The sequence below is a fragment of the Nocardioides psychrotolerans genome (genome assembly GCF_900113685.1).
GTDB classification, from domain to species: domain Bacteria; phylum Actinomycetota; class Actinomycetes; order Propionibacteriales; family Nocardioidaceae; genus Nocardioides; species Nocardioides psychrotolerans.
In genome coordinates this window covers 110,479-224,400 of record NZ_FOQG01000004.1, presented here as the reverse complement: position 1 = coordinate 224,400, position 113,922 = coordinate 110,479, and the positions used below count along the sequence as shown (strand labels likewise).

Here is a 113,922-nt window from a genome sequence, read left to right as displayed (position 1 = left end):
GCGTCGACGTCAGGCGGCCAACCTGATGGTCACGTTGTGCCTGTCCAACGGCGTCCCGATGATCACCGCCGGTGACGAGCGCGGTCGCACCCAGCGCGGCAACAACAACGCCTACTGCCAGGACAACGAGACGTCCTGGATCGACTGGCGACCCGACGACGCGTGGCTCGACGTCTACGACGTGGTGAAGACCGCGCTGCGGCTGCGACGTGAGCACCCGGCACTGCGCCAGCGCCACTGGTTCGAGGGGCGACCCGCCATCCGCGGCGGGCCCAAGGACCTCGCCTGGCTGCACCCGTCGGGCCGGGAGATGAGCGCTGCCGACTGGCACGACCACGAGCTCGCCACCGTCGGGATGTTCGTCTCCGGCTCACCGCTGCGCTCCCCCGGGCCGCGGGGCGAGCAACAGGTCGACGCGTCCTTCATGCTCTGGTTCAACTCCGGCGCCGAGCCGGTGTCGGTCGGGCTCCCCGAGAACGACTGGGTGCAGGCCGGCGAGGTCGCGCTGACGACCGACCCCGACCTCATCGTCGGCACCCCCGTCGTCGCGGGCACCGAGGTGCGACTCGGCGCCCGCACCGTCCTGGTGCTGCGGGGCACCTGAGGGTGCGTCACGCCATCGCCACGACACCCAGCTCGGCGCTCGAGGTGAGCAGCTCGTTGCGGGGGACGATGCGCACGGTGTAGCCGAACGCGCCGGAGTGGTCGAGGGTGACCTCGCCGTCGAAGCGGTGCCGGCCGCCGTCGTAGGTCTCGGCGAGAGTGAGCGTCTCGATCAGGGTGTCGGTCAGCTCGTCCTCGGCGTTGATCTTGCCGTGCACGAGCTGGACGTCGACGTCCGTGGAGCTCAGCGCTCCGAGCGCGACGAAGCTGCGCACGCTCATCACCGCACCCACCTCCGGCGCGTCCCCGACCCCGCTGCTCTCGACGTGCTCGACGCGGACCTCGGGCCAGGCCGAGCGCACCTTGTCCTTCCAGGCAGCGAGGCGGCGCGCACCCTCGTAGTCGGAGTTGAGGCGACGGGCGTTGGTCGCGGCCGGCGTGTAGAGCTTCTGCGTGTAGTCGCGCACCATCCGGGTCGCGAGCACCTTGGGGCCGAGCGACTTCAGCGTGTGCCGCAGCATCTCGACCCAGCGGGTCGGCACGCCCTCGGCATCGACGTCGTAGAAGCGCGGTGCGACCTCGTGCTCGAGCAGCTCGTAGAGCGCGGTCGCCTCGAGGTCGTCGCGGCGGTCGGGGTCGTCGAGCCCGTCGGCGGACGGGATCGCCCAGCCGTTCTCGCCGTCGTACCACTCGTCCCACCAGCCGTCGAGGATCGACAGGTTGAGCCCGCCGTTGAGCGCGGCCTTCATGCCGGAGGTGCCGCAGGCCTCATAGGGGCGCAGCGGGTTGTTGAGCCACACGTCGCACCCGGGGTAGAGCGGCTGCGCCATCGCGATGTCGTAGTTGGGCAGGAAGACGATGCGGTGGCGGACCTCGGGGTCGTCGGCGAAGAGCACCATCTCCTGGATCAGCTTCTTGCCACCGTCGTCGGCGGGGTGCGACTTGCCGGCGATGACCAGCTGGATGGGACGCTCGGGGTCGAGCAGGAGCCGCTTGAGGCGGGCAGGGTCGCGCAGCATCAGCGTCAGCCGCTTGTACGACGGCACGCGGCGTGCGAAGCCGATCGTCAGGACGTCGGGGTCGAGCGCACCGTCGATCCAGGCCAGCTCGGCCTTCGCGGCCCCCCGCTTCTCCCACGAGTCGGCGAGCCGCTTGCGCGCGTCATTGACCAGGCGCTGGCGCAGCTCGCGCTTGACCGCCCACACCTGGGCGCTCGGCACCTTGTCGACGGCGTTCCAGAAGCCCTCGGTGTCGTCGGATTCGGCGTCGGCGCCCTGGGACTCGGCGAGCGCGATGACCTCGCGTGCCACCCAGGTCGGCGCGTGCACGCCGTTGGTGATGGAGCCGATCGGCACCTCGGACTCATCGAAGGCCGGCCACAGCCCGTTGAACATGCCGCGGCTGACCTCGCCGTGCAGGATCGAGACACCGTTGGCCCGCTGGGCCAGCCGGAAGCCCATGACCGCCATGTTGAACACGGAGGCGTCGCCGCCCTCGAAGTCCTCGGTGCCGAGTGCCAGGACGCGGTCGATCGGGACCCCCGGAGTCGCTCCGCTCTCGCCGAAGTACTGCTCGACGAGCGTGCGGGAGAACCGGTCGATGCCGGCCGGGACGGGGGTGTGAGTGGTGAAGACGGTGGAGGCGCGGCTCACCTCGAGTGCGGTGGCGAAGTCGAGCCCCGGCCCGTCGGCGTCGGCGGTGAGCTCACGGATGCGCTCGATGCCGAGGAAGCCGGCGTGACCCTCGTTGGTGTGGAACACCTCGGGCGCCGGGGCGCCGGTGATGCGCGAGTAGGCGCGCAGGGCACGCACGCCGCCGACACCGAGGAGCATCTCCTGGCGCAGGCGGTGCTCGCTGGTGCCGCCGTAGAGCCGGTCGGTGACGTCGACGTAGTGGTCGGGGTTGCCCTCGACGTCGGTGTCGAGCATCAGCAGCGGGACACGGCCGACGCTGGCCACCCAGATGCGGGCCATCAGGTCGGGGCCACCGGGCATCGCGATGGAGATCATCGCCCGGGAGCCGTCGTGCTCGCGCAGCAGCGAGATGGGCAGCTCGTCGGGATCGAGGACCGGGTAGGTCTCCTGCTGCCAGCCATCACGCGAAAGCGACTGCTGGAAGTAGCCGTGCCGGTAGAGCAGCCCGACCCCGACGATCGGGACACCGAGGTCGCTGGCCGCCTTCAGGTGGTCGCCGGCCAGGATCCCGAGCCCGCCGGAGTACTGCGGGAGCACGGCGGTGATGCCGAACTCGGGCGAGAAGTAGCCGATCGCGGCAGGACCCGCCGCTGCACCGCGGCGCTGGTACCAGCGCTCACCGGTCAGGTAGGCCTGGAGGTCCGCGGAGGCGACCCGCAGCCGCTCGAGGAAGCCTGCGTCGGTGGCCAGCTGCTCCAGGCGGACCGGCCCGACAGCACCGAGCAGCTTGACCGGGTCGTGCCCGGTCGACTCCCACAGCCGGGGGTCGATCTCCTCGAAGACGTCTTGGGTCTCGGGGTGCCAGGACCAGCGGAGGTTGCCCGCCAGGTCGCTCAGCGACGCCAAGGCGGCCGGAAGGACGGGACGGACGGTGAATCGTCGGATTGCGCGCACCCGGAGGACGCTACCGGCAATTTCTGGAACGATCCAAAGATCTCGTGAATCGATCCATCGACGGAGAACGCCTGTTTCGCGGCACACCGGCGTCGTCCAGGTCCATAACGATCCCCAGCTCTCGGCGTTGAGGGGTCATGACCTCACTGCCCTCTCGGCGGCGCCGGCACACGCTGACCGCCGCAGCCCTCCTGACCGTCACCCTGGTCCCCGGGCTCCTCCAGCTGCCGGCCGTCGCCGACGCTCCATCCTCCACCGCACCGTCCGTCGCGAACGCCGCCACCGCGGCCGACGAGATCGACCTGCGCGAGGTCCGCACCCTCGGAGACCCGGTCCACGGGCTCGCGGACGTCGACGCACGCGGCACCGCGTTGCCGTCGGTGGCCCAGCGCGACGCGGTCGCCCGCCTGGGCGTCCTCGACGTCCGGTGGAACCGCTTCGGCACGCCGTCCTCCCTACTGCCCTCCGACGGCGCGCTGGCGGCGGCCACCTCGGCCGACCCGGTGGCCGCCGCGCGCACGTGGCTGAGCCGCAACGCCGCTGCCTTCGGCCTCACCCCCGCCCAGGTCGCGGACCTCGACGTGGTCAGCTCGCAGCCCTTCGCCCTCAGCGACGCGCGCGCCGTGCTCTTCCGCCAACGCTTCGGCAACCTCACGCCCGCGCTCGCCAGCATGGTGACCGTCGGCGTCGCGAACGGCCAGATCGCCTACGCCTCCTCCTCGATCAGCAAGACCACCGGCACCCCGGCCGCCCCGACGCTCACCCCGCTCGAGGGCTGGCTCGAGGCCGCCGCCGACGTGGATCGGGCGATTCCCGGCGCCGACCTCGACCTGATCGCCAAGACCGTCTCCGACGGGTGGACACGCCTGCAGGTCCCCGGCTTCCAGCAGGAGCAGTTGGTCCGCCTGCGTGCCCTCGCGATGGCCGACGGCAGCGTCCGCCCGGTCTTCGAGTCCAACGTCGTCGACGCCGCGGCCGCCCCGGCGGTGGCCTACACGCTGATGATCGACGCCGTCACGGGCGAGGTCCTCCACCGCGAGAACAAGGTCGAGAACAGCAGCGACTTCGTCCCCTTCACCGGGTCGATCACCGCCACCGAGTGCGGGCCCAAGCACGCGTTCGAGCTGACCGACAACGCCACCAAGCAGATCGTGGCCGTCGCCTCGACGGTCAACGCGGCCAACGACATCGAGGTCAAGATCTTCGGCCCGGGCAACGAGCTCCTCGTCAACGGCGACCTCGGCACCAGCCCGGAGACTGCGACCTACACCGCCGACTCGATCCCGGCCGGCACCTACGCGCTCCAGGTCTGCCCCTTCTCCGACCCGACCGTGCCGTTCCTCCCTCCCGGCAACTACGCGGCGTCGATCACGACGAGCGACCTGGCCACCCCCGGCTCAGATGACCTGTCGCCCAACCCACGCTGGCGATTCTTCCCGGCCAACCCGACCCTGGACTTCTCCTCGCGCACCACGCCGCGCAACAGCGTCATCGGCTGCTGGCTGGTGGCCGCGGGCTGCAACCTCAGCACGGGGCCGCTCCGCAACATCCAGGCTCCTGGCCCCTGGGACGTCCTCACCAGCACTGGCACCTCCTCGCTGACCACCGTCGGCAACAACGCCAACACCCACGAGGCCTGGGCCAGTCCGTTGACCCCCGGCGGCCTGATGCAGGCGCCCGTGTCGGCGACGCAGGACTACACCGCGCCGTTCACCGACGCGTGGAACAACAGCCGCTGCAGTCCTACCCAGCTCGTGCCTGGTGGCAACGACATCATCCCGAGCGTGACCAACCTCTTCGTCACGCACAACCGGATGCACGACTACTCCTACTACCTCGGCTTCAACGAGCGGAACTACAACCTCCAGGTCGACAACATCGGCCGAGGCGGAGTTGATAACGACCCCGAGGTGGGCAATGCCCAGGCCGGCGCCCTCAGCGGCGGCCAGCCGTCGTTCCTGGGCCGGGACAACGCCAACCAGATCACGCTGCAGGACGGCGTGCCCGGCATCACCAACCAATACCTCTTCCAGCCGATCGCCGGCGCGTTCTACGCCCCGTGCACCGACGGCGGGCTCGACATGGGCATCGTCGGCCACGAGTACACCCACGCGATCAGTGGCCGCATGGTGGGCGGGCCCGACGAGGGCCTGACCTCCGAGCAGGGTGGCGCCATGGGCGAGTCGTGGAGCGACCTGGTCGCGGCCGAGTACCAGTTCAGCCACGGCTACAAGAACGGCGGCAACATCTGGGCCGTGGGCGTCTACGCCACCGGCAACAAGGACGTCGCCATCCGCGACTACGCCATCAACCGCAACCCGCTGAACTACTCCGACTACGGCTTCGACACCACCGGCCCCGAGGTCCACGCTGACGGGGAGATCTGGAACGGCACCCAGTGGGAGGTCCGCCAGGCCCTGGTCAACAAGTGGAACAAGGTCGAGCGCTTCCACTACTCGCGCGCCAAGCTGCAGCTCAAGTGCGCCCAGGGCAACCGCGACAAGGGCGTCCAGCGCCCGCAGCTGTGCCCGGGCAACCGCCGCTGGGTCCAGCTGATGTTCGACTCGTTCCTGCTCCAGCAGGGCGCGACGTCGATGCTCGACGCCCGTGACGCGATGCTCGCGGCCGACCGGATGCGCTTCAACGGCGTCAACCAGAAGGTCATGTGGGACGCCTTCGCCCGCCGGGGCATGGGCAAGGGCGCTTCGGTGCCCAACGCCGACTCCGACGAGCCGACCCCGAGCTTCGCCTCGCCGAAGAGCAAGAACGGCTCGCTCACCTTCCGCAGCACGAGCCCCGGCAAGCTCTTCGTCGGCGACTACGAGGCTCGGGTGACCCCGGTGGGTGACACGCTCAAGGGCACCAAGCTCGACAACGTCGTCTCGATGACGCCGGGTCGCTACCGGATGCTGTTCGTCTCCAAGACCCGTGGCTTCACCCGCTTCACGTTGACCGTGAAGGCGGGCAAGGCGTCCTACCGGATCCTGGACCGAACGAACCTCGCCGCCAAGGCCGCCGGCGCCAAGGTGATCCGCTCGACCCCCGGCTCCCGCAACGCGGGCTTCCTCATCGACGGCACCGAGAAGACCAACTGGGGCGGCGTGACCGCCGCCACCGTCGACGCCTCGAAGCCCTTCGTGGCCGTCGACCTCGCCGGCGGGGTCCACACGGTCCGCCGGGTCCAGGTGAGCGCCTACCTCAACCCGGCGCCCGCGTCGGGCACGGAGCTGCCGTTCGCGGCGGATCCCGACTCCGGGTCCCGCTTCACCGCGCTGCGTCGCTTCGCGATCGAGACCTGCCTCAAGGCCTGCTCGAAGCCCTCGGCGGTCTGGAAGCGCGTCTTCACCTCGAAGGGCGATGCCTTCCCCGCTCGTCGTCCCCGTCCCGTCGCGCCGGACCTCAACCTGAGGTCCTTCGCGATCAAGGCGACCAAGGCCGCCGCGGTGCGTCTGGTCGTGCTCGAGAACCAGTGCACCGGCTTCGTCGGCTACGCCGGGGAGCAGGACGCCGACCCGCTCAACGACACCGACTGCAAGACCGCGTCCGACCGGGGCACCATCGTCCACGCGGCCGAGCTCCAGGTGTTCTGAGGAAGCCCGAGTCCGCTCCGGACCCACGACGCCCTGTCTCACCCTCCGGGGGGGGACAGGGCGTCCTGGCTTGCGTGGCACCCGGCGACCGGCAAGGGTGGAAGCATGGTTGGCCGCATCCCCGTCATGGACGTCATGCCCGTCGTGGACCTCGGGCGGCAGGCCGCGAAGGCCACCGTCGGGGAGCCGCTGCCCGTCAGCGCCACCGTGTTCCGGGAGGGCCACGACAAGCTCGGGACCGAGGTCGTCCTCGTGGGCCCCGACGGCACCCGGCGACCTCCCGTGCGGATGACGCCCGACGCCGAGGTGCCCGACCGCTACCACGCGTCGGTCACCCCCGACGCCGTCGGCGTGTGGACCTTCGAGGTGCACGCCTGGTCCGACCCGATCGCCACCTGGCAGCACGACGCCGGCCTGAAGATCCCCGCCGGCGTCGACGTCGAGCTGATGTTCCTCGAGGGGCGCCTGCTCCTCGAGCGGGTCCTGGCCGGTCTCCCGGACGACGACCAGCCCGCGCGCTCGGTCGTGACGGCCGCCGTCCACGCCGCGGGCGACGTGGAGCGTCCGGTCGCCGCGCGACTGGCGCAGCTGCAGTCGGCTGACCTCCTGGCCGTCGTGGACGCCCACCCGCTGCGCGAGCTGGTCTCGGTGGAGGGCCCCTACCCGGCCTACGCCGATCGTGAGCGTGCTCTCTACGGCAGCTGGTATGAGTTCTTCCCCCGTTCGGAGGGCGCCACCAAGGACCCCGACACGGGCATCGTGATGAGCGGCAACTTCGAGACCGCCGCCCGTCGCCTCGACGCCGTCGCCGCGATGGGCTTCGACGTGATCTACCTGCCACCGATCCACCCCATCGGCGAGGTCAACCGCAAGGGACCCAACAACACCCTCACTCCTGGACCCGACGACCCCGGCTCACCCTGGGCCATCGGATCCATCGAGGGCGGGCACGACGCGATCCACCCCGACCTCGGCAACTTCGCCGACTTCGACGCCTTCGTGGCACGAGCCGGTCGGCTCGGGCTCGAGGTCGCCCTCGACCTCGCCCTCCAGGCGGCGCCCGACCACCCGTGGGTCACCAGTCACCCGGAGTGGTTCACCACCCGCGCCGACGGCACCATCGCCTACGCCGAGAACCCGCCGAAGAAATACCAGGACATCTACCCGGTCAACTTCGACAACGACCCAACCGGCATCTGCCGCGAGGTGCTGCGCGTGGTGCGGCTCTGGATGTCCCACGGCGTGCGGATCTTCCGGGTCGACAACCCGCACACCAAGCCGCTGGCCTTCTGGGAGTGGCTGCTGAAGGAGGTCCGACGTACGGACCCCGACGTGCTGTTCCTGTCCGAGGCCTTCACCCGCCCGGCGATGATGCACGCGCTCGGCTCGATCGGCTTCCACCAGTCCTACACCTACTTCACCTGGCGCACCGCCCGCTGGGAGATCGAGGACTACCTCACCGAGCTGTCGAGCGAGTCCGACCACCTGATGCGGCCGAACTTCTTCGTCAACACCCCCGACATCCTCCACGGCTACCTCCAGTACGGCGGCCCCGCGGCTTTCAAGATCCGTGCGGTCATCGCGGCGACGGGCTCCCCCAGCTGGGGCGTCTACGCCGGCTACGAGCTCTACGAGCACGTGGCAGTCAAGCCCGGCAGCGAGGAATACCTCGACACCGAGAAGTTCCAGGTCCGCATCCGCGACTGGGACGCCGCGGAGGCCGAGGGACGCTCCCTCGCGCCGTACCTCACCCGGCTCAACGAGGTCCGCCGCGCGCACCCCGCACTGCGACTGCTGCGCAACGTCACGATCCACAGCAGCGACGACGAGAACATCCTGGTCTTCTCCAAGACCGCCGGTGACGACATCGTCATCGTCGTGGTCAACCTCGACCCGCACGGCACCCGGGAGACGATGGTCCACCTGGACCTGGCGTCGCTCGGCCTGGCCGGTCACGACAGCTTCGGCGTCCACGACGAGATCACCGGCGCCGACTGGACCTGGAGCCAGCACAGCTACGTGCGTCTCGACCCGCACGACGAACCCGCCCACGTGCTCACCGTCAGGAGGACTGCGTGACGCTTGCCGCCGACACTCCCGACTGGTTCAGGACGGCCGTCTTCTACGAGGTCATGGTCCGGTCCTTCCGAGACTCCAACGCCGACGGCACCGGTGACTTCAAAGGACTCACCGAGAAGCTCGACTACCTGCAGTGGCTCGGGGTTGACTGCCTGTGGGTCCCGCCGTTCTTCAGCTCACCGCTGCGCGACGGCGGCTACGACGTCGCCGACTTCACCAACATCCTCCCCGAGGCCGGCACCGTCGAGGACTTCCACCACTTCCTCGACGAGGCCCACGCCCGCGGCATCCGGGTGATCATCGACTTCGTCATGAACCACACCAGCGACCAGCACTCGTGGTTCCAGGCCAGCCGCGAGGACCCCACCGGTCCCTACGGCGACTTCTACGTCTGGTCCGACACCGACGAGCTCTACCAGGACGCCCGGGTCATCTTCGTCGACACCGAGCCCTCCAACTGGACCTGGGACCCGGTCCGCCAGCAGTACTTCTGGCACCGGTTCTTCTCCCACCAGCCGGACCTCAACTACGACAACCCGGCCGTGCACGACGCGATCATCGAGGCCATCTCGTTCTGGTTCGACATGGGCCTGGACGGCTTCCGGCTCGACGCGGTGCCCTACCTCTACGAGCGACCGGGCACCAACGGGGAGAACCTCCCCGAGACGCACGCCTTCCTGCGCAAGGTGCGCTCCTACGTCGACGAGCACTACCCCGGCCGGATCCTGCTGGCCGAGGCCAACCAGTGGCCTGCCGACGTCGTGGACTACTTCGGCAGCGCCGAGGACGACGCCGGCGAGTGGATCGGCGACGAGTGCCACATGTGCTTCCACTTCCCCGTGATGCCGCGCATCTTCATGGCCGTTCGACGGGAGTCGCGCTTCCCGATCTCGGAGATCCTCGAGCAGACCCCGCCCATCCCGGGCCACTGCCAGTGGGGCATCTTCCTGCGCAACCACGACGAGCTCACGCTCGAGATGGTCAGCGACGAGGACCGCGACTACATGTGGAACGAGTACGCCAAGGACCCGCGGATGAAGGCCAACATCGGCATCCGCCGACGCCTGGCGCCCCTGCTCGACAACGACGTCAACCAGATCGAGCTGTTCAACGCGCTGCTCCTCTCCCTGCCCGGCTCACCCGTCCTCTACTACGGCGACGAGATCGGGATGGGCGACAACATCTGGCTCGGCGACCGCGACGGCGTCCGGACCCCGATGCAGTGGACCCCCGACCGCAACGCCGGCTTCTCCTCGGCGACCCCCGGCAAGCTCTTCCTGCCCGCCATCCAGGACCCGGTCTACGGCTACCAGAGCGTCAACGTCGAGGCCCAGCTGGAGAACTCCTCCTCCTTGCTGCACTGGATGCGTCGGATGATCCACGCCCGTCGCGGCCACGACGCCTTCGGGCTCGGCACCTTCGAGGACCTCGGCGGCTCCAACCCGACCGTGCTCTCCTACGCCCGCCAGCACGGTGACGACGTGATCCTCTGCGTCAACAACCTCTCGCGCTTCCCGCAGCCGGTGGAGCTGGACCTGCGCCGCTTCGAGGGAATGGTGCCCATCGAGATGCTCGGCGAGGTCCCCTTCCCCCGTATCGGAGAGCTCCCCTACCTGCTCACGCTCGGCGCCTACGGCTTCTACTGGTTCCGCCTGATCCCTAGCGACAACCCCCAGGAGGGACAGCTGCTGTGACGACCGAGCCGAGCGCGACCCTGATCGATCACGTGGACCCGCAGGTGTTCGTCACCTACGTGGAGAAGACCCGCTGGTTCGGCGGCAAGGGCCGTCCGTTCACCGTCTCCGCCGTACGACGCCTCGGCGAGCTGACCCCCGCGTCCGGGGCCGAGCCCCGCGTCGCACTCCACCTCGTCGAGCTCACCTACGCCGATGTCGCCGCCGACGACCCGCACCGCGTCGAGCACTACCAGGTGCCGCTGGCGTTCTACGCCGAGCCGGAGACCCGCCTGGACCATGCATTCGTCGGGTGGTGGGAGGAGCCTGGCCGCGGCTGGGTCCACGCCTACGACGCCCTGCACGACCGCGCGGCGATGGCGTGCTGGCTCGACGCGTTCGCGGCCGCCGCCGGCGCGCCCGACGGCGCGCTCGCGGCGGGAGGGCTGCTGTTCCACCGGATCCCCGGCCACGCGGTCGACACGACGGCCACTGCGACGCTCTTCACCGGCGAGCAGTCCAACTCCTCGGTGTCCTTCGGGGAGGACGCCCTGATGAAGGTCTTCCGCAAGGTGACCCCGGGCATCAACCCCGACGTGCGCGTCCACGACGTGCTGACCCGGGCCGGCTCCGAGCACGTCGCCGCCCTCTACGGCTGGGTCGAGTACGTGTCCCCCGACGGCGACGTGACGCAGCTGGCGATGCTCCAGCAGTTCCTGCGCACGGCCACCGACGGCTGGGACATCGCGCTCACCAGCGTGCGCAACCTCTTCGCCGAGGCCGACCTGCACGCCGGCGAGGTGGGTGGCGACTTCGCCGGCGAGTCCTCCCGCCTCGGCGAGGCGCTGCGCGAGGTCCACGACGCCCTGGCCGAGCACTTCCCCACTGGCCGCGGCAGCACTCCGGCCGCTGCGGTGGCCGCGACCATGTCGGCCCGGCTCGACGCCGCACTCACCGTCGTGCCCGACCTCGCGTCGTACGCCGACGGCCTGCACGCGCTCTACGCCTCGGTCGCTTCACTCCCGGACGTGGAGGTGCAGCAGATTCACGGCGACCTGCACCTCGGCCAGACCCTGCGCACGGCACTGGGCTGGAAGATCGTCGACTTCGAGGGCGAGCCGGCCAAGACGCTGGCCGAGCGGAGCCTTCCCGACTCCCGCTGGCGCGACGTCGCGGGGATGCTGCGCTCCCTCGACTATGCCCCCCACGTGGTCGAGCGCACACGATCCGACGACGACATCGACGAGCTCAACCAGCGCCACGTGCGCGCCTACGAGTGGGCACACCGCAACCGCAACCACTTCCTGGTCGCCTACGCCGGAGGCGAGGTCGGACCGGACGAGCGAGTCCTCCTTGACGCCTACGTCGCGGACAAGGCGGTCTACGAGTGCGTCTACGAGAAGCGCAACCGACCGACCTGGATCTCCATCCCGCTCGAAGCCATCGCGAGGATCGTGACGACATGACCGACACCCAGCCGACTGCCCAGCCGACTGCCAAGCCGGTCGACACCACCGAGCTCTCCCAGGTGGTCCACGGCGAGCACGGCCACCCCCACGCCGTCCTGGGCCCGCACCCGCACGACGGCGGGATCACTGTGCGCGTCCTGCGCCCGCTCGCCGAGTCCGTCGTGCTGCGCCACGGCGGCACCGAGACCGCGCTGACCCACGAGCACGAGGGCATCTGGGTCGGCGTCGTGCCAGGCGAGGAGGTGCCTGACTACCGTGTCGCCACGACCTACGCCGGCGGCGGACTGCACGTCCTCGACGACCCCTACCGCTTCCTGCCCACCCTGGGCGAGGTCGACCTGCACCTGATCAACGAGGGTCGTCACGAGCGGCTGTGGGACGTCCTGGGCGCCCACGTGCACCACTACGACGTCCCCGGTGGCGAGCCGATCAGCGGCACGTCGTTCGCGGTGTGGGCGCCCGGCGCCCGTGCCGTGCGGCTCAAGGCCGACTTCAACAGCTGGGACGGGCGCGAGCACCCGATGCGCCAGCTCGGGCGGTCCGGCGTCTGGGAGCTGTTCGTCCCGGCCGTGGGCTCGGGTGCGGGCTACAAGTACGTCGTCCTCGGTGCCGACGCCCAGTGGCGCGAGAAGGCCGACCCGATGGCGTCGTACTCCGAGGTCGCCCCAGCGACCTCCTCCGTGGTCTTCGAGTCACGCCACGAGTGGCAGGACGAGGCGTGGATGACGGCGCGGGCCGCGGGCTCCGCGGTCACCGAGGCGATGTCGATCTACGAGGTGCACCTGGCTTCCTGGCGCAGCGGCCGTTCCTTCGACGACCTGGCCGACGAGCTGGTCCCCTACCTCCAAGACCTCGGCTTCACGCACGTGGAGATGATGCCGGTGATGCAGCACCCGTTCGGCGGGTCCTGGGGCTACCACGTGACGTCGTACTTCGCCTCCGACTCCCGGCTGGGCGACCCCGATGGCCTGCGGCGCCTGATCGAGCGGCTGCACCAGGCCGGCATCGGCGTCATCCTCGACTGGGTCCCCGGGCATTTCGCGACCGACCCCTGGGCGCTGGTCAACTTCGACGGCACCCCGCTCTACGAGGACCCCAACCCGCAGCGTGGCTGGCACCAGGAGTGGGGCTCCCACATCTTCAACTTCGGGCGTCCCGAGGTCCGCAACTTCCTCTACGCCAACGCGCTCTACTGGCTCGAGGAGTTCCACGCCGACGGCCTGCGCGTCGACGGCGTCGCCTCGATGCTCTACCTCGACTACGCGCGCGAGGAGGGCGAGTGGTCGCCCAACAAGCTCGGCGGGCGCGAGAACCTGGAAGCTGTGCAGTTCCTCCAGGAGATGAACGCCACCGTCTACAAGCGGGTCCCCGGCGTCGTCACCATCGCCGAGGAGTCGACCTCGTGGCCGGGCGTCACCGGCCCCACCAGCGAGGGTGGCCTGGGCTTCGGCCTGAAGTGGAACATGGGCTGGATGCACGACTCGTTGGGCTACCTCAAGCGCGAGCCGGTCCACCGTCCCTACCACCACCACGAGATGACCTTCGCGCTCACCTATGCCTGGGCGGAGAACTACGTCCTCCCGATCTCGCACGACGAGGTCGTGCACGGCAAGGGCTCCCTGCTGCGGAAGATGCCGGGTGATCGCTGGCAGCAGCTCGCCAACCTGCGCGCCTACCTCGCCTACATGTGGGCCCACCCCGGCAAGCAGCTGCTGTTCATGGGCTGCGAGATCGGCCAGGAGTCGGAGTGGGCCGAGGCCCGCGAGCTTGACTGGTGGCTGCTCGACCACCCCGAGCACCGGGGCGTCCACTCGCTGGTGCGTGACCTCAACCGGGTCTACGCCGACACCCCGGCTGCCTGGTCGCGCGACCACGAAGCCGGTGGCTTCCAGTGGATCGACGCCAACGACGCCGCGCGCAGCGTCTACTCGTTCATCCGCCGGGGCAACGGGCCCGACCTGGTGTCGGTCACCAACTTCCGCGACCACCCCCACGAGGGATTCCGCCTGGGCCTGCCGCTCGGGGGCACGTGGGAGGAGGTGCTCAACACCGACTCCTCGACCTACGCCGGCTCCGGAGTGGGCAACCTCGGGGCCGTGACGGCGGTCGACGGCGACCACGACGGCCAACCGGCGCACGCCGACCTGGTGCTCCCACCGCTGGCCACGCTGTGGTTGCGGCACGTGCCTGCTGCCGCTCCTGCGGTCGAGCCGGTCTCCGCGGTCGGGCCCTAGCCTGCCGAGTCGGCGCGTTGTTGCACAGCGGGTCGAGCTCGTGGCGCGGCGATGCTGTGCTCGCGGGGTTGGTGGCTGCTCCATCAAGGTACGTCGACGAAACGCCACTTCCCATGCCGTGCACGCCGTGGGAGGTGGCGTGTCGCCGTGGGCAGTCTCGTCGCAGCCGGCCGTTCGGCCGTGGGAGGTGGCGGTCTGCCTGCATACCTTGATGAAGCTGCACCTCCGCGATCCCAGCCCCACCCCCACCCCCACCCGCATCCTCGCGCCGACTCGGCGTGCGGCCGGAGCAGGTGGGGTATTGGCCTCACCCTGCAACATCGCGCCGACTCGGCGTGCCTGGGGGCGGACACTAGGGTTGGAGCGTGAGTCACGAGCCGAGCACCGAGACCGTCGCCGACGGCGTTGCCCGCATCGTGTGGGCCCCGACGCTCGCCGGTGCCGACTGGACCACCACCCTCGACACCGTGCGCCGTGAGGTCGCGGCCGCCCTCGAGGCTCACGGCCGCGTGGAGACCCACGTCCCGGCCGACGACGAGGCCGCGCAGCGGGTGGCCACGTGGTCCGGGATGCGCCGCGAGGGCGTCATGCGCGGCGTCGACGGCGACCACGTCGTCTATGCCCGGCTGAGCTCCGACATCGCCGTCGACGAACCGGGCGGCTTCCGCGCACTCCTCAACTCCTTCCTGCCGCGCAAGCGCGCGATCAGCCAGATGCTCGTGCGCGACGCCGACGGCCGGGTGCTGGTCTGCCAGCTGACCTACAAGCAGGACTGGGACCTGCCCGGCGGTGTCGTCGAGGTCGGCGAGTCTCCTCAGCTCGCGGTGTCGCGCGAGGTCGAGGAGGAGCTCGGGCTGACGATCCCCGCAGGGCCCCTGGTGCTGACCGACTGGCTGCCGCCGTGGGGCGGTTGGGACGACGCGCTCTGCCTGGTCTTCGACGGCGGCGTCCACGCCGCCTCGATCACCGACCGGATCGTCAAGCAGGCAAGGGAGATCCGCTCAGCGGAGTTCCTCACCGGTGAGCAGGTCCACGAGCGGTGCGCCGACTTCACGACCCGTCGGATCGAGGCGGCGCTCGCCAACCTCGCCTCCCCCGACGGCGGTCCCGCCTACACCGAGTCCGGACGCTGACGCCGCTCTCCCTGACGCCCGTCCCCCGACGAACCGGCGTGGTGGCCGCAGCGCCGCCAGCACACCGAGCACCAGGAGCAACCCACCGAGGACCTCGGCACCGTTGGGTCGCTGACCCAGCAGCGCCCAGGCCGACGCCATCGCGACGACCGGTGCGAGCAGCACCCACGGCACGACCGCCGACGACGGGTTGCGCCCGAGGAGCGCGGTGAAGATGCCGTAGCCGAGCAGCGAGGCCAGACCCGCGGTGTAGAGCGTGGACAGGCCGGCCTCCCAGCCGAGGGCAGCGAGCCCGTCGGCGACCGCGGTCGGGCCGTCGACGAGCAGCGACAGGGCGAGCAGCGGGACCGGCACGACGAGGGCCGACCAGACGGTCAGCGACAGCCCGCCGGTCACCCGCGCGGCGCGGGCGACGACGTTGCCGATGCCCCACGACAGCGCGCCCGCCAGGCACAGCAGCAGCGCGACGAGCGGCACCTCGCCGCCCCTGCCGAGAGCCACCACGACCAGCCCGACCGCCCCGAGGGTCACCCCGGCCACCTGGCCCGTCGTCGGGCGCTCGCGCAGCACTCCCGCAGCGATCAGGATCGTGAAGATCACCTGGGCCTGCAGCACCAGCGCTGCCAGGCCGGGCGGCATGCCCGCGGCCATCCCGACGTACAGGAAGCCGAACTGGCCGAGCGACATGAACGACCCGACCAGCGCGATCGTGCGCCAGGAGGCGTCCGGTCGCGGCACGAGGAGAATCGCCGGCAGCAGGACGAGCAGGAAGCGCAGCGCGAGGAACAGCAACGGCGGCACCCCGTCCATCCCCCAGTCGATCACCACGAAGTTGAAGCCCCACACGGTGGCGACGAGAGCGGCGAGGAGGGAGTCACGGCGGTTCACAAGGCTCAGTCTGGTGGGGGAAACCCGTAAGCACCAGCGAGTGTTGCTACGCCTGATCGCGTAGCATCCCTGCATGATCGATCTCGCCGCCCTGGGCTCGTTGCGCGCCGTCGACACCCACGGATCGGTCGTCGCCGCCGCCGAGGCCCTGGGGTTCACCCCCAGCGCGGTGTCCCAACAGGTCAAGCGGCTGGAGAAGCAGACGGGCGTGCCGCTGCTCGAGCGCGTGGGCCGCGGGGTGATGCTGACCAGTCACGGCCGGCACCTCGTCGACGCCGGAGGTCGGTTGCTCACCGACCTCGAGGAGATCGAGGCGGGGTTGCACCGCCAGGCCGCGACCGTAGCCGGCCACCTGCGGCTGGCGGCGTTCTCCACGGCCATGCGGGGGCTGGTGGCTCCCGTCGTCCGGGCGCTGCGCGACGCTCATCCCGACCTCACGCTGAGCCTCTCGGAGCGCGAGCCGTGGGACACCGTGGACCTGGTTGCTGCGGGTCACTACGAGGTCGGAGTCGTCCACCGTTGGGGCGACGTGGCGCTCGCGATCCCCGAGCACCTCGTGGCGACCACGGTCGCCCACGACGTGGCCGACGTCATCGTGCACCGCGAGCACCCGCTCGCCGGACGGACGCGGGTGAGCCCGCACGACCTCGTCGACGAGGACTGGATCGCCACGCACGAGGGGACGATCTGTCGCGAGTGGCTCACCCGGATGTACGACGGAACGGGGCGTCTCCCCCGCATCGCCCACCAGTCGATGGAGTTCGACAGCCACCTCGCGCTCGTGCGCGCGGGCCTCGGGATCGCGCTCGTGCCGCGCCTGGGCCGCGCCGACCTGCACGCTGACCTCGTCGCCGTACCGGCTCATGACCCGGTGCCGACCCGCGAGGTCATCGCGGTCCACCGGCGCAGCATGACCACGTCGCCCGCGGTCGCCGCTGTGCTGGCGGCACTGGGGAGGTCGGCGGGCTAGAGGGAGTCCTGGCCGTCGCGGAGATAGGGCGTGCGGTGGTCGCGCGCGACCCGCTTGATCGCGGTCCACGCGTCGATCCGGGCGGCGAAGGCGAGGTCGGGGAGCAGCGGGTCCTTGCCGTAGAGGCTGACCAGCGCGCGGCCGTCGTAGGTGAAGCCCTGGTAGGTCCGGGCGATGCCGTCCGGGTCGCGCTCGCTGAGCGACCAGCCGCGGTAGTCGAGCTCCTCGAGCGCCGCGAGGAAGTCCGCGCGGTGCAGCGACTCACCGTCCAGGACCACGTCGGTGCGAGACAACGGCAGGATCAGGAAGCCGTCGCCGCTGGCCAGGTCGAGCACCGCGTGGTGCAGGCCCATGTCGAGAGTGGTGAGCACATCAGCACCTGTTCGTCCGGGGGGGTCGTGTGCCAGGACAACGCGCCACCTCCCCGCGAGGCACGGGTGACCTGGATCTTGTCTAGACCCGGGTCTGGACAGCGGTCGCGACAAGGTCGCGGGCGAGCATCGTGGCGCCCGCAACCGCGGCCGGCATCACGAGCACCGCGCCGACGGGCACCACGAGCGACACCTGCACAGCGAGGACGAGCAGCGCCGGGACCATGCCGAGCAGCATCAGCCCGGGGCGTCGCCGCCACGGGCCGAAGCCGCGCAACACCTAGGAGGCCCCGGACGACACCGGCAGGTCAGCGGTCGGTCAGAACAGCGCGGACGCGAGCGCCTGACGGCCCTTGAGGACTCGCGGATCGTCGTTGCCCACGGCGGCGAAGAGGCCGAGCAGGTGCTCGCGTGCGGCGTTCTTCTCGTCGCCCGAGGAACGACGGACCAGCTCGACGACGCGGACGAAGGCGTCGTCGACGGCACCGTCGAGCAGGTCGAGGTCGGCAACCAGGGTCTGCGTCTCGACGTCGTCGGGGGCTGCGTCGGCGGCGGCCCGTGCGGCGGCCGGGTCGACCCCCCGGGTGCGTTGGAGGACCCGGGCCATGGCCAGTCCGGCGGCGGCCTCCACGTCGGCGGGGTTGGCGGTGACGAGCTTCTGGTACTCCGCGACAGCGCCGTCGATGTCGTCGCGCGCCAGCGCGTCCTCAGCCGCGGCGTAGCGCGGGTCGGCCGGTGGCTCGCCGTCGGTCTCCTCGGCTGCGGGCGCGCCGGTCAGCGGCTGGTGGCGCGCGGTCATGCCCTGGGCGGCGAGGCCCTGCATGACCTGGGTCAGGGTGGCCCGGAGCTCCTCGATCGGCAGCGCGTCCTGCAGCAACGGCGCAGGCCGACCGTCGAGCACGGCGACGACCAGCGGGATCGAGGGGACCTGCATGGCCTGGGCGATGCCCGGTGCTGCGTCGATGTCGACGAGCCCGACAAGGAAGCTGCCCTCGAACTCGCCCGACAGCGCTGCGAGGTCATCGGCCAGCTGGCCGCTCTCGGGCATCCGCGTGCGCGAGTAGAACGCGAGCATGACCGGTGCGGTCATCGACTGCTCGATGACGGCCTGGAAGTTCTCCTCGGTCACCTCCAGGACGTAGGACGACGTGCCGGTCGGCGCGCCACTCGCGCCGCCACGCGCTGCCCCTGCGCCGGGTCCGCCTCGTCCGGGTCCGCCGGCTGTCGGGGCAGGCGCGGCCGGGCGCTTGAGGGCGGAGAGGTCGAACGCTCCGGGACGGGTGAACGGCTGCTGGGTCATGGGGCCAATCCTAGGGACGCCGCCGGCAAGGTCGTCAGCCGGAGGTCCGGCGGACGTCGACGGATGGACGTCGGTGGGGGGATGTCGGGCCTGTCCCTCGGGGGGACGAGCCCGTTCATCGCCGGTCGAGCCCCCGCCTCGGTGGGCGAGCTCGCACGGGTGGCCGAGCCCCTGGACAGCAGCTAGGCCAGCCCGAGCCCGACCGCCTCCTCGCGCAGCTCCTCACGCACGCTCGGGTGAGCGGCGTTCTCGATGATCTGACGGGCCTGCTCGCGCTGTTCGCGACCGAAGACGTCCGCGATGCCCTGCTCAGTGACGATCGCGCTCATCTGGAAGGACGTGACCGGCTCGTCGACGAGCGCGACGACGGTGGAGCAGTCGGCCTTGGGGTGCCAGGAACGCAGCGCGATGAAGGCCTGGCCTCCCGTGCTGTGCAGGGCGCCGACGATGAAGTCGGTCTGACCCCCGAAGCCCGAGTGGATCCGGGCCCCGATCCGCGAGGCGTTGGCCTGCCCGAAGAGGTCGACCTGGAGGGCGGTGTTGACGCTGACCATCGCGGGGTTGCGCGAGATCAGCGCGGGGTCGTTGGTGATCTCGGTGCGCACCATCCGCACGCGCTCGTTGCCGTCGACCCAGTCGAGCAGCTCGGGTGAGCCGAAGAGGAACGACGCCGTGATCGGCACCTGCCGCTCGAGGGCTCCGGCGCGCTCGAGCTCGAGGACGCTGTCGGAGAACATCTCGGTCCAGATCCGCAGGCCCCTCCGTGCCGCCAGGCCCCGCAAGGTGGCGTCCGGGACCGCGCCGATGCCGGCCTGCAGGGTCGCGCCGTTGCCGACCCGCGCCGCGACCTCCTCTCCGATCCGGGCGGACGCGGCGTCGACCGGGCTGCCGGTCGAGTGCAGCATCGGCTCGTCGACCTCGACCATCACGTCGATGTGCTCGACGTCGACCTCGGCGTCCCCGAAGGTCCACGGCATCCGCTCGTTGACCTGGGCGACGACCACGCCACCGGCACGTCGTACGGCTTCGATCGCCGCCGGCAGCACGTTGACCTCGACGCCCAGCGACACCTTGCCGTCTCGGGGCCGGGTGGTGTGGAGCACGACCGCGTGCGGCGCCACCGGCCCGGCGAAGAGCGCCGGCACCAGCGAGAGCCGCGACGGCACATAGCTGAGCCGGGGGCTGCGTCGCATGCCCGGCCCGACGAACGACGTCTCCAGCGTCACGCCCTCACGGTCGGGGACGCCGGCCTGGGCGTTCAGCATCCACAGCCGGTACGACGGCAACAACTCGTCCACGAGGCCCAGCGTCGTCCACGGGGTCGCATGGTTGCCCGTGACGACGATGCGGGGGTCGGCGGGGAGACGGGCCAGGTGCTGGGCGAGGTTCACCTGTTGATTGGAGCAGGTGCCGGTCGCGGACGCACGCCCGACGTCAGTTGACGACGCGCGGGCCACGCAGGCCCGAGCGCTGGACGACCCGCTGGATCGCGAGGTCGCGCTCGTCGGGGCGCCCGACGTAGCGGATGTCGCGCAGTCCTTGCTCCTGCGCGGCCGACTCGAAGCAGAAGTGCCCGAAGCCGAGGAGCCGCCCGTGCAGCGGCCGTACGACGCTGATGTCGAGGATCCGGCTCAACGGCATCGTCGCGAGGTGCGTGGACAGCACCCCGTGGACCCGGAAGACACGCATGTTGGTGATCACGAAGCGGTCGCGCCGCTCGCGCAGGATCCCCCAGGCGGCCCGCGCTCCGAGCACCGCCGCGATCAGCAGGAACACCCAGCCGATGTCGACGTGCACGAACGGCACGGCGACCAGCGCCGCCACCGCCAGCAGCCCCTCGAGGCAGGGCCGGAGGTAGGCGACCCAGTGGTGGCGCACCTCGTCGACGATGACCTCCCCCTCCTCGCGCAGGAGGTGACGGGAGATCTTCGGGTCGCCCCACGAGGTCAGCAGCCCCACGCGCAGCGCCTAGAGCTCACCGAAGAAGTCGATGACCGCGCGGAAGAGGGTGCCGCCCCAGTCGGCCACCTGACCTCCGGCCGCGCTCGTGGCATCGGCGAGGCCACCGGGGTCGGTGAACATCCAGAAGCCGAAGAAGAGCACCACAAGGGCGATGAGCACCTTGTTCATCGAGAGAATCTCCATCGTGAGCCGGGGAAGGATCAGTTCGCCACCTTGGTACCACTGATCACTCCCGCACCGGCGCAGGCGCGCGGCAGGGCCGTCAGTCGCCCATCGACTCGAGCAGCCGGTCGGCGGCCGCGTAGGGGTCCGACTCCCCCGCCACGACGGCGGCGGCAAGCACGTCGAGCTCGGAGCGGCCGTGCACGTCACCCCAGCCCCGTCGCAGCGCGGTGAGCGCGATCGCCTCGATCTCGCCCCTGGCCCGTCGCGTACGGCGGCGCGTGAGCTCGCCGGTCGTCTCCAGCCAGGTCAGGTGCTCGTCGAGCGCGGCGGCGACCTCGTCCACGCCCTCGCCCTTCTGGGCGACGGTCGTGATGATCGGCGGCTGCCAGGCGCCCTCGCGGCGCTCCCCGAGGGCGAGCATCGAGCGCAGGTCTCGGCGCACCTGGTGGGCGCCGTCGCGGTCGGCCTTGTTGACGACGTAGAGCTCTCCGATCTCCAGGATGCCGGCCTTGGCCGCCTGGATGCCGTCGCCCATGCCGGGGGCGAGCAACACCATCGTGGTGTCGGCGAGGCCGGCGATCTCGACCTCGCTCTGCCCGACGCCCACGGTCTCGACCAGGATCACGTCGCAGCCGGCCGCCTCCAGGACGCGCAGGGCCTGCGGGGTCGACCAGGCGAGACCGCCCAAGTGGCCGCGCGAGGCCATGGAGCGGATGAAGACCCCCGGGTCGGAGGCGTGGTCCTGCATCCGGACCCGGTCGCCCAGCAGTGCTCCCCCGGAGAACGGGGAGGACGGGTCGACCGCGAGGACGCCGACCCGCTTGCCCTGACGGCGCAGCTCGCTGACGAGGACGTTGGTGGACGTCGACTTGCCGACGCCCGGGGAGCCGGTGATGCCCACGACGTGCGCGTGCCGACCCGCTGCCGTCAGCGGCGCCAGCGCGGCCATCACCTCACGCAGCAGGGGTGACTCGTCCTCGACCAGCGAGATCAGCCGGGCGACCGAGCGGGCCTGGCCCGCCAGGGCCCCGGAGACGAGATCGGGGACCGACGCCGTCCGGCGTCGGCCTCCGGTGGACTCGAGGGTCACTCAGGCCTTCGGCACGCGCACGATCAGGGCGTCGCCCTGGCCGCCGCCACCGCACAGGGCGGCCGCACCGACGCCGCCACCGCGACGCTTGAGCTCCAGCGCCAGGTGCAGCACCAAGCGGGCACCGGACATGCCGACCGGGTGGCCCAGGGCGATGGCGCCGCCGTTGACGTTGACCTTGGACTCGTCGAGGCCGAGCGAGCGGGCCGACTCGATGCCGACCGCCGCGAAGGCTTCGTTGAACTCGACCAGGTCGAGGTCGGCGGGCGTGATGCCCTCCTTCGCGCACGCCTTGGCGGTCGCGTTGGCCGGCTGCATCTGCAGGCTGGAGTCAGGCCCGGCGACCATGCCGTGGGCACCGATCTCGGCCAGCCACTCCAGACCGAGCTCCTCGGCCTTGGCCTTGGTCATGACGACGACGGCGCAGGCACCGTCAGAGATCTGGGAGGACGAGGCAGCGGTGATGGTGCCGTCCTTGGAGAAGGCGGGGCGCAGGCCGGACAGGGACTCGGCGGTGGTGTCGCCCCGCACGCCCTCGTCCTGGCTGACGACGACCGGGTCACCCTTGCGCTGCGGGATAGAGACCGGGACGACCTCCTCGTCGAAGACGCCGTTCTTCCAGGCCGCAGCGGCCTTCTGGTGCGACTGTGCGGCGAACTCGTCCTGCTCGGCCCGGGTGAGCTTCGTCCCGGCGGCGTTGCACTGCTCGGTGAGCAGGCCCATCGCCTGCTGGGTGGTCTGGTCGTAGAGCGCGTCGTAGGCCATCGAGTCGACCAGCGAGACGTCGCCGTACTTGAAGCCCTCACGCGACTTGGGGAGGATGTGCGGCGCGTTGGTCATCGACTCCATGCCCCCGGCCACGATGATCTCGGCCTCGCCGGCGCGGATCATCTGGTCGGCGGTCGCGATGGCGTTGAGGCCCGAGAGGCAGACCTTGTTGATCGTGATCGAGGGCAGCGAGAGCGGCAGCCCGGCGGCGATGCCGGCGGTGCGCGCGGGGTTCTGGCCGGCACCGGCCTGGATGACCTGGCCCATGACCAGGTAGTCGACCTGGTCGCCGGTGACGCCGGCCTTCTCCAGGGCGCCCCTGATGGCGTGCCCGCCGAGCTCGGCGGCCGTGAGGCCCTTGAAGCCTCCGAGCAGACGACCGATCGGGGTGCGTGCCCCGGCGACAATGACGGATGCTGACATGGGTGCCTCCACTGGTTGAACGGTGACGAGATGGGTCTCTCGTGACCATACCCACGAGCCTCGTCGGGCCGCGAGGGTGTCCGCGACCGCGCCGTGAGGCACACGTCACAACGGGTCGCGGCGAGCGGCCCGCCATACGAGCATGTGCCCCATGACTGCATCGTTCGACGTGCCCGCCCACCTCTTCACCGCCATCGACCACGTGGGCATGGCCGTGCCCGACCTGGACGAGGCGATCGCGTTCTACCGCGACATCTTCGGCATGACGCTGGCCCACGAGGAGGTCAACGAGGAGCAGGGCGTGCGTGAGGCGATGATGGCCGTCGGCGACTCCGGCTCCTGCGTGCAGCTGCTCGCGCCGCTCACCGAGGAGTCGACGATCGCCAAGTACATCGGCCGCTCCGGCCCCGGCTGCCAACAGGTCGCCTACCGCGTCACCGACGTCGAGCAGGTCAGCTCGATCCTGCGCGAGCGCGGTCTGCGGCTGCTCTACGACGCACCCAAGCGCGGCACCTCGGACTCGCGGATCAACTTCGTGCACCCCAAGGACGCCGGCGGTGTCCTGGTCGAGCTCGTCGAGCCCGCCGCCGCCCAGCACTGATTGGCCAGCACCGAAGGCCGGCACTGAATGGCCGGCACTGAGACAACCCGCACACTGCGCCCCACGCCCGGTCACCCACCGGTATCTTTCGGCCCTGATCCCGTGGGCCGGACCAGCCCCACCAGCGCCACCGAGCAGAGGAAAGAGCCACTCGTGCAGAACATCCTGGACGCCATCCAAGCCGGAGACACCAGCAGCGAGGACTTCGCCAACCTGGCCCTCCCCGAGTCCTACCGGGCCGTGACGGTCCACAAGGACGAGGTGGACATGTTCGAGGGCCTCGCCACCCGCGACAAGGACCCCCGCCAGAGCCTGCACATCGAGGACGTCGCCCTGCCCGAGCTCGGTCCCGGCGAGGCCTACGTCGCGGTCATGGCCTCGGCGATCAACTACAACACCGTGTGGACCTCGATCTTCGAGCCCGTCTCCACCTTCGGCTTCCTCGAGCGCTACGGCCGGCTCTCCGAGCTCACCAAGCGCCACGACCTGCCCTACCACGTGGTCGGCTCCGACCTCGCCGGCGTCGTGCTCAAGACCGGCCCCGGCGTCACCAGGTGGAAGCCCGGCACCGAGGTCGTGGCGCACTGCCTCTCGGTCGAGCTCGAGGACCCCGCCGGCCACGACGACACGATGATGGACCCCCAGCAGCGCATCTGGGGCTTCGAGACCAACTTCGGCGGCCTGGCCCACATCGCGCTGGTCAAGTCCAACCAGCTCCTACCCAAGCCCGCCCACCTCACCTGGGAGGAGGCCGCCTCCCCCGGCCTGGTCAACGCCACCGCCTACCGCCAGCTGGTCTCCAAGAACGCCGGTCAGATGAAGCAGGGCGACAACGTCCTCATTTGGGGCGCCTCCGGCGGCCTGGGCGGCTTCGCCACCCAGTACGCGCTCAACGGCGGCGCCAACCCGATCTGCGTGGTCTCCAACGAGGAGAAGGCCGACATCGTGCGCTCCATGGGAGTGGAGATGATCATCAACCGCTCCGAGGAGAAGTGGCAGTTCTGGAACGAGGAGGGCACCGAGCAGAACCCCAAGGAGTGGCAGCGCCTGGGCAAGAGGATCCGTGAGCTCACCGGAGGCGAGGACATCGACATCGTCTTCGAGCACCCCGGCCGCGAGACCTTCGGCGCCTCTGTCTACGTCACCCGCAAGGGCGGCGTGATCACCACCTGCGCCTCCACCACCGGCTACATGCACGAGTACGACAACCGCTACCTGTGGATGAACCTCAAGCGCATCGTCTCCAGCCATTTCGCCAACTACCGCGAGGCGTTCGAGGCCAACCGCCTCATCGACCAGGGCAAGATCCACCCGACCTTGTCGCGCACCTACTCCCTCGAGGAGGTCGGCCAGGCCGCGCTCGACGTGCACCACAACTTGCACCAGGGCAAGGTCGGCGTGCTGTGCCTGGCTCCCGAGGAGGGCCTCGGCGTCCGCGACCACGAGAAGCGTGCCAAGCACCTCGACGCGATCAACCGCTTCCGCGGCGTCTGACATCGGGTCCGCTCGGTGACCCGTCCTCCATCGAGGGGCGGGTCACCGTCGATTTCGGGACGTTTCCGCGGCCCGACCACCCCTGCGGTGCGCGTCGCTGAGACGCCCCGAGTGCCGGGGTGGGTTCTCTCAGCCAGATCATGGAAGATGGGTGGGCCACCCCCCACCAGCGACGAGGAAACTCCCCATGAGCGACCAGGGTCTGTCCATTTTCGACCACGAGCCCGACGCCGCGACCAACGAGCCTGACGCGGAAGCGACCCAGGTGATCCCGGTGCAGCCCGAGCAGAAGGGGGCGCCCACACCGCCCCCTGCTGGCCAGAAGCCCGCCCAGAAGCCGGTCCAGCCGGTGACCCAGAAGCCGGTGCTGCCGCCGCCGGCCGAGCGCACCGCCGCCCAGCCCGTCGTCCCTCCGGCTGCCTCGCGCCCGGCCCCCGCAGCCCCGGCCCGCGCCGCTGCTCCGATCGCGAGCGCGCTGAGCGGAGGTTTCCCCGTCGTACGCCGTGGCGGCTACGACCGCTCGGCGGTCGACACGCAGGTCAACCAGCTCGCCCGTGACAAGGCCGGGCTGAGCGCGAGCCTCACCGAGTCGGAGCGCCGCGTCCTGGAGCTCGAGGCCGACCTCACCGACGCCAAGACCCAGATCGCGGAGAACGCGACGCCCTCCTACGCCGGTCTCGGCGGCCGCGCCAGCACCATGCTGCGCCTGGCCGAGGAGGAGGCCACGGAGATCCGTGACGTCGCCGAGCGCGACGCCAACGAGATCCGTGAGCAGGCCTCGCGCGATGCCAAGGCCATCCGCGCGGACGCCTCCCGGGAGGCCGAGGACATGCGCTCGGTCCAGCTCCAGGAGCTCGACCAGACCCGCGTCCGCGTGCTCGGCGACGCCGAGCAGGAGCGCACGCTGGCGAAGGCCGAGGCCGAGGACAGCCTGGCCGCTGCCCGACGTGAGGCCGACCAGCTGCGACTGGCTGCCCAGCAGGAGACCAGCGAGATGCGCACCTTGGCGACCCGCGAGGTCGAGCAGGCCCGCGCGGCCGCGGACCGCGAGGTCCAGGAGGCGCGTCGCACGCTCGCTGTGGAGAAGGAGCGCCTCGCCCGCGAGGCCACCGACCACCACAACTCGGCCACCGCGGAGACCCGCCGGCTGGTCGAGGAGGCCGAGGACCGGGCCGCTGCCGCCGAGGAGCGCGCCAGCCAGGCCAGCAAGCAGGCCACCGAGAACCGCGCTGCCGCCCAGGCCGAGGCCGAGGCGACGCTCTCGCGCGCCCGCCGCGAGGCCGAGCAGGTCGTGGCGACCGCCAACAGCCAGGCCGAGTCGGTCGCCTCCACGGGCACGGTCGAGATCGAGCGCGAGATCGCTGCTCGGCGCTCCGAGCTCGACCGACTGACCAAGCGTCGCGACGCGATCTCCGCCCAGCTCGCGTCGCTGCGCGACGTCGTCGCCGGGTTCGGCGAGGACGAGAGTTGAGCCAGGACCCGCAGGCCGCCGCCGGGGCGGCCGAGCGGGCCGAGGTTGCGGCCGATCACGCCGAGACCGCCGCGGAGCACGCCGAGACGGCCGCCGAGCACGCCGAGCACGCCGCCGAGCAGGCCGGGCACGCCGTCGAGCAGGTCCACACCGACGACTACGGCACGCCCGGCAGACCCTTCGAGAAGCGCTCACCCTTCTACCTCGGCTTCTTCGGCGCCCTCGGCGTGCTGGTCGCCTACTTCCTCTGGTCGGCGCTGCTGAGCATCGGTTCCACGCTGCTCCTCATCGTCGTCGCCCTCTTCATCGCGGCGGGGCTGAACCCGTCGGTGGAGTTCCTCGAGCGCCGCGGCCTGCGACGCAGCCTCGCGGTCACCGCGGTCATCGTGGCGTTCCTGGGAGCTGTGGCGCTCTTCATTGTCGCGATCGTCCCGGTCATCACCGACCAGGTCACGGCGATCAGCCAGAGCGCCCCGGGCTGGCTCGACGAGCTGCAGAAGAACAGGCAGATCCAGAAGCTCGACGACGAGTACGACATCATCTCCAAGATCCGCGACTACGTCGCTAACGGCGACTTCCTCAGCGGCATCTTCGGCGGGGTGCTCGGGGTAGGCCTCAAGATCTTGGGCGCCCTCTTCAACGCGTTCATCATCCTGGTCCTGACGCTCTACTTCCTCAGCTCGCTCGACAAGACCAAGAACGCCTTCTACCGCCTGGCCCCCGCCTCGCGTCGCCACCGGGTCTCGCTGCTCGGTGACCAGATCGTGCGCAACGTCGGCGGCTACGTCTCCGGCGCCTTCATCGTCGCGCTCTGCGCCGGCATCTCGTCGCTGGTGTTCCTCTTCGCCGTCGGGCTCGGCGACTACGCCGTCGCACTGGCCTTCGTCGTGGCCCTGCTCGACGTGATCCCGATGATCGGCGCCACCCTCGGTGCCGTCGTCGTGACCGCGATCGCCTTCGCCACCGACGTCAAGACCGGCATCATCTGCGCGATCTTCTTCCTGGTCTACCAGCAGCTGGAGAACTACGTGATCTATCCGCGGGTGATGTCGAAGTCGGTCGACCTGCCCGGCGCGGTCATCGTGATCGCTGCCCTCGTCGGCGCCGGCCTGCTGGGCGTCGTCGGTGCGCTGCTCGCCATCCCCACGGCGGCTGCCATCTTGCTGATCCTGCGCGAGGTCGTCGTACGCCGGCAGGACGCGCGGTAGGCGGGTCCCCGCCCCGGGTCAGGCACTGCTGACTCATGTGTGGGTGTGCTCGGCCGCGGCGCTGGGCCGGTCGCCGGCTGAGGCGGGCGCGAGGTCGTGTGCCGCAGGCAGCGTCCCAGTGCGGTCAGAGGTAAAGGACCCCACGACCTGTGCACCCCCGCCCGACCCTGTGCCGAGTGGTGGGTGCCAGAGCGCGCCCTGGCGCTGCCTCCGGCACACGACCCCAGCACCGTGCGCCCAACACCCCACCTGCCCCGGCCGTGCGCCGAGTCGGCGCGATGTTGCAGGTGGGGCCAGGTCCCTGGGGTGCCGCTTCATCAAGGCCAGCACCGCCGTCCGAGGAGCGCGACGCCCGCTGTGCAACATCGCGCCGAGTCACCCGAGACCGCCGATGAAGTAGTCGGCGAATCCCGCCACGCTGATCGAGGATCCGTAGACCACGGCGGGGATTCCACCGACCGCCCACGGGAATGTCATTGCCGGCGTGAGCGGCGATGTCTCGAAGCCGCTCAACCCGCCTGCGTCGCGGTCGATCCCCGGGCAGACCATGTGGACGACGTCCCGGTCGCTGACGGTGCCGTCGTCGGCGACCTGCTCGAGCACCACCCACTCGACTTCGAGGATGTCGAGGGTGGGGCACTGGTCGCGAGGAGGTGCGACTTCGGACATCGCGCGACGGCAGGCGGCCAGGGCGACGGGGCCCAGCTCGGCGGCATAGGCCAGCTCTGGCGTTGTGTCCGACGCATCCTCCCGGCGGTAGACGCAGACGCGCAGCGTGGTGGGCTCACGCGAGGGGTTGACACCGCCGGCGTGATCGAGGGTGCCGCGAAGCTCGACCTCCGAGAGGCAGACTTCTCCTCCGCGCGCCGTGCTCAGGATGTGCTCGCGCAGTTCCGCATCGTCCGTGGCAACGGTGAGCATGCTGCCGTTCACTTCCACGGTCTCCTGCGACCAGCCGTCGCCCAGGTCGATCGTGCCGGGGTCCACGTCGGCTCCCAGCCAGACGTAGGGGGCGGAGGGCGGTGACGGCGGGTCGACGCACATGTCGGTCTGGGCGAGAGGGCGTCCGACGTAGGGCACGGCTTCGTCGAACCTCACGACGCGCCGGCCGTCAGCCGTCCTGCTGGGTCCAGGACCGCAGGCTGGAGGAGTTGAACCCCAGCCCCAGTCGGCCGGGACGTCGACGGCAAGGTCGGCCCAGTACTCCGTGCGCCGACCGGGCTCGCCGGTGGGCACATCAGGCTCGTCGGTGACACCCACCGAGGGTGCCGAGCGCCGGTCGTCGTCGAGCGCGACGCACGGCGCTCGAGCCCGTCACGCATGGCCTGCTCCAGCTCAGCGTCGTCCATCACGGTCCTCCTCGGTCACATCGGTCGGATCGGTCAGCAGGGTGCGCAGCGCCGCGAGCGCGCGGTGGACGTAGGTGCGCACGGCGAACTGGGAGACACCCAGCACGGCCGCGATCTCGTCGTAGTCGAGGTCTTCGTAGAACCGCAGCACCACCGCCGCCCGCTGCTGGCGCGGCAGCACCGAGCTGCGGACTGCACCGCGTCCTCGGCGTCGTGCTGGGAGCCGGTGACGAGGAAGGCGAAGCGCAGCAGCGCGGGCACGCGGGCGCTGGCCCAGTCGTCGAACGACAGGTCGCCCACGTCTCGTCGCGCCGCGCTCACGCATCCATCCACGCACGACTGACGCCCGGAGCGCCGCAGGTGTTGCGTCGCGGCGCCGACTTCTTTGCACCAGGGGCCTCCCCGGGATGGTCAATGGTTTGACCACCCCGCGGAACCTCAGCGCCGCACGGCCTCGATCTCGAGCCGCACGTAGTCGATCACCGGCTCGGTGAGCGCCAGCCGCACCTGGCGCACGAAGCCCTCGTGCTCCTCGGCCGGCAACCCGTCGAGGTGGGAGCCCAGCACGACGGTGGCGAGATAGGTCTCCAGGACGGCCACGTCGTCGCAGCGGAAAGGATCGACGCGAAGCCGGACGTCCTCCACCTCGAAGCCGGCGTTCTCGAGCCGCGACCGGGTCGAGCCGTCGTCGGCGAACTCCCAGTCGGACGGCGCCCCACCGGTCACCGACGCGATCGCGCGCGTCACGTCGGCCACGTTGCCGCGACCGCCGCAATCGGAGACCAGCCTGGCACCCGGCCGCATGACCGCCGCGAGGTGGGTGAGGAGCAGGTCGTGGTCGGGCACCCAGTGGAAGGCCGCGACGCTCATCACCGCGTCGACCGGCTCGGCGATCGGCAGCGGCTCCATCAGGTCGGCGTGCACGTAGGACACACGCTTGTCACCCAACCGGGTGCGTGCGACGTCGAGCATCTGCTGCGAGCCGTCCAGCGCCACGAGCCGCGCGTCGGGCCAGCGGCCGCGCAGTGCCGCGGCGTCGCGTCCGGTGCCGCAGCCCGCGTCGAGCACGACCTCGTCGCCGGTGAGCCGGAGCCGGTCGAGAACGCCGCGGCCCCATTGCTCGTGGGGCAACGTCAGCGCGTCGTAGGTGGTGGCATCCCATTCGCGAGGCCGGTCACGAGTCATGGGGCCGAACCTACGCGGGAAGCTCCGGCGTGGTCGGGAGCGACCGCTCCCCGAGCTTGACCGCGACGACGCCGGCCATGATCAGGATGCCGCCGGCGAGCTGGACGGGTCGCGGCAGCTCATCGAGGAGCAACCACGCCCACAGCACGCCCATCACGACCTCCGTCAGCGCCACGAACGAGGCGACACGTGACCCCAGTCGACGACTGGCCGCGATGCCGGAGACATAGGCGATAGCCGCCGTGACGAGGCCGAGCAGCACCAGCGGGACCCACCACGCGACCGACGATCCGGCCATCGTCACGTCCTGGGTGGTGGCCGTCATCGGCAGCAGCCCGACGAGGCCGAGGAAGCCGAGGGACAGCCCGCCGATCACCAGGCCGGCGGCGGCGAGCGCCAGCGGCGGCAGCCCGTTGTCCTCGTCGGCGGAGATCACGAAGTAGACCGCGCAGCCGACCATGGCCCCGAGCGCCCACAGGACGCCGGCGACGTTGAGCTCGGCGCCGCTGATCAGGTCGAGGACCAGCACGAGCCCGAGGGCAGCCAGACCTGCTCCTACCAGGGTGAGCGCGCCTGGACGCTCGCCGTGGCGCAGCCAGAGCCAGACGACGACGGCCGCCGGTGCGGTGTACTCGATCAGGAGTGCCGGGCCGACCTGCATGTAGCCGACGGCCGAGAAGTAGCAGAACTGCGCACCGGCGACGGCGAGCAGTCCGTAGGTGAGGACCAGCCCGCGGTTGGCACGGAGCAGGTCCCAACGCCCCCGCAAGGCGACGTAGCCGAACGGGGCGACGACCGCGGCCGCCAAACCGATGCGGACCAGGACGACCGAGCCCGGAGTCCACCCGGTGTCGAGGAGCCCGCGCGCGAGCGCGCCGGAGAGCCCGAAGGTCACCGCGGACAGCAGGGCCAGGAGCAGCCCGCTCACGGTGCGCGACGCACCGGCAGTCGCCGCGTCGTCACGAGTCAAGGTGGTCATGGGTCATGACACTAAGGTTCGTGCCGTAACCTGTCAATGTGACTTTTGCTCATGACACCGAGATGTCTCTCCAGGCCGCCATCACACTGGTCAACTCCGAGGACCCGACCGAGGACACCCTGGAGACCCTCGCCGACCTCCAGCGCTTCTACGACGAGTTCGCCTACACCGGTCGCCACGACGCCGACCAGGCAGAGCTCCACACGATCCGGGCTCTTCGGCCTCGCCTGCGCGAGCTGCTGACCGCTGACCGCGACGACGCGGTCGAGCTCGTCAACGAGATGCTCCGCGAGGGCAAGGCCCTCCCGCAGCTCGTGCGCCACGAACCCTTCGACTGGCACCTGCACGCCGTCGACAACCAGGCTCCGCTCGCCACCCGCATCGTCGTGGAGACCGCGATGGCGATGATCGACGTCATCCGCGCCGACGAGATGTCGCGCCTGGGCCACTGCGCCGATGAGGAATGCACCGGCGTCGTCCTCGACCTCTCCCGCAACCGCTCCCGCCGATTCTGCTCGACCCCCTGCGGGAACCGCAATGCCGTCGCCGCCTACCGCGCCCGCCAGGCCACCGCCGGCTGAGGGTCTCGAGCAACCTCAGGTCTGCGCGGGACCGGGGACGGGGACGTCCTTGTAGGCCGCGAGGTTGTGCGCGTTGTACGCCGAGGTGTCGGCGAGCTCCATCGGGCCGTCCCACTCGGTGGCGAGCGGCAGCGTGACTCCGGGCGCGACCCGGCGCACGATCTCGTCGAGGACCTTCTCGGCGTCGCCGACCCACAGGTGCTTGCTGCCCTCGAAGGGCACGACCTCCGCCTGCGGGATCGCCTTGAACCGCTCCGTCGCCTCAGCGGGCTGAAGGTAGTCGTCGTGCTCGGGCACGAACGCGTGCACGGGCTTCCCCGACTCCGCCCACGGCTCGAGGTGCTCGGGCTCGCTGAAGCGCAGCGGCGGGCTGAGCAGGATCGCGCCGTGCACGGCCGGGTCGAGCCCGTACATCAGCGTCAGGTCGGTGCCGAAGGACCAACCGACCAGCCAGATGTCCGGCAGGTCGTGGAACTCGGCGTACTCGATCGCGGCGGCGACGTCGTAGCGCTCCCCCACGGCGTTGTCGAAGGCACCTTCGCTGGTGCCCTGCTCGCTCCAGGTGCCGCGGGTGTTGAAGCGCAGGACCGCGACGCCCGCGAGGGCCGGCAGCCTGAACGCGGCCTTGCGGTAGACGTGGCTGTCCATCATCCCGCCGTGGGTCGGGAGCGGGTGCAGGCAGATGATCGTGGCCACGGGGTCGCCCTCGAGCGGCAGCGCCAGCTCCGCGACGAGCGTGAGCCCGTCGGCGGTCTCGAGCGTCAACCGCTCGCGTCGCGCGGGCAGGACCGAGTTGGCGCGGATCTTCTGGCTCACCCGTCCAGGTTATCCAGCGCCCGCCGCGCACGACCCCTCAGCACCAGCGGTGCACCCCGTCGGGGCTGAGGTCCAGGTCGCGGAGCACGATCGCGAGGTCGTCGCCGTGCTGGCGACAGGCGCGGCGGAAGTCGCGCAGCCGGTACTCGACCATCAGCACCCGGTCGCCGAAGTCGTCCACGTAGGCGTCGCACTCGTCGAAGCGCGCGCACGACTCGGAGACTGCGAAGTCGAAGCCGATCCGGGTGCCGTCGTAGCCCGCCAGATTCTTCTGCCCGGCCGCGAGCCCCTCCGCGTGGGCCCGCTTCACCAGCAGACTCGCGAACGCCAGTCCCTGCGCCCGGGTGACCAACCGACCGCTGCGGGTGAAGGAATCGAGGTTGTCGTACTCCACGGCGGCGAAGCCGTCGGCCGCGCACCCAGCGGTCCAGCGCCCCACGATCCGCGCGAGCGCCGTGCGCTTGCCCGCCGTCCGCACGTCGAGCAGCCACTCGCCCCACGCCTCGTCGACGACCGGCCGCCCATCGCGCTTGAGCACCAGGGCCCAGTGCTGACGCCAGAAGCGCTTCGCGTCCGGCTGGGTCTGGAAGCCGTTGACGTAACAGACGTTGTAGCGCCCCTCGAGCGGCGCCGACGTCCGGTCGCGCACGACGATCCCCACGTGCGCGGGCACGTCACGGTCGCCACCGAGCGGGTAGTCGACATCGGTGCCGACCGGCAGCCCCTCCACCGCGGCGCACGACGGACCCGACGCGCCGAGCGCGAGCACCAGCAGGACACCGATCACCGCGAGACGCCTCATGCACGCACCGTACGTCGTAACCCCGGCGGGCGGACACGCGTTAGCAGGCCAGTCCACGAAAGGGATCCGATGTCGCACCTGCGCTCACGGATGGTCGCGCTCACCTGCGCCGCCGTCGCTGCACTCCCCCTGTCCGGCACTGCCACCGCAACCGCCGCCGCCACGGGAGCCCCCCGCTCCACCTCAGCCGCCACGACGAGCCTCGCCGCCCTGCGCGCGACCCACCTCGGTCTCGACCGCCTCCTCGCCGCCGGGACCCACGAGACCCACGGGACCCACGGGAGCAAGGCCATCGTCACCTTCGACTCGGTGCCGAGCGCGGCCGAGGTCGCCGCCCTGCGGGCCCTGGGCCTCGTGGTGCAACCGATGGAGCGCCTGCCGCTGGCCCTGGTCGCCGGCAGCGTGCCGCAGCTGGTCAGCGCGGTGAGCAGCGGGATCGGTCTCGACGTCTACCCCGACGAGGAGCTGGACTACCTCGACACCGCGTCGTCCGACGTGGTGTCGTCCTCCCCCGCAGCCGCCCGGGCGCTGCGCGCGAAGGGCCTGACCGGCAAGGGCGTCACGGTCGGGGTCGTCGACTCCGGCTGCGACGGCACGCACCCCGACCTCGCGGACCACATCACCACCAACGTCGTCCTGGTCAGCCCGGAGTACGTCAACGCGGGCACCGACCCCACGATCGTGGTCCCGATCGACAAGGGCCCCTACAGCAACACCGACCTCGGCAGCGGCCACGGCACCCACGTCGCCGGCATCATCGCCGCCGACGGCACATCCGGGCCCGAGCACCTCGGCGTCGCACCCGACGCCGAGCTCGCCTGCTTCGCCATCGGCGCCGTCATCACGACGACCGCCGTGGTCACGGCCTTCGACTACATGCTCGACCAGCCCGGGATGCTCGGCATCGACGTGGTCAACAACTCCTGGGGCAACTCGTTCCGCCAGTTCGACCCGCGGGACCCGGTCAACGTCGCGACCAAGGCGGTCGCGAAGCGCGGTGCCGTCGTGGTCTTCGCGGCCGGCAACTCCGGCTCGGAGCAGGGCGAGGCCAGCGTGAGTCCCTTCAACCAGGCGCCGTGGGTGTTCTCGGTGGCAGCGAGCGACCTGAACCGTGAGCGCGGCGGCTTCTCCTCCAACGGCCTGGCCCTCGACAACGGCCGCGCTGCCCCCATCGGCCGCGGTGGCCACACCGTCTTCCTCGGTGACCGGGTGGGCAACACCCAGCCCGACGTGTCGGCTCCCGGCGTCGACATCTCCTCGACCTGCGACAGCACCGGCTCAGTGATCGGCCCCTGCCCGCAAGGCGGCAACGCCACGGCGTCCGGCACGTCGATGGCCGCGCCGCACGTCGCCGGCGCCGCAGCCGTGCTCTCGCAGGCCAACAAGCAGCTGACCGTCCGGCAGCTCCAGCAGGCTCTGACGGCGACCGCGACCCCGATGCTCGCCGACGGCAAGCGATCGACCTCCTCGCAGGTCGGCTACGGCCACGTCAACCTCGACCGGGCGGTCACGCTCGTGCGCTCCTCGGGCTGGAAGACCCGGCTCGCCACCGCGCAGCGCCGGGCCACCGCCCGGCTCCTGGCCCAGGACCCCTGGACGGTGACGCGCTCTGACCTGTGGCAGGAGGCGGCACCGGTCCTCGCCCTCGGTGGCTCCTACACCCGGACTCGCAGGGTGACGCTCGCGAAGGGCTCCACCGCTCTCAAGGTCGCGCTCGTCTACCCGACACCCGGCACGGCTGCCAACCTCGCGAGCTTCACCGGCACCGTGCGCAACGCCGCCGGGAAGATCGTGGGCACGACCACCAGCGACCTGCTCTACGCGACGGGCATCACCACCACCCTCGTGAAGGGTCTGGCGCCGGGTCGCTACACCATCGAGGTCACCGGCGACTACGCCGTCTCCGACCCCGACACCGTCGACAGCGACTCGGTCAACGGCCGTGTCGTGTTCCTCCAGGTGGCGCAGCTGCGTCAGCAAGCGTGACCCCCGCCGGGCCGCTGCGTTAGGAGAGACAGCGCCACGCCGCCGAGCCGGACGACCGCCCTATGGGGTGGTGGTCGTCCGCTCGGCGCCGGCGAGGGTGGTCATGCTCGCCACGACGTCCCAGCCGAGCCGCGCGTAGAGCGCCTGACCCTCGAGCGACGCCGCCAGGACCCCGACGCGCCCCCTGCTGGAGCGCCCAGGCCTCCAGCGCCACCATGACGTCGCTGCCGAGGCCGCGACGCCGGTGCTCGCGATGCGTCTCGATCCGGTCGAAGGTGGCATGTGCACCGACCACCGCAACCCACCCTCCGGCTGCCTCCACGTCGTCCTGTCGGAGCGAGACGTGGAGGCGGGGACCGTCGACGCCGTGCTCCACCGACCTCGCACCACCCTCGCTTCGCTCGAGCGGGCGGGTCATCAGCACCTCGTGGTCCAGCTCCACCCGCAGCCCGCTGGGGACCACGAGCACCCACGGTCGCGCGGTGAGGACGGTCATCCACACGTCGGTCGTGCCCACCATGCGCTGCGCGGTCTCGTCCACCAACGACTGGCTCGGCTCGGTGAGCACCAGCTCCAGGCGGCGCCCACCACCTCGACCTCGACCTCGAGCACCTCCCCCCGACGGGCCGAGGGCACCTGCCGGGAGCAGGCGAAACCTTCCACCCAGAGGTCGACGAGGTGGGCGAGGTCGGGCGTCGTCATGCGGCCCAGGCTGGCATGATCGGGCTCGTGACCGACACCCGCATCGAGACCAGCCGCCGCATCGCCGCGTCCGCAGCCGACGTGTTCGCGCTGCTCTGCGACCCCCACGGCCACGTGGCCATCGACTCCTCCGGCATGCTCCAGGACTGCACCGGCGAGCCCGTGACGAAGGCCGGCGACAGCTTCGCGATCCACATGGACCGTGAGTCGCTCAACGACTTCCCCGAGATGGGCCGCTACGACGTCACGGTCACGATCCGTGCCTTCGAGCAGGACCGGCTGATCTCCTGGACCATCCTCGGGCGGGTGCGCCCTCAGATCGGTCACGTCTACGGCTACCGCCTCGAGCCGGTCGAGGCGACCGACGACGAGCCCGAGGGCACGCTGGTCACGTCGTTCTACGACTGGTCCGACATCGCGCCGGAGTGGCGCGAGATGGACATCTTCCCCGTCATCTCCGAGGGCGCCCTGCGTGGCACCCTCGGCATCCTCGACCGCACCGTGCGACGCGGCTACCCGCGCGGTTAGAGGTCATGCGCGTCGAGCTGACCGGCACAGAGGCGCTTCGCTTCGACGACGGATCCCCCGTGCGGGCGGCCTCGGCCGCGCTCGCGATGCCCACCGGGCTCCTGGTCGTCCAGGACGACGCCACCCACGCCTGCTGGCACCGCACGACCGGCACGGAGAAGATCCGGCTGCTGCCCCCGGTCGAGGGCCACGACACGTTCTCCGAGGCCGCCGGCACCAAGCAGCTCAAGCCCGACCTCGAGGCCGCCTGCCGACTCCCGCAGCTCGGTCCCGATGTCGCGCTGCTCCTCGGCTCGGGCTCGACGCCGCGCCGGATGCGGGCCGTCGTCGTCGACGTCGGCTCGGGCAGGACCAGCACCCGCGACCTCGCTCCCCTGCATGCCAGGGCCGCCGCCCTGCTCGGCATCGACGACAGGCAGCTCAACCTGGAGGGCGCCTGCGTCGTGGGTGACGTCCTGCGCTGGTTCCAGCGCGGCCGGCCCGCCGGGGGGCTGCCCACCGCAAGCGTCGACGTGCCGCTGGAGGCGCTCCTCGACGCCCTGGCGCGCGGGGCTGCGGTCACGGAGGTGCCCGTGCGGCACGCCCTCACCTACGACCTAGGTGAGGTCGACGGAACGGGGCTGGCCATCACCGACGTCGTGGCCCTGCCCGACGGACGGCTGCTGGTCAGCGCCGCGGCCGAGGACTCCCCCGATGCCTACGACGACGGGCCGGTGCTGGGCTCGGCGCTCGCCCTGCTGGACGGCGCCGACGTGCTCGACGTCGTCACGCTCCCGCGCCTCGGTGGGCGGGCCGCGAAGGTGGAGGGCCTCACGCTCCTCGACGCCGACGCCGGCCTCGGCGAGCTGCGCCTGCTCGCGGTCGCCGACCAGGACGACCCGGCAACGCCGTCGCCCCTGCTCACCCTGCGGGTGGGCCCGTGAACCAGCGCCGGCGCTGCCCGCTCGGCTGAGGTGTCAGCAGACCCCGCCGCGCACCTCGGCAGCGGTGCTCCCGGCCCGCAGCTCGTCGGCCATCCCCCAGAACACCTCGGGGTAGTCCCCACGGTCGACCTGCACCAGCGCGTCGAACTGCCCGGCGTACAACCGTCGGAAACGTTCCTGGCGCTCGCTCACGACGGGTTCATGTCCGGCACCGGGCCACGCGTTGCACCCGTCGCGACACCCGTTGCTCAGCGGGCGCTGTAGTCCCGGAAGCCGCGCTTGGTCTTGCGACCGAGGTAGCCGGCCGTCACCAGGTGCTCGAGCAGCGGCGCCGGAGCGAAGCCGGGCTCGCGGAACTCGAGGTAGAGCTCGCGCTGGATGGCCAGCGACACGTCGTTGCCGACCACGTCGAGGAGCTCGAACGGACCCATCGGCAGCGCACAGCCCTGCTTCATCGCGAGGTCGATGTCGTCGGCCGTGGCGTAGTGCGCCTCGAGCATCTTGACCGCGTCGTTGAGGTAGGGGAACAGCAGCGCGTTGACGATGAAGCCGGCCCGGTCGCCGCACGAGACCGCGACCTTGCCGATCTTGGCGCACAGCGCCTGGGTGGTCTCGGTGACGTCCTCGGAGGTCGACACGGTCGAGACCACCTCGACCAGCTTCATGATCGTCGCCGGGTTGAAGAAGTGCATGCCGATGACGTCCTCGGGACGCAAGGTCGCCTTGGCCATCGCGATGATCGGCAGGCTGGACGTCGTGGTCGCGAGGATCGCACCGGGCTTGCAGATCTCGTCGAGGTTCTCGAAGAGGGTGGTCTTGATCGCGAGATCCTCGGCGATCGCCTCGACGACGATGTCCGCGTCCTTGAGGTCGTCGAGCGAGGTGGTGCCGCTGACGCGGGCCAGGACCTCGGCCTTGGCCTCCTCGGTCGCGCGACCGCGCTGGATCTGCTTGTCGAAGTTCTTGGTGATCGTGGCGGTCACGCCGGCGACCTTGTCGGCGCTGCGGCCGACGAAGAGCACGTCGTAGCCGGCCTTGGCGAAGACCTCGACGATGCCGCTGGCCATGGTGCCGGTGCCGACGACGCCGACGGACCTGATGTCGTGCTTGAGCTCGGGCAGCTCGTCGGCAGACGGTGTCTTGTCGTCGGCCACGACGGCCGAGGTGTCGGGGCCTTCGTAGGTGTAGAAGCCGCGACCGGTCTTGCGACCGAGCCGACCCGCGGTGACCATCTGCTTGAGGATCGGGGTGGGCGCGTGGAGCCGGTCGCGGCCCTGGCGGTACATCGTCTCCAAGATCTCGTACGCCGTGTCGAGACCGATCAGGTCGAGCAGCGCCAGCGGGCCCATCGGGTAGCCACAGCCGAAGCGCATGGCGGCGTCGATGTCCTCGCGCGAGGCGTACTTGCCCTCGAACATCGAGGCGGCGTGGTTGAGGTAGCCGAAGAGCAGCGTGTTGGCGATGAAGCCGGCCTTGTCGCCACAGACGACGGGGCTCTTGCCGACCTGCGCGACCAGGCCCTTCACGTCGTCGAGCACCGCGGGCTCGGTCACGACGGTCTTGATGATCTCGACGAGGTTCTGCACGGGCGCGGGGTTGAAGAAGTGCACGCCGATGACGCGACCCGGCGAGGCGTTGGCGGTCGAGATCTCGGTGACCGAGAGCGAGGAGGTGTTGGTCGCGAGGATGGTGTCGGGGGCGACGATCGAGTCGAGCGCCTTGAAGATCGACTTCTTCGTCTCGACGGACTCCACGACGGCCTCGACCACGAGGTCGGCCCCGGAGAGGTCCTTCAGCTCCGTGGTGAACGTGATGCGGCCGAGGAGCTCGGCCCGCTCGGCCTCGGTGAGCTTCTCGCGCTTCACCGCCCGAGCCGTGGAGTTCTCCAGGTACTGGCGGCCGCGGGCGACGCCATCGTCGTTGAGCTCGACGCCCACGACGGCGAAGCCGTTGCGCGCGAAGACCTCGGCGATCCCGGCACCCATGGTGCCGAGACCGACGACGCCGATGGTGCGGAACGTGCGGGCAGATGTCTCAGGCGTGCTCGTCATGGCGGGCATCATTCCACGGCGAGCAGATCTCGGGAGTGTCGGTTCACTCACCGGTAACTTAGCGCGTGGCCACTCGTCCCAACCGGGCCTGCATGACCACCCGCGGGCCGTGCCGGTCGAGGCCCAACGCCCGCTCGTGGTCGCGCTGGCGGCGCAGGAACGGCTCGCCCCCACCCACCTCCACGAAGCCCAGCCGGGCGTAGAACGGACCGTTCCAGGCCACGTCCCGGTAGGTCGTGAGCGACAGCGAGTCGAAGCCGTCCTGCCACGCCTCGGCCTGCGCGTGGCGCACCAGCGCGCTGCCCAGGCCCTCCCGCGCCCTGCTCGGCAACACCGAGAGCTGGGCGAGGTGCGCCTGCCCCTCGGCGTACAGGACATGGGCGAAGGCCACCGGTTGCCCCACCTCCCCGACGACCAGCAGGAAGCCCGGTGCCTCGATGCGGTCCCGGCCCTCCTCGCCGGGCGAGGCGAGCGCGTCGCCGGTCAGGTCACCGAACGCCTCCTCGAAGAGCGGGAGGCCGCTGTCCTCGATCGCCCGGATCCGGCGCAGGTCGGCGGCACGGGCATGGCGCGTGACGTGGCGGGGCTGGGGAGGCGGCACGGGCCCACTGTAGATTCGTCGCCCGTGAGACTCGTCGTTGCGCGCTGCCAGATCGACTACGCCGGTCGGCTGACCGCCCACCTGCCCCTGGCGACCCGGGTGCTGATGATCAAGGCCGACTCCTCGGTGCTCGTGCACTCCGACGGCGGCTCCTACAAGCCGCTCAACTGGATGTCGCCGCCGTGCACGCTGCGCGAGGGCACCACCGAGGACGGCCAGGTCGAGTGGACCGTCACCAACCCCAAGACCGACGACACCCTGCGCATCCTGGTCGAGGAGATCATCAGCGACTCCTCGCACGACCTCGGTGTCGACCCGGGCCTGCAGAAGGACGGGGTCGAGAAGCACCTCCAGGAGCTGCTGGCCGAGCACCCCGCGACGCTGTCGGACGGCCTCACGCTCGTGCGCCGCGAGTTCCCCACCGCCATCGGCCCGGTCGACCTGATGTGCCGCGACGCCGCCGGGTCGAGCGTCGCGGTCGAGATCAAGCGCCGTGGCGACATCGACGGTGTCGAGCAGCTCACCCGCTACCTCGAGCTGCTCAACCGCGACCCCCTTCTCGCCCCCGTGCGCGGCATCTTCGCCGCCCAGGAGATCAAGCCCCAGGCTCGCGTGCTCGCCATGGACCGCGGCATCGCGTGCGCCGTCGTCGACTACGACGCCCTGCGCGGGCTCGACGACCCCTCGCACCGCCTGTTCTGATGCGGATCTTCCACATCGCGACGGTCGCCGACTGGGAGGCGGCGCGCACCTCGGGCGCCTACACGACCTCCACGATCGGCCGCACGCTCGCCGAGGAGGGCTTCCTGCACGCCAGTCGAGGCGACCAGTGGCAGGGCGTGCGCGAGCGGTTCTACGCCGACGTCACCGATCCGCTGCTCCTGCTCGTGATCGAGACCGACCGCCTGACGGTGCCCATGGTCGAGGAGCCCGTGGCCGACAGCGCCGAGACGTTCCCCCACATCTACGGCGCACTCTCCCCCGACGCGGTGGTCCGCACGATCCCCCTCGACGGCCGGCCGCTGCCGGAGCAGACGTTCTCCCAGGTCTTCCTCGGCGAGGTCCTACGGCGAGTGGTGCTGGCCCTGCTCGTCATGGGCATCGCGGTGGTCGGCGCCCTCGTCGGCTCGGCCGTCGAGCCCACCCTCGGCGCTTCCGTCGGGCTGCTCGTCGGTCTCGTGGTCGGTGTCGGGGTGGCCCTCGTGGTCCACCGCCGACGCTGACTCGGCGTCGCCCCCTTTCAGGCGTGGGGGAGGTAGACCAGGAACGACGTGCCGACGCCCGCCTCGCTGGTGACGTCGATCCGACCGCCATGGGCCTGCACGATCGTCTGCGCGATGGGCAGCCCCAGCCCCGCACCGGGCGTGTGCGCGACGACCGCCTCCGCTCCGCGGTAGAGCCGCTTGAAGAGGTGCGGCATCTCCTCGGGCACGATGCCGCGGCCGGTGTCGGTGACCTCGAGCAGCGCCATCGAGCCGGCGTCGGCGACGCGCAGGGTGACGACGCCGCCGGGCTCGGAGAACTTCAGCGCGTTGCCGAGGAGGTTCTCGATGACCTGGACCAGCCGGAGGAAGTCGCCCAGCACCGGGCGGATGAGCTCGGCCTCGAAGCGCACCTCCAGCTGGGCTCCTTCGGCCAGCGGCCCCCGGTCCGCCAGCACACGGCGTGCCACCTCGACCAGGTCGACCGGCTTCAGCGTGAGCTGGTGACGCTGGTCGTCGAGGAAGGCGAGGGTGAGAAGGTCGTCGACCAGCCGCAGCTCGCGCGCGGCGTTGCGTTGGATCACCGACACGATCTGGCGGGCCCGCGGGCCGAGCTGGTCGTCCTCCAGGTCCTCGAGCAGCTCGGCGTAGCCGATGATCGAGGTGAGCGGCGTGCGCAGCTCGTGGGAGACGGTGGCGATGATGTCCTCGCGCATCCGGTTCCCCTCCTCCTGGAGGCGAACCCTGTCGGAGATGTCACGGACCGAGGCCGACACCAGCACCCCGGAGTCGGTCACCAGCGGCGACAGCGAGATCTCGACCGGCAGCTCGTGGCCGTCCTTGTGCCGGGCGAAGAGCTCCCTGCCGACCCCCATGGGCCGGACCGCCGGAGCAGCCAGGAAACCCGCGCGCCGATCCCGGTGGACCACCCGGAGCCGGTCGGGCACCAAGACCTCGATCTGCTGCCCTAGGAGCTCGCTCTGCGACCAGCCCAGGACGTTGGTGACCTGGGTGTTGGCCAGCACGATGGTGGCGTTCTCGTCGACGACGACCGTGGCGTCGGGTGCTGCGTCCAGCAGGCTCCCGAGCAGCGCAGCATCCAGTCGTGTCTCCCGCACCGCACGACCCTACTGCCGCTCGCCCGGACCCGTCCTCGCAACCCCCTCACGAGGCCAGGGCAGCGACCTCGGCGGCGCAGCCCCAGCTCAGAGTCACCCCGGACCCACCGTGGCCGTAGCAGTGGACGACCCGCCCCTGCCGCTCCAGTCGTACGCCGGGCCGGGCGGGCCGGAGCCCGACCTTGTGCCCGCGCACCCGGGCGAGCGCCAGCTCGGGCACCAGGAGGCTGGCGCGCGCGAGGATGGCTGCCGCCGTCTCCGGTGACGGGGTCCGGCTCCAGTCGCCCTCCTCGGCGGTGCCACCGATGACGACGTCGTGCTCGCGGGGCACCACGTAGGTCGGTCCCGCCCCGTCGAGCCACCACTGATCCAGCCCCAGGCCCTGCCGATCTACGTAGACGACCTGACCGCGAACGGCGGTCACCTCGAGGTCGGCCGCAAGCAGCCGTGACCCGATCCCGGAGCAGTTGACGACGAGGTCTGACCCGTCGGGCAGGACCCGCAGGCTGAGCCGCGTCAGCGTCCCGCCCAGCGCCTCGACCCGGGCCGCGAGCCAACCGAGATAGACCGGCATCTCCACGACCGGGGCCACGAAGCTCCAGCCCCGGTCCACGCGCGACAACGACGGCACCGCCGAGACCCACCACGGGTCCGGGACGGACGCCGGGACGACCTCGGTGCCGGCGACCATCCGCACCCCTGACTGCGGCGCGTCGACCGCCAAGGCCGCCAGCTCGTCGTACGTCGTGGCCGACCAGGCGGTGACCCGGTCCTGAGGCAGGGCGCGATAGGGGTACCAGATCGCAGCGGCGACCGCGGAGGTCGTCTCCCGGGGCAGGTCACGCGCGACGACGTCGACCCGGTGCCCGGCCTCGAGCAGGCGCACCGCGCACGACAGGCCGACGACCCCGGCCCCCACGACGATCACGCGGCTCATGGCTCGAGTCTCCCCCATCCCCGGCAGCCCTGCGTAACCCAGGTCACAGCACGTCGTTGGGGCATACAACGGAAGGACCCCTATGCCTCGGATCGTTCGCCTGCTCCTGACCCTCCTGGTCGCCCCCACACTCCTCGCCACCGCTCTCGGTGTCGGGTTCGTCGGCACCGCCGTCGCCCACGAGGAGCGGCCGGCCGTCTTCCCGAAGGGCATCGGCGCCCGCCCGGCCTTCCTCGGCTACGACAACCCGCGTCAACGGGTGGTGTGCAAGAGGGCGGAGAGCGCGCGTCGCATCCAGGCCATGCCGGCCGGTGCGGCCAAGCAGCGCAACCTGCGGCTGCTGCCGCAGTGTCGCTTCTCCTCGATCCAGGACGCGGTCCGCTCGATCACCCAGCGACGGACCTCGGTCTACGTCCTGCCCGGGGTCTACGAGGAGCGCAAGTGGGGTCAGCGGGCCCGCAGCAACTACTGCTCGCACCTGGGCACGCAGTCGGACGCACCCCTGCTCAGCTCCGAGTACATCGGGAGCATCTCCTCCCCCGGCACGCCGGCCCCGGACGGCCAGGCCGCGGCGGCCGACGAGACCGACCCGATCGCGCTGTCCTACGCCGACCAGCGCCGGTGCTTCGCCAACCTCAACCTGATCTCCGTCTTCGGGGACAAGACGCCCGGCAACGCCTCGATCGCCTGCGACAGCCAGTTCTGCGGCACCCAGATCGTCGGCACGGGTCGACGCATGTCCGACGTCGTCATCGACAACGACTTCCAGAAGCTCAACGCCATCCGTCTCGACCGAGCGGGCGGCGCCTACGTCACCAACATGACGCTGCAACAGGCGGAGTTCAACGCCATCTACGTCCTCGAGACCGACGGGTTCGTGCTGGATCGGCTGCGCACCCGGGGCAACGACGAGTACGGCATCCTCGCCTTCGCCAGCGACCACGGCCTGATCCAGCGCTCCGACGCCTACTACAACGGCGACTCCGGCATCTACCCGGGCTCCGCCTCCGACCTCAACGCCGACAACCCGAACTTCGAGGTCACGCGCTACGCCATCGAGATCCGCAACAACCGCAGCCACCACAACACGCTCGGCTACTCCGGCACCGCCGGCAACTCGGTGTGGGCGCACCACAACAAGTTCTACGACAACGCCACGGGCATCGCCACGGACTCGCTGTTCCCGGGCCACCCGGGCCTGCCGCAGGACCACGCCCGCTGGAACAACAACGAGATCTTCCGCAACAACACCAACTGGTACACCGACTACGTCGACAAGGGCGTGTGCGACCGCCCGATGCCCGAGCGTGGCTACATCGACGGTGCCGTGTGTCCCGTCGTGCCCACCCCCGTGGGCACCGGCGTCCTCATCGCCGGCGGCAACTCCAACTCCACCGACCACAACTGGATCTACGACAACTGGCGCGTCGGCACGATGCAGTTCTGGGTGCCGGCGCCGCTGCGCGACGAGATGGACCCCCGCAAGCTCTATGACACCTCCAACGACAACCACACCTTCGCCAACCACATGGGCTCGACGCCCGACGGACGGGTCCTGGAGAACGGGATGGACCACTGGTGGGACGACCAGGGGGTCGGCAACTGCTGGGAGCGGAACCTCTACGCCGACGGCAGCCAGGACGACAACTTCGTCCTCCCGCCCGCGAGCTGCGCGGCCGGCGGCTCGGTCTTCCTGCCCGGCATGACGGTCAAGGACGCCGGCTTCCTGACCTGCAGCCAGTACGACCGGGCCGACCCGGTCCTGCGCCACCCCGCGGGCTGCAACTGGTTCGACAGCCCGTCGCGCCCCTCCTCCGCGCGTACGACGACCGACGCCACGGTCACCGCACCCTCCGCGGCGCGGCCTCTCGACGCGGCCGCCGGGGGTGCCCCGCTGCTCGCAGCCGCGGGAGGCCTGCTCCTCCTGCTCGGGCTGGGACATCGCCGTCGTGCGCGCGCTGCGTAGCGCCCTCGTCGCGGTCGCCGTCCTCGCCCTCCTGGCCGGTGGCGCGACCGTGGCGATCGCGCGCAGCACCCCGACCCTCGTGGCCGGGGGGCCGATCTCGGTGGCCGGCACCGAGGCCAGCGCAGTCTTCCAGGTCGCTGAGCGCACGGTCCGACAGATCCGCTACGCCGACGGCGGGACGCTGCGCTACACCTTCAGCCTCGACAACGACTCACGTCTCCCGGTGACGGTCCTGGGCCTGGACGAGGACCGGGCCGACCCACGGCTGTTCGGCCTGGCCGGTCTCACCCGGCGCACGATCGGCGCCGGCGAATCGGCGGAGGTCACGCTCTCGCTGAAGATGGGTGGATGCGAGACGCTCTCCTCGCGGGCCGGGTCGTTCGTCACCAGCATCGGGGTGCGCACCCGTCAGGCCGGGATCTTCGAGGACGTCGTGGAGGTCACGCTGCCCGAGGAGATCCACACCGGGTCACCCCGTGAGGCATTCTGCCCCAACTCGACAGCGACCTCACGGCCGCCCGGCTGAGGCCGGCGGGCGGTCGGTCGGTCGGGCGGTCGGGCGGTCGGGCGGTCGGAGCAGAGGATCAGGCGCCGGCGACGCGGGGAGCAGTGGGGTCCGCACCCTCGGCGCTCCGCTCGCGTGCGACGTACTCCTCGATGTCCTCGACGTCGTCGCGGTTGCGGGTCACGACGGCCAGCAGGTCGCTCATCGTGGCGACCTCCTCGACCTGCTCCTTGATGAACCACTGCATGAACTGCTCGGAGGCGAAGTCGCTCTCCTCGCGCGCGATGCGCAGCAGCCCGTTGATCTGCTCGGTGACCCGCTTCTCCTGGGCCAGTGCGAGGCAGACCGGGGCGACGACGTCCTCGAAGCCGTTGACCGGGGCATCGACACCCGGGAGGACCACGTCGGCGTCGGTGTCGAGGAGGTACTGCACCATCATCATCGCGTGCTCGCGCTCCTCGAGCGCCTGGCCGTAGAAGAAGGCGGCCATCTGCGGCATCGTCAGGGCGTCGTAGTAGATGGCGCACGCGAGGTACTGGCTGTGGGCGGCGAGCTCGTTGCCGATCTGGGTGTTGAGCTGGTCGGCGAAACGGGGTGCGGGCACCGGAGGGTCTCCTGGTTGTCGTGGCGAGACCGGGTCAGGCGGCCTTGGCGAGCTTCTTCTTGGTCAACTTCTTGCCGTCCACGCGGACGAGCTTGCGCTTCTTGACGGTATGTCCGTCTGGCAGCGTGCCCTCCTTGAGCATCCGGAGCGGGCAACGGCCGCACTTCGAGGAGGAGACGCAGCACTCCGTCTTGGGGAGCTTGCGCATGACGCCCTTTGACTTTCCCATGCTCCGCAGCCTACCAGGCCCCTTAGGCATGCCTTACCTAAAGGTGACCCAGATCCCACGGACCGGACCGGCCCCGAGGAGGGCTCGGGCGAGGTCAGGCGAGGCCGTTGGCCCGCCGGATCACGTCGACGATGCCGTCCATGATCTCGGTGAGCCCGAAGTCCTTGGGCGTGTAGACGGCCGCGACACCGAGCTCCTTGAGCCGACGCCCGTCGGACTCGGGGATGATCCCGCCGACGATGACCGGAACGTCGGCAAGCCCCGCCTCGCGGAGCCCGTCGAGCACGTCCGGCACCAGCTCCATGTGCGAGCCGGAGAGGATCGAGAGCCCGACGCAGTGGACGTCCTCGGCCACCGCGGCCGACACGATCTGCGCCGGCGTCAGGCGGATCCCCTGGTAGATCACCTCGAAACCGGCGTCACGCGCGCGGACGGCGACCTGCTCGGCACCGTTGGAGTGCCCGTCGAGTCCCGGCTTGCCGACGAGCAGCCGCAGGCGTCCACCGAGCTCCTCGCCCGTGCTCCGCACCTTCTCGCGCACGGCCGTCAGCTGGGCGCCTGCTGAGCCGGCGCTGGGCACCGCACCGACAGCGCCACTCACCCCGGTCGGCGCGCGGAACTCCCCGAAGACCTCGCGCAGCGTGCCGGCCCACTCACCCGTGGTGGCGCCCGCACGGGCGGCGACCAGCGTGGTGGCCATCAGGTTCTCGGTGGTCTTGGCGGCGGCTGCGAGCGCGGCGAGCGCCTCGGCGACCGCGGACTCGTCGCGGGCGGCCTTCCACTCCTCGACCGAGGTCAGCGCCGACTGCTCGGCCTGGGGGTCCGCGGCCATGATCGCGCCGTCCAGGTCGGCGGTGAGGGGTGAGGCCTCGGTGGTCTCGTAGATGTTGACGCCGACGATCAACTGGTCGCCGTTCTCGATCCGGCCGCGTCGGGCGGCGTGGGCGGAGACCAGCTCCTGCTTCATGTAGCCGGACTCGACCGCGGCGATCGCGCCGCCCATCGCCTGGACCCGGTCGATCTCGGCGCGGGCTCCCTCGACCAGCTCACGCACCTTGGCCTCGATGACCACCGAGCCCTCGAAGATGTCGTCGTACTCCAGGAGGTCGGACTCGAAGGCCAGCACCTGCTGGAGCCGCAGCGACCACTGCTGGTCCCAAGGCCGCGGAAGACCGAGCGCCTCGTTCCACGCGGGCAGCTGCACGGCACGGGCGCGGGCGTTCTTGGACAGCGTCACGCCGAGCATCTCCAGGACGATGCGCTGGACGTTGTTCTCGGGCTGTGCCTCGGTGAGGCCGAGGGAGTTGACCTGCACGCCGTAGCGGAAGCGTCGCATCTTGGGGTCCTGGACGCCGTAGCGCTCCCGGGTGATCTCGTCCCACAGCTCGACGAAGGCGCGCATCTTGCACGTCTCCTCGATGAACCGGACCCCGGCGTTGACGAAGAAGGAGATCCGGCCGACGACCTTCTCGAAGTCGTCCTCGGAGACCTGCCCCGAGGCCCGGACCTGGTCGAGCACGGCGATCGCGGTGCACAGCGCGTAGGCCAGCTCCTGCGTCGGCGTCGCGCCGGCCTCCTGCAGGTGATAGCTGCAGATGTTGATCGGGTTCCACTGGGGGATCTGGTGGACCGTGTAGGAGATCATGTCGCCGATCAGGCGCAGGGAGTGCTCGGGCGGGAAGACGTAGGTCCCCCGGGAGAGGTACTCCTTGATGATGTCGTTCTGCGTCGTGCCGGCCAGCTGGCCGGCGACCTCGTCGGGAGTGAGGTCGGGGTTCTGCTCCTCCGCCGCGACCTGGTACATCGCGAGCAACCACATGGCGGTGGCGTTGATCGTCATCGAGGTGTTCATCTCGGTGAGCGGGATGTCGTGGAAGAGCTTGCGCATCTCCCCGAGGTGCGGCACCGGGACACCGACCTTGCCCACCTCGCCCCGCGCGAGCGGGGAGTCGGGGTCGTAACCGGTCTGCGTCGGCAGGTCGAAGGCGACCGAGAGACCGGTCTGCCCCTTGGCGAGGTTGGTGCGGTAGAGCGCGTTGGACGCGACAGCGGTCGAGTGGCCGGCGTACGTGCGCATCACCCAGGGGCGATCCTTCTCGGTCATGCCCTGAGAGTAGGTCGTCGGCTACCCAGAAGTAACGGGTCTCGGTGTGGCTTATCCGACATGGCGACGCGACCGGACCGGCGCAGGTCCGGAGCCCTCAGGCGGGCATGGGCTCGCGCTCGAGCTCGACGACGCGGATGAGGCGCGAGATGTGCAGCATCCGGCGCACGGCCGGACCGCAGCCACGCAGCGTCAGGTGGTGACCATCGCGGGTCGCGTTGCGAGTCGCCATCGCCAGCACCTTCAGAGCAGTGTGGTCGACCGTGGAGACTCCCGTCAGGTCGACGACGACGTCGGAGTCGTGGTCGCGCAGGTGGGCGTAGATCGCGTTGCGGACCTCCCACGTGCTGCGCACGTCGAAGTCGCCGCTCAACATGAGTGCCGGGCCGTCAGTGGTGATGTCCATGGTCTGCCGTCCTCCCGAGTGAAGCCGTCTCTTAACTAGTTACCCACTATGACGCGTCTCATACCTCAAAGGTTGCACCTCAACCGCAACCAATTGTGGCCGCGCCGCCACGAGCGCCCCGCAGCCGACGCCGATCAGGGCCATCCCGACCACGCCAAGCGGCGAGAAGATGTGGTCGGTGTGCACCAGCCACGCCCCCGGGACCAGCAGCAGGACCGGCAGGGCGGCCACCCGGTGGCGCGTCAGCAGGTCGACGGCGAGCACCACGACGCACAGCAGCAGGGCCCACGAACCGACCTCCCCGATCGGCGTGCCGATCCGGAACAGCAGCCGGACCTCGTCCGGCCGCGGCACCCCGGAGCCGAGCTCGCGGGTGACGTAGCCCGCTGCCAGGCCGCTGATCACGTCGAGAGCGGTGTAGAACGTCGCATAGACGTACGCCGACAGCCGCACCACCCACGCCACCGGGTCGCGACGTCCCCGGACCAACGCGGCCAGCGCCACCCCTACGAGCGGGAAGACCAGCAGCCCGGCGAGGTGCAGCTCGAACCACCGCTGAGCGGTGTCGGCCCCGAGGCTGTGCGGGTGGAACAGGCCGGCTGCCGCGAGGGACAGCGCCGGGAGGGCGACCAGCAGGGCGAGCACACGAGGTTGGCGCATGCTGGCTACCCTCGCACCCATGGTCAACCTCACCAGGATCTACACCCGCACCGGCGATGCCGGCGAGACGCGGCTGGGCGACATGAGCCTCACCACCAAGAACGACCTCCGGCTGCACGCCTACGCCGACGTCGACGAAGCCAACGCCCAACTGGGGGTCGCGATCGCCACCGGCCGGCTCGAGGACGACGTGGTGGCGGTCCTGACACACGTGCAGAACGACCTCTTCGACGTGGGCGCCGACTTCTGCACGCCGGTGGTGGCAGACCCCGAGTTCCCGCCGTTGCGCATCGAGCAGGCCTACGTCGACCGCCTCGAGGCCTGGTGCGACCACTACAACGAGTCGCTGCCCAACCTGCGTTCGTTCATCCTCAACGGCGGCACGCCCGGCGGCGCGCACCTCCACGTCGCGCGCACCGTCGTACGACGGGCGGAGCGGGCCGCGTGGGCGGCCTTCGAGCAGCACGGGGAGACGATGAGCGCGGTGGCCATCACCTACCTCAACCGGCTCTCCGACCTGCTCTTCATCCTCGCCCGCCACGCCAACCGTGAGGCCGGCGACGTGCTGTGGGTCCCGGGCGGCGAGCGCTGAGCATGTCTCCCGAGCGTTTCTGGGAGCTGGTGGAGACCCTCGACGGCGTTGCCGACGACACCACGACACCGGCCTTGGACCGCATGCTGCGTGACCACGGCGAAGGTGAGAACTTCCTCGACCTGGTCGAGGAACACGTCGAGCGGATCCTGGAGCGCTGCGAGGTCCCGGCGTCCCACCAGGGCGACACGGCCGAGTGGATCGCCGCGGCCGTCATCGCCGCCGGCCGCGCGGAGCACGATCGCGTCCTGCTCTCGGGCGCGGCCCTCGTTCCGGACGACTGGGCGTGGGCCGAGGCCGAGAACCTGCTCGTCGCGGGCGCCGCGCACGACCAGGACACGCCGCTCCCAGGGAGCCTGCTGGGGCTCACGCTCGAGTGGAAGACCACCGACCTGCCGGCGGACATGGAGTCGACCTTCGATCCGCGTCTCGACCGGGCGGGCGACGACCCACGCCATGGGCGCACGATCACGCACGACCCCGCGTGGGCCGAGGCCGTCCTCCGCCTCGACGCCGACCCCGAGTTCCACCGCCGACGCGCGAGCATCGGCGACGTCGGGCTCCACCTCAAGGTCCGCGAGGCCGAGGAGATGGAGCTGACCCCGTGGCCGTCGGAGGACCAGGTCGACGACGTCGTGCTCTCCGTCCCGGTGGCGGCCTTCACGGCGAAGGACCGCGTCGACGTCTACGTGCGGGCCGTCGCCGAACTGGTGCTGACGGTGCAGGAGACCCTCGGACGCGACTGAGCAGCGCAGCCCGGCACTCCTCAGGCGTCGACGCTGGACCGGCGGGGCGCTGGAGCAGCGGCCAGCACCGCCACGGCGGCCGGTGCCATGAGCACGGTGACGACCAGGAGCGCATCGAGCGTCCCGACGTGGTCGCCGAGCGCGCCCAGCAACGGCGGGCCGGTGAGGAACGCCGCGTAGCCGATGGTCGAGACCACGCTGACCCGGGCGGCCGAACGGCGCGGGTCGTCGGCAGCGGCGCTCATGCCGACAGGGAACCCGAGGGCGGCGCCGAGGCCCCAGACGAGGATGCCCAGAGCCACGAGGGGCGCCCACTCCCCCAGCACGGTCAGCAGCGTGCCGACCACGACGGCGGCCGCCGAGACCCACAGCATCACGCGGCGCCCGAGGCGGTCCAGGGCCACCGGGCCGGAGAGCCGCCCGACGCTCATGGCTGTGACGAACAGGGCATAGCCGCTCACACCGACCCAGTGCCGGGCGTCGTAGCCGTCGATCAGCGCGAGAGAGAGCCAGTCGTTGGCCGCACCCTCGGCGACCGCGAAGGTCAGCACCATGAGCCCGATGGCCAGCGTGCGGGGCTCGATCCAGGCCGAGCGCGGCGGTCCCTCCTCGTGGTGCTCCTCCGGTCGCACCGGCAGGAAGTCGCGCACGACCACCAGGACCGTCAGCAGGGCCAGGACCGAGACCACGGCGAGGTGGGCGACGACGGGGGCCCGGGTCGCAGCCATCGCGACGCCGATGCCGGCACCGCCGATGTTGCCGAAGGACCAAGCGGCGTGGAAGCGCGGCATGATCGTGCGTCCGAGCAGCCGCTCGACCTCGGCGCCCTCGACGTTCATGGCAACGTCCCACAGCCCGCTGCCGACCCCGAAGAGGAACAGCCCGACGGCCGCGACGACGACCGAGCCGCTGACGAACGCCCCGAGCGCGCAGGTGATCAGGCCGGTCGCGGAGACGAAAGCCCCGAGGCGTACGACGTCGGCGGCGCTGGTGCGGGCAATGAGCCGGCCGGCGGTCGGGAGCGCCAGCACGGAGCCCGCCGCGATGGCGAGCAGCAGCAGGCCGAGCGCCCCGTTGTCGAGGGCGAGGCGCTCACGCAGGGAGGGTATCCGCGAGATCAACGAGGCCATCAGCACGCCGTTGAGCGCGAAGACCGCTGCGACCGATCGCTTGGAGGACGGCAGCGTGGAGGTCATCGCGACCAGTCGGTCCCGGGCGGCCGGGCCTCCAGCCAGGACTGGAAGCCGGTCAAGGAGGCCTCGCTCATGGCCAGCTCGATCTCGCCCGACGCGGTCTGGCAGTGGATCACGACGTGGTCGGGGTAGAGCGACATCTGCTCGGCCCCGAGCGCCTCACGGCGTCCGTCATAGCTCAGCGTGTCGCGCGCCCAGATGCGGCGGGGCCCAGGAGCCACGGAGAACACCCGGAACCACTCGAGCGTCTGCCCGGAGTAACGACCCAGCCCGAGGACCCAACCTCGGCCCGCCCGGTCCGAGCGCACGCGGTAGCTGAGCTCGAAGGTGCCACCGTGCCGCGACAGTGCCCGACGCCGGATGACCAGCGCGAGTCCATAGCCGAGGACGAGCAGGAGGAGGATGCCGGCGATGTCGATCAGCCATTGCCACCATGGCATCGCGTCACTCCCTCCCTTCGGTCGCGCCCGATGGTCGCGCCAGCCTAACGAACGCGTTGCCCCCGACCACAGGTGGGCCGGGGGCAACGCGGGGTGCCACTGATCAGTGCTGGGTCAGGACGCTTTCTCGGCCGCGCGGATGCGGGCCTCGGCGCGACGGATGCGCAGCTCGCGCTCGTCACTGGTCGGGAGTCCGTGCGCGGCGTCGAGCTCGGCCTTGGCCTCGTCGATCTTGATGTCCTGGGCGAGCACGGCGTACTCGGACAGGATCGAGACCCGGTCACCTGCGACCGAGAGGAAGCCCGCGTCGACCGCCGCGACGACGACGGGGCCGTCAACCTCGGAGATCTCCACGGTCGCCTCGGTGAGCAGCGAGAGCATCGGGGCGTGCCCACGCAGGACACCCACGTCGCCCTCGACCGTGCGGGCGATGACCATCGAGGCCGAGCCGGACCACACGGTCCGGTCTGCCGCGACGAGCTCTACCTGCAGGTCGCCCATCAGAGGTTCTTCTGGATCTCGGCCCACTTCGCCTCGACGTCGTCGAGACCGCCGCACATGAAGAAGGCCTGCTCGGCCACGTGGTCGTAGTCGCCGTCAGCGATCTTGTTGAACGCCTCGATGGTGTCCTTGACGGGCACCGTCGAGCCTTCGAGGCCGGTGAACTGCTTGGCGACGTAGGTGTTCTGCGACAGGAAACGCTGGATGCGACGAGCGCGCGACACGATGATCTTGTCCTCTTCGGACAGCTCGTCGACACCGAGGATCGCGATGATGTCCTGGAGCTCCTTGTTGCGCTGCAGGATCTGCTTGATCCGGATGGCGCAGTCGTAGTGCTCCTGCCCGATGTACTGGGCGTCGAGGATCCGCGAGGTCGACGTCAGCGGGTCCACCGCGGGGTAGATGCCGAGCGAGGCGATCTCTCGCGAGAGCTCGGTGGTCGCGTCGAGGTGGGCGAACGTCGTGGCCGGCGCGGGGTCGGTGTAGTCGTCGGCGGGGACGTAGATCGCCTGCAGCGAGGTGATCGAGTTGCCTCGCGTCGAAGTGATCCGCTCCTGGAGCTGACCCATCTCGTCGGCCAGGTTGGGCTGGTAGCCCACGGCGGAGGGCATGCGACCCAGCAGGGTCGAGACCTCGGAGCCGGCCTGGGTGAACCGGAAGATGTTGTCGATGAAGAGCAGCACGTCCTGGTTCTGCACGTCGCGGAAATATTCCGCCATCGTCAGCGCCGAGAGGGCCACGCGCAGACGCGTGCCCGGCGGCTCGTCCATCTGACCGAAGACGAGGGCCGTCTGGCCGATGACGCCGGCGTCGGTCATCTCCTCGATGAGGTCGTTGCCCTCGCGGGTGCGCTCGCCGACACCGGCGAACACCGACACACCACCGTGGTCCTTGGCGACGCGGGCGATCATCTCCTGGATCAGCACGGTCTTGCCGACACCGGCACCACCGAACAGACCGATCTTGCCGCCGTTGACGTAGGGGGTCAGCAGGTCGATGACCTTGATGCCGGTCTCGAACATCGTGGTCTTCGACTCGAGCTGGTCGAAGGCGGGCGCCTTGCGGTGGATGCCCCACCGCTCCTTGACCTCATAGACCTCACCCTCCTCGAGGTTGAGCACGTCACCGGTCGCGTTGAACACGTGACCCTTGGTGATGTCGCCCACGGGGACGGTGATCGGACCGCCGGTGTTGGTCACCGTGGCACCGCGCACCAGCCCGTCGGTCGACTGCATCGAGATGGCGCGGACCATGCCGTCGCCGATGTGCAGCGCGACCTCGAGGATCAGCGTCTTGGTCTCGCCCTCGAGCTCGAGGTCGACCTCGAGCTTGTTGTACATCTCGGGCATCGAGTCCGAGGGAAACTCGACGTCGACGACCGGGCCGGTCACCCGGGCGACGCGGCCGGTGCTCACGGAGCCCGAACCCTTCTGGGTCTCTTCGATTACAGCAGTCATGTCTCTCACTCGCTCTGCTAGTCGTTGGCGGAGTTGGCGTCGGCCAGCGCGTTGACGCCACCAACGATCTCGCTGATTTCCTGGGTGATGCCGGACTGGCGGGCCTGGTTGGCGATCCGCGTGTACTTCTTGATGAGCTCATCGGCGTTGTCCGTGGCGGACTTCATCGCCTTCTGCCGGGAAGCGAGCTCGGAAGCCGCTGCCTGCAGCAGCGAGAAGAAGATCCGGCTCTGGACGTACTGCGGGAGCAGACCGTCGAGCACGGCCTCGGCGGAGGGCTCGAACTCGTAGAGCGGCAGCACCTCGTGCGTCTCAGGTGCTTGGTCCCCTTCGATGACCTCCAGCGGGAGGAGCCGCACGGCCGTGGGCTCCTGCAACAGCATCGAGCGGAAACGGGTGTAGACGACGTGGACCTCGTCCACGTCACCGTCCTCGCCCTGCTCCTTGAGGAACGACTCGATCAGGGCGCGCCCGACCTCCGCCGCGACGTCGTAGGAGGGCTGGTCGGAGAACCCGGTCCACGACTGGACCACGGGACGCTGACGGAACCTGAAGTAGGCCTCGCCCTTGCGCCCGCAGATGTACCAGTCGATCTCCTTGCCCTCGGCGCGCAGCTTCTCGGCGAGGCGCTCGGCCTCCTTGAGCGCGCTCGAGGAATAGGCCCCTGCCAGACCACGGTCGCTGGTCACGACGAGGACGGCGGCCCGCTTGGGGTCGTCTTCCTCCCGCGTCAGCGGGTGGTCGACGTTCGAGAACGTCGCGACGGCCGACACCGCACGCGTCAGCTCACGGGCGTACGGCGCTGCCGCCTGAGCCCGTTGCTGCGCCTTGATGATGCGGGACGCAGCGATGAGCTCCATGGCGCGCGTGATCTTCTTCATCGACTCCGTCGACTTGATCCGCGCGCGGTACTCACGCAGCGAGAGGGCCATGGGTCAGCCTCGCTTCTGCTTGACGATCTGCTCCTGGTCCTCGTCCTCCAGTGCCTCGGCCGGGGCCTCGTGGCCGACCTTGATCGAGCCACCTTCGGAGGTCTCGAACTCGTTGAGGAAGGAGTCGTAGGCGTCAGAGAGAGAGGACTCGGTCTCGTCCTCGAACTTCATCGACTCGCGGATGGCGGCCAGGATGCCGTCGTGCGAGCGACGCAGGTAGTCGAGGAACTCACGCTCGAAGCGCAGCACGTCCTCGACCGGCACGCGGTCGAGGCGCCCACTGGTGCCTAGCCACAGCGAGACGGTCATCTCGTCGAGGGGGTAGGGCGAGTAGGCCGGCTGCTTGAGCAGCGCCATCAGGCGCGAGCCGCGGTCCAGCTGCTGACGGGAGGCCGCGTCGAGGTCGGAGGCGAACATCGCGAACGCCTCCATGGCACGGAACTGCGCCAGGTCGACCTTCAGCGAGCCGGTGACCTTCTTCATCGCCTTCGTCATGGCGGCACCACCCACCCGCGAGACCGACACACCCACGTCGATGGCGGGGCGCTGGTTGGCGGCGAAGAGGTCCGACTGCAGGAAGATCTGGCCGTCGGTGATCGAGATGACGTTGGTCGGGATGAACGCCGAGACGTCGTTGGCCTTGGTCTCGACGATGGGCAGACCGGTCATCGAGCCGGCACCCAGGTCGTCGGAGAGCTTCGCGCACCGCTCGAGGAGACGGCTGTGCAGGTAGAAGACGTCACCGGGGTAGGCCTCGCGGCCCGGCGGACGACGCAGCAGCAGCGACACGGCGCGGTAGGCCTCGGCCTGCTTGGTCAGGTCGTCGAACACGATGAGGACGTGCTTGCCGGCGTACATCCAGTGCTGGCCGATGGCCGAACCGGTGTAGGGGGCGAGGTACTTGAAGCCGGCGCTGTCGGACGCGGGGGCGGCCACGATGGTGGTGTACTCCAGCGCGCCGGCCTCCTCGAGGGCGCCACGCACCGAGGCGATGGTCGAGCCCTTCTGGCCGATGGCGACGTAGATGCAGCGCACCTGCTTGGTCGGGTCACCCGAGTCCCAGTACTGCTTCTGGTTGATGATCGTGTCGATGGCGACCGTGGTCTTGCCGGTCGCGCGGTCACCGATGATCAGCTGACGCTGGCCGCGGCCGATCGGGGTCAGGGCGTCGATCGCCTTGATGCCCGTGGCGAGCGGCTCGTGCACCGACTTGCGCTGCATGACGGAGGGGGCCTGAAGCTCGAGCGCACGACGACCGTCGGTCTCGATGTCGCCCAGGCCGTCGATCGGGTTGCCGAGCGGGTCGACCACGCGTCCGAGGTAACCCTCGCCGACCGGGACCGAGAGGACCTCGCCGGTGCGGCGCACGGTCTGACCCTCCTCGATCTTGTCGAAGTCGCCGAGGACGACCGCGCCGATCTCACGGGTGTCGAGGTTGAGGGCCAGGCCCAGCGTGCCGTCCTCGAACTCGAGGAGCTCGTTGGCCATGGCCGAGGGCAGACCGCTGATCCGCGCGATGCCGTCGCCGGCCTCGGCAACGGTGCCGACCTCTTCCTTGCCGGCGGCCTCCGGCTTGTAGTCGGAAACGAACTTCTGCAGCGCGTCCCGGATCTCGTCCGGACGGATCGAAAGCTCCGTCATGTCTGCCTACTCTCTTGGACTCTGGTGAAAATCATGTGGTGGGGCGGGGGAGCCGGCGATCAGCCGGCCAGCTTCCGTCGTGCGTCGTCGATGCGTGCCGCGACCGTGCCGTCGATGACGTCGTCACCGATCTCGATCCGCATGCCTCCGAGGAGGGCCGGGTCGACCAGCACGTCGAGGTGCACCTCGCGACCGTACTGGCGCGTGAGGGCTCGCTGGAGACGGTCGCGGTCGGCGGTGGAGAGCTCCTGGGCGACGCGCACCCGGGCGACGCTCTCCTCGTGGACCGAGGCCGCGATCTTCTGGTAGTCGGCGATCGCGAGACCCACCGTGCGGTAGGCACCCGAGAGCGCCTGCTGCGCGAGGACCAGCGACTCCGCAAGGACCTTGCCCTCGAGCAGCGAGCGCAGCAGCGCCCGCTTGTCGTCGCCGGAGCGAGCGGGGTCACCGAGAGCGTTGCGCAGGTCCGGGTTGTCGTTGATCGTCTGCCCGATCCCGAACAGCTCGTCAGAGAGACGGCTGCCCTCGGCCGGCGTGCTGCCGGCCGATCGGACGACGGTCACCACCCCGAGCTGCTCGAGCGTGTCCGCGAGGTCGCGCGTGGCCGTCCAGCGGCGCGAGACGGCATCGGCGACGACGTCGAGAGCGACCCCGTCGATCTTGCCCTCGAAGATCGAGCGCATCAGACCGGACTTGGCCGCGGAGTCGGTGGAGACGTCCGTTGCCAGGCGTCGCAGGGCGGGCTCCGAGCGGAGCACGCCCGCGACTCCGAAGAAGTCCTGACCCAGAGCAGTGCTCGGGGTCGCCACCTGGCCGAGCCGGTCAGTCAGACCGGCCGCGGCCTCGGCGGAAGCTCCACGCATGGACATCAGACGGCTCCGTTGCCGGAGGTGCCGGCTCCGGTCGCCTCGATGGCCTCGAGGTCGGCGAGGAACCGGTCGACCACGCGCGCTGAACGCTCGTCGTCCTCCAGGCTCTCGCCCACGATGCGACCGGCCAGACCGGTTGCGAGTGCGCCCACCTCGGCACGGAGCGAGGTGACCGCCTGCTGGCGCTCGGCCTCGATCTGCGCCTTGCCGTGGTCGACGATGCGGGTGGACTCGGCCTGCGCCTGCTCCCGCATCTCCGCGAGGATCTGGGCACCCTGCTCTCGCGCCTCCTCACGGATGCGCGCAGCCTCGTGCCGAGCGTCGGCGAGCCGCTTCTCCAGCTCGGCGAGCTTGGCGTCGGCCTCGGCCTGCTTGGTCTCCGCAGCCGCGAGCCCACCTTCGATCGCGGTGGTGCGCTCGGCATAGGTCGCCTCGAACGCCGGGACCACGAACTTCTTCACCAGGAAGAAGAGGATCCCGAAGACGACGAGCGACAGCCCGATCTCCGCGAGGTGAGGGATGAGCGGGTTGAGCTCTTCCTCGGCGGCCCTCACCACGTGCGTGGGGTTCTGTGTCTGCATGGCAGATCCTTCGTGTTCGGTCGGTGGCCTACGTCAGGGTCGACGAGGTCAGCTGAGGACGAACGCGAGGGCGATACCGATGATGGCCAGGGCCTCGGCGAGCGCGAATCCGAGGATCGCGATCGACTGCAGGCGGGACTGGGCCTCGGGCTGGCGGGCGACGCCGTTGATGTAGGCGGCGAAGATCAAGCCGATGCCGATGCCGGGGCCGATGGCGGCCAGGCCGTAGCCGACCATGTTCAGGGAGCCGTTCAGAGTGCCTTCCACGGCAATCTTCCTTTCGGTTGTTTCTTACGTCAGCTCAGTGCTCGTCTGCGAGAGCACCTGAGATGTACATGGCGTTGAGCAGGACGAACACATACGCCTGGAGGAACTGGATCAGGATCTCCAGGAAGGCAACGGCCACGAACAGCACCCACGCAAGGATGCCGACCGGGGCGTAGGCAGCACCCATCTCGAGGATGAGGTATTCGCCTCCGAGCGCGAACAGGATCAGCAGCAGGTGGCCGGCGAACATGTTGGCGAAGAGTCGCAGCGCCAGGGTGACGGGCCGGACGAGGATGTTGGACATGAACTCGAGCGGGATGAGCAGGGCGAGGATCGGCCCCTTGATCCCTGCGGGCACGCACTGGAGCTTCATGTAGCCGACGAAGCCATGCTTCTTGATGCCGGCGTAGTTGTAGATGATCCAACTCATGATCGCCAGGCCGTAGACCATCCCGGAGCGGGAGAAGGTCGGGAACTGGATGAAGGGGATCGAGGCGAAGAGGTTGTTCAGCAGGATGAAGGTGAACAACGTGAAGAGGTAGGGCGTGAAGCGCTGGAAGTCGTGGCTGCCGATGATGTCGCGACCCAGCGAGTTGCGCACGAAGCCGTAGGCCTCCTCACCGACGAACTGCAGCTTGCCCGGCACCATGGCGCGCTTGCGCGAGGCCAGGTAGAAGAAGGTGAAGATCAGCACGCCCGACAGGACGACCTGGAGCATCGGCTTGGTGACGCCGAGCACGAACTCCTGACCCATCAGGGTGAACGACGAGCCGCCGCCGAATACGGGGGGAAGGTCGAAGTCCGCGGGTCCGGGAGGCGTGAATCCCCCTCCACCCTCGGTCCGGATGCTTCCCTGCATGAGAAGTGCGCTGCCGATGCCGCTCAACGTGTCTCCTGTGTCTTCACTACGTCCTCGTGCACTACTGCTGCTTCTTCTGCGCTGTGGTGGCGGAGCTGTCCGGGATCCGGAAGCGGGCCCAGGTCTGATATGTCCCGAGGGCCGCGCCGGACAAGATCCCGATCGCTACCAGGAAGGTCGTGCCCAGCCAGCGATCGAGGAGCCATCCGGCGAGACCGTAGAGCAGGACACCGGAGACCAAGTAGCCGAAAGCGTTCCAAGGATCTCCGCGTGGTCCGTGGTCGTGCTCCCCGGGGGGAATCTCCTGAGCCATCGCGCACCGGACAATAGCAGTCGTCGGCGGTCATCGCGCACCCCCCTCGGTGGGCAGCTCGTAGACCGGAATCCGGCGGCGCGTGGCCAGCAGGACCTGGCTCACGAGCCAGATCGCGGTGCCGCCGATGACCGCGCCGGCGAGCCAGCCGCGGTCGAGCGTCGTGTCGAGAAGGTCGCTGCCGGAGAGCACCGCGAAGACCAGGCCCATGAGCACCACCTGGAGCACATAGGTCGTCATCGCGACCATCAACGCCAACGTGGGCACCAGGCCCGCGACGACGTTGACCACGAAGGACCCGAAGCCCAGGATCCCGACGACCAGGACGGTGCCGACCAGGGCGCCCAAGGCGGCCTCCGAGCCGCTCGTGAAGGCGCCGACGACAGAGGCGAGGAGCCCCAGGACCAGGGCTGACGCGGCCGCACCCAGGAGCACGCTGACACCGCTGTCGCGGTCAACCTGTCCGGTGCGGGGGGCCTCGGTCGTCATCATTGGCGGCCGTTCTGTGGAGGTCGTTCGGGGAGCTCGTGAAAACTATCACAAAGTCGCGGAGGGCTCCGCATCGGGTTCAGGGAGCCCCTCCTGGGGCACCGCTGAGAGGGGCTTGGCGAATCGCGGGAGCACGAAGGTGAGCACCACCGTGACGGCCGCCATGACGCCCAGCGACCCCCACATCCGTGGGCCGGTGTAGAGGCTGGCGAGCACCGTGCCGAACGCGATCAGGGCCGCCCAGAGCCACATGATGGCCACCGCGCGGCGGTGGGAGTGCCCGATCTCCAGGAGCCGGTGATGGAGGTGCTGCTTGTCCGGGGCGAAGGGGGAGCGACCGGCCCGCGTGCGTCGTACGACGGCGAGGACGAGGTCGACCAGCGGCACGATCAGGATCAGGATCGGCAGCGCGAGGGGCAGGAGGAACGGCAGCAGGCTCGCCTGCGAGCCGTCCGCGCCCTGGGTGAGCTCGTTGCCGCGGAACTGGGTGGTGATGGTGAGTGCGGTGGTCGAGAGCACCAGCCCGATCAGCATGGACCCGCTGTCGCCCATGAACAGCCGCGCCGGGTGGAAGTTGTGGGCCAGGAACCCAACGCAAGCCCCCGCCAGGGACGCCGAGAGCAGGGCCGCGGTGGTGGCCAGGCTGGCGCCGTTGAGGTTGGCCAGCTGATAGCTGAAGAGGAAGAACGCCGCGGCCCCGATGCCGACGACGCCTGCGGCGAGCCCGTCGAGCCCGTCGACGAAGTTGACCGCGTTGACGGTGGCGACCACCACGACCAGCGTCAGCAGGGCTCCCTGGGCCGGGTCGAGTGCCAGCTGGTAGCCGTCGGGGCGGGGGAAGAAGTTGAACTGGAGGCCGGAGTAGATCAGCAGCCCGACCGCCAGGACCTGTCCCCCGAACTTGGTGAGCGCGTCGAGGTCGAAGATGTCGTCGAGCACCCCGATGCCGCAGACCATCGCCCCGGCGATCAGCACGATCTTCGCGTCCTCGAAGACGAACGGGCCGCCGTTGGACAGGAACGGCAGCTCGCGCGCCACCACATAGGCCGCCACCAGTCCCCCGAGCATCGCAATGCCTCCGAGGTAGGGGATCGGCTCGGCGTGAACGTCGCGGTCACGCACCGGCGCGACCGCTCCGGTGCGCAGCGCGATCTCGCGGGCGACGACCGTCAGGAGGTAGGTGACGGACGCGGCGACGAGGAAGACCAGGAGGTACTCCCTCATGCTCCGGCCCTCATCGCGGGTCCCTCATCGCTGTCACTCATCCCCGGGCTCCGCGCATGGTGCGCCCTCAGCCTTCGTCGGTCAGGGTCGCTCCGAGCGGCTCGAGGACCTCGTTGAGCTCCTCCAGGGACAGGGCGCCGCGGCGCAGGATGCGACCCTGGCTGCCGGTGACGTCGACGATCGTGGAGGCCTGACCTCCCGGAGACTCCCCCGCGTCGACGATCACCGCGACCGAGTCGCCGAGCATGTCGGCTGCCTGGTCGGCGTCGGTCGCGGCCGGCATCCCGGTGCGATTGGCGGAGCTGACCGCCAGCGGACCGGTGCGCTCGAGGATCTCCAGGGTGATCGGGTGATCGGGCATGCGGATCGCAACCGTGCCACGGGTGTCGCCGAGGTCCCACTGCAACGACTGCTGCTGGTGGCACACCAGGGTCAGCGGGCCGGGCCAGAAGGCCTCGATCAGCGCTCGGGCGTAGCCGGGCACCTTGACCGCTAGTGCGTCGATCGTGGTCGCCGAGCTCACCAGCACCGGAGGCGGCATGTCGCGGCCTCGCCCCTTGGCCTCGAGGAGCGACGCGACAGCATCGGGCTCGAAGGCATCGGCACCGATGCCGTAGACGGTGTCGGTCGGGAGGACGATCAGCAGCCCACGTTGGACCGCCAGGCTCGCCGCCTCGATCGCGGACTCCAGCTCGTCGGGACTCTCGGTCGCGTATCGCTCGCTCACGGCCTCATCGTGCCAGTCGTGCCGTCACGAAGCGCGCTCGCCCGGCCAGATCGCGATGATCTCGTACGTCGGTCCAGCGTTCGGTCCGCGTGAACACCGCGGGCACGGACTCCCCCTGGGCGTCGGCGTGCTCAGCACCGACGACCCCGCCGGGGCGCAGAAGCAGCGCAGCCCGCTTCTCGAGGACCCGGATCGCGTCGAGTCCGTCGTCCCCGGAGAACAGGGCGAGGTGCGGGTCGTGGTCGCGGACCTCGAGCGCCACGGACTCCCAGGCATCGAGCGGGATGTAGGGCGGGTTGCAGGCGATCACGTCAACCTGGCCGGCAAGGTCGTCGAAGGCCGTAGCGAGGTCTCCGAGGCGCAGCTCCACCCCGGTGCCGGCGAGGTTGCGCTCCGCCCAGACATGGGCCTGCTCGTCCAGCTCCACGGCGTGCACCCGGGCTGCGGGCACCTCGTCGGCGATCGCCTTGGCGATCGCCCCCGACCCCGTGCAGAGGTCGAGGACCACGGGATCGTCGAGGGTCCTGGCCTGCTCGATCGCCCAGCCGGCCAGCAGCTCGGTCTCGGGCCGCGGCACGAACACCCCTGGCCCGACACGGAGCTCCACATGGCGGAACCAGGCGACGCCGGTCAGGTGCTGCAGCGGCTCGCGGGCCGAGCGCCGCGCCACCAGCGCGGCGTACGACTCGGCGACGGAGGGGGCGACCTGGTCGACCAGGACGAGCCGTGAGCGCTCGGTGCCGAGGACGTGCGCCAGCAGCTCGGCCGCGTCGTGCTCGGGGCTGGCCACCCCCGCGGCGCGGAGCTGGGCGGTCGCGGCCGTCAGCAGCCGACGACGGTCCTCCATCAGTCCTCGAGCGCCGCGAGGCGGGAGTCGAGGTCGGCCTGGATGCAGGAGTCCAGGACCGGCTGGAGGTCACCGTCGAGCACCTGGTCGAGGTTGTAGGCCTTGTAGCCGGTGCGGTGGTCGGAGATCCGGTTCTCGGGGTAGTTGTAGGTGCGGATCCGCTCCGACCGGTCGACGGTGCGGATCTGGCTGCGCCGCACCTCGCTGGCCTCGGCGTCGGCCTCCTCCTGCGCGGCGGCGAGGAGGCGAGCACGCAGGATGCGCATCGCCTGCTCCTTGTTCTGCAGCTGGCTCTTCTCGTTCTGGCAGCTGGCCACGATGCCCGTCGGGACGTGCGTGATGCGCACCGCGGAGTCGGTCGTGTTGACGCTCTGGCCGCCCGGCCCGCTGCTGCGGTACACGTCGATGCGCAGGTCGCTGTCGTCCACCGTGACGTCGATCTGCTCGGCCTCGGGGAGGACCAGGACGCCTGCGGCGCTGGTGTGGACCCGCCCCTGAGACTCGGTGACGGGCACCCGCTGGACTCGGTGGACGCCACCCTCGAACTTGAGCTGGGCGAACGGGCCCTCGCCCGGCGCGGGAGTGCCCTTGGCCTTCACCGCGACCGTCGCCGACTTGTAGCCACCGAGGTCGGACTCGGTGGCGTCGATCAGCTCGGTGCGCCAGCCCCGCGCGTCGGCGTAGCGGATGTACATCCGGAGCAGGTCGCCGGCGAAGAGGGCCGACTCCTCGCCCCCCTCCCCGGACTTGATCTCCAGCAACGTGTCCTTGTCGTCGGCAGGATCGCGCGGGATGAGCAGGTAGCGCACGCGTTCCTCTGCCTGGACCCGACCCGCCACCAGCGCGTCGACCTCCCCGGCGAAGGTGGGATCCTCGGTCGCGAGCTCCCGCGCCGCCTCGATGTCGCCGTCGTAGGCCTGCCACTCGCGCCAGGCGGTGATGATGGCGCTGAGCTCGGAGTAGCGCTGGTTGAGGCGCTTCGCGAGGCGGGCGTCGGCGTGCGTCTCAGGAGTGCCCAGTCGGGTCTCGAGCTCGCCGTGCTCGGCGAGGTATCCCTCGACGGCCTCGAACATGAGGACTCCTGTGGTGGTCGCGATGCGTGGGGTCGGTGCGAACAAATCACGAGCGCCGACCCACTGCATGGAGGCAGCGGGTCGGCGCTCGGAGGTTGCTACTTGGCGTCGGCGTTGGCGTTGGCGTCGGCGTCGGCCTCGGCCGGGGCAGCGGCCTTCTTGGCGTAGCGAGCCTGGAAGCGGGCAACGCGGCCGCCGGTGTCGAGGATCTTCTGCTTGCCGGTGTAGAACGGGTGGCACTGCGAGCAGACGTCGGTGCGGATGGAGCCGCCCTTCGAGGTGCTGCGCGTGGTGAACTGCGCGCCGCAGGTGCAGGTCACGTCGGTGACGACGTAGTCAGGGTGGATGTCCTTCTTCATGGCTGTCCTCTCTGTTCCCATTGCTGGGAGGGCCGCCGGGTCGTCCCCACTGATTGCGGGAGCGTGAACCGGAACCAACTGCCAATGATAGAGAACCTCGCCGCGGGCTGCCTAATTCCCCGCTGCGGTCAGAGGGTGGGCCGAGACCGGCGCCGACCCGGGCTCGGTTCCGACGATCAGGGTCGGGCCGTGCAGCCGGAGGCGGACGAACACCGCGGTGCCCTCCCCCTCGGTCGACTCGATCATGACGTCGCCGGCGTGCTTGTCGATGATCGTCTGCACGATGCGCAGGCCCAGACCGGTGCCGGCGATCTCGTTGGTCACGGCGTTGGAGGCGCGGAAGAACCGTGTGCCGAGCCGGTCCAGCTCCGCGCGCGGGATGCCGATGCCGTGGTCACGGACCATGATTTCCACTTGCTCGTCGAGGTGCCGGCCGACGACGACCTCGATCACGCCGTCGTCGTGGCTGAACTTCACCGCGTTCGAGAGCACGTTGAGCAGCGCGCGCTGGAGCATCGCGCGGTCCGAGAGCACCAGCATGGGCTGGTCGGGGGCCACGACGTCGATCCGGATGCCGCGGCGGGCCCCGGTGATCCGCACGTCGGTCACGGCGTCGCGGACCATCGAGATGACGTCGGAGGCCTCGAGGTCGGTCGCCCGGCTCTCGGCCTTGGACAGCGCGAGCAGGTCGTCGATGAGCGTCTTGAGCCGGGTCACGTTGCGCCGGGTGGCCTCGAGCATCCGCTCGTGGCGCGGCTCGATGCGGTCCTCGAACTCCTCGGCGACCATCTCGAGGTAGCCGCTGATCGTGGTCAGGGGCGTGCGCAGCTCGTGCGACACGTTGGACACGAAGTCGTCCTTGGCGGTGTCGAGGACGCGTAGCTCGTTCTGGATGCGGCCCTCGACCGCGCGGGCCCGGCTCTGTGCGTCGGCGTAGTCGTTGAGCGCGATCGCGACGGCCCGGACCTCCTTCGGTCCCCCTGCCGGGGCGCGTGCGTCCAGGTCGGTCTTGGTCATCTTCTGCACCGCCGCCTCCATGGCCAGCAGCGGTTCGGAGAGCTCCGCGAGCAGGCGCCGACGAGATCGTCCGATGACGACCCAGGCCGCGATCGCCAGCAGGAGGACCCCGCCGATCGTGCCGCGCAGACGGACGGCCGCCTCCTGGTGGGCGTCACGGGTGCGGGAGTCGAAAGCCCGCTCGGTCTCGGCGTGCGCGGAGGTTACTTCGGAGAAGAGATCGCGTCCTACCCGGAAGCGCTGGGGCGCGAAGGAGCCGGCGCCGCCCTCGGCGATGATGCGGGGGGCCGCGTAGCCGTCGACCCAGGCCTGCACGGAGTCCTCCAACCGGGTGACCAGGAGGTCGAGCTCGGCGTCACCGCTCGTCAGGCGGCGGACAAGCTCCTGGTCGGCCGGCAGCCGCCGGAAGGCCTGCGTGTAGTCGTCGCGGGTCGACGCCTGGCCGCTCTGCCCCCAGGCCCCCACGGCAGCATCCATCTCGGTGACGTCCAGGAACACGGCGGCGTTGGCATCGGCCGAGCGCTCGACGTCGTCCGTCAGGTGTGCCACGGAACGGACCGAGAGGACCACCCCGATCACGCAGACCGCAGCCATGGCCGCGACCAGCATGCCGACACGGAAGAACACTGGTCCGACGAGCCGCGCGACCGGTCGGCCACGCTCGACCTTCGGGGGCTTTCCCTGCCGCGGGGTCGGCTGGGGAGTCGACGTACTGCGCACTGCTGCGACCACGGTCCCCCCTCACGACAAGCGGCCCCCACCGCCAGGGTTCAACGGTACTCGTTGACCCGGGTGCCTCGTGGGACAACGCCTCGGGTGGTCCGGTAGGTGGTCCGGGAGGCCCGGACCGGGAAGCCTGGCCCCCTCCGGGGGAGATGCCCCGCTAGGAGACGCCGCCCTGGGCCCGCGCGAGCAGGGCCTCGACCCGCGAGGCGAGCTCGCGGGGGCTGAACGGCTTCGTGATGTAGTCGTCGGCGCCGGAGTCGAAGCCGGTCTCGACGTCGGACTCCTGGGCCCGGGCCGTCAGCAGGATCACGGGCAGGTCGACCAGGGCGGGATCGGCCCGGATCAACCGGATCGCGTCGAGTCCTGACGTGCCGGGCATCATCACGTCCAGCACCGCCAGGTCGGGACGCTGTGCCTGGCAGGCCTCGACCGCCGCGGCGCCGTCGCCGACGGCGACGATCTCGTGCCCGAGCATCGACAGCTTGAACTCCACGAGCTCCCGGATGTCCACGTCGTCATCAGCGACCACGATGCGTGCCACGTCGTCCCTCTCCCTGGTGATTGTGCGGTCAGCCTAGCCCCGGCCGACCTCAGTCGTCCTGGCCGCCTGCCGTGGGCGTCGTCTTCTGGACCTGCAGCAGGAACTCCATGTTGCTCTGCGACTTCTTCAAACGCTCCAGGAGAAGCTCGAGAGCCTGCTGGCTGTCGAGCCCGGAGAGCACGCGGCGGAGCTTCCAGATGATGGCCAGCTCCTCCTTGCTCATCAGGAGCTCCTCGCGACGGGTGCCCGACTGCACGGCGTCGATCGCGGGGAAGATGCGCTTGTCCGCGAAGTCGCGGCGCAGTCGGATCTCCATGTTGCCGGTGCCCTTGAACTCCTCGAAGATCACCTCGTCCATCTTCGAGCCACTCTCGATCAGGGCCGTGGCCAGGATCGTCAGCGAGCCGCCGTTCTCGATGTTGCGGGCCGCACCGAAGAACTTCTTGGGCGGGTAGAGCGCAGCCGAGTCCACGCCGCCGGACAGGATCCGGCCGCTTGCCGGGGCCGCCAGGTTGTAGGCGCGGCCGAGCCTGGTGATGCCGTCGAGCAGCACCACGACGTCGTGACCGAGCTCGACGAGGCGCTTGGCCCGCTCGATCGCCAGCTCGGCGACCATCGTGTGGTCGGAGGCCGGGCGGTCGAACGTCGAGGAGATGACCTCGCCCTTCACGGAGCGCTCGAAGTCGGTGACCTCCTCCGGACGCTCGTCGACCAGCACCACCATGAGGTGGCACTCGGGGTTGTTGGTCGTGATCGAGTTGGCGATCGACTGCATGATCATCGTCTTGCCGGCCTTGGACGGCGACACGATGAGACCGCGCTGGCCCTTGCCGATCGGGGCGGCGATGTCGATGACGCGGCCGATGAGGTTGCCCGGCTCGGTCTCGAGTCGCAGCCGCTCCGAGGCGTAGAGCGGCGTGAGCTTCTGGAACTCCACCCGGTTCTTCGCCGTCTCCGGGTCGGCTCCATTGACGCTCTCGATGTGCACCATCGGGTTGAACTTGGCCTTGCCCTCGCCGTCGCGTGGCTGGCGCACCTGGCCGAGGATGGCGTCGCCGCGACGCAGGCCGTACTTGCGCACCATCGACAGCGAGACGTAGACGTCCTCGACCCCGGGCAGATAGCCGCTGGTGCGGACGAACGCGTAGTTGTCGAGCACGTCGAGGATGCCGGCAGCCGGCACCAGGACGTCGTCCTCGAGGATCGTGGTGTCGGGCTCGTTGCGCCCCGCTCCGGCGGGGCCGGCCTGACGGTTGTTGCGGTCGCGGCCGCGACGGCGGCGGTTGCGGCCGCTGCCCTCCTCGCCGTCCTGCTGGTCCCGGTCCTGCTGCTGGTCCCGCTGGCGGTCCTGCTGGGCCCGGTCCTGCTGGCGGTCCTGCTGGGGCCGGTCCTGCTGGCGGATGCGCTCCTGCTGACGCTCACGGTCCCGCGTGGCCTGGATCTCGCGGTCCCGCGTGGCCTGGGCCTCGCGGTCGCGGGTGGTCTGGGCCTCACGGTCACCGGCGGCCTGGGCATCACGGTCCCGGCTGGGTGGCTCCTCGCGGTCCTGCTGACGGTCCTGCTGACGGTCCCGGGTGCGGCGGGTGCGCTCGGTCTTCACGACCACGGGCGCGGCCTCGGCCTCGCCCGCCTTGTCACTCGCCTTGTCACTCGTCTTGTCGACTGCCTTGTCGACCGGCTCGTCGACCGGGAGCTCGGCCGGCTGCTTGTCGGTCGACCTAGCGACCCGCTTCGCGGACGTGGTCGGGGCTGACGAGGCGCCCGCCTGGGCCGCCTTGATCGCGTCGACGAGCTGAGCCTTCTTCATGCTCTTGGCGCCGGGGATGCCGATGCCGCCGGCCATCGACTTCAGGTCGGCGAGCAGCAGGGAGTTGAGCCCGCCACCGCGCTTCTTGGGAGCCGACGCGGCAGCGTCAGGGGCGGTGGAGGTTTCGATGGTTTCCGTCACGTGAGGTCCTTCCCACGTCAGTGCCGCACTGGTGTGATCACCCACGGCTACATGTCAGGGGCCCTGCCTCGACGTCGCTCACGCAGGAGGCCGACGGGTCGTGCGGATGCTCCGCACGAGCCAAGGAAGGGTGGGTGCTCCTCGCGGATCGACTGCCCTGACGGGCCGTGGTCACACGAAGGAACTGCGTCGAGGGGCTGACGCGCGGTCAATGTATCACTGCGCCGGCGGCCTCAGCGGCGGGTTCGCTCAGGCGAGTCGTACGCCGTCGCTGTCGATCGCGAGCGCCAGCACCTGCCAGCCCTGGGGCGCTCGCCCGAGGAGCTCCTCGGTGCCGGAGCTGGCCACCCCGTCGCTGAACGCGAGCACCGTGGGACCGGCCCCGGAGATCACCGCTGCGACTCCGTCGGCACGCAACCGGTCGACGAGCTCAAGAGAATCGGGCATGGCCGGGCGGCGGTAGTCCTGGTGGAGGTAGTCGCGCGTGGCCAGCCACAGGTGCTCGGGACGACCGGCCAGCGCGGCGACGAGGAGCGCCGTACGTCCGGCGTCGGCGGCCGCCTCGGCGTGGGGCACCTGCGCGGGCAGGAGACCGCGGGCCACCTCGGTCGAGACCGGGGTCGGCGCGATGAACACGACGGCGCTCACGCGGGGGTCGACCGAGGAGTCGACGGCGTAGAACGCGTCGCCTTGGTGGCCGGAGATCACGAAGCCGCCGCGCATCGCCGGAGCCACGTTGTCGGGGTGGCCCTCCAGGTCCGCGGCCAGACGGAAGAGCGCCTCGTCGTCGAGGAGCAGCGCTCCCCCGGCGACGAGCGACCGGGCCAGGAACACGCCTCCGACGATGGCTGCCGACGAGGAGCCGAGCCCACGTGCGTGGGGCACGACGTTGGTGCACGAGAGGCGCAGGCCCGCAGGTTGCCCACCCAGGAGGTCGAACGCGGCACGCATGGAGCGGACGACGAGGTGTGTCTCGTCGAGGGGTACGGCGCCAGAACCGGCCCCGGTCACCTCCACGACCAGCCCTTCCGCGACGACCTCGCCCTCGAGGTGGTCACGCAGGTCGAGCGCGAGGCCGAGCGAGTCGAAGCCCGGCCCCAGGTTGGCCGAGGTCGCGGGCACCGAGACGCGCACGGGTCCCTCCACGAACGTCACCACGGTCGCGCCCTCAGGCCAGACCGGCGGCCTGCGCCGCAGCGGTCACGTCGGCGTCGATCACCGTGTCGACGAGCGCACCCACGCCCTCGAGTGCGGTGGCGATGTCCTTGAGCCCGTGGCCGGTGACCGTGATCGCCACGGTCGAGCCGGCGTAGGACTCGCCGGCGGCCAGCTCCTGGAGGATCCCCGCGATGCCGGCGGCAGAGGCCGGCTCCACGAAGACACCGTCACGGGACGCCAGCTCACGCTGCGCCGAGAGGATCTGGTTGTCGCTGACGGCCGCGAAACGCCCGCCCGACTCGTTGCGGGCCGCCTCGGCGAGCTTCCACGAGGCGGGGTTGCCGATGCGGATCGCGGTGGCCTTCGTCTCCGGGTCGGGGAACGGCTCGCCGGTCACGAGGGGCGAGGCGCCCTCGGCCTGGAAGCCGCGCATGACCGGTGTCCGGGTGGTCACACCGAGAGAGTGGTACTGCGTGTAGCCGAGCCAGTAGGCCGCGATGTTGCCGGCGTTGCCGACCGGCAGCAGGTGGTAGTCGGGGGCGTCTCCGAGGAAGTCGGCAATCTCGAAGGCGGCGGTCTTCTGGCCCTCGAGCCGCATCGGGTTGACCGAGTTGACCAGGGCCACGGGGTAGTCCCAGGCGAGCTGGCGGGCCAGGGTGAGGCAGTGGTCGAAGTTGCCGCGCACCATGATCACCTGGGCGCCGTGCAGGATCGCCTGGGCCATCTTGCCGGCGGCGATCTTGCCCTCGGGGACGAGCACGAGCGGCTTGAGGCCGGCCTTGGCGGCGTAGGCGGCCATGGCGGCCGACGTGTTGCCCGTCGAGGCGCAGACGACTGCCTCGGCACCATCGGCCTTGGCGACCGAGATCGCGGTCGTCATGCCACGGTCCTTGAAGGAACCGGTGGGGTTGTTGCCCTCAACCTTGAGCCAGACCTCGGCCCCGGTCAGGCCGGAGAGCCACTCGGAGAAGACCAACGGCGTCCCGCCCTCCCGCAACGTGACGGCGGGCGTGCCCTCGGGGATGTCGAGCAGCGGGCGGTACTCCTCGATCACGCCACGCCACTGGTGGGTGCGGGTCACGGTGGTCGTCATTCGGTCTCTCCCTCGACCCGCATCACCGAGGTGACCTCGCGGACGTTGTCCATGCCTCGCAGGTGCTCCACCGTGGCACTGAGCTGGGCGTCGGTGGCCTCGTGCGAGACCACGACGAGCTGGGCGTCGTCACCGCGACCCTCCTGACGCACCGTCTGGATCGACACGTCGTGCTCGGCGAAGGCGAGGGCCACGGAGGCCAGCACGCCCGCGCGGTCGTCGACGTCGATGGCCACGTGGTAGCGGGTGCGGGTCTCGCCCATGGCCAGCACCGCGCGGTCGGCGTAGGCCGACTCCCCCACGCCGCGGGTGCCGGCGAGGTGGTTGCGGGCCACGGTCACGAGGTCGCCGAGCACGGCGGAGGCCGTGGGCGCGCCGCCGGCACCGGGGCCGTAGAACATCAGCTGGCCGGCCGCCTCGGACTCGACGAAGACCGCGTTGTAGGCCTCACGCACACTCGCGAGCGGGTGCGAGCGCGGGATCATCGCGGGGTGCACGCGCACGGCGACCGCGTCGTCTCCCCCCGCAACCGCCCTGAGCTCGCAGATCGCCAACAGCTTGACGACGCTGTTCATCTCGCGGGCCGACTGCACGTCGGCGGCTGTGACCTCCGAGATGCCCTCGCGGTAGACGTCGGAGGCGGTCACCCGGGTGTGGAAGGCCAGGGAGGCCAGGATCGCTGCCTTGGCTGCGGCGTCGAAGCCCTCGACGTCGGCGGTGGGGTCGGCCTCGGCGTAGCCCAGCTCCTGGGCTTCCTCGAGGGCCTCGGCGAAACCGGCGCCCGAGGAGTCCATCTTGTCGAGGATGAAGTTGGTGGTGCCGTTGACGATGCCCAGCACCCGGGTGACCTTGTCACCGGCGAGCGACTCGCGAAGCGGCCGCAGGATCGGGATGGCACCGGCGACGGCGGCCTCGTAGTAGAGGTCGCGGCCGGCCTTCTCAGCCGCCTCGAAGAGCGTCGGGCCGTCCTCGGCGAGCAGGGCCTTGTTGGCCGTCACCACCGAGGCGCCGTGCTCGAGCGCGGACAGGATCAGCGACCGGGCCGGCTCGATGCCACCGATCACCTCGATGACCAGGTCGACGTCGTCGCGAGCCACCAGCCCGTCAGCGTCGGTCGTCAGCAGGCCATCGGGCACCTCGACGTCGCGCGTCGCGTCGATCCGTCGTACGGCGACCCCGACGAGCTCGATCCGCGCACCGATGCGCGCCTCGAGGTCGGTGGCCTGCTCCTGGAGCAGCCGCACCACCTGGGAGCCCACCGAGCCGCACCCCAGCACCGCGACCCGCAATGACCGCTTATCCATCTACCGCACCCACATCCGTCGCCAACAGGTCCTCGATCGTCTCGCGTCGCACGACCACGCGTGCGACACCGTCCTTCACCGCGATCACCGGGGGCCGCAGCGCATGGTTGTAGTTGGAGGCCATGGACCGGCAATAGGCACCCGTGCCGGGCACCGCCAGTAGATCACCTGGCGTCAGGTCGGACGGCAGGAACTCGTCCTTCACGACGATGTCGCCGGCCTCGCAGTGCATCCCGACGACGCGCGCCAGCATCGGCGGCGCCTGCGAGGCGCGCGAGGCGAGCGTGCACGAGTAGTCGGCGTCGTAGAGGGCGGTGCGGATGTTGTCGCTCATCCCGCCGTCGACCGAGACGTAGGTGCGCACGGCGCCACCGTCCAGCGCCACCGGCTTGACCGTGCCGACGGTGTAGACCGTGCACATCGAGGGGCCGACGATCGCGCGACCGGGCTCGATGGAGAGCCGGGGCTGCTCGATGCCCAGCGCGCGGCACTCGTGCTCGACGATCTTGCTCATCTCGACGGCCAGCTGCGCGGGCTCCGACGGGTCGTCCTGCGTGGTGTAGGCGATGCCGAAACCGCCGCCGAGGTCCATCTCGGGCATCGTCAGCCCGACCTCGCTCGCGACCCTGGCGTGCAGCGCGAGCACCCGTCGGGCCGCGACCTCGAAGCCGCTGGAGTCGAAGATCTGGCTGCCGATGTGGGAGTGCAGGCCGAGCAGCTCGAGCCCCTCGGCGGCGACCACCCGTCGTACGGCCTCGAGGGCGTCACCGGACGTGATCGAGAAGCCGAACTTCTGGTCCTCGTGGGCGGTCGCGATGTATTCGTGGGTGTGGGCCTCGACGCCTGCCGTCACCCGGATCATGACGGCTGTCGTCGTGCCGAGGTCGGCCGCGACCGAGGCGAGCCGCTCGATCTCGGTGAAGCTGTCGACGATGATCCGCCCGACGCCAGCGTCGACGGCGCGACGGAGCTCCGGACGGGACTTGTTGTTGCCGTGGTAGCCGATGTGGGCGGGATCGACCCCGGCGCGCAGCGCGACGGTGAGCTCACCGGGCGAGCAGACGTCGAGACGCAGGCCCTCCTCGGCCACCCAGCGGGCGATCGTCGTGCAGAGGAACGCCTTGCCGGCGTAGTAGACGTCGTAATCGGCGAAGGCGTCCCGGAAGGCTCGCGCCCGGGCCCGGAAGTCGTCCTCGTCGAGGACGTAGGCCGGGGTGTTGAACTCCGCGGCGAGGTCGGCGAGGGCCACTCCTCCCACGACCAGGTCACCGTCGTCCTTGCGCGTCGTGCCGGACCACAGCAGCGGGACCAGCTCGTTGGGGTCGGGAGGCTCGCGCAGCCACGATGGGAGCTTGAGCGCACCAGGAGCGTGCGCCCAGCCTGCTTCGTGCGTCATCGCCCGATCACATCCGCTCGGGCGCGGAGACGCCGAGCAGCGCCAGGCCGTTCTCGAAGACCGTCCGGGTCGCCTGCACGAGGAGCAACCGGGCGCGGTGAAGCTCGGTCGGCTCCTCGTCGCCCTTGGGCAGGACCGGGCAGCTGTCGTAGAAACGGTGGAAGGAGCCGGCCGTGTCCTCGAGGTAGCGTGCCACCCGGTGCGGCTCGCGCAGCTCGGCGGCGGCGGTCACGACGCGAGGGAAGTCCGCGAGCGCGCGCAGCAGGTCGCCCTCCTTCTCGTCGGAGAGCAGGCTCGGGTCGAAGCCCTCGGACGCCGGCAGGACGCCGAGGTCGGCGCCGTTGTGAAGCAGGCGCCAGGTCCGCGCCGCAACGTACTGGACGTAGAAGACCGGGTTCTCGCCGGCTGCCTTGGTCCACAGGCCGAGGTCCAGGTCGATGTTGGAGTCGCTGCTGTAGCGGGCGAGTGCATAGCGGGCTGCGTCGACGCCGATCGCGTCGACGAGGTCGTCGATCGTCACCACGGTGCCCGCCCGCTTCGACATCCGCAGCGGCTCGCCGTCCTGGAGGAGGTTGACCATCTGCCCGATGAGGATCTCGAGGTTCTCGTGCGGTTTGTCGCCGAAGGCGGCGCACATCGCCATCATCCGCGAGACGTAGCCGTGATGGTCGGCGCCGAGCATGATGAAGCAGCGGTCGAAGCCGCGCTCGCGCTTGTCGAGGTAGTAGGCCAGGTCGCCGGAGAGATAGGCACCCTCGCCATCGGACTTGATGATGACCCGGTCCTTGTCGTCGCCGTACTTCTCGGTGGCGAGCCAGGTGGCGCCGTCCTTCTCGTAGGTGCTGCCGAGCGCCGTGAGTCGCTCGACGGCCCGAGCAACCGCTCCGCTCCTGTGCAGGTCGTCCTCGTGGAAGTAGACGTCGAAGTCGACGCCGAAGTCGTGCAGGCTCTGCTTGATCTCGGCGAACATCATGTCGACGCCGACCTGGCGGAAGGTCTCGAGGGAGTCCTCGGGCGACCGGTCGAGCGCGTCAGGCGTCTTCTCGAGGACGGCGCGGGCGATGTCGTGGATGTACTGACCGCCGTAGCCGTCCTCCGGGGCCGGCTCGCCCTTCGCGCTCGCCAGCAGCGAGCGGCTGAAGCGGTCGATCTGGGCGCCGTGGTCGTTGAAGTAGTACTCCCGCGTCACCTCGGCGCCGGTCAGGGTGAAGATCCGGCCGAGTGCGTCACCGACGGCGGCCCAGCGCACACCACCGATGTGGAGCGGCCCCGTGGGGTTGGCCGACACGAACTCGAGGTTGATCTTCTCGCCGGCGAACGCGTCCGAGGCGCCGTACGACGCGCCGGCGGCGACGACCTGCTGCGCGACGAGGCCCTGGGCGCCGGCGGCGACGGTGACGTTGAGGAAACCGGGGCCGGCCACCTCGACCTCGGCAATGCCGTCGACGGCCTCGAGCCCACCCTTGACGAGCTCGGCGAACGCGCGCGGGTTCATGCCGGCCGACTTGGCGAGCCGCATGGCCACGTTGGTGGCGTAGTCGCCGTGCCCCTTCTGGCGGGGTCGCTCCACCGTGACCGTCGTCGGGACACCGTCCGGCAGGGTGACCTCACCCGTGGTGGACAGGGTCGTCAGGACATCGACGATCGCGGTGGAGAGCTGCTCAGGAGTCACCGGTCCAGCCTATCGGCGGGGCAGCGTGGACTCCGAACCGGTTTCACCCTCGGACACCGGCGCCTGTAAGGTCGACCCGCACCCCGGGCCCCCGTAGCTCAGGGGATAGAGCGTCGCCCTCCGGAGGCGAAAGCGCAGGTTCGAATCCTGCCGGGGGTACCAACCAGACAGACCTCGACCGCCACCGGCTCAGCCCGTGAAGTCGAGCTCCATCTTCTCCGCCAGCTTCGGCGCGAGGTAGGTCGAGTACTCCACGGTGATGTGCTCGACGTCGCGGTGCGTCACCATCCGACCCACGACCGTGGGGCACTTGTCCTCCACGCAGAACCACGGACGCGTGATGATGAACTCCGCTCCCGTGGCTTCGGCGGCGCGCTTGGTGGCACGCGTCATCCGCTCCGAACGCGACTCCGGAGCGGAGAGGCAGCCGAGCAGGGTCGGGTCGTCCCGGGTGAGGCAGTCGATCGGGCTGGTGCGGTGGATGGGCGGGTCGCCGATCACGACCGTCTGGCCGCTCGACGGCATCACCCGGTCGATGGTCGCCTCCATGCCGGACTCCATCAGGGCCACGAGGGAGTCGTTGTCGTCGATCGTCTCGCCGTCCACGACGAAGCCGCGCTCGTTGGCGTCGGTCGCGAGAACGGTCAGGTCGGGCTGCAGCTCGTCGATGGAGTCGAAGGCCCAGTCCTGGAACTCCTCGCAGCCGACGCTCGCCCCTCCCGAGGTGGTCACCGGCGTCTGGTCGACCGACGGGCAGCCGTTGCGCACGAGAGCGTAGAAGACGTAGCCCTGGTCTTCGGCGATCGCGTCGAGCGCCGGAACCCACTGCCGGGCATGGCTATCGCCCATGAGGACCATGACCTGGTCGCTCTCGACGTCGCCCCGAGGGCACAGCTCGAGATCCTCGGTCTCGATATCGATGTACTCGCAGTCGCCGAGCGAGGCGGTGCTCTCCTGGAGGTCGAGCGGGTTGGGCTGGAGGTCGCCGGGCATCGGCATCTCGTTCTCCGCGGCCAGGACCGATGCCTCGACGAGGGCGACGAAGGGGTCGTCGTCGAACCGGGCCGGCGGGTCGGAGGGGTCCTGGCCGTAGTTGGTCAGGGAGATCGCCGCACCACCGTCGTCGGAGCCGGCGCGCACGACGTGGTTGGCGACCGCGACCGAGGGCAGCACGATCAGGACCGTCGCGGGGTAGAGGAGCAGCGCACGGGTCTTCCCGACGCTCCACACCTTCTTCGTCCGGAACGGCGTCTCGACCCAGATGTAGGTGGCGGCGCTGAGCGCCAGGGCCACGAGGAGGACGGCGCCGCCGCGCAGGCCCGAGATGTCCCCGAACTGGTAGTCGGCCACAATGATCAGCGGCCAGTGCCAGAGGTAGAACGAGTAGGACCAGTCCCCCACCACGCGCATCGGGAGCACCGAGAGCGCCTTCTGGGGTCCCCAGGCCGCGACCCGCTCTAGACCGCCCAGGAGCAGCAGTGCTGTGCCGATCGTCGGGACGGCCGCGGCCGAGCCGGGGAACGGCGTGGCCTCGGTGAACACGAGCGCCGACCAGGCGATGAGCCCGACCCCGACCCACGACCCGAGGGCGAGCAGGAATGGCATCGCGATGACCCTCAGTCGTGAGAGGTACGGCGTACCGGCCGCGGCGAGCGCACCCAGCGCGAGCTCGTAGGCCCGCGCGGGAGTCGAGAAGTAGGCGGCCAGCGGGTTGGTCGCAGTGAGGTGCAACGACCAGGCGAAGGACGCGACGACGACGGCCCCGAGCACCAGGGCTGCGGCCTTGCGCGGCCCCCCGACGCGTCGGGACAGCAGCGCCAGCGCCGCGATCAGGATCAGCGGCCAGAGCAGGTAGAACTGCTCCTCCACCGCCAGCGACCAGTAGTGCTGGAGCGGGGAGACGGGCTCGCCCTGGGCGAAGTAGTCGGTCTGGTCGGAGGCGAACTTGATGTTAGCCGCGAAGAAGGTCACCCAGATGGCCTGCTCCCCCACGGCCAGCGCACGGGCGCCGTCGAGGAAGAGCACGGAGAGCACGATCGTGACCAGCGTGACCAGCAGGGCCGCGGGTAAGATCCGGCGAGCACGTCGGGCGTAGAAGCTCGAGAGCGAAACCGTGCCGGACCGGTCCGCCTCGCGCAGCAGCAGCGAGGTGATCAGGTAGCCGGAGATGACGAAGAAGACGTCGACCCCCACGAAACCACCGTGGAAGGGGCCGATGGCGGCGTGGTCGAGGGCCACCAGGGTCACCGCAACGGCTCGGAGCCCTTGGATGTCCTGCCGAAAATGCACCTGCACGCAGCGGGACCTTACCGACCCGTGCGAGGTCTCCCTAAAACCCGGACGGCGGGTCGATTGCCCGTCATGATGAGCGACATGCTTAACCGCCCTCCCCTAGTGGTCTAGATGTGTCTATAACCTCCCACCCCGTCGCCCGTTGAGGGGTCGAGCGGACTCGGCCGTGCCCTCGCCTCGCCATCCCCATAGGAGTATTCGCATGAAGAGTTCGATCGTCAGGTCGGTGGCCGTCGCGGCCGCCTGCGCCGCGGGGCTGAGTGCCAGCCTCACCACGCTCCCCGCCGTCGCTGCGCCGTCCGACGCCGCCGCCGCCAAGACTGCTGTCACGAACTTCGGCTACAAGGCCAGCGTCTTCGGCACCAAGGTCCGCGTCAACAACGTCGAGCTCCGCACGCTCCGTGACGCCAACCTCCAGATGCCCTGCACCCGCAAGGTCGGCGTCGATAAGGCCCAGCCCTCCATCGTCTCGGTCCCCCTCGCGATCGGCAACGACCTGATCAAGGTCGCTGCCTCGACGAGCACCAGCAACACCTACCGCAACGCCGCCAAGGGGATCAACGGCGTTCGTGCGGTCAACACCGTGGCCGACATCGCCCTGGGCGGCGAGATCGCCGGCGTGCCTACCCCGGTTCTGAAGGTGGAGGGACTGCAGTCCGTCGCCGACTCGTTCTTCGATGCCAAGGCAAACGGCGGAAAGGGCGCCTTCAAGTCTGACAGCTCCTTCGGCTACCGCGGCCTGAGCCTGGACCTGCCCGAGGGCAACCCGATCTCGGACACGCTCAACACCCTCTTCGACGCCCTTGGCGTCCCCGCAGACCAGGTCTTCGAGCTCGTGAACGTGCCCGTTGCCACCCTGGTCGACGTTCTGAGCTCCGTCGGCACCATCACCATCCCGGGCCTGGGCGCCATCAGCCTCGGCACCGAGAATCCCCGCGTCGGCAAGAACTTCGCCTCGTCAGAGGCCTACGCCCTGAAGCTCCTCGTGGACGCCACCGGCGAGGAGACCGTGCTCCAGCTCGGCCGCGCCAGCAGCCGCATCAGCCGCCCCGTTCCCGCCGGCGTCTTCCGCTCCACCATGTCGGCCCTGGAGCTCAGCGCCATCGGCGGCCTCGTCTCCCTGGGTGGCATCTCGCAGAGCTCCATTCCCTGCGAGGGCACCTTCGGCAAGACCCGCAGCATCGAGACGGGGTCGGCAAGCCTGATCAACGACCAGCTCGGCATTACGCTGAGCGACATCAAGTACCTCTACAGCGGCAGGCAGGACCGGACGAGCGGTCGGGGATTCACCTCGTCCACCATCGGTAGCGTCAACATCAACGTCCCCAACACGCTGGACATCGTGATCGAAGGACTCACCTCCAAGGTCGCCCTGGTCCCGACCCAGCCCGGTGAGCGCGTCCGCACCAAGCTGACCACGACCTTCGCCAAGGTCCTGGTGAACGGCGAGGACGTCACCAGCCTCATCAAGCGTGGCCGTGGCTACGACTTCGGCGACGGGATCATCAAGATGCTGGTGGAGCAGGAGCGCAGCTTCTACGGAACGAAGGTGAACGGCCTGGCCATCACCATCCCGGCAGTCGAAACCACCATCAACCTGAACCAGGTCTCCGCCCGCTTCCTGGGTGGAAATAACTGACCCGTAGCACCTGAGCACCACGACATCGGGACGGCCTGTCTGGCCGTCCCGATGTCTCATTTCGCCGTCTCGGTGGTCGAGCCGGCCCGGTCGAAAACATAGGTCCCCGATCTGGGCCGTCCGCGTCCGCGACTGGTGCGCCAGCCCCGACGTGCAGGTGGTGGTGACGCCGGTCATCGACCTGACCGACCATGTCCACGTCAAGGCCGATGAGATCCCCGCGCGTCCCCGGGGCCGACGTGAGCTGATCGGCCACCACTGCGTGTTCCCGAGGCGCACCCGACCCGCGAGGTCCTGCGACATCGACCCACGTGTGGCGATCACCCAACCGGCACTACTTCCGCGTCGACGGCACCGGCACCATCACGACGCCCACCGCACTACCGCGCGAGACCTGAGTCCACCGCCCCACACCCCGCCGCCGGCGGGGTCATCGGCATGGCCGGACCTAGCCCGCGCCCTCGCCCAACGTGACCGGGGAGGTGACCGGGGAGGCGGCTCGGGCCTGCGCACGCCAGGGACCCCGTGCCGCACCCCGCACCACCCCGCGCTGCCGACGGGCGGGGGCAGGTCCAGACCCCTCCGCTCGAGCCGATCGTGGCCGGCGAGCGGAACGCGTGGCGAACGAAGCCGTCAGCAGCGCTCGATCGTGGCATCGTCGCGGGACTGGTCGCCGTAGCTGCGGGCCTGGTCGACGTAGGGCAGCACGACGCTGGCGCCGCCGATGTCGCCGATCCCGCCCTGGACGACGCAGCCGGTCACCTTCGCGGGGTCGACCTGGGCGATGGCCTGGGCGAGGCGGAAGAGCTCGCTCGGCGGGAGGTCGGTGTGCAGGTTCTTCATGACCGTCATGACACCGCTCTCCATGAAGCCGGGCTCGTCGGCGCGGGCGCGGATGGCGCCCTGGATGCCACGCAGGACCCGTTGCTGGTTGGCCGAGCGGTCGAAGTCGCCGCCCGGCAGCGTCTTGCGGATGCGGGAGAAGGCCATGGCACCGTAGCCGTCGAGCCGGATCTTGCCGGCCTGGAAGCCGTCGGGCTTGAGGTTCTCGTCGGAAAAGTAGCCTGGGTTGCGGACCTCGATGCCACCGATGTCGTCGACCATGTCTTCGAAGAACGGGAAGCGGGTGACGAACACGTACTCCGGCTGGATGCCGATCAGGTCACCCACCGCGCGGCCGAGCAGCTCGGGGCCGCCGTAGTACAGCGCGGCGTTGATGCGGTCGGAACCGACACCCGGGATGGAGACGTAGGAGTCGCGCGGCACGCCGATCGTGGTGGCGGCCCCCGTCTGGGTGTCGATCCCGATCAGCTGGAGGGCGTCACCACGCGTGCGCAGCATGTCCTCCCCCGGTCGCGCGTCGGAGCCGACGGCGAGGATCCAGACCCGCTGGGGGTCGAGGTCGATCCCCTGCGCACGCTCGATCTTGACCAGCTCGACCTGGGTGGTGGCGACCGTCGAGTCGGGCACCACGAGCGCCGCGACCGCGAGGACGCAGCCCAGGACGGTCGCCCGGAGCCCACGGCTGAAGCGGTCTCGGTGCTGGGTGCGCATCATCGGGCACTGCCTCTCGTCACGTCGTAGCCGAAGACCTGCCAGGCGCCGTCGCGATAGGTCATGAAGAGGCTGCCGCCGACGCGCTCCTTGCGGTTGACCTCACCACTGAGGCGCATCGTCAGGACCACCCGGGCGGTGACTCCGGCCGCCCGGTCGCTCGGCGCCAGAACATCGATGGTGAGGCGGCGCTGGAGGGCGACGACCTCGTCGAGGTCGGCCCCCCACGCCTTGTTGCTCATCAGGGCACCATCGGTGCGGGCGTCGGCGACAGCGCCCTGACTGAAGCCGGGAAAGGCGTCCGCGAAGTCCGTGCGCGGGTAGCTGCCGAGGTAGGCCGCGTCGATCCAGCCATCGACGACCTCGGTCACCTGGGCCTTGAGCCGTGCCCGCCGTGGCCCGCTGAGCTTCCCGACCACCTTCCCCACCGTCGCGACGGTCTCGAGGGGCGCAGGAGCGTCGACGTCGGTGCCCGCGGAGGCGTTCGGACCGCTTGCGTCGGGCTCGCTGTCGCCGCCCGAGCACGCGCTCAGGGGGACGCCGAGCAGCAGTGCGAGCGTGATCGCGGAGGCTGCCCGAGCGGGCCGGCAGGGAGGTCTGTGCATGGAGTCGAATCGTCCTCTCGTGTCGCAATTCGCGACCTGCGCCGGGGATGTGTCGTGGATCGCGTGACACCCTGCCTCAAACGCTGACCTGGGGGCGGCATTTGGTGCCCGGGGGGTCTAGCCTTGAGGGCACACCCATTCCCGCGCGCTCATCGGAAGAGGCGAAGCAAGTCGTGCCGCAGTCGTCAGGCAACCAGTCTCCAGCAGGCTCCCCCCAACCCTCCTCCTCGCTCGGAGCCAACGAGTGGCTCGTCGAGGAGATGAGGGAGCGTTACACCTCGGATCCCGGCAGCGTCGACCCTACGTGGGTCGACTACTTCACCAGCAACGGGTCCGGCAGCCCCTCGAGCAGCCCCTCGACCAGCCCCTCGACCAGCCCCTCGACCAACCAGGCCAGCAACGGCTCCGCCAACGGGACCGCCACCAAGGCTCCGGCCGCGGCCCCCTCGGCGCCGGCCGAGAAGCCGGCTGCCCCGGCCGTCAAGAGCGACGCCAAGCCCGCGGCGGTCGCCAAGCCGCGACCGACCTCCAAGGCCGCTGAGCCGGCGAAGGGCACCAGCAACCCGATGCCCAAGGAGACGCGCCCCGCCGAGCCTGCGGCGGCGAGCGACCAGCCGACCTACACCATCCTGCGCGGCGCGTCCGCCCGCACGGTGGCCAACATGGACGCCTCACTCACCGTCCCGACGGCGACCTCCGTGCGCTCGGTCCCGGTCAAGCTGCTCTGGGACAACCGCACGGTCATCAACAACCACCTCGCCCGCGCCCGCGGCGGCAAGGTCTCCTTCACCCACCTGATCGGCTACGCGCTGGTCAAGGCAGTGCGGTCGATGCCGGAGATGAACAACGGCTTCGAGGTCCGCGAAGGCAAGCCCAACCTGATCACCCCGGCCCACATCAACCTCGGTCTCGCGATCGACGTGCCCAAGCCAGACGGCTCGCGCCAGCTGCTCGTCCCGAGCATCAAGGCCGCGGAGTCGATGGACTTCGCCGGCTTCTGGACGGCCTACGAGGAGATCGTGCGCAAGGCGCGCGACAACAAGCTCGCGGTCACCGACTTCCAGGGCACCTCGGTCTCGCTGACCAATCCCGGCGGCATCGGCACCGTGCACTCGGTGCCGCGCCTCATGGCCGGTCAGGGCGCAATCATCGGGGTCGGCGCCATGGAGTACCCACCCGAGTGGCAGGGCGCCTCGGCCGAGGCGATCGCTCGCAACGCGATCAGCAAGGTCATGACGCTGACCTCCACCTACGACCACCGTGTCATCCAGGGCGCCCAGTCCGGCGAATTCCTCAAGCGCATGCACCAGCTGCTGCTCGGCGAGGACGACTTCTACGACGAGATCTTCCGATCGCTGCGCATCCCCTACGAGCCGATCCGTTGGAGCAGCGACATCTCGACGTCGCACGACGACGAGATCAGCAAGCAGGCCCGCATCCTCGAGCTCATCCATGCCTACCGCGTGCGCGGCCACATGATGGCCGACACCGACCCGCTCGAGTACCGCCAGCGCAGCCACCCCGACCTGGAGGTGGAGTCGCACGGCCTGACGCTGTGGGACCTCGACCGTGAGTTCGCCACCGGCTCCTTCGGGGGCGAGGGCCGTCGCTTCATGAAGCTGCGCGGCATCCTGGGGATCCTGCGCGACTCCTACTGCCGCACCACCGGCATCGAGTACATGCACATCATGGATCCCGAGCAGCGCCGCTGGATCCAGGAGCGCGTGGAGCAGCCGCACACCAAGCCGCCCCGCGAGGAGCAGCTGCGGATCCTGCTCAAGCTCAACCAGGCCGAGGCCTTCGAGACCTTCCTGCAGACGAAGTTCGTCGGGCAGAAGCGCTTCAGCCTCGAAGGCGGCGAGACCACCATCCCCGTCCTCGACGAGATCTGCGAGGCAGCCGCCGAGGCCGACCTCGACGAGGTCGCGATGGGCATGGCCCACCGTGGCCGGCTCAACGTGCTCGCCAACATCGTCGGCAAGAAGTACAGCCAGATCTTCCGCGAGTTCGAGGGCAACATCGACCCCCGCACGGTGCAGGGCTCTGGCGACGTGAAGTACCACCTCGGCGCCGAGGGTGAGTTCGAGGCCGGTTCCGGCGACACCATCAAGGTGTCCGTCGCGGCCAACCCCTCGCACCTCGAGGCCGTCGACCCCGTGCTCGAAGGCATCGCCCGCGCCAAGCAGGACGTGCTCGACAAGGGCGCCGCCTACCCGGTGCTGCCACTGCTCGTCCACGGTGACGCGGCGTTCGCCGGCCAGGGAGTCGTCGCCGAGACGCTCAACCTGAGCCAGCTGCGCGGCTACCGCACCGGCGGCACGATCCACGTCGTCGTCAACAACCAGGTCGGTTTCACCACCTCGCCCGGCTCGTCGCGCTCGTCGCTCTACTGCACCGACGTCGCACGGATGGTCCAGGCGCCGATCTTCCACGTCAACGGTGACGACCCCGAGGCCTGCATCCGGGTGGCCCGCCTTGCCTTCGAGTACCGCCAGGCGTTCAACAAGGACGTCGTCATCGACCTCGTCTGCTACCGCCGTCGCGGTCACAACGAGGGCGACGACCCGTCCTACACGCAGCCGCTGATGTACGACCTCATCGAGCAGAAGCGCTCGGTCCGCAAGCTCTACACCGAGTCCCTCATCGGTCGTGGCGACATCACGATCGAGGAGGCCGAGCAGGTCCTGCGCGACTACCAGCAGCAGCTGGAGCGGGTCTTCACCGAGGTGCGCGAGGCCAGCAGCCAGCCCTCGGAGTGGACCACGGTCCCCGACTACCCGGACAAGCCCGCCGGCGAGACCAAGACGGCCATCTCGCAGGAATACCTCAAGCGGATGTCCGACGCCTACGTCACGCCGCCCGACGGTTTCACGGTCCACCCGAAGGTGATGCCACAGCTGCAGCGTCGCGCGACGGCGATCACCGATGGCCCCATCGACTGGGGCACCGGCGAGATCCTCGCCTTGGGCTCGCTCCTCATGGACGGGCGCCCCGTGCGCCTCGCCGGCCAGGACTCGCGCCGCGGCACCTTCGTCTCGCGCTTCGGCACGATCATCGACCGCGTCAACGCCGACGAGTGGACGCCGCTGTCCTCGCTGACCGAGGACCAGGCGAAGTTCTACATCTACGACTCGCTGCTCTCCGAGTATGCCGCCCTCGGCTTCGAGTACGGCTACTCCGTGGCCCGTCCCGAGGCCCTGGTGCTGTGGGAGGCGCAGTTCGGCGACTTCGTCAACGGCGCCCAGACGGTCATCGACGAGTTCATCTCCTCAGGCGAGACCAAGTGGCGCCAGGAGTCAGGCGTCGTGCTGCTGCTCCCCCACGGTTACGAGGGCCAGGGACCCGACCACTCCTCGGCGCGCATCGAGCGGTTCATGACGATGGCGGCCGACGAGGCTTTCGTGGTGGCCCAGCCGTCCACGCCCGCGTCGTACTTCCACTTGCTGCGTCGTCACTCGCTGGGTGCGAAGCACCGCCCACTGATCGTCTTCACTCCCAAGTCGATGCTCAAGCGCAAGGAAGCGGCCTCGCAGCCGGACGACTTCACCACGGGTTCGTTCCGCCCGTTCATCGGCGACGCGGACGCCGACCCCGACAAGGTCGACACCCTGCTGATCTGCTCGGGTCGCGTGACGTGGGACCTCATGGTCGATCGCGCCAAGCGGGAGAACCCCGAGCGGTTCGCGATCGCCCGTGTCGAGCAGCTCTACCCGCACCCGATCGACGACATCAAGGACGAGATCGCGCGCTACCCCCACCTCAAGGGTGTGCGCTGGGTCCAGGACGAGCCGGTCAACATGGGTCCGTGGCCCAACTATGCGCTCAACGTCTGGCCCGAGGTCGACGCCCAGGTGGCGGGCATCACCCGCACCGCCTCCAGCTCACCGTCCGTGGGCACCGTCAAGCGTCACGCAGCTGAGCAGAAGGACCTGCTCGACCGCGCGTTCGCCTGATCGGAGGAGCGATGTACTTCACCGATCGTGGGATCGAGGAGCTCGAGAAGCGCCGGGGTGACGAAGAAGTCACCCTGGCGTGGGTAGCCGACCGGCTCCAGGAGTTCACCGACACCCACCCGGAGTTCGAGACGGCCGTTGAGCGGCTGGCCACCTGGCTGGCCCGCCTCGACGAGCCGGACGACTGAGGATCCGGCCGGACCGTGCCCATCGGCCCAGGCACCACTAGTCTGCGGCCATGGCCGAGCAACCGTACGAGACCACCGCCTACCCCGCTGCACCCTGGCGGATGGTGGGCTCGCTGTGGCTCTCGCTCTTCAAGGTGCGCGACGACGTCGACGACCTTCGCCCGGCGGGCATCTACGGCGCCGCCTTCGTCAGCTACGAGGACGGCAGCCCGCTGACCTACTCCGAGCTCCTGGTCGCCCGACCGATCACGTCGACCGAGCACGGCAAGCGGGTCAGCATCACCGACATCTGGGTCGACTCCCCCGCATCGGTCGCCGGGGGGCGCGAGCTGTGGGCCATCCCCAAGGACCTGTCCGACTTCACGCTCGAGAGCAGCCACACCGGACCGCTCTCCCGCACCGAGTGGTCCGCCTCGGTGGCCCGTCGGCCCATCGCCAGCGCCCGCTTCACCGATGTCTCGCGCGGCATGTTGCGACTGCCGTTCAAGGGCGGCACGTGGCAGCTGGAGCTGCCCGAGGGCGGCGGCGAGAAGACCGCCACTCTCCAGGGGTCGGCCAAGACCCTCCCCTGCCGCGGGGTGTGGGACTTCGCCGCGGACGGGCCGTTGGGCTTCCTGCGTGGCGCCAAGCCGATGGCGTCAGCCCGCATGGCGAGCTTCCGGATGACCTTCGGCTGAGAGGTCAGTCGCCCTGCTCGTCGGCAGCCTTGCGGGCTGCCTCGCGGATCTCGAAGATCTCGGTGGCGAAGCCTCCGACAGCTCCGGCCACGTCCTGCACGGCCTTGGTGAGGATGCTGGCGACCTCACCCACGGCCGAGGCTGCTGCCTCGACCGTGGACTGAACGGCGTCCTTGCCGATCTCACCCTTGGAGAGGTGGTCGGCCCCGGAGCGGTCGGCGTTCGTGTCGTCCATGCCTTCAGTGTGACCCGTCGGGCTCACGCAGCCAACGAGGTCTCGGTCACGGTGCCGGCGGCAGGCTTGCGCAGGAAGGACGGCACGAGGTCGCTCTTCTTGTCGGGCAGCGCGAAGCGGCAGATCTTCTTGGCGACGCTCAGGAGCTGCTGGCCCAGCGGGCCTTCGTTGTAGCCGATGCCGTAGCGGTCGCAGATCTCGCGGACCTCCTCGGCGATCTCCGGGTAGCGGCGGGCCGGGAGATCGGGGAAGAGATGGTGCTCGATCTGGTGCGACAGGTTGCCGGTCATCACGTGGAATAGCTTGCCGCCGGTGATGTTGGCCGAGCCCAGCAGCTGGCGGTAGTACCAGTGGCCGCGCGACTCGTTCTCGCACTCCTCCTCGGAGAAGGTCGCCACCCCTGCCGGGAAGTGGCCACAGAAGATGATGTTGAACGCCCAGATGTTGCGGATCAGGTTGGCCGTGGCGTTGCCCGCGAACGTGAGCGGGAACAGCGGGCCGGTCAGTGCCGGGAAGAGCACGTAGTCCTTCAGGGCCTGGCGCTTGATCTTGCGCATGAGGCCCGGGTAGATCGCCTTGTTGTCCTCCAGCGACCGCTTGCCCGACACGATGTTCTCGACCTCGAGGTCGTGCATCGCCACGCCCCACTCGAAGAACACCATCAGCAGCAGCGCGTAGACCGGGTTGCCGAGGTAGTAGGGGTGCCACTTCTGGTCGGAGTCCATGCGCAGGACGCCGTAGCCGATGTCACGGTCCTTGCCGAGGATGTTGGTGAACGTGTGGTGGATGTAGTTGTGGCTGTACTTCCACTGCTCGCCGGGGCACACGTTGTCCCAGTCGTACATCCGGGAGTTGAGGCCCGGGTCGCCCAACCAGTCGTACTGGCCGTGCATGACGTTGTGGCCGATCTCCATGTTGTCCAGGATCTTGGAGACGCTGAGGGCTGCGACCGCGAGCGGCCAGGCCGGCGGGAGGTAGAAGAGGGCGCGGCCGGCGACCTCGAAGCCGCGCTGCGCCTTGACGACCTTGCGGATGTAGTCGGCGTCCTCCTGACCCAGCTGACCGAGGACGCGCTGACGGATGGCGTCCATCTCGGCGCCGAAGGCGTCGAGCTGCTCGGTGGTGAGGCGACGCAACTGGTCGTCCCCGGGCACGCGGGCCTCGGTGGTGGCGGTAGTGGCAGTGGCAGTGGCAGTGGCAGTGGCGGTGGGGTCCTGGGTGATGGTCATGATGTGGAGGTTCCTTCCTCAGAGGTCGACGACGCAGTCGCCGACGGGAGCGGAGACACAGATCTGGATGTCCTCGTCGGGCAGCGAGGACTCGGCACCGGTGACCACGTTGCGCACGGTGCCCTCGGTCTTGGTCTTGGTGCACGAGAAGCAGATCCCCATGCGGCAGCCGAACTCGGGCTCGAGGCCGAGCGCCTCGGCCTGCTCGAGCAGGCTCGCACCGGTGTTGGCGGCCCCAGCGCCGGAGCGGCTGAACGAGACCTGACCCTCGGCCGGGCCGGAGACGGTCATCGGTGGTTTGAAGAACTCCACGCGCAGGCGGCTCCCCTGTGCGGAGCCGACATCGACGCCGTACGCCGCGTGGACGAGCTCGATGAGCCCGCCCGGGCCACAGGCCCAGGTGTCGACGTCGCGGAAGTCGGGCACCAGGCGGCGCAGCTCGAACTCGCTGAACACGCGGTCGCCGTAGCGCAGGTGCACGTCCACGTGGTTGTCGCCGGCGGCGATCTCGGCCAGCTCCTCGGCGAAGATCTGGTCCTCGGGCGAGCGGGCGTAGTGAAGGAACGTGACCTTGCGGTTGGCGCGACCGTCGTAGCCGTCGCGGAGCAGGGTGCGGACCATCGACATGACCGGAGTGATGCCGGAACCCCCGCTGATCATCACCAGGTGGTTGATGGTCGGCGTGGCCGGGCTCTCGGTGAGGGTGAAGTCCCCCATCGCCTGACTGAGATGGATCATCTGCCCCGGCTGCGCCTGGGCGACCAGGAAGCTCGAGACCTGGCCCTCGTCATGGGCCCGGATGGTGAGCGTGAACTGCTCACCGGGGGCGGACGCGGCCGAGGAGATCGAGAAGCAGCGGGTGAAGCGCTTGGCGCTGCCCGGCAGGTCGACGCCCACCTGGACGTACTGGCCGGCGCGGTGGCCACCCCAGGTGGCGGTGGGCTGGAGGGTCAGGGTGGCGACCGGAGCGGTGTCGACCCCGACGGTCTCGCGGCGGACGCTGACCACACGGGCGCGGACCTCGTGAGCAGCCCACATGGGGTTGACCTGCTCGAGGTAGCGGTCCACGCCGTGCGGCGAGGTGAGCGCGGCGAGCGCGCGGGAGCGGAGCAGGCTCTGCAACGGGCTGGCGGTGAGGCTCATCCAGGCTCCTTCGGACGGTTTGAGTGTACGTTTGTACACTGAAAAGACTGGCAGTCCCGATCTGCAGGGTCAACCGTCGTCAGCCGTGACAGTGCACACATGTGCACTGATAAAGTCGGCGCTTGTGACCGAGACCCGTGGCGAGCGCAAGGAACGCACTCGTCGGGCCATCCTCGACGCGGCGCTCCAGCTGTGCGAGGACAGCAGCCTGGTGGCCCTGTCCCTGCGCCAGGTCGCCAAGGAGGTCGGCATCGTCCCGACCGCGTTCTACCGTCACTTCGACTCGATCGAGGCCCTGGGCCTCGAGCTGGTCGACGAGTCCTTCGCGTCGCTGCGCGCGATGCTGCTCGACGTACGTCGCAGCGACCCGGACTTCGACGACATCATCGACTCCTCGATCGGCATCCTGGTGGAGCACGTGCACCAGCAGCGTGCGCACTTCCGGTTCATCGTGCGCGAGCGCGCGGCCGGACCGCCGCGGGTGCGTGAAGCGATCAACGCCGCCATCGAGCAGTTCGAGAAGGAGCTCGCCACCGACCTGGTCCGCCTCACGGGGACGACCACCTGGTCGCCTGAGGACCTTCAGATCCTCTCGGGCCTCATCGTGACGGCCATGGTCGGGCTGGCCGAGGCGATCCTGCGCAACCCCGACCGCCCCGATGCCGAGAAGGCGATCGTCGAAGGTGCGCGTGTGCAGCTCCGCATGGTGCTGGTCGGTGCCCTCAACTGGCGCTCGAAGCGCTGAGGATCAGGTCGCCCGGGGCAGCACCGGACGCACGGTGACCTCCGGGATGGTCGCGTCGTCGGGCAGGTCGAGCACGTGCAGGATCAGGTCGACGACCGTCGCCGGATCGATCCAGCGCCCGGCGTCGTAGGTGCGGCCCTCCTGCTCGTGGACCTTCTCCTGCATCGGCGTCGCGGTGCGGCTGGGGAAGATCGTCGTGACCCGCACGCCGTTCTCGACCTCCTCGGCCCGCAGCGAGTCGGCGAAGCCGCGCAGCCCGAACTTCGAGGCGGCGTACGCCGACCACGTGGCGCTGGCGCTGAGGCCAGCCGAGGAGTTGACGAAGACGACCGTGCCGCGGGTGCGGCGCAGGGCCGGAAGACACAGCCGCGTGAGGATCGCCGGCGCGACGAGGTTGACCGCCAAGTGGTGGCGCAGGACCTCGCCCGCCTGTTCGGCCACGGGCCCGAGCTCTACGACCCCGGCGACGTGATGGACGGAGTCGAGCTCCTCGGGCAACCCGGTGAGCCCCTCGAGCGCGGCGGCGTCCGCGAGGTCGGCCACGATCACCTGGCTGCCGGGATAGCGGGACCCCAGCTCGGCGGCGCGCGACTCCGAGCGCGCCAGCAGCACGAGCTCGTCGCCGCGCTCGTGCAACCGGTCGGCGAGGGCGGCCCCGATGCCGGAGCCTGCCCCCGTCACCAGGTGGGTGGTCATCGGGTGAAGACGACCTTGCCGAAGATGTCGCCCTGCGCCATGGCGGCGAAGCCGTCGCGGGCTTCGGTCATCGGGATCGCCCGGTCGATGAGCGGCCGCGCACCCGAGGCGTCGAGCAGGGCGACGAGCGAGGCGAGCTCAGCGCTCGTGCCCATGGTGGAACCGATGACGCTCAGCTGGAGGAAGAAGATGCGCGTCAGCTCGGCGTCGTCGAGCTTGGGCCCCGACGTCGTGCCGCTGATGACGATCTTGCCGCCGGGACGCAGCGCGCGGACCGAGTGCGACCAGGTCGCTCGGCCGACGGTCTCCATGACCGCGTCGACCTTGACCGGGAGGCGGGCGCCGGACTCGAAGACCTCGTGGGCGCCGAGCTCGAGAGCCTTGGTCCGCTTGCCCTCGTCACGCGAGGTGGCCAGCACCTTGAGCCCGCCGGCGCGTGCCAGCGTGATCAGCGCCGTGGCCACCCCCCCGCCGGCGCCCTGCACGAGAACGGTGTCACCGGCCTTGAGGTCACCCTGGGTGTAGAGCATCCGGTAGGCGGTCAGCCATGCGGTCGGCAGGCACGCAGCCTCCTCGAAGGAGAGCGAGGCGGGCTTGGCGATGACGTTGGTCGTCGGGACGACCACCTTGTCCGCGAACGTGCCCTGGTGACGCTCGGACAGCAAGGAACGACGGGGGTCGAACGTCTCGTCCCCGCGCCAGCTCGGGTCGGAGATGACCGCGTGGACGACGACCTCGTTGCCGTCCTCGTCGAAGCCGGCGGCGTCACAGCCCAGGATCATCGGCAGCGCCTCCTCACGCAGCCCCACCCCACGCAGCGACCAGAGATCGTGGTGGTTGAGCGAGGCGGCCTTGACGGTGACGGTGGTCCACCCGTCCGGGGCGACCGGGTCGGGTCGTTCTCCGATCACCAGGCCCGCGAAGGGGTCCTCGGAGTCGGCGGCGGCAAAGGAATCGGCGTAGACGGCGAACATGACTCGGAGCCTAGTGGGGCGGCCGCGGGCCGTGACCCGCAGGCATCACACCTAGAGCCGACGATCAGCGACGAGCAACCCCGTCGCGCCGGGCAGCCTCGGCGACGGCGCTCGAGACGGCCGGACCTACGCGGGGATCGAACGGCGAGGGGATGATCATCTCCTCGCTCAGCTCCTCGCCCACCAGCTCGGCCAGTGCCTCGGCCGCCGCGAGCTTCATGCCCTCGGTGATCGCGGTCGCGTGGACGTCGAAGGCGCCGCGGAAGATCCCGGGGAAGGCCAGCACGTTGTTGATCTGGTTGGGGAAGTCCGAGCGGCCCGTGGCGACGACCCGGGCGTGCCGGCGAGCGACGTCGGGGTGGACCTCGGGGGTGGGGTTGGCGAGGCCGAAGACGATCGAGTCCGGCGCCATCGTGGCGACGTACTCCTCCGGCACGGTGCCTCCCGAGAGCCCGATGAAGACATCGGCGCCACCAAGAGCATCGGCCAGGGTGCCGCTGCGGCCGTAGCGGTCGGCCGTGTCGACCGCGAGCGCACGCTTGACCGGCGTCAGGTCGGCACGCAGAGAGTTGAGGACGCCCTTGCGGTCGGTGACGGCGAGGTCGGTGATGCCGGCCTCGAGCAGGATGCGGGCCACGGCCACACCGGCTGCCCCGGCGCCCGAGATGACGACGCGGGTCGTGCCCGGGTCGCGGCCGGTGAGCTTGAGGGCGTTCGTGAGCGCCGCGAGGACCACCACGGCGGTGCCGTGCTGGTCGTCGTGGAAGACGGGGATGTCGAGCATCGCCTTGAGGCGGTCCTCGATCTCGAAGCAGCGCGGCGCCGAGATGTCCTCCAGGTTGATGCCACCGAAGCTCGGCGCCAAGCGGGCCACGGTCTCGATGATCTCCTCGACGTCGGTGGTGTCCAGGCAGATCGGAACAGCGTCGACCCCACCGAACTGCTTGAAGAGGACCGCCTTGCCCTCCATCACCGGCATCGCGGCGGCCGGCCCGATGTCACCGAGTCCCAGGACGGCCGTGCCGTCGCTGACGATGGCGACGACGTTGGGCACCCACGTGTAGTGCTGGGTCATCGACGGGTCCGCTGCGATCGCCTCGCACACCAGCGCGACGCCCGGAGTGTAGGCGAGCGAGAGGTCCTCAGGACCCTCCAGCGGCGCCGTCGACACGATCTGCATCTTGCCTCCGAGGTGGAGGTCGAAGACCGGTTCGCCGGCGTGCGGGTGTGAGGGGGAATCAGCGACGGCCACGATCGTGGATCCTTCCACACCCGCGGCGAGGCCCTCGGGCCGTCCCAGATGAGTCATCTCACAGGCGACGGGGCCGGGGCCAGATCCGCACCAACGCCACGGCGATCACGTCGACGTCGGCGATCACACCGCGGTGGCGAGAGTCCACCCCGACGTCGGGAGCGTCGCTGAGCAGCCACCAGCCCGTCGTACGCCGCTCCGCTGCACGCTTGACCGCGAGCGTCCCGTCCGGGAAGTGCGCCACGACCACCGATCCTTCCCGCGGGCGACGTCGGTGGCTGACCAGCAGCCGGTCACCGGCCGACAGGGTCGGCTCCATCGAGGCGCCCGTCACCAGGGCCCACCCCCAGGGAGGTCGTCGGGTCTCAGCCATGCGGAGTAGTGTCCCAACGACAAGCTCTGTTGACGACGAGAGGACACGCATGTTCGCGCGACTGTTCGCCCCCACTGTCGAGGTCTCCGCCCACTGCGACCTGCCCTGTGGGGTCTATGACCCTGCCCAGGCACGCATCGAGGCCGAGTCCATCAAGGCCCTCATCGGGAAGCTGGCCGACAACGACGACCCCGACTTCCGCACGCGGGCGGTGCTGATCAAGGAGGAGCGCTCCGAGCTGGTCAAGCACCACCTCTGGGTGCTCTGGACCGACTACTTCAAGCCCCCTCACTTCGAGAAGTACCCCCAGCTCCACACGCTGGTCAACGAGGCGACCAAGCTCGCCGGTGCCAGCGGCACCAAGGGCACGCTCGATGCCGACGTGGCCGACCAGCTGCTCGCCAAGATCGACGAGATCGCCGAGATCTTCTGGGAGACCAAGAAGGCCTGAGCGAAGGCGCAGGCCGCTGACCTGCGCTTTTACTGTTCCGATGTCGCCTCGGTCCGCAGAGAGTCCGCCAGGGCTCCGAGCGGGCCGAGTGCTGCGTCGAGCACGCTCCGGGTCCGGTCCTCGTCGCCCGGCCACAGGTGGGCGTAGGTCCGCAGGGTCACCATCGCGGACGCATGCCCGAGGAATGTCTGTACCTGTTTCACCGAGGCGCTGCCCGAGATCAGTGCAGAAGCCGCGAAGTGACGGAACGAGTGCGAGGTGACGTCGACGTCCGCCGCCTTCGCCGCGTCGCTCAACAATCGCTTCCAGCGCTGATAGGTCAGCGGCTCGCGCAGGTCATCGGTGAACAGCGCGTCGCCCGTCGTCGGGTAGGACGCGAGGTGCGCGGCAAGCGCGTCGATGACCACCTGGCCGACCGGGACGGTACGCCGCGAGGCCTTCGACTTCAGAGGGGCGATCTGGTTCGACTGCAGTCGCTGCCGCTCGACACGGATCGTACGGCGCAGGAAGTCGACGTCGGAGAGTCTAAGTCCGAGCAACTCGCCGACCCGAAGGCCCGAGCCGGCGAGCACGATCGGTATCGCCTGCCACCGCTGCCCCAACCCGGAGCGGACCTTCTCGATGTCCTCGAGCGTCGCGACTTCGACCTCGTCGTTGTGGTCCTTGGGCAACGTGATCCTCCGACATGGACTGATCGAGATGACCCGGTCCTCCACCGCTGCGTCCATGACCCGAGCGAGCACCTCGTAGACGTTGCGGATACTCCCGGGTGACAAGGGCCGGGCCGGCTCACCACCGTTCGCCCGACGCGCCTCGCCGGATTCGAGCCACTTCACGAAGGCTTGGACGTCGCTGCGTCGGATATTGCCTATCCGATGCTGGCCGAGCCTCGGCAAGGTGTGCACTCGCAGCGCGTTGTCGACGATCCTCGCCGTGCCAGCGGATGAGACCTGGATCGACTGCCAACGGGTTGCGTACGCCCGAAGTGATTCTCGCCCAGCTCGCGGGTCGGCCCAATCCCCTCGGACGATCTTCGCCGTCTCCTCATCGAGCCACGCCTGTGCGTCGAACTTGCGCTCGAAATGTCGCGCGTGCTCTCGGCCACCTTCGTCACGGAATCGGGCGCGCCATCGTCCGTTGGCTCTCTTCTGGATGCTGGCCATGGCTGATCGTCTCTCTCATCGCCGACATTCGCGGGCTTCAGCGGGTGCTGTGTGGATGGCTGGACTGCTTTTCGAGCCATTGGAGGACTTCGGTTCGCCAGTAGCGGACCGACCGGCCGATGCGGAAGCTGTTCGGTCCGGAGCCGAGGTGGCGCCAGTAGCGCAGGGTGGCTATGGGGACACGGACGATGTCGGCGACTTCGGCGATGGTGAGCAGTTCGTCGCCTGCGTGTGGGGTCTCGGGCGATACGCCCCGATGTGTGATGGTGGACATGTCCGTCTCCTTGTTGTCGTTCCTTCATTCCCGATGAGAACCGTGATGGGTCCTGGTGGACTCCGCAGTGTTGTGGTCACCATTCTGGGCCGGGAACGTTACCGCTTCCGTCCCCCCTGGCACGTTCCCCCCAGGGGGAACGTTGGTGTTTTCGCAGGTCAGGGCACGTTCCCCCGAAAGTTGACGAGACTTCTTGCACAGAGCGGTTTTCGGTGATTTCAGTGACGTTCGTCGGTCGCGATATCCGTAACGGGCGGTGTGATCGACAGGGTTACCTCCTGCTCGTTGCCGGAGGGGGAACGTTGGTGTTTGCGCAGGTCAGGGCACGTCCCCCCCTCCAAGCCGTCGCATCCGACCATCGGACCTCAGAAGCCGATCCCCGGGCCGCCCCGGGAAGGGCGGGAGTAGCTGGGTGGCGGCTCGCGATGCCGGCGAGCCACGGGTGCCGGATCGTTGCGCCCCTCGGTGTGTGCCGGGTGGTCATAGCGTTCGTACTTGGCTGCTGCTTCGGCCGCGAGTCGCCCCGCGTGGGCGGGGCCGAGGTCGGCCCGGTCTCGGCTGAACACCAGTGCCCATTGTTGTCGGGCGTCGTGGAGATCCTCCGCGACGACGTGCGCGGTATTGGCTTCGCGTCCGCGGGTCATGGCGACGTAGGCCGATGCCGCACCCGTGTGTTCCCCGAGAACCAGATGGGCGCTTCGGGTGGTCTCGCCCTGGGCGCCGTAGACGGTCGAGGCGTAGGCGAGCTCGACGTCGCGGACGGCGTAGCCGTAGGGAACCTCCCGGGTGCCCGCCACCCCGACCAGATGCATGGTGCCGTTGTCGCGCAGCCCGCTGACGGTCCAGGTGTCACGGTTGGCCACATTGAGGTCGCGGTCGTTGCGGCGGGTGGCGACTCGGTCGCCGACCCCGAGACGCTCGCCTCCATCGGTGATGAGCACCCGGGAGTCGTCAACCTTCCCGGCGGTGACGAGCCGTTCGCGGATCGCCTGATTGAGATCGGCCACCTGCTCGCGAGTGTCAGCCACGACGAGGGCCCCGGTAGCCGCTGCGCCATCGGCCAGTACCGCGGTGCGCGAGGCCTCGTCAGGGTGGAGGACGATTTCGCCGCGACCGACCAGCTGGTCGAACACCGCTGCAGGGTTCTCGCCCGCACGCATCGCGAGGCTGAGTTTCGCGTAGTCGGGGTCCACGAACCGGTGAACAGTATCCAGCATCAGGCGCGCCTCGGGATCTACCCAACGTGCGGCGAGGTCCAGGACCCCGCCCCTGCCGACGGCAGGTAGCTGGTGGCGGTCCCCTACGAGCGCGAGACGCGCACCGGTCTCATCGACAATCCGAATCAGTGCGTGGGCGGTGTCCTGGTCCAGCATTCCGGCCTCGTCGATCAGCAACAAGTCACCACGACCCAACACAGCCTGTGCGGACGGGTCCGAGGGCCCGCGGGTCCAACACCCGTTGTTGTCCCACGCGTAGCCGTATTGGTGTGCGAGCCAGGCGGCCGAGTGCGCCTGGACTCCGGCCTCGGTCTCGGCCACGTGGGCGGCCTTCAGCGTCGGCGTCACAACGATCATCCGGTGCCCTGTCTGGGCGACAACTGATGCGGTGCCGGCCAGGGTGGCGGTCTTCCCCGCCCCGGCGGCACCTTCGACGACGACCAGCCGGTACTTGCCCGCCAGCGTGGCGACGGCCCGCATCTGGGCCTCGTCGAGGTCCCCGCCGGTGATGTTCGCCGACAGGCCGGGCAGGGAGGCACGCACGGCGAACGAATCATTGAGGTCGGCCTCGACCCCAAGCACGGTGGCCGACGTCAGTGCCCGGATGTGCTCCGGCGTTCCCTCCTCGTCGAGCAACGGAACGCAGGCTGCGACGGCGCGCGCCGTCAGGTCTTCGGCCAATTCGATACGCACCGCCCGATCAGTGACGATGCCCTCGCCTGCGATGAGCAACTCAACTTGGCCGCGGATATCGGCCCCATTCCATCCCGATCGCTTCGCCCCAAGCCTGGTCAACACGGTGGTGACTGCCGCGTCACGGTCCAGAGCACCAGTGCGCACTCCGTTCAATGCCGCCCCGTGAGTAGGGGTACGAAATCCGAGCCGATGCAACTCATCAACCCACCTGTCAGTCAGCACCGTGCCGTCGGTCGGGACCACCTTGTCCGGGCGTGCCTGCGACCAGGCACGCCTGTCCCACGTGCGAAGGAGCTCTGGACCCGGTTCCTGACCGGAATGGGTGTCACGCCATGCGGCCTCATACCTGGCGATGTTCTGGCCGATCTGGCGCGCCCTGGCCGAGAACGCACCCACGAACCCGGCCAACTCGTTCACCTCGCCCGATTTTGCGTCGACGCTGAACCCGCGGTCAGCGAGCACTTGGCGGAACTGCGGATCGCACATCACCGCCGCATGACCGATCCCGTTCACGGCATCGATCATGTCCCGGACCCCGACAGTGTGCAGGCCGCGCCACTTGCCCGCAGCCCACACTCGCGCGTTGATCTGCACATGCAGATGACGATGTGGATCGCCAGCGCGCGATGTGTAATGACGCACCGTCGCGGCCTCGATCCGCTCAACCGGCACCTGTACCTGTCGACCCCGCGGCCCGACCCGCGTCGTAGCGTGCTGCGCCAACCACCCGATGATCTCACCCGCGGCCCGGTCCTGGGCGGCGTCATACGCCACGGCGACAGCTGGGTCGAGTGCGGCGGCCAGCGACCAGGTCTTCGGCCCGTTCACCACCACCTCGACGAACCGCACCGCCGACGCGTCCTGACGCAGGCGGCCGCGCGGCTCCCCGGTCAGTGGATCAATACCGGCGACCCAGGCCTCATACCCGTCACCGTCGAGTGCTCCGACGGCCTCGACACCATCGGGTGTGGCAACGAAACGCATCGCCAACCCTGTCCCCTCGGCCAAGTAGTAGTCATCGACACGGGCATGGTCTGCCTCGACATAGCTCCGCGCCGCGGCCGGGTTCCCGCGGTAGACCTTCACACCACCATGCACGACACTCCACCCCCAACGATTTCCAACAACAGGCCCGAAAATGCGTCGTGGGCCGCCCGACACCAGGCGGCCCATCTACGTTCATTCGTAGCATGCGTGCCGACGAATTGAGGGGTGAATCTTGGGTGGTGGCAGGTGTTTCAGGACGAGATTCTCGGTGACGTCGACAGCCAACATCGTTCAATCGTTCGGGGCCTTCGACGGGTCCAAGAGAGGCGATTCGGGCGTCGTCATCCACAGTGCTCGAAACGAGAGTCGACCGGTGCAGTCACCTGGGTGACGGTGGCGCGGTGACGCTCCCGATGACCTTCGCCTACGTCGAGGCGTACGCCGCCGCGCGCTCGTGCCTGGGCGCGCTGGCAGACATCTCCGACTTCGACGACTCCTGCCGCTACGAGCGCCTCCTGATCGACCTCGACCACATCCACGGCGGTGACTTCCCGGCCACCTACCCGATGCCCGGAACCCGGCCGAAACTCCTGGCGCACCTTGAGGACGAGGTCGACCAGATGATCGAGCTCGGCGGCGACGGGCTATGCCTCGAACTGCTACTCGCCAGCGCCCTCGGGTGGTGAATCGATCTCGCGTCAGGGAGAGTCGAAAAAGTCATCGTTGATCCGGTGAATCGTCGCGACCGTGATCGGCTCCACACCGACGCCATACTCGACCGCGAGTCGACCAGCTCTTCGCCCTTGACCAGCACAACACGCACACCTCGTCCTTCGAGCTCGCGCTCAGCGGCCTGGGTGAAGGTGCGGGTCGTGAGGAACACGCCGCCGAGCGGATCGTGGCCGCCCATCCGTCATACCCGTCGCACCGCCACGACGTGGATGTTTGGGACATCCACGCGCCGGATCGGGTTGTTCGGTTCGCCGCGGTCGAGATGTCTAACCTCGCCTGGGCCTTCTTCTTGCCGGTGTACTCCTTAGGCCACCGACTACGCGAGGCTTTGGTAAGTCTGCTCATCGGCTACGACCGCGCAGGTCGCGGCAGAAGCGGATGTCTCCTGCCCGTGAGGACGCGTCAGCGGTAGAGGTCAGTGTTCACGCAGTGACTCTCTGCTGAGAGAAACCATCCTTCCTCTTGTTCTTGGCTGAGCAGGATGCCCTTGACGTCACCTACTTCGTCAAAGACGGCTACGTCCGCCCCTATCCGAGTCTCCTCCGAGACGACCTGCCAGGTGGGATGCGCCGCAAGCACACGTCCAGCGACTTGCTCAGGTGTGTCGACCAATCTGGGGCCCTCCAACCAGTACTCGTAGGTCATGCTGCTGCCGTTCTCCCCAGGCGCACAGTCCAGAACGAACGGCTTATTGGGTAGCGACTCAGGTCCCACGTCCCTCACCAGGGATGTGTGAGAAGCCCCCTGGGTGTCAAGCTTCCGAACCTCCGTCACCTGTTCTAACTGCACGCCGACTGGCAGGGGAATTGCTTCCCGGTGTTCACGTAGGTCATCGGTGCAGAGAGGCTTGGCGGTGTTCTGAGCGTTGCTCAGCGTGACTGTCAGTGCTCGACCGTCATTGGTCGCCAGCACGTCCGTGACGCGCCAAGGACATGTGGAACTGCCGCGCGTTCGCACCACCAGTTCGTGTCGTCGGGTGAGTAGGCGCTCGACCGTGAATGACGCCAACTCACCGGGACGGTCCGTCTGCTGTGCGACCACTGGAGGGCCGGAGCGCACGGTCTGCGGCGTGGAGGCGCATGCTGCCAGCGAGAGACCGGCGCAGGACAAGGCCGCAACGGCCGTGACTACTCCTGCGATTGACAGGGTCATGCGAGCCAGTGTGACCGAATCTCGAAACTTCGGCGCACGCTTCGCGGTAGGAGCGTGCCACTTCGCGCGCGACGTCAGCCGAGGACATGTACGTCTGTGTAGACATCAAGGCGCGGAGGGTTTGAAGCTCCTACTTCTCGCAGCCGCGCCGGACCTCGGCGCGGCAGGTGTCGCGTCCAGACTCTCCTCGGGCTTCGTCGCGTCCGGGGCCTCCGACGAGCGTGTCGTTGAACTCCCCGCCGCGCAGCAGGTCGTTGCCGCTGCCCCCGAAGAGCACGTCGCGGTAGATGTCGCCGCGGAGCACGTCATCGCCCGCCCCGCCCCTCATCTCGCGCGTAGGCGCCGTTTGCTCGTCGCAGGGGAAGTCCTGGAAGGGGTCGAGGGCCGTGTGCAGCAAGTCGTCGCCCTCCGCCCCGGTGATCGTGATGTGGCAGCCGTCGGCCGCCAGGTGGTTGCGCTGCTGGTCGCCGACGAGGGTGACCCGGAATCCGTAAAGGTGCAGGCCCTCTATGGCGGCGAGCTTGATGGCTGGCACGTCGGACCCCGGAAAAGTGATGTCCTGGGTCACCAGGTCGCCACGGATCTCCTGGGGGAATGTCGTGGACGGCGGGACGTCGATGCGCGGACTGAAGAGGTCGAGACCGGGCCCACCGTCGTAGATCGGCAGTCCGCCGTTGGGCTCGACGCTGAGTTCCAGGCGATCGTCGCCGGCACCGAGCACCAGCCGGTCCCGAACACGTGATGCGATGACGCGGTCGTTGCCGGCCCCCACATCCACCGAACCCACTCCGCCTGCGATCACGGCGTCGTCGCCGGCGCCTGTGACCGCTGTGCCAATAGAGCGAGCCTCGACCACGTCATCTGCTGGCCCGCCAGTGAAGGATGCGAGGTCCTGGCGCGGGAATCGGAACTGCGTGAAAGAGGTCCAGCGCAGCATGGTGGCGCCGTCGCGGGTGGCGCGCTGCGTCGTGTTGTCGACCTGCCAGCCAGCAGCGTCCGCACCGGACCCGAACCTCAATGCGTCGGCGCCAGCGCCCCCGACGAGGCGTTGCTCCGCGCTGGTCGCCGCGAGGTCGACCTCGTCCGGACCGGCGCCCAGATCGACGTCGTCCTCGCCTCGGGCGACAACCTGGTCCTGACCCGGCCCGGTCCACACCCGGTCACGCTCAATGTCGGCCCCGGTCAGGACGTAGTCGCGTCGGTCTCCGCCGACGTAGCGGTCGGCTCCTGCACCGAGTCGGACTTGAGTCGCGCTGCGCCCGCTGAGACGGTTGAGAATCACATCCGTACCTGGGCCTGCGTCGACGAGAACAGTGCCCGCCCCGACCGAGCCGGTGAGACAGATAGTGTCGTTTCCGCCCCGTGCATGCACGGAGCGGGCGCCGTCGCTGATGATCACGTCGTCCCGCACCGTGCCCTGGATCTCGCCCCTGGCGCGGTTGGCTCCCAGGATGGTGACGGGCTTGCCCTGACACGCTTGGCTGGCGGCTGCCCGGTCGACAACAGGAATGGCGACCGCCGTAGACGCATGCACGGCAGTCGCCCCACAGCCGATCAAGACAGTGGTACCGAGCAGGAGTCGCAGCGGTTGAAGTGTCATGAGCACAGCCTACGGAGAGGGTCGCCTACGACTCGGCCCACCCGGCTGAACGCAGGCCGCCCTCTGCCGCGCAGGCCGCCCCCTGCGCGGCAGTCGGTCCGTGCGCCAGGAACGCACGCTCATCGGCAGGACCGCGCCGGTCGCGGCAGAGTCGTACATATTGCAGGTGCCAAGTCCACTTGTGCCGAGGTAGCCTGCTGGTCTCGCCTCGCCCCTGGGGCGGACGGGCTACGGCAGGTTTCGATCCTGTGTGGCGACCGTGATCCGTAAACAGTGGTCCGACCACATCGGCAGGGGTTGCCTGGGTGGCCGGTCGCGAGACCGCCGCCCAGGTCCTGCATCACGGCACACAACTACACACTCTGATGAACCCGCCCAAGGCGTGCCTACCCGGTAAGGGTGCGTCCTGCCCGCTGCTGGCGAGGGTGGCTGCCCGTTCGAGCCGGGCCGGGTCCGAGGAAGCTCACTTCTCAGCGGGGGATGTCGGGGCTTCCGCCACGTGCTCGCCGCACTGCCACATGCGGCATGGTCGGGCTCCGCCCGCAGTGCGGCATGGTCGTGCGGAGCCCGCTGGGCGGCAAGAGCGGATGGTGTCTCCTACCCTAGGAGTGCTCGAAGGCGGATGCCGTCGCCGACCCGCTGGCTGCCGACGCGCCAGCCCTCCCGGTACGTGAGTTCGGAACTCGGGACCTCGATCACGCCCTCGGTGGTGGGCGTGATCCGCATGAGGACCTGAGGGTTCTCACTGGACTCCCAGGTGATCGGTGTGCCATCGACAGGCTCCAACGTGGCGCAGTGCTCCTCGGCCCCCGCTTCGTCTACGGAGCCGATGCTGCCGCCGCCGGGCCGCACGGGGATGCAGATGAAGTGCTTGATCTCGGCTCGCGCGCTGTTGCGTTCGACGACCGGCTCGGCGTCCTCAAGGGTGATGGTGCCCTTGGGGTCGCCGTACGTGACTCCCACATAGATCGACTTGCCCACTGGCCACGCTCGGGCGACCTGGCCGATGCTGCCGTCTGCGTCAGCGAAGGCGTGCGGATGACGCCAGACCCAGGCGAGCACACTCAGCGCGATCACGAGGGTGAGCGTCGTTGCGGCGGCAAGGACTGTGCGCCAACGTGCGACCGGCGTCCCTGCCCGGGACTCGCGCGGCCGAGAAGCGCCGCCCGGCGAGGAGGAGATGTCGATCACGACCCCCTAACGGCGTGAAGGGCTCGGGAGTTACGTGAAGCAGCGGCTGCCGGACGTTCGCGCATCGACTACCGCTCGGGTCGCGGCAGAAGCGTGCGTCTTCGAGCGCACGCTACGCGGCAGAAGCGTGCGTCTTCGAGCGCACGCTACGCGGCAGAAGCGTGCGTCTTCGAGCGCACGCTACGCGGCAGAAGCGTGCGTCTTCGAGCGCACGCTACGCGGCAGAAGCGTGCGTCTTCGAGCGCACGCTACGCGGCATGAGCGGACGATTGTCCCTAGACTGAGCCACCGGCCATCCCAGCAGGTAAGAGACAGAGACGGGTTCCACCGCAGGGTGGGAGAAGTACTGGGAAGTAGACCCCGCCTGTCCGCCGACCTCTACGCGGCATGAGAGTGCGATGGTCTGCCCTCAGCCACTGGCCTCTTGTCAGGCGTCGCCACCAGGCTCGTCGCGCCCCCTGACCAGCCTGCGAAACACTGCGAAGGCTGAGAACACGACCAGCGCGGTCAAAGTGGTCCACCCGGCAGGGTCGTGCCCACCGTCGAGCCCGAGCGCAAAGGTACCTACGACCACAACGGCGACGAAGCCGAATAGCGTCCACGCAATGGGTTTCGTCATGCGGACGATGCTACCCGCGCGACTTGTCCGCTCATCGGCACGACCGAGCACGACTCGCGGCAGAGTCGGGCGTCCAATGGGGCCTGTGACAACACGGCACATTGTCGGCGCGCCTGCACGCGACTCCGCCTACGGCGATGGGTGCTCTCGTCGGTTGGGCGAGCGACAATCAGTCGGTGCTGTCGAGGATCAGTCGGGTCGCTTCGAGCGGTGCGTCCCATTGTGGGAAGTGACCGCACCGCTCGAACCAGTGCAGCACCGCGTCGGGGTACAGCTCCGTGGCGCGTGTGGCCTGTCTCGGCACGGTGACCAGGTCGCGACGCCCCCACCCGATCGTGACCCGACCGGGTACGGTCCCGGCCGGAGCGCCCTGTTGCTTGGGCCCCTTGGTCAGGGCGTTCAGTGCGGCGATTGTCGCCGGGGAGTCGGCCAGCCCTCGCACATCCGGCAGCACGGTCTCTCGCGACAGCGCCCAGGGCCTCGCCGACAACTGCGCCAACAGCAAAGTCCGTCCTACCGAGCTGCCGAGAAGTGTTGGCAGCATGCCGCGCAGCACTCGGACCAGTGCGATCGAAGGCCGCAGCGTGGCGCCGAAGACCAAGCGCTCGCGGTCGCTCCAGAACCCTCCCGGGTCCAGCGCCACGGTGTCGCCGCCGACACCACGCCGCGCTAGCTCCAGCACAATTCGCCCGCCCATTGACTGGCCGACGGTGGAAACCCCGTTCAGCCCCTGTTCGCGGATGAAGTCCGCGACAGAATCGGTCAGGGCGGCGATCGAGACCTCACCGGTCAAGGACGGAGTGTCACCGAACCCTGGTAGGTCGACAGCAATGACTTCTCGGTGCTCGGCCAGTCCGTCGAGAATCGGGGCCCAGGAATGCCACCCTGCGCCCAGACCGTGCACTAGCAACAGCGGGCTGCCGCTTCCGCGTCGAACATGGTTTAACGTCACGTCCGAGACGTTAGCCGCACCATCCCAGGCGCGGCGGCACCGCGAGCGGAACCATCACGAGGACGCTGCAAGCCACCGAGCGTGCAGCCCGTCCCATCCGTGCGCAACACGCGCTCATCAAGCATGAGCGGGCGGTTCAGCCGGTGGCGCATGTCCAACTGCGGTACATCCGCTTAACCAGTCCACTTCGCGGCAGATGAGTGCGTTCAGCCGAGTGCCTCGACGGCACTCGATACGGCGGTCGCGTACTGCTCGCGCTCGAACGCGAAGGGCCCAAAGCCCTGGAAGTCCCAGTCAGGCCGGTGCTCTTGCCCGAAGTCTGACCAGGTGACCTCGGTAGCAGTTATCGCGATGCGCGCTGTCAGCGGCCAGCATCCAACCTCGCCACAGTCGCAGCCAAGCAGCCAGGCGTGATGGGGGCTGGGCCACTGGCGTTCCTCGCGTGCCTCGTAGTAGAGCCGTAGGTCGCCGAAGTTGAAGTGCGCGGGGATGATTCCGGCGTAGCCGCCCGATGGCTCGTAGCCTCGCTGCGCCTCGAACACAGCCACGAGTTCGATGAGCGACTGGCCGTCAATCGCCGGGACGAGCGCCTTCGCGCCGCTCTCAACGGCAACGACTACAAAGCGCAAAACATTCATCACACGGCCAGCCTGTCACGGTTCGGGGACCCATCCGCTCATCGACATGACCGCGCACTACTCGCGGCAGAAGCGTGCGTCTTCGAGCGCACGCTACGCGGCAGAGTCGGGTGGTTCCGGCAGGATGCCGGGCATGACGGACGGTGGCGAAGTGAGCATCTCAATGACCTCCGACGAGGCGTTGGTTCTCTTCGACCTCCTGCATCGCTGGGAGGACGACGAGCAGGTGACGCCTCCCCAAAACGAGGCTGAGCAAATTGCCTTGTGGGCCGTCTCGGCACTTATAGAGAGGGTGCTGGTCGAACCGTTCGGCCCGGATTACTCGCGGCTCGTATCAGAAGCGCGAACGCGCCTAACCCCTACTGACTGACCGCCCGCTCATCGGCACAGGAGCCCGCAGTGCGGCAAGAAGCGTGCGTCTTCGAGCGCACGCTACGCGGCAAGAAGCGTGCGTCTTCGAGCGCACGCTACGCGGCAAGAGCGGACGTCTACATTAGCCGAGCGATGGACCGATGACGGTGACGCGCTAACGCATCCGTCACCACGGTGTCAGACACTCCATGCTTGGCGCGTCCATCGCGAACCGTTGCAACAAAACGGGCGATGTGAGGGTCGGGGTCGTTCTCAAGCGCCTCTAGCACGTCAGAACGACGGCTATACCAGCGGACGACGCAGTCGCGGACAGTCGCTGACTTGTCTCGAAGCAGCCGTTGCAGTTGTTCTTCCGACGCTCTGTACGACGTGGCCACAGAGCAGCGCACCATACGGTCGGAGTCGTGCGACAGAGCCTCGATGACATCGTCAGGAGTAAGCGCAACCCTCGGAAGGACGCTACGGACCTGATTATCTGGGTCGAGTGCAAGCGTTCGGAGGACTTTTTCGTTACGAGTCAATAGGGCCAGGTTCGTGCGCACGTGCCGCTCTGGGTCCTGAATGAGACGTTCCACCACTTCAGGGGTGAGGTCTTGACGTCTCGTGACGGCCACTCGCACCGAACTGTTCGCAGCACCTAACGCCACTTCCAGTGCCGAAGGTTTGGGGTTCTCTGCAACCCCGTATCGGGGAAGGTGATGCCGGTCCTCCACGAGCAGTTCGAGCACGTCGTCCGGTGTGCACACGTTCCTCGCAACAGCCGTTCTCACCGCCGTAAATCTGCTCGTCGACAACTCGCGTAGTTCGTCAGGGTCGGTCGACTGCTCTGCAAACAAAGCGATCTCGTTCGGCCTCATGTCCCCAGCGTGTCACATAGCACCGACCCAGTTCGAAGGCTACGCGAGGATTTGGGCAAGGTCGCGGCATGACCGAATGGGCCGCAGCGCACGCTATCTGCGGCATGGTCGGGCGGAGCCCGCTACGCGGCAGAAGCGTGCGTCTTCGAGCGCACGCTACGCGGCAGAAGCGTGCGTCTTCGAGCGCACGCTACGCGGCAGAAGCGTGCGTCTTCGAGCGCACGCTACGCGGCAGAAGCGTGCGTCTTCGAGCGCACGCTACGCGGCAGAAGCGTGCGTCTTCGAGCGCACGCTACGCGGCAGAGTCGGGCGTTTCAGGAGACAATGCCAGGGTGACGATTGGGCACGGCAAGGCCAGCGAGCGCCTCATCGAGCAACGGGTGCGCAACCGCATCATTGAGTACCTAGAGTTGGCGGCGTCGTTCGAGGAACAGCAGCAGTATGAGCGCAACGTACCCATCGCCCACGTCCCGTACGAGGTCATCAACCAATGGGGCGACCAAGTGTGGAAGCACCCGCGCGAGAACCCGCACAACGGCGACATCTACGACGCGGCCGAGGTGGAGGCGCTCTGCCGTTACCAAGAGGTCTTAGAGGCAACGACGCGTGCACTGCCAGACGACTATCCGCCACTCAACAAGGTGCAAGCGATGCCTGAGTGGGCGTCTCTACGTGAGACCGCCGAGCAAGCCCTAGGAGTCCTGATGCAACGGGGCAAGTTCTCCGAGGACCGCGAGATTGACTAACCGAGGTGACCTCACATGGGGCATGCGATGCAGTGTTCATCAAGTTCGCTAAGCACGCGAGCATTGACTGAGTACCCGAGGGGGCGTCGCGACCGAGTTGAGAAGGGTGCAACGTCCGTGCATTTGGTGCGACGAGGACCGCAAGCGTGGCCGCTTGCGGGCGACTGTCGCGACCTCGATGAAGCCGGTGCGTCCGACGTCCCAGCCCCTAATGGTGCGCGCCGCTCTGCTGAAGGCTTGGTAGGCAGACGAGCGCCAGTGTTGCCGGTAGCGCTGGCGGGCCGCGCGCCAGTCATCATCAAGACCCACCGGACCGTTCGGCGGAACCTTTCGCGCCGCTCGTGTTGTCTGAGGGGTGATGGACGAGAACGGACACGACGACTTCACCGCCTACGCGTCGGGACGCTGGGCGTCCCTGGTGCGCGCCGCGGTGCTGCTGGGATGCTCGCACGCGGACGCTGAGGACGCCGCCCAGGCTGCTCTGGTGAAGACGTGGGCGCACTGGGGCCGGGTCCGTCAGCCGGCGGAACCGGACGCTTACGTCTACCGGATCATGGTGAACGACTTGTCCACGTCCAGGCGCCGCCGGTGGTGGGGTGAGAAGCCCACAGCGGTGCTGCCCGACCGGACCCAGCGTGACCGCACCGGTGACGTGGACCTGCGCCGTGCCGTGGTGGCCGCGCTGGGTCAGCTGCCGGTGGAGCAGCAGCAGGTGCTGGTGCTGCGCTTCGTGGCGGACCTGAGCGAGCGCGCTACCGCCGAGGTGCTCGGTGTGGCCCTCGGGACGGTCAAGAGCCGCACCTCAAGGGGCATCGCCGCCTTGGACCCTGCCGACTTCGCCGCCTATGTGGAGGACGACCTGTGATGACCGAACCTGCCCCCGAGGACCGCCGGGTCGAGCTCTTGACCCGCGCCCGTGACGCCATCGTCGTAGCGCCGCTGGACGCGGGCCGCCTGGTGGGGTTGGCGCGGTCGCGTCGGAGGCGACGCCGTGGTGCCGCGGCTGCGGTGCTCGCGTCAGCGCTGGTCGTGACCGTGCTGGCGGTGACGAACCTGGGGGCCGACAACAACCCGGTCCGGCCTGCCGGCGCGGTCGATGGCGAACATGAGTCAACCCCGTTCCCGGCGCCTCCGGCCGGGATGAAGTGGGTCGGGCAGAACGGCGTGGTTGTCGCTGTCCCTGCCTTGTGGCCGGTCAGCGAGTCACCTTGTGGCACCGGGGCGCCCGGTGAGGTCCTTGACGGGACCATGGCCTCTTCGGTGGGTTGCATCCTTCAACCGCAGAGCATCGCCCGGGTGATGTTCACGCCTCTCGCGGCAGATCCGTTCCCGACAACGGCCCGCGGCTGCGACGAGTCCGCCCCTCCCTTCTGCTACGGCGGTGAAGTTTTCCCAGATCAGGGAATGTCGGTGTGGGTCAGCATCAAGCTTGATGACGCCGAGGCGCAGGTGAAGCGCATCTTGGGCAGCGCGATGGTGCTCCCGGCCGGGTGGACGACGGTGCCGTTCGACTCAGGGGCCGCGCTGGCCGAGCGAGTGACCAGGCTCGAGCAGGCTGGGTTCACTGTCGAGGTCACCGATTCGGGGGCCGTCGGCCGCTTCAACATCCACACCACCCCTGAGCTAGGTGCACCCATCGAAGAGGGCGCCACCATCACACTCTCGGCCGTCGGCGGCGTGCCTGCCGGTGGTGCGGAAGCACCCGTGGAGGTGGCGGCCCTGCCTTGCCCGCCGACTGACCGAGGCGCCGTGGACCTCGATGTTTCCGGACCGGGACGGGCAAGACCGGAGGAGGCCGCCGCCCCGTACATCGACGCAGTTCTGGTCCTCGCCTCACGAACCCAGACCCAGGCCACCGTCTACGAGGTTGCCGAGAACGGTCTTGCCGCCCGGGTCTTCTTCCTCAGCCGACGTCCCGACGGATGGTGGCCGGACGCCTACCAGGGGTGCGGGAAGGATGACGCCGCCACTCCGAGCGCCCTGACATGTGGTGGGCGGTCGATGATCTCGGCGGCCCCACCGTTCGGAAACCCGGACGGTGTCGGAACTCGAGGAGAGGCCATCGGGGTATTCCTCACCTCGCGCGTCGCGGCAGCCCTAGATTCGACGGCCGCGTACGTCATCGAGGGACCCGGGCGCGGTGCCTGGTTGCTGCGAGATGACGGGTCCGCTCACGCGCACGTCAACTTCGAGACCAGCAACGGCTACGCCGTGTGGGGATACCAGGCCTGCGCAGGACAGCCGTGAGCCTAGTGTGCCGCTGACCAGATCACGACATAGACAACGACCGCTCATCGGCAGAGTCGGGCTGATTGCTAGGTGCCGGACGACATGTACGCGGCGAGGATGTAATTGGGGTGCCGGTCGAGGTTGTTGCGTGCCCGGTCGTAGCGCATCGTGGTCCGCGGGTCGGCGTGGCGGGCAGCGATCTGGACGTCTCGGAGGTCGACGCCGGCGTCGAGCATAGTGGTGACGAAGGTGTGGCGCAGCATGTGAGGGTGCATGCGAGCGGTGAGCACCCGACCTTGCTTGGCGAGGTCTCGGAGCCGTCGGGTTGCGCAATGGCGGTCCATGCGGCTTCCGGTTCCGCTGCGCAGGATCGGCCCACCTTCACGATCACCGACCGCCCGGTCCAGTGCCCGCGCGACCGCGGGCGGGAGCGGAACCAGGACGACCTTGGTTCCCTTGCCGCAGACCTTCAGGACCCGGTGTCCGTGGCTCTTGCCCATGTTCTCGATGTCGGAACCGGTGGCTTCGAAGATCCGAAGTCCGAGCAGCCCGAGCATCGCAACCAGAGCGAAGTCGTTGGGGTTGGTCGAGTCGCGCGCGGTGCTCAGCATCGCCTCGAACTGCAAGTGACTCAGGCCAAGGTTGGTGATTCGGGCGGCACGTGTGGTCGCCGGACATAGTCGGCGGGCGAGTGCTCAAGTACTCCGTCGATGACACAGGTGCGGAAGAACCCGATGACCACCGAAAGGCGCCGCGAGACCGTTGAAGGCTTATAGCGGGCCTGTTCTTGCATCCAGCGGACATATAGTTCGATGTGCGGTCGTTGAGCTTGCAGCGGTTGTAGTCCTCGTTCCTGGCACCACGACACGAAGGCGCGCAGGTCCGTGGCAGCGTGCTTGCGGGACAGGTCTTTGTAGCGGGCGAGGTAGGCAGCTATCGCCAGGTGTAGACGGTCTTCAACGGGTAGTGATGCGCTCGGCGCGAGAAGGATGGTTTCCATCTCACCATCGGCGCACCGGAGTCCGTCATGGTCAAGTGCGCCAGCTGCCTTGCGCCCGACTCTGCCGATGTGAGGGCGTTCGAGTCGGGTGCCGCGCTCGTCTGCCGCGCGGCATCCTCGGGTTCCAGAAGTCCAAGCACCCCTGCGCTACGTGTCAGCGCGGGATCAGGGAGTTGCCTCGCGACCCACCGGGCGAAGCGCACATGTCTCCCGGCGCTTCCAGCGGGGTGGTTGGCGGTAGTAGGACTTCAGCCCGCCTCGTGACTTCGGAGGTACGGCGTTCCAGTCGGTCCATGTGACCTCGTAGCCAAGTGATCGCGCCATGACTTCCATGGCGCTGCGGCTGGGAATGCCGACCGGGGCCATTGCTTGGTCGGGTGTGTAGGCAACGGAGTTGAGGTGACTGCTGGTCGGCTCTTCTGCCAGTCTGATGACGGGCTCTTCGGCCAGGGCGAACTCGCTGTCGATGATGATCAATTTCGGACGCATCTGGTGGCACAGGTTCAGCAGGCCGTAGTGGTCCATGACGTGGTAATAGAGACCGTAGATGGCAACGACATCGAACTGTTCCTCGTCGGCGGCCAGGAGTGGGAGTTGTTCGTAGACATCGCCGTGGATGAAGCGGACCTTGGACTTGAGATCAGAATCGGGGTACGCCTCGAATTGCGCGCTCTGGTCAGCCCGTACCTCGACTCCGACGACCTCTCGGGCACCCGCTGCGCTCAGCGCGTACGACCAGCGGCCATCGTGCGAGGCGAGATCAAGCACTCGGGCGTCCTTGATGTCCTCGGCGAACTGTCCGATGAGGAACCTGTGTCGTTTGTTGAGGCGGTTGATGCTGAGTTTCTTCCCCGCGTAGCGCGGGTTGTCCGAGAGAAAGTCGAAGAAGGGCACCGGTCGGATGCTACGTGACCGCACGGGTTGACCCGTGCACCCAGCCGTACGTTCGATGTCGCTGAGAGCGATGCGACCCGTCCGTGTTGCCCGCTGACGGCATCCGCATCTGCCGCGACCGGCGCGGTCCTGCCGAGATGAGTGCGTTCCTCGGTCGCCATGCTGAAGGCACTGGGACGGGGTTCAGTCCACTCGTCTGGGTGTTGCGGGAACCTTATGTCGGGGCCGCCCCGTCAAAGGAGGAGAGCGAACGAGCCAGGGAGCCTGAATGAGCGAGGATGACGGAGACTTCTCCGCCTTTGCGAGCGCCCGTTGGGGCCCGATGGTTCGGTCTGCCATCGTGCTGGGTTGCACGGTCGATCAGGCACATGACCTGGTGCAGTCAACCTTGATGCGGTGCTACATCAAGTGGGCGAAGGTGCAGCGCGCGGATAACCGCGACGCCTACGTGTACCGGGTCCTGCTCAACTGCTACCGGGACAGCAGACGACGCCACTGGTGGGGCGAACGACCCACCGACACGCTCCCTGACGCGGGTGTTGCTGACACTGCCGACGGCGTGGCTGTAGCCGATGCCATTCATCGGGCGATGCGCGACCTGAGCCACGACCACCGCGAGGTGGTGGTCCTCCGGTACTACGCGCAGATGACCGAAGCGCAGACCGCCCAGTTCCTCGGCACTTCTCTCGGGACGGTCAAGAGCCGTCACTCCCGCGCGATGGCGAAACTGGCCGTCAGCCCGCATCTGTCAGACATCTCTGAAGGGCACCTGTCATGAACGAACGCCACCGGACCCTCCTCGACGACCTCGACGAGGCTTCCGTTGGGGCAGCACCGGTCGGGCATCTGCTGACCGGCGGGCAGGCCGCGAAGCGCCGTAAGCAAAGCGCTTTCGTTGCGGGGGCGGCAGCCGTGACCGCGCTGGTGGTCGGCGGAAGTGCCCTGGCTCTCCAAGGTATCCCTGGCGGCAGCGCCGACCGCGACAGCAATGACCTGCTGACCGCAGAGTCTGCGGGCCCTGACCTGGCAGTAGAGGCGGCAATTGGTGTCTCGGAGCCTCTTGCAGCCCTGATTGACGGACAGGACGGGAGGGTGGCCATCTGGAACCCTGGGGACCGCACCCTCGCGTTCGTACCTGACGCGGTGTACATGAGCGGTTGCCCACCATTGGGGACCGCGAAGTTCACCAACTCCGGGGCCGTGACACTCATCGTCCGGAATGACCTGACCCCCGACGTGTGTGGCACCGACATGCAGTCCGCCACCGTGACCATCGACGGCCTCACCACTGCCCCCCCAGAGTTGACTGTCATCGTCTCAGGCGAAACCGACACCATCCCAGTCAAGTTCCTCCCGGACGGTCAGGCGCCAACGCGAAACGGCCATCGGGAGTCGACGTCGCAGTCAGTTCCCGTGTCTTGGTACGCGGGGATGCCCCGAGGAGCCGCGCCCGCGACAGGCAGGGACGGCCGAGTCACGCCTATGGCCGTTTCGTGGGTCAAAGGTGAATCGAAAATCCAGGTGACTGTGTGGGGGTCCAGTTCGTGTCCGTCCGTTGCCGAGACCGCGTCCGTATCTGACTCCGGGAACGCAGTGACGCTCGTCGAACGACGCCACGGGGACGTGGGCGAGGACATTCCCTGTACGGCAGACGTAGCGCCAGCGACGTCGATCGTCGACGTACCTCAGCGGGTGGTGGAAGCCACCAAGGTGCGCGTCATCTTTATGGCCGAGAACGGCGCGGAGTTTGTCCTCATGCTGGCGTGACACCCGCCCGCTTCTGCCGCGTTCCGCGCGGGGTCATGCTGAGACTGGACCATGCGCGAGTTCCGCCGTGGTCCACTTCTCGGCATGGAACGGTTGCGTTGGCGAAGTCGTCAGACAAGCGTGAGTTCATCCGTCGCTCTGTGCATTCTGACGCCCCTGCTGATGCTCACTGCATGCAGCAGCGGACAGTCGCCGCAAACGCAAACGCCCTCGAAGGTCGCTGAACAGCACGCGCCGGTGTTGGTGCCGGATGTGCTGGGGGTGCCGCTCGACGAGGGCAAAGACAGCTTGGAGCGGCTTGGGCTCGTGGCCCAGTATGAACCCCGCAACTGCGGTCCCACGGACTCGTGTGCGTCGAATCTGGTCATCGGGCTCGTGCCTGAAGCGGGGTCATCGGTTTCAGTCGGTAGCACCGTCACCCTCATCTACTACGGCGCGTAGGGCCCTCGGCCGCGACTGAACATCCGCTTCTGCCGCCCAGCAGGCTCCGCCCGACCCTGCCGCGTAGCGTGCGCTCGAAGACGCACGCTTCTGCCGCGTAGCGTGCGCTC

110 protein-coding genes, 1 tRNA gene and 1 pseudogene (1 of these 112 only partly in view) are annotated in these 113,922 nt (G+C 69.4%); 37 read left to right on the top strand and 75 right to left on the bottom strand.

Going from position 1 to position 113,922, the window contains the following annotated elements:
* A protein-coding gene (gene glgX / locus BM204_RS07075; protein ID WP_091111715.1) for a glycogen debranching protein GlgX crosses the window boundary here: on the top strand, positions 1-604 show its 3' portion. The gene continues 1,553 nt to the left of window position 1, outside the view; 604 of the gene's 2,157 nt are visible here — the last part of the coding sequence; its start codon lies beyond the left edge, outside the window; it ends in the stop codon at positions 602-604.
* Positions 605-611: 7 nt separating this feature from the next.
* Here glgX and glgP read toward each other — a convergent pair whose 3' ends face one another.
* Positions 612-3,191, bottom strand: a complete 2,580-nt coding sequence (gene glgP / locus BM204_RS07070) for an alpha-glucan family phosphorylase (RefSeq protein WP_091111572.1) — start codon at positions 3,189-3,191, stop codon at positions 612-614.
* Positions 3,192-3,328: 137 nt separating this feature from the next.
* On the opposite strand from glgP, the gene BM204_RS07065 reads away from it, so the two are divergent.
* The 6 genes from BM204_RS07065 (at position 3,329) to BM204_RS07040 (ending at position 15,369) form a co-directional block, all read left to right on the top strand.
* On the top strand, positions 3,329-6,781 hold the full coding sequence (locus BM204_RS07065; RefSeq protein ID WP_091111571.1) for a M36 family metallopeptidase: 3,453 nt from the start codon (positions 3,329-3,331) through the stop codon (positions 6,779-6,781).
* Between the two features lie 105 nt (positions 6,782-6,886).
* The gene (locus BM204_RS07060) at positions 6,887-8,860 is read left to right on the top strand and encodes an alpha-1,4-glucan--maltose-1-phosphate maltosyltransferase (protein ID WP_091111569.1); all 1,974 of its coding nucleotides are present in this window, start codon (positions 6,887-6,889) and stop codon (positions 8,858-8,860) included.
* A complete protein-coding gene (gene treS, locus BM204_RS07055; protein ID WP_246166190.1) occupies positions 8,857-10,554 on the top strand; it encodes a maltose alpha-D-glucosyltransferase in 1,698 nt (565 codons plus the stop codon). Before BM204_RS07060 ends, treS begins: the two co-directional genes overlap by 4 nt.
* Complete coding sequence (locus BM204_RS07050) at positions 10,551-11,999, top strand: maltokinase N-terminal cap-like domain-containing protein (RefSeq protein WP_170259121.1); 1,449 nt, start codon at positions 10,551-10,553, stop codon at positions 11,997-11,999. Before treS ends, BM204_RS07050 begins: the two co-directional genes overlap by 4 nt.
* Positions 11,996-14,236, top strand: coding sequence for a 1,4-alpha-glucan branching protein GlgB (glgB, locus tag BM204_RS07045; RefSeq protein ID WP_091111568.1), 2,241 nt, complete (start codon positions 11,996-11,998; stop codon positions 14,234-14,236). Before BM204_RS07050 ends, glgB begins: the two co-directional genes overlap by 4 nt.
* A 365-nt stretch (positions 14,237-14,601) precedes the next feature.
* Complete coding sequence (locus tag BM204_RS07040) at positions 14,602-15,369, top strand: NUDIX hydrolase (RefSeq protein ID WP_091111566.1); 768 nt, start codon at positions 14,602-14,604, stop codon at positions 15,367-15,369.
* A gap of 66 nt (positions 15,370-15,435) precedes the next feature.
* Here BM204_RS07040 and BM204_RS07035 read toward each other — a convergent pair.
* Positions 15,436-16,332, bottom strand: a pseudogene (locus BM204_RS07035) (EamA family transporter); the annotation flags it as partial.
* Between BM204_RS07035 and BM204_RS07030 the strand changes: the two are divergent.
* On the top strand, positions 16,331-17,227 hold the full coding sequence (locus BM204_RS07030; protein ID WP_091111565.1) for a LysR family transcriptional regulator: 897 nt from the start codon (positions 16,331-16,333) through the stop codon (positions 17,225-17,227). The pseudogene BM204_RS07035 and the gene BM204_RS07030 sit on opposite strands and share 2 nt — an antisense overlap.
* On the opposite strand, the gene BM204_RS07025 is transcribed toward BM204_RS07030, so the two are convergent.
* The 8 genes from BM204_RS07025 to BM204_RS07000 form a co-directional block, all read right to left on the bottom strand.
* A complete protein-coding gene (locus tag BM204_RS07025) occupies positions 17,224-17,598 on the bottom strand; it encodes a hypothetical protein (RefSeq protein WP_091111563.1) in 375 nt (124 codons plus the stop codon). The genes BM204_RS07030 and BM204_RS07025 overlap by 4 nt on opposite strands.
* An 82-nt stretch (positions 17,599-17,680) precedes the next feature.
* A complete protein-coding gene (locus BM204_RS22180) occupies positions 17,681-17,878 on the bottom strand; it encodes a hypothetical protein (protein ID WP_143099681.1) in 198 nt (65 codons plus the stop codon).
* A 39-nt stretch (positions 17,879-17,917) separates the two neighbouring features.
* Positions 17,918-18,898 carry a co-chaperone YbbN gene (locus BM204_RS07020; RefSeq protein ID WP_091111562.1) on the bottom strand — a complete coding sequence of 327 codons (981 nt, stop codon included), beginning with the start codon at positions 18,896-18,898 and terminating at the stop codon, positions 17,918-17,920.
* Between the two features lie 182 nt (positions 18,899-19,080).
* Positions 19,081-20,289 carry an acetyl-CoA hydrolase/transferase family protein gene (locus BM204_RS07015; protein WP_091111560.1) on the bottom strand — a complete coding sequence of 403 codons (1,209 nt, stop codon included), beginning with the start codon at positions 20,287-20,289 and terminating at the stop codon, positions 19,081-19,083.
* Between the two features lie 43 nt (positions 20,290-20,332).
* Complete coding sequence (locus tag BM204_RS07010) at positions 20,333-20,848, bottom strand: PH domain-containing protein (protein ID WP_091111709.1); 516 nt, start codon at positions 20,846-20,848, stop codon at positions 20,333-20,335.
* An 18-nt stretch (positions 20,849-20,866) separates the two neighbouring features.
* Positions 20,867-21,028, bottom strand: a complete 162-nt coding sequence (locus BM204_RS22570; protein ID WP_170259122.1) for a hypothetical protein — start codon at positions 21,026-21,028, stop codon at positions 20,867-20,869.
* Between the two features lie 94 nt (positions 21,029-21,122).
* Positions 21,123-22,115 carry a methylmalonyl Co-A mutase-associated GTPase MeaB gene (gene meaB / locus BM204_RS07005; protein ID WP_091111559.1) on the bottom strand — a complete coding sequence of 331 codons (993 nt, stop codon included), beginning with the start codon at positions 22,113-22,115 and terminating at the stop codon, positions 21,123-21,125.
* Positions 22,116-23,306, bottom strand: a complete 1,191-nt coding sequence (locus tag BM204_RS07000; RefSeq protein ID WP_091111557.1) for an acetyl-CoA C-acetyltransferase — start codon at positions 23,304-23,306, stop codon at positions 22,116-22,118. It lies immediately after the preceding gene.
* Between the two features lie 151 nt (positions 23,307-23,457).
* Between BM204_RS07000 and mce the strand changes: the two genes are divergently transcribed.
* The 4 genes from mce to BM204_RS06980 all read left to right on the top strand — a co-directional run bounded on the left by mce (position 23,458) and on the right by BM204_RS06980 (position 28,080).
* A complete protein-coding gene (gene mce, locus BM204_RS06995; protein WP_091111556.1) occupies positions 23,458-23,907 on the top strand; it encodes a methylmalonyl-CoA epimerase in 450 nt (149 codons plus the stop codon).
* A 153-nt stretch (positions 23,908-24,060) separates the two neighbouring features.
* Positions 24,061-25,401: a crotonyl-CoA carboxylase/reductase gene (ccrA, locus tag BM204_RS06990; RefSeq protein ID WP_174813004.1), complete on the top strand. Its 1,341-nt coding sequence runs from the start codon at positions 24,061-24,063 to the stop codon at positions 25,399-25,401.
* A gap of 187 nt (positions 25,402-25,588) precedes the next feature.
* Positions 25,589-26,872 (top strand): hypothetical protein, encoded by a 1,284-nt coding sequence (locus tag BM204_RS06985; protein WP_091111553.1) that lies wholly within the window; start codon positions 25,589-25,591, stop codon positions 26,870-26,872.
* Entirely contained in the window at positions 26,869-28,080 is a 1,212-nt protein-coding gene (locus BM204_RS06980; RefSeq protein ID WP_091111551.1) for an AI-2E family transporter, read from the top strand. Before BM204_RS06985 ends, BM204_RS06980 begins: the two co-directional genes overlap by 4 nt.
* Positions 28,081-28,455: 375 nt before the next feature.
* On the opposite strand, the gene BM204_RS06975 is transcribed toward BM204_RS06980, so the two are convergent.
* The 4 genes from BM204_RS06975 to BM204_RS06960 all read right to left on the bottom strand — a co-directional run bounded on the left by BM204_RS06975 (position 28,456) and on the right by BM204_RS06960 (position 31,593).
* The gene (locus BM204_RS06975; RefSeq protein WP_147095085.1) at positions 28,456-29,340 is read right to left on the bottom strand and encodes a hypothetical protein; all 885 of its coding nucleotides are present in this window, start codon (positions 29,338-29,340) and stop codon (positions 28,456-28,458) included.
* A gap of 75 nt (positions 29,341-29,415) precedes the next feature.
* The gene (locus tag BM204_RS23190) at positions 29,416-29,610 is read right to left on the bottom strand and encodes an RNA polymerase sigma factor (protein WP_246166193.1); all 195 of its coding nucleotides are present in this window, start codon (positions 29,608-29,610) and stop codon (positions 29,416-29,418) included.
* 257 nt (positions 29,611-29,867) lie between these two features.
* Positions 29,868-30,614 (bottom strand): class I SAM-dependent methyltransferase, encoded by a 747-nt coding sequence (locus tag BM204_RS06965; RefSeq protein WP_091111547.1) that lies wholly within the window; start codon positions 30,612-30,614, stop codon positions 29,868-29,870.
* Positions 30,615-30,624: 10 nt separating this feature from the next.
* Positions 30,625-31,593, bottom strand: coding sequence for an EamA family transporter (locus tag BM204_RS06960; protein ID WP_091111546.1), 969 nt, complete (start codon positions 31,591-31,593; stop codon positions 30,625-30,627).
* A 38-nt stretch (positions 31,594-31,631) separates the two neighbouring features.
* On the opposite strand from BM204_RS06960, the gene BM204_RS06955 reads away from it, so the two are divergent.
* Positions 31,632-32,174: a CGNR zinc finger domain-containing protein gene (locus tag BM204_RS06955; protein WP_091111544.1), complete on the top strand. Its 543-nt coding sequence runs from the start codon at positions 31,632-31,634 to the stop codon at positions 32,172-32,174.
* Positions 32,175-32,189: 15 nt separating this feature from the next.
* Here the strand turns inward: BM204_RS06955 and BM204_RS06950 are convergent, their stop codons facing one another.
* The gene (locus BM204_RS06950) at positions 32,190-32,990 is read right to left on the bottom strand and encodes an alpha/beta hydrolase (RefSeq protein ID WP_091111543.1); all 801 of its coding nucleotides are present in this window, start codon (positions 32,988-32,990) and stop codon (positions 32,190-32,192) included.
* Positions 32,991-33,027: 37 nt separating this feature from the next.
* A complete protein-coding gene (locus BM204_RS06945) occupies positions 33,028-33,792 on the bottom strand; it encodes an endo alpha-1,4 polygalactosaminidase (protein ID WP_091111541.1) in 765 nt (254 codons plus the stop codon).
* A 69-nt stretch (positions 33,793-33,861) separates the two neighbouring features.
* Between BM204_RS06945 and BM204_RS06940 the strand changes: the two genes are divergently transcribed.
* Positions 33,862-35,778: a S8 family peptidase gene (locus BM204_RS06940; RefSeq protein WP_091111540.1), complete on the top strand. Its 1,917-nt coding sequence runs from the start codon at positions 33,862-33,864 to the stop codon at positions 35,776-35,778.
* A gap of 19 nt (positions 35,779-35,797) precedes the next feature.
* Here BM204_RS06940 and BM204_RS06935 read toward each other — a convergent pair whose 3' ends face one another.
* On the bottom strand, positions 35,798-36,346 hold the full coding sequence (locus BM204_RS06935) for a GNAT family N-acetyltransferase (protein WP_091111538.1): 549 nt from the start codon (positions 36,344-36,346) through the stop codon (positions 35,798-35,800).
* A gap of 161 nt (positions 36,347-36,507) precedes the next feature.
* Here BM204_RS06935 and BM204_RS06930 point away from each other — a divergent pair, with 161 nt between their 5' ends.
* Positions 36,508-37,008, top strand: a complete 501-nt coding sequence (locus BM204_RS06930; protein WP_246166195.1) for an SRPBCC family protein — start codon at positions 36,508-36,510, stop codon at positions 37,006-37,008.
* A gap of 5 nt (positions 37,009-37,013) precedes the next feature.
* Positions 37,014-37,931 (top strand): DUF6910 family protein, encoded by a 918-nt coding sequence (locus tag BM204_RS06925; RefSeq protein ID WP_091111537.1) that lies wholly within the window; start codon positions 37,014-37,016, stop codon positions 37,929-37,931.
* A 33-nt stretch (positions 37,932-37,964) separates the two neighbouring features.
* Here BM204_RS06925 and BM204_RS22565 read toward each other — a convergent pair whose 3' ends face one another.
* The 3 genes from BM204_RS22565 to BM204_RS06915 are packed head-to-tail and all read right to left on the bottom strand — an operon-like array spanning position 37,965 to position 40,583.
* Complete coding sequence (locus BM204_RS22565) at positions 37,965-38,123, bottom strand: hypothetical protein (protein ID WP_170259123.1); 159 nt, start codon at positions 38,121-38,123, stop codon at positions 37,965-37,967.
* Between the two features lie 56 nt (positions 38,124-38,179).
* Positions 38,180-39,982 carry a 3-hydroxyacyl-CoA dehydrogenase family protein gene (locus BM204_RS06920; protein WP_246166197.1) on the bottom strand — a complete coding sequence of 601 codons (1,803 nt, stop codon included), beginning with the start codon at positions 39,980-39,982 and terminating at the stop codon, positions 38,180-38,182.
* Positions 39,983-40,040: 58 nt separating this feature from the next.
* Positions 40,041-40,583, bottom strand: coding sequence for a GNAT family N-acetyltransferase (locus tag BM204_RS06915; protein ID WP_170259124.1), 543 nt, complete (start codon positions 40,581-40,583; stop codon positions 40,041-40,043).
* Between BM204_RS06915 and nucS the strand changes: the two genes are divergently transcribed.
* Together nucS and BM204_RS22945 are read left to right on the top strand one after the other, a co-directional pair.
* The gene (gene nucS / locus BM204_RS06910) at positions 40,548-41,285 is read left to right on the top strand and encodes an endonuclease NucS (protein WP_091111533.1); all 738 of its coding nucleotides are present in this window, start codon (positions 40,548-40,550) and stop codon (positions 41,283-41,285) included. The genes BM204_RS06915 and nucS overlap by 36 nt on opposite strands.
* Positions 41,285-41,806: a DUF952 domain-containing protein gene (locus BM204_RS22945; RefSeq protein WP_091111532.1), complete on the top strand. Its 522-nt coding sequence runs from the start codon at positions 41,285-41,287 to the stop codon at positions 41,804-41,806. Before nucS ends, BM204_RS22945 begins: the two co-directional genes overlap by 1 nt.
* Before the next feature lie 17 nt (positions 41,807-41,823).
* Here the strand turns inward: BM204_RS22945 and BM204_RS06900 are convergent, their stop codons facing one another.
* Positions 41,824-42,903, bottom strand: coding sequence for a sensor histidine kinase (locus BM204_RS06900; protein ID WP_091111530.1), 1,080 nt, complete (start codon positions 42,901-42,903; stop codon positions 41,824-41,826).
* 46 nt (positions 42,904-42,949) lie between these two features.
* Complete coding sequence (locus BM204_RS06895; RefSeq protein WP_091111528.1) at positions 42,950-43,840, bottom strand: FAD-dependent oxidoreductase; 891 nt, start codon at positions 43,838-43,840, stop codon at positions 42,950-42,952.
* Between the two features lie 82 nt (positions 43,841-43,922).
* Here BM204_RS06895 and BM204_RS06890 point away from each other — a divergent pair, with 82 nt between their 5' ends.
* Together BM204_RS06890 and BM204_RS06885 are read left to right on the top strand one after the other, a co-directional pair.
* The gene (locus tag BM204_RS06890; protein WP_091111527.1) at positions 43,923-45,806 is read left to right on the top strand and encodes a right-handed parallel beta-helix repeat-containing protein; all 1,884 of its coding nucleotides are present in this window, start codon (positions 43,923-43,925) and stop codon (positions 45,804-45,806) included.
* Positions 45,790-46,332: a hypothetical protein gene (locus tag BM204_RS06885; protein WP_143099679.1), complete on the top strand. Its 543-nt coding sequence runs from the start codon at positions 45,790-45,792 to the stop codon at positions 46,330-46,332. Before BM204_RS06890 ends, BM204_RS06885 begins: the two co-directional genes overlap by 17 nt.
* A 58-nt stretch (positions 46,333-46,390) precedes the next feature.
* On the opposite strand, the gene BM204_RS06880 is transcribed toward BM204_RS06885, so the two are convergent.
* The 5 genes from BM204_RS06880 to BM204_RS06860 form a co-directional block, all read right to left on the bottom strand.
* A complete protein-coding gene (locus BM204_RS06880) occupies positions 46,391-46,915 on the bottom strand; it encodes a ferritin (protein ID WP_091111524.1) in 525 nt (174 codons plus the stop codon).
* Between the two features lie 34 nt (positions 46,916-46,949).
* Complete coding sequence (locus tag BM204_RS06875; RefSeq protein WP_091111522.1) at positions 46,950-47,144, bottom strand: hypothetical protein; 195 nt, start codon at positions 47,142-47,144, stop codon at positions 46,950-46,952.
* Positions 47,145-47,238: 94 nt separating this feature from the next.
* On the bottom strand, positions 47,239-49,248 hold the full coding sequence (locus tag BM204_RS06870) for a protein meaA (protein ID WP_091111520.1): 2,010 nt from the start codon (positions 49,246-49,248) through the stop codon (positions 47,239-47,241).
* Positions 49,249-49,345: 97 nt separating this feature from the next.
* Positions 49,346-49,654 (bottom strand): STAS domain-containing protein, encoded by a 309-nt coding sequence (locus BM204_RS06865; RefSeq protein ID WP_091111519.1) that lies wholly within the window; start codon positions 49,652-49,654, stop codon positions 49,346-49,348.
* A 39-nt stretch (positions 49,655-49,693) separates the two neighbouring features.
* Positions 49,694-50,314, bottom strand: a complete 621-nt coding sequence (locus tag BM204_RS06860) for a hypothetical protein (protein WP_091111517.1) — start codon at positions 50,312-50,314, stop codon at positions 49,694-49,696.
* 19 nt (positions 50,315-50,333) lie between these two features.
* Here BM204_RS06860 and BM204_RS06855 point away from each other — a divergent pair, with 19 nt between their 5' ends.
* Complete coding sequence (locus BM204_RS06855; RefSeq protein WP_091111704.1) at positions 50,334-50,906, top strand: cob(I)yrinic acid a,c-diamide adenosyltransferase; 573 nt, start codon at positions 50,334-50,336, stop codon at positions 50,904-50,906.
* Positions 50,907-50,908: 2 nt separating this feature from the next.
* Positions 50,909-51,652 (top strand): hypothetical protein, encoded by a 744-nt coding sequence (locus BM204_RS06850; RefSeq protein WP_091111516.1) that lies wholly within the window; start codon positions 50,909-50,911, stop codon positions 51,650-51,652.
* 20 nt (positions 51,653-51,672) lie between these two features.
* On the opposite strand, the gene BM204_RS06845 is transcribed toward BM204_RS06850, so the two are convergent.
* The 25 genes from BM204_RS06845 to argS form a co-directional block, all read right to left on the bottom strand.
* Positions 51,673-52,848 carry an MFS transporter gene (locus BM204_RS06845; RefSeq protein WP_091111514.1) on the bottom strand — a complete coding sequence of 392 codons (1,176 nt, stop codon included), beginning with the start codon at positions 52,846-52,848 and terminating at the stop codon, positions 51,673-51,675.
* Positions 52,845-53,285 (bottom strand): DUF2550 domain-containing protein, encoded by a 441-nt coding sequence (locus BM204_RS06840; protein WP_091111513.1) that lies wholly within the window; start codon positions 53,283-53,285, stop codon positions 52,845-52,847. Before BM204_RS06840 ends, BM204_RS06845 begins: the two co-directional genes overlap by 4 nt.
* 114 nt (positions 53,286-53,399) lie before the next feature.
* Positions 53,400-53,786, bottom strand: a complete 387-nt coding sequence (locus BM204_RS06835) for a F0F1 ATP synthase subunit epsilon (protein ID WP_091111511.1) — start codon at positions 53,784-53,786, stop codon at positions 53,400-53,402.
* Entirely contained in the window at positions 53,786-55,243 is a 1,458-nt protein-coding gene (gene atpD / locus BM204_RS06830) for a F0F1 ATP synthase subunit beta (protein WP_091111509.1), read from the bottom strand. The genes BM204_RS06835 and atpD overlap by 1 nt, the downstream gene beginning before the upstream one ends.
* Before the next feature lie 17 nt (positions 55,244-55,260).
* The gene (locus BM204_RS06825) at positions 55,261-56,175 is read right to left on the bottom strand and encodes a F0F1 ATP synthase subunit gamma (protein ID WP_091111507.1); all 915 of its coding nucleotides are present in this window, start codon (positions 56,173-56,175) and stop codon (positions 55,261-55,263) included.
* 3 nt (positions 56,176-56,178) lie between these two features.
* Complete coding sequence (gene atpA / locus BM204_RS06820) at positions 56,179-57,816, bottom strand: F0F1 ATP synthase subunit alpha (RefSeq protein ID WP_091111505.1); 1,638 nt, start codon at positions 57,814-57,816, stop codon at positions 56,179-56,181.
* A gap of 59 nt (positions 57,817-57,875) precedes the next feature.
* Complete coding sequence (locus BM204_RS06815) at positions 57,876-58,685, bottom strand: F0F1 ATP synthase subunit delta (RefSeq protein ID WP_091111504.1); 810 nt, start codon at positions 58,683-58,685, stop codon at positions 57,876-57,878.
* Positions 58,685-59,239 carry a F0F1 ATP synthase subunit B gene (locus BM204_RS06810; RefSeq protein WP_218031186.1) on the bottom strand — a complete coding sequence of 185 codons (555 nt, stop codon included), beginning with the start codon at positions 59,237-59,239 and terminating at the stop codon, positions 58,685-58,687. Before BM204_RS06810 ends, BM204_RS06815 begins: the two co-directional genes overlap by 1 nt.
* Before the next feature lie 75 nt (positions 59,240-59,314).
* Positions 59,315-59,503: an ATP synthase F0 subunit C gene (gene atpE, locus BM204_RS06805; protein WP_174813006.1), complete on the bottom strand. Its 189-nt coding sequence runs from the start codon at positions 59,501-59,503 to the stop codon at positions 59,315-59,317.
* 64 nt (positions 59,504-59,567) lie between these two features.
* Positions 59,568-60,392, bottom strand: a complete 825-nt coding sequence (gene atpB / locus BM204_RS06800) for a F0F1 ATP synthase subunit A (RefSeq protein WP_091111497.1) — start codon at positions 60,390-60,392, stop codon at positions 59,568-59,570.
* Between the two features lie 61 nt (positions 60,393-60,453).
* Positions 60,454-60,705 (bottom strand): AtpZ/AtpI family protein, encoded by a 252-nt coding sequence (locus tag BM204_RS06795; protein ID WP_091111496.1) that lies wholly within the window; start codon positions 60,703-60,705, stop codon positions 60,454-60,456.
* 30 nt (positions 60,706-60,735) lie between these two features.
* Complete coding sequence (locus BM204_RS06790) at positions 60,736-61,194, bottom strand: hypothetical protein (RefSeq protein WP_143099678.1); 459 nt, start codon at positions 61,192-61,194, stop codon at positions 60,736-60,738.
* A 48-nt stretch (positions 61,195-61,242) separates the two neighbouring features.
* Positions 61,243-62,418, bottom strand: coding sequence for a glycosyltransferase family 4 protein (locus tag BM204_RS06785; RefSeq protein ID WP_091111493.1), 1,176 nt, complete (start codon positions 62,416-62,418; stop codon positions 61,243-61,245).
* A 67-nt stretch (positions 62,419-62,485) separates the two neighbouring features.
* Complete coding sequence (locus tag BM204_RS06780; protein ID WP_091111491.1) at positions 62,486-63,145, bottom strand: L-threonylcarbamoyladenylate synthase; 660 nt, start codon at positions 63,143-63,145, stop codon at positions 62,486-62,488.
* Between the two features lie 4 nt (positions 63,146-63,149).
* Positions 63,150-63,992: a peptide chain release factor N(5)-glutamine methyltransferase gene (gene prmC / locus BM204_RS06775; RefSeq protein ID WP_091111489.1), complete on the bottom strand. Its 843-nt coding sequence runs from the start codon at positions 63,990-63,992 to the stop codon at positions 63,150-63,152.
* Positions 63,992-65,065: a peptide chain release factor 1 gene (gene prfA, locus BM204_RS06770; protein ID WP_091111488.1), complete on the bottom strand. Its 1,074-nt coding sequence runs from the start codon at positions 65,063-65,065 to the stop codon at positions 63,992-63,994. Before prfA ends, prmC begins: the two co-directional genes overlap by 1 nt.
* A gap of 98 nt (positions 65,066-65,163) precedes the next feature.
* Positions 65,164-65,424, bottom strand: a complete 261-nt coding sequence (gene rpmE / locus BM204_RS06765) for a 50S ribosomal protein L31 (RefSeq protein WP_091111486.1) — start codon at positions 65,422-65,424, stop codon at positions 65,164-65,166.
* Between the two features lie 111 nt (positions 65,425-65,535).
* A complete protein-coding gene (locus BM204_RS06760) occupies positions 65,536-67,050 on the bottom strand; it encodes an ATP-binding protein (protein WP_143099677.1) in 1,515 nt (504 codons plus the stop codon).
* 274 nt (positions 67,051-67,324) lie between these two features.
* Positions 67,325-67,708, bottom strand: a complete 384-nt coding sequence (locus tag BM204_RS06755; RefSeq protein ID WP_091111483.1) for a response regulator transcription factor — start codon at positions 67,706-67,708, stop codon at positions 67,325-67,327.
* 49 nt (positions 67,709-67,757) lie between these two features.
* The gene (gene rho / locus BM204_RS06750) at positions 67,758-69,656 is read right to left on the bottom strand and encodes a transcription termination factor Rho (protein ID WP_091111481.1); all 1,899 of its coding nucleotides are present in this window, start codon (positions 69,654-69,656) and stop codon (positions 67,758-67,760) included.
* A gap of 249 nt (positions 69,657-69,905) precedes the next feature.
* Positions 69,906-70,814 carry a homoserine kinase gene (gene thrB / locus BM204_RS06745; protein WP_091111480.1) on the bottom strand — a complete coding sequence of 303 codons (909 nt, stop codon included), beginning with the start codon at positions 70,812-70,814 and terminating at the stop codon, positions 69,906-69,908.
* A gap of 10 nt (positions 70,815-70,824) precedes the next feature.
* A complete protein-coding gene (gene thrC, locus BM204_RS06740) occupies positions 70,825-71,907 on the bottom strand; it encodes a threonine synthase (protein WP_091111479.1) in 1,083 nt (360 codons plus the stop codon).
* Positions 71,904-73,211, bottom strand: coding sequence for a homoserine dehydrogenase (locus tag BM204_RS06735; protein WP_091111477.1), 1,308 nt, complete (start codon positions 73,209-73,211; stop codon positions 71,904-71,906). Before BM204_RS06735 ends, thrC begins: the two co-directional genes overlap by 4 nt.
* A complete protein-coding gene (gene lysA, locus BM204_RS06730) occupies positions 73,204-74,607 on the bottom strand; it encodes a diaminopimelate decarboxylase (protein ID WP_091111475.1) in 1,404 nt (467 codons plus the stop codon). Before lysA ends, BM204_RS06735 begins: the two co-directional genes overlap by 8 nt.
* Positions 74,608-74,614: 7 nt before the next feature.
* On the bottom strand, positions 74,615-76,279 hold the full coding sequence (gene argS / locus BM204_RS06725; RefSeq protein WP_091111473.1) for an arginine--tRNA ligase: 1,665 nt from the start codon (positions 76,277-76,279) through the stop codon (positions 74,615-74,617).
* A gap of 87 nt (positions 76,280-76,366) precedes the next feature.
* Between argS and BM204_RS06720 the strand changes: the two genes are divergently transcribed.
* A tRNA-Arg gene (locus BM204_RS06720) sits at positions 76,367-76,441 on the top strand.
* A gap of 27 nt (positions 76,442-76,468) precedes the next feature.
* On the opposite strand, the gene BM204_RS06715 is transcribed toward BM204_RS06720, so the two are convergent.
* Positions 76,469-78,574, bottom strand: coding sequence for an acyltransferase family protein (locus BM204_RS06715; protein ID WP_091111472.1), 2,106 nt, complete (start codon positions 78,572-78,574; stop codon positions 76,469-76,471).
* A gap of 199 nt (positions 78,575-78,773) precedes the next feature.
* Here BM204_RS06715 and BM204_RS06710 point away from each other — a divergent pair, with 199 nt between their 5' ends.
* Positions 78,774-80,210 (top strand): hypothetical protein, encoded by a 1,437-nt coding sequence (locus BM204_RS06710; RefSeq protein WP_091111470.1) that lies wholly within the window; start codon positions 78,774-78,776, stop codon positions 80,208-80,210.
* A 633-nt stretch (positions 80,211-80,843) separates the two neighbouring features.
* Here the strand turns inward: BM204_RS06710 and BM204_RS06705 are convergent.
* Together BM204_RS06705 and BM204_RS06700 are read right to left on the bottom strand one after the other, a co-directional pair.
* On the bottom strand, positions 80,844-81,767 hold the full coding sequence (locus tag BM204_RS06705; protein WP_246166199.1) for an LCP family protein: 924 nt from the start codon (positions 81,765-81,767) through the stop codon (positions 80,844-80,846).
* Positions 81,764-82,369 (bottom strand): hypothetical protein, encoded by a 606-nt coding sequence (locus BM204_RS06700; RefSeq protein ID WP_091111468.1) that lies wholly within the window; start codon positions 82,367-82,369, stop codon positions 81,764-81,766. Before BM204_RS06700 ends, BM204_RS06705 begins: the two co-directional genes overlap by 4 nt.
* 173 nt (positions 82,370-82,542) lie before the next feature.
* Between BM204_RS06700 and BM204_RS06695 the strand changes: the two genes are divergently transcribed.
* The 3 genes from BM204_RS06695 to BM204_RS06685 are packed head-to-tail and all read left to right on the top strand — an operon-like array spanning position 82,543 to position 87,187.
* Positions 82,543-86,322 (top strand): multifunctional oxoglutarate decarboxylase/oxoglutarate dehydrogenase thiamine pyrophosphate-binding subunit/dihydrolipoyllysine-residue succinyltransferase subunit, encoded by a 3,780-nt coding sequence (locus BM204_RS06695; protein WP_246166201.1) that lies wholly within the window; start codon positions 82,543-82,545, stop codon positions 86,320-86,322.
* Positions 86,323-86,333: 11 nt separating this feature from the next.
* Positions 86,334-86,510, top strand: coding sequence for a DUF6104 family protein (locus BM204_RS22560; RefSeq protein WP_091111465.1), 177 nt, complete (start codon positions 86,334-86,336; stop codon positions 86,508-86,510).
* Between the two features lie 50 nt (positions 86,511-86,560).
* The gene (locus BM204_RS06685; protein ID WP_091111463.1) at positions 86,561-87,187 is read left to right on the top strand and encodes an acetoacetate decarboxylase family protein; all 627 of its coding nucleotides are present in this window, start codon (positions 86,561-86,563) and stop codon (positions 87,185-87,187) included.
* A 4-nt stretch (positions 87,188-87,191) separates the two neighbouring features.
* Here the strand turns inward: BM204_RS06685 and BM204_RS06680 are convergent, their stop codons facing one another.
* The 3 genes from BM204_RS06680 to BM204_RS06670 are packed head-to-tail and all read right to left on the bottom strand — an operon-like array spanning position 87,192 to position 89,794.
* Positions 87,192-87,422, bottom strand: a complete 231-nt coding sequence (locus BM204_RS06680) for a hypothetical protein (RefSeq protein WP_091111462.1) — start codon at positions 87,420-87,422, stop codon at positions 87,192-87,194.
* A gap of 23 nt (positions 87,423-87,445) precedes the next feature.
* Positions 87,446-88,651, bottom strand: a complete 1,206-nt coding sequence (locus BM204_RS06675) for a fatty acid desaturase family protein (protein WP_091111460.1) — start codon at positions 88,649-88,651, stop codon at positions 87,446-87,448.
* 18 nt (positions 88,652-88,669) lie between these two features.
* On the bottom strand, positions 88,670-89,794 hold the full coding sequence (locus tag BM204_RS06670; RefSeq protein WP_091111459.1) for a flavin reductase family protein: 1,125 nt from the start codon (positions 89,792-89,794) through the stop codon (positions 88,670-88,672).
* Positions 89,795-89,918: 124 nt separating this feature from the next.
* Between BM204_RS06670 and BM204_RS06665 the strand changes: the two genes are divergently transcribed.
* On the top strand, positions 89,919-90,539 hold the full coding sequence (locus BM204_RS06665) for a TetR family transcriptional regulator (RefSeq protein WP_091111457.1): 621 nt from the start codon (positions 89,919-89,921) through the stop codon (positions 90,537-90,539).
* 3 nt (positions 90,540-90,542) lie between these two features.
* Here the strand turns inward: BM204_RS06665 and BM204_RS06660 are convergent, their stop codons facing one another.
* The 4 genes from BM204_RS06660 to BM204_RS06645 form a co-directional block, all read right to left on the bottom strand.
* On the bottom strand, positions 90,543-91,235 hold the full coding sequence (locus tag BM204_RS06660; RefSeq protein ID WP_091111456.1) for an SDR family oxidoreductase: 693 nt from the start codon (positions 91,233-91,235) through the stop codon (positions 90,543-90,545).
* On the bottom strand, positions 91,232-92,209 hold the full coding sequence (locus BM204_RS06655) for a zinc-binding dehydrogenase (RefSeq protein ID WP_091111454.1): 978 nt from the start codon (positions 92,207-92,209) through the stop codon (positions 91,232-91,234). Before BM204_RS06655 ends, BM204_RS06660 begins: the two co-directional genes overlap by 4 nt.
* Positions 92,210-92,273: 64 nt before the next feature.
* The gene (locus tag BM204_RS06650) at positions 92,274-93,461 is read right to left on the bottom strand and encodes an NAD(P)-dependent malic enzyme (RefSeq protein ID WP_246166202.1); all 1,188 of its coding nucleotides are present in this window, start codon (positions 93,459-93,461) and stop codon (positions 92,274-92,276) included.
* Between the two features lie 58 nt (positions 93,462-93,519).
* Positions 93,520-93,834: a S24 family peptidase gene (locus BM204_RS06645; RefSeq protein ID WP_091111452.1), complete on the bottom strand. Its 315-nt coding sequence runs from the start codon at positions 93,832-93,834 to the stop codon at positions 93,520-93,522.
* A 49-nt stretch (positions 93,835-93,883) separates the two neighbouring features.
* Here BM204_RS06645 and sodN point away from each other — a divergent pair, with 49 nt between their 5' ends.
* The gene (gene sodN, locus BM204_RS06640; protein WP_091111451.1) at positions 93,884-94,285 is read left to right on the top strand and encodes a superoxide dismutase, Ni; all 402 of its coding nucleotides are present in this window, start codon (positions 93,884-93,886) and stop codon (positions 94,283-94,285) included.
* 29 nt (positions 94,286-94,314) lie between these two features.
* Here the strand turns inward: sodN and BM204_RS06635 are convergent, their stop codons facing one another.
* The 3 genes from BM204_RS06635 to mobF all read right to left on the bottom strand — a co-directional run bounded on the left by BM204_RS06635 (position 94,315) and on the right by mobF (position 98,721).
* Complete coding sequence (locus BM204_RS06635) at positions 94,315-95,448, bottom strand: tyrosine-type recombinase/integrase (RefSeq protein WP_143099676.1); 1,134 nt, start codon at positions 95,446-95,448, stop codon at positions 94,315-94,317.
* Positions 95,449-95,485: 37 nt separating this feature from the next.
* On the bottom strand, positions 95,486-95,722 hold the full coding sequence (locus tag BM204_RS06630; protein WP_091111449.1) for a helix-turn-helix transcriptional regulator: 237 nt from the start codon (positions 95,720-95,722) through the stop codon (positions 95,486-95,488).
* A 365-nt stretch (positions 95,723-96,087) separates the two neighbouring features.
* Positions 96,088-98,721: a MobF family relaxase gene (gene mobF / locus BM204_RS06625; RefSeq protein WP_246166204.1), complete on the bottom strand. Its 2,634-nt coding sequence runs from the start codon at positions 98,719-98,721 to the stop codon at positions 96,088-96,090.
* 302 nt (positions 98,722-99,023) lie between these two features.
* Here mobF and BM204_RS06620 point away from each other — a divergent pair, with 302 nt between their 5' ends.
* Positions 99,024-99,308 carry a hypothetical protein gene (locus tag BM204_RS06620; RefSeq protein ID WP_091111445.1) on the top strand — a complete coding sequence of 95 codons (285 nt, stop codon included), beginning with the start codon at positions 99,024-99,026 and terminating at the stop codon, positions 99,306-99,308.
* Positions 99,309-99,756: 448 nt separating this feature from the next.
* Here the strand turns inward: BM204_RS06620 and BM204_RS22170 are convergent, their stop codons facing one another.
* From BM204_RS22170 to BM204_RS06590, 6 genes are all read right to left on the bottom strand, one after another.
* Positions 99,757-100,506, bottom strand: coding sequence for a hypothetical protein (locus BM204_RS22170; protein WP_143099675.1), 750 nt, complete (start codon positions 100,504-100,506; stop codon positions 99,757-99,759).
* A 130-nt stretch (positions 100,507-100,636) separates the two neighbouring features.
* Positions 100,637-101,905: a calcium-binding protein gene (locus BM204_RS06610; protein ID WP_170259126.1), complete on the bottom strand. Its 1,269-nt coding sequence runs from the start codon at positions 101,903-101,905 to the stop codon at positions 100,637-100,639.
* 798 nt (positions 101,906-102,703) lie between these two features.
* A complete protein-coding gene (locus BM204_RS06605; RefSeq protein WP_143099674.1) occupies positions 102,704-103,297 on the bottom strand; it encodes a hypothetical protein in 594 nt (197 codons plus the stop codon).
* A gap of 427 nt (positions 103,298-103,724) precedes the next feature.
* Positions 103,725-103,916 carry a hypothetical protein gene (locus tag BM204_RS06600; RefSeq protein WP_091111438.1) on the bottom strand — a complete coding sequence of 64 codons (192 nt, stop codon included), beginning with the start codon at positions 103,914-103,916 and terminating at the stop codon, positions 103,725-103,727.
* Between the two features lie 169 nt (positions 103,917-104,085).
* On the bottom strand, positions 104,086-104,820 hold the full coding sequence (locus BM204_RS06595; RefSeq protein WP_246166211.1) for an alpha/beta fold hydrolase: 735 nt from the start codon (positions 104,818-104,820) through the stop codon (positions 104,086-104,088).
* Positions 104,821-105,074: 254 nt separating this feature from the next.
* Positions 105,075-105,509 carry a hypothetical protein gene (locus BM204_RS06590; protein WP_091111435.1) on the bottom strand — a complete coding sequence of 145 codons (435 nt, stop codon included), beginning with the start codon at positions 105,507-105,509 and terminating at the stop codon, positions 105,075-105,077.
* A 43-nt stretch (positions 105,510-105,552) separates the two neighbouring features.
* On the opposite strand from BM204_RS06590, the gene BM204_RS06585 reads away from it, so the two are divergent.
* Positions 105,553-105,876 (top strand): hypothetical protein, encoded by a 324-nt coding sequence (locus BM204_RS06585; RefSeq protein ID WP_218031183.1) that lies wholly within the window; start codon positions 105,553-105,555, stop codon positions 105,874-105,876.
* Between the two features lie 118 nt (positions 105,877-105,994).
* On the opposite strand, the gene BM204_RS22165 is transcribed toward BM204_RS06585, so the two are convergent.
* Positions 105,995-106,735, bottom strand: a complete 741-nt coding sequence (locus tag BM204_RS22165; RefSeq protein ID WP_143099673.1) for a PIN domain-containing protein — start codon at positions 106,733-106,735, stop codon at positions 105,995-105,997.
* 332 nt (positions 106,736-107,067) lie between these two features.
* On the opposite strand from BM204_RS22165, the gene BM204_RS06580 reads away from it, so the two are divergent.
* From BM204_RS06580 to BM204_RS06570, 3 genes are all read left to right on the top strand, one after another.
* Positions 107,068-107,481, top strand: coding sequence for a hypothetical protein (locus BM204_RS06580; RefSeq protein WP_091111432.1), 414 nt, complete (start codon positions 107,068-107,070; stop codon positions 107,479-107,481).
* 358 nt (positions 107,482-107,839) lie between these two features.
* Positions 107,840-108,346, top strand: a complete 507-nt coding sequence (locus BM204_RS06575) for a SigE family RNA polymerase sigma factor (protein WP_091111430.1) — start codon at positions 107,840-107,842, stop codon at positions 108,344-108,346.
* A gap of 164 nt (positions 108,347-108,510) precedes the next feature.
* Positions 108,511-109,728, top strand: coding sequence for a hypothetical protein (locus BM204_RS06570; protein WP_143099672.1), 1,218 nt, complete (start codon positions 108,511-108,513; stop codon positions 109,726-109,728).
* A 68-nt stretch (positions 109,729-109,796) separates the two neighbouring features.
* Here BM204_RS06570 and BM204_RS22940 read toward each other — a convergent pair whose 3' ends face one another.
* The 3 genes from BM204_RS22940 to BM204_RS06560 all read right to left on the bottom strand — a co-directional run bounded on the left by BM204_RS22940 (position 109,797) and on the right by BM204_RS06560 (position 111,604).
* Positions 109,797-110,336 carry a tyrosine-type recombinase/integrase gene (locus tag BM204_RS22940; protein ID WP_218031407.1) on the bottom strand — a complete coding sequence of 180 codons (540 nt, stop codon included), beginning with the start codon at positions 110,334-110,336 and terminating at the stop codon, positions 109,797-109,799.
* Between the two features lie 5 nt (positions 110,337-110,341).
* Positions 110,342-110,710 (bottom strand): phage integrase N-terminal SAM-like domain-containing protein, encoded by a 369-nt coding sequence (locus BM204_RS22935; RefSeq protein WP_218031408.1) that lies wholly within the window; start codon positions 110,708-110,710, stop codon positions 110,342-110,344.
* Between the two features lie 165 nt (positions 110,711-110,875).
* Positions 110,876-111,604 carry a methyltransferase domain-containing protein gene (locus tag BM204_RS06560; RefSeq protein WP_170259331.1) on the bottom strand — a complete coding sequence of 243 codons (729 nt, stop codon included), beginning with the start codon at positions 111,602-111,604 and terminating at the stop codon, positions 110,876-110,878.
* A 268-nt stretch (positions 111,605-111,872) separates the two neighbouring features.
* On the opposite strand from BM204_RS06560, the gene BM204_RS06555 reads away from it, so the two are divergent.
* Genes BM204_RS06555 through BM204_RS06545 form a run of 3 tightly spaced genes read left to right on the top strand, consistent with a single transcriptional unit; the run spans position 111,873 to position 113,812 of the window.
* The gene (locus tag BM204_RS06555; protein ID WP_091111425.1) at positions 111,873-112,382 is read left to right on the top strand and encodes a SigE family RNA polymerase sigma factor; all 510 of its coding nucleotides are present in this window, start codon (positions 111,873-111,875) and stop codon (positions 112,380-112,382) included.
* Positions 112,379-113,371, top strand: a complete 993-nt coding sequence (locus BM204_RS06550) for a hypothetical protein (protein WP_091111424.1) — start codon at positions 112,379-112,381, stop codon at positions 113,369-113,371. Before BM204_RS06555 ends, BM204_RS06550 begins: the two co-directional genes overlap by 4 nt.
* 51 nt (positions 113,372-113,422) lie before the next feature.
* Complete coding sequence (locus BM204_RS06545; RefSeq protein WP_091111422.1) at positions 113,423-113,812, top strand: PASTA domain-containing protein; 390 nt, start codon at positions 113,423-113,425, stop codon at positions 113,810-113,812.
* Positions 113,813-113,922 lie beyond the last annotated feature (110 nt).

Excerpts from the sequence above, each read along its gene's own strand:
- BM204_RS06630 (WP_091111449.1), bottom strand. The coding sequence starts at position 95,722 with ATGTCCACCATCACACATCGGGGCGTATCGCCCGAGACCCCACACGCA.
- BM204_RS06600 (WP_091111438.1), bottom strand. The coding sequence starts at position 103,916 with ATGACGAAACCCATTGCGTGGACGCTATTCGGCTTCGTCGCCGTTGTG.
- BM204_RS06835 (WP_091111511.1), bottom strand. The coding sequence starts at position 53,786 with ATGGGCGACCTGCAGGTAGAGCTCGTCGCGGCAGACCGGACCGTGTGG.
- BM204_RS06865 (WP_091111519.1), bottom strand. The coding sequence starts at position 49,654 with ATGGACATCACCACTGACGGCCCGGCACTCATGTTGAGCGGCGACTTC.
- BM204_RS06965 (WP_091111547.1), bottom strand. The coding sequence starts at position 30,614 with ATGACTCGTGACCGGCCTCGCGAATGGGATGCCACCACCTACGACGCG.
- BM204_RS06645 (WP_091111452.1), bottom strand. The coding sequence starts at position 93,834 with ATGGCTGAGACCCGACGACCTCCCTGGGGGTGGGCCCTGGTGACGGGC.
- BM204_RS06860 (WP_091111517.1), bottom strand. The coding sequence starts at position 50,314 with ATGCGCCAACCTCGTGTGCTCGCCCTGCTGGTCGCCCTCCCGGCGCTG.
- nucS (WP_091111533.1), top strand. The coding sequence starts at position 40,548 with ATGGCGCGTGACGTGGCGGGGCTGGGGAGGCGGCACGGGCCCACTGTA.
- glgB (WP_091111568.1), top strand. The coding sequence starts at position 11,996 with ATGACCGACACCCAGCCGACTGCCCAGCCGACTGCCAAGCCGGTCGAC.
- BM204_RS06710 (WP_091111470.1), top strand. The coding sequence starts at position 78,774 with ATGAAGAGTTCGATCGTCAGGTCGGTGGCCGTCGCGGCCGCCTGCGCC.
- atpA (WP_091111505.1), bottom strand. The coding sequence starts at position 57,816 with ATGACGGAGCTTTCGATCCGTCCGGACGAGATCCGGGACGCGCTGCAG.
- BM204_RS22570 (WP_170259122.1), bottom strand. The coding sequence starts at position 21,028 with ATGAACAAGGTGCTCATCGCCCTTGTGGTGCTCTTCTTCGGCTTCTGG.
- BM204_RS06735 (WP_091111477.1), bottom strand. The coding sequence starts at position 73,211 with ATGGATAAGCGGTCATTGCGGGTCGCGGTGCTGGGGTGCGGCTCGGTG.
- BM204_RS06760 (WP_143099677.1), bottom strand. The coding sequence starts at position 67,050 with ATGCTGGTCGCGGCCATGGCTGCGGTCTGCGTGATCGGGGTGGTCCTC.
- BM204_RS06985 (WP_091111553.1), top strand. The coding sequence starts at position 25,589 with ATGAGCGACCAGGGTCTGTCCATTTTCGACCACGAGCCCGACGCCGCG.
- thrC (WP_091111479.1), bottom strand. The coding sequence starts at position 71,907 with ATGACGACCACCGTGACCCGCACCCACCAGTGGCGTGGCGTGATCGAG.
- BM204_RS06700 (WP_091111468.1), bottom strand. The coding sequence starts at position 82,369 with ATGCACAGACCTCCCTGCCGGCCCGCTCGGGCAGCCTCCGCGATCACG.
- BM204_RS06815 (WP_091111504.1), bottom strand. The coding sequence starts at position 58,685 with ATGTCCATGCGTGGAGCTTCCGCCGAGGCCGCGGCCGGTCTGACTGAC.
- BM204_RS06870 (WP_091111520.1), bottom strand. The coding sequence starts at position 49,248 with ATGACCGAGAAGGATCGCCCCTGGGTGATGCGCACGTACGCCGGCCAC.
- BM204_RS06845 (WP_091111514.1), bottom strand. The coding sequence starts at position 52,848 with ATGACCTCCACGCTGCCGTCCTCCAAGCGATCGGTCGCAGCGGTCTTC.
- BM204_RS06945 (WP_091111541.1), bottom strand. The coding sequence starts at position 33,792 with ATGAGGCGTCTCGCGGTGATCGGTGTCCTGCTGGTGCTCGCGCTCGGC.
- BM204_RS06655 (WP_091111454.1), bottom strand. The coding sequence starts at position 92,209 with ATGTTCGCCGTCTACGCCGATTCCTTTGCCGCCGCCGACTCCGAGGAC.
- BM204_RS06585 (WP_218031183.1), top strand. The coding sequence starts at position 105,553 with ATGACCGCGCACTACTCGCGGCAGAAGCGTGCGTCTTCGAGCGCACGC.
- BM204_RS06660 (WP_091111456.1), bottom strand. The coding sequence starts at position 91,235 with ATGACCACCCACCTGGTGACGGGGGCAGGCTCCGGCATCGGGGCCGCC.
- BM204_RS06850 (WP_091111516.1), top strand. The coding sequence starts at position 50,909 with ATGTCTCCCGAGCGTTTCTGGGAGCTGGTGGAGACCCTCGACGGCGTT.
- BM204_RS06960 (WP_091111546.1), bottom strand. The coding sequence starts at position 31,593 with ATGACCACCTTGACTCGTGACGACGCGGCGACTGCCGGTGCGTCGCGC.
- BM204_RS07000 (WP_091111557.1), bottom strand. The coding sequence starts at position 23,306 with ATGTCAGCATCCGTCATTGTCGCCGGGGCACGCACCCCGATCGGTCGT.
- BM204_RS07030 (WP_091111565.1), top strand. The coding sequence starts at position 16,331 with ATGATCGATCTCGCCGCCCTGGGCTCGTTGCGCGCCGTCGACACCCAC.
- BM204_RS06895 (WP_091111528.1), bottom strand. The coding sequence starts at position 43,840 with ATGAGCCGCGTGATCGTCGTGGGGGCCGGGGTCGTCGGCCTGTCGTGC.
- BM204_RS06825 (WP_091111507.1), bottom strand. The coding sequence starts at position 56,175 with ATGGCCCTCTCGCTGCGTGAGTACCGCGCGCGGATCAAGTCGACGGAG.
- BM204_RS06920 (WP_246166197.1), bottom strand. The coding sequence starts at position 39,982 with ATGACGAGCACGCCTGAGACATCTGCCCGCACGTTCCGCACCATCGGC.
- atpE (WP_174813006.1), bottom strand. The coding sequence starts at position 59,503 with ATGGTCGGCTACGGCCTGGCCGCCATCGGCCCCGGCATCGGCATCGGC.
- BM204_RS07020 (WP_091111562.1), bottom strand. The coding sequence starts at position 18,898 with ATGACCCAGCAGCCGTTCACCCGTCCCGGAGCGTTCGACCTCTCCGCC.
- prmC (WP_091111489.1), bottom strand. The coding sequence starts at position 63,992 with ATGGAGGACCGTCGTCGGCTGCTGACGGCCGCGACCGCCCAGCTCCGC.
- BM204_RS06685 (WP_091111463.1), top strand. The coding sequence starts at position 86,561 with ATGGCCGAGCAACCGTACGAGACCACCGCCTACCCCGCTGCACCCTGG.
- BM204_RS06875 (WP_091111522.1), bottom strand. The coding sequence starts at position 47,144 with ATGGGAAAGTCAAAGGGCGTCATGCGCAAGCTCCCCAAGACGGAGTGC.
- BM204_RS06840 (WP_091111513.1), bottom strand. The coding sequence starts at position 53,285 with ATGCCATGGTGGCAATGGCTGATCGACATCGCCGGCATCCTCCTCCTG.
- mce (WP_091111556.1), top strand. The coding sequence starts at position 23,458 with ATGACTGCATCGTTCGACGTGCCCGCCCACCTCTTCACCGCCATCGAC.
- BM204_RS06670 (WP_091111459.1), bottom strand. The coding sequence starts at position 89,794 with ATGAGCCTCACCGCCAGCCCGTTGCAGAGCCTGCTCCGCTCCCGCGCG.
- BM204_RS07065 (WP_091111571.1), top strand. The coding sequence starts at position 3,329 with ATGACCTCACTGCCCTCTCGGCGGCGCCGGCACACGCTGACCGCCGCA.
- BM204_RS06555 (WP_091111425.1), top strand. The coding sequence starts at position 111,873 with ATGAGCGAGGATGACGGAGACTTCTCCGCCTTTGCGAGCGCCCGTTGG.
- prfA (WP_091111488.1), bottom strand. The coding sequence starts at position 65,065 with ATGTTCGAGGCCGTCGAGGGATACCTCGCCGAGCACGGCGAGCTCGAG.
- lysA (WP_091111475.1), bottom strand. The coding sequence starts at position 74,607 with ATGACGCACGAAGCAGGCTGGGCGCACGCTCCTGGTGCGCTCAAGCTC.
- BM204_RS06940 (WP_091111540.1), top strand. The coding sequence starts at position 33,862 with ATGTCGCACCTGCGCTCACGGATGGTCGCGCTCACCTGCGCCGCCGTC.
- BM204_RS06925 (WP_091111537.1), top strand. The coding sequence starts at position 37,014 with ATGCGCGTCGAGCTGACCGGCACAGAGGCGCTTCGCTTCGACGACGGA.
- BM204_RS06575 (WP_091111430.1), top strand. The coding sequence starts at position 107,840 with ATGGACGAGAACGGACACGACGACTTCACCGCCTACGCGTCGGGACGC.
- BM204_RS07060 (WP_091111569.1), top strand. The coding sequence starts at position 6,887 with ATGGTTGGCCGCATCCCCGTCATGGACGTCATGCCCGTCGTGGACCTC.
- atpD (WP_091111509.1), bottom strand. The coding sequence starts at position 55,243 with ATGACTGCTGTAATCGAAGAGACCCAGAAGGGTTCGGGCTCCGTGAGC.
- BM204_RS22560 (WP_091111465.1), top strand. The coding sequence starts at position 86,334 with ATGTACTTCACCGATCGTGGGATCGAGGAGCTCGAGAAGCGCCGGGGT.
- BM204_RS06795 (WP_091111496.1), bottom strand. The coding sequence starts at position 60,705 with ATGGCTCAGGAGATTCCCCCCGGGGAGCACGACCACGGACCACGCGGA.
- BM204_RS06635 (WP_143099676.1), bottom strand. The coding sequence starts at position 95,448 with ATGGCCAGCATCCAGAAGAGAGCCAACGGACGATGGCGCGCCCGATTC.
- rpmE (WP_091111486.1), bottom strand. The coding sequence starts at position 65,424 with ATGAAGAAGGACATCCACCCTGACTACGTCGTCACCGACGTGACCTGC.
- BM204_RS22945 (WP_091111532.1), top strand. The coding sequence starts at position 41,285 with ATGCGGATCTTCCACATCGCGACGGTCGCCGACTGGGAGGCGGCGCGC.
- BM204_RS06680 (WP_091111462.1), bottom strand. The coding sequence starts at position 87,422 with ATGGACGACACGAACGCCGACCGCTCCGGGGCCGACCACCTCTCCAAG.
- BM204_RS22935 (WP_218031408.1), bottom strand. The coding sequence starts at position 110,710 with ATGGAAACCATCCTTCTCGCGCCGAGCGCATCACTACCCGTTGAAGAC.
- atpB (WP_091111497.1), bottom strand. The coding sequence starts at position 60,392 with ATGCAGGGAAGCATCCGGACCGAGGGTGGAGGGGGATTCACGCCTCCC.
- BM204_RS06790 (WP_143099678.1), bottom strand. The coding sequence starts at position 61,194 with ATGACGACCGAGGCCCCCCGCACCGGACAGGTTGACCGCGACAGCGGT.
- BM204_RS06550 (WP_091111424.1), top strand. The coding sequence starts at position 112,379 with ATGAACGAACGCCACCGGACCCTCCTCGACGACCTCGACGAGGCTTCC.
- BM204_RS06890 (WP_091111527.1), top strand. The coding sequence starts at position 43,923 with ATGCCTCGGATCGTTCGCCTGCTCCTGACCCTCCTGGTCGCCCCCACA.
- BM204_RS06855 (WP_091111704.1), top strand. The coding sequence starts at position 50,334 with ATGGTCAACCTCACCAGGATCTACACCCGCACCGGCGATGCCGGCGAG.
- sodN (WP_091111451.1), top strand. The coding sequence starts at position 93,884 with ATGTTCGCGCGACTGTTCGCCCCCACTGTCGAGGTCTCCGCCCACTGC.
- BM204_RS06705 (WP_246166199.1), bottom strand. The coding sequence starts at position 81,767 with ATGATGCGCACCCAGCACCGAGACCGCTTCAGCCGTGGGCTCCGGGCG.
- BM204_RS22165 (WP_143099673.1), bottom strand. The coding sequence starts at position 106,735 with ATGAGGCCGAACGAGATCGCTTTGTTTGCAGAGCAGTCGACCGACCCT.
- BM204_RS06675 (WP_091111460.1), bottom strand. The coding sequence starts at position 88,651 with ATGACCATCACCCAGGACCCCACCGCCACTGCCACTGCCACTGCCACT.
- BM204_RS06545 (WP_091111422.1), top strand. The coding sequence starts at position 113,423 with ATGCGCGAGTTCCGCCGTGGTCCACTTCTCGGCATGGAACGGTTGCGT.
- BM204_RS22170 (WP_143099675.1), bottom strand. The coding sequence starts at position 100,506 with ATGACCCTGTCAATCGCAGGAGTAGTCACGGCCGTTGCGGCCTTGTCC.
- BM204_RS06785 (WP_091111493.1), bottom strand. The coding sequence starts at position 62,418 with ATGAGGGAGTACCTCCTGGTCTTCCTCGTCGCCGCGTCCGTCACCTAC.